We start from the raw sequence: 94,658 nt of genomic DNA on the forward strand, positions 1-94,658 counted from the left end.
TTATGCGGTATTAGCAGTCGTTTCCAACTGTTGTCCCCCACTCAAGGGCAGGTTCCTCACGTGTTACTCACCCGTTCGCCACTAAGTTATCCCGGCGTCCATCCGAAAACTTCAGCCAAGATAACTCCGTTCGACTTGCATGTGTTAGGCGCGCCGCCAGCGTTCGTCCTGAGCCAGGATCAAACTCTTTAGTAAACGGTATCTAAACCAGATCACTATCTGAATTTAAATCTCTGTGATTCTCAGACACAATCGCTTGCGTCCTGCGAATTACTTGTTTGGATTTTTTCAAGTGTTTCCTCACTTTAAAAGGGTTCCGTTCAAGCTTCGATATTGTTCAATTTTCAAGGTCCTGTGCGCCGCGCCCTCTCGGGTGGGCAGCTCATTTATTATATCTCGCGAAGTGCTGTTTGTCAAGCACTTTTTTGAGATTTTTTCGAGCCGCTTTCCAGCGCCGTACCCCCTCAAAGGGTGCCCGATTATATTACCACTCTGCCACCCGATTGTCAACACCTTTTTTCAGGTTTTTTCTTTTTTTGCAGAGGGTAATTCCGCTGCATTTTTCGCCCTGCTGGCAGGGTCTTCCAGCCCGGACAGATAGCTGCGGGATCCCACCACCTGGGCCAGCTGCTCGTCGGTGAGTTTGCCCTGCCAGTAGCCACGGGCCGCCAGGATATAGCCGGAGCCCACCCGGGCCCCCTGCTCCAGCAGCTGGAACACCGACGCCTGCACCGTCTCCTGGGTAAAGGGATGGGTCCAGCTGTCCGGCAGCGGCCGCTTATCCCGGGGGCCGGTGCCCTTGAGCCGGGCGGGGCTCACATGGCCGGTGATTGCACCCCGGCCGCCGAACAGCGGTTCCACCAGCCAGAACAGCCCCCGCTTGATCTTGAAACGGGAATTGAACAGCCGGCGCACCCAATAGGTGTGATGGAAGGTATCCGCCAGAGCCTCCCGGCTGACCTCCATACCGAACACGGTCTGTATCGCCCCCTGCAGCTGGGCGCCCACCTGGGCCAGCGGCGCCCCCACCAGATGAGGGCAGGCATGGGCGGAGGGCACCTCGCCCCCCTTGCCGTCCTCCTTATGCAGATAGCTGTCCAGGGCAATTTCAAAATACCCGTGCCCGCCCTTGCGGCCGTACAGCTGCCCCTTTTCGGTGATCATGACCACATAAGGATGCACCGCGCAGTCGGCGGCGTAATGGCAGAGGAACCCCAGCGCGTAATCCCGCTGGGCAGGGGTCTTGGCCCGGCGCACCAGTTCCATCAAAAATGCGCCGGTGCACTCGTCGTGCATGCGGCCGCCCAAACCGGGCAGATCCACCGCCCGGCGGCGGGCGGGCTTCCAGGCCTGGTAACAGAACAGAATGTCCGGCCCGTTGGCCCCAGCCTCAAAGGCCTTGGAAACCACCGGCACGTAATCCGCCAGCACGGCTGCCTGGCGGGCGGTTCGGATATGGGTGTAGCCTTCCGGCATAAAAGTCCCTCGTTTCTTTATATAAGGTATAAAAGGGCACAGGGGCCCTGAAGCATCCTTTTCATTGTACACGAATCCGCCAGATTTCTCAACGGAAACGCAAAAATCGCCCCGGCAAAACCGGAGCGATCAACAAGCAGTATACTTTACAATCCGTATAGTCACGGCAGGTTCGGCAACAGCACAAAGCAGCCAAGCCACCCCGCGCCGAATCCAAACACCAGCCCGGCCAGCACGTCCCGGGGAAAATGCACCCCGGCCAGCACCCGCACCGGGGCCAGCAACAACGCCGACACAGTGAGCAGCAGCCCCAGCGGCGGGCAGACATACCAGAACGCCGCGGCGATCACCGAGGCGCTGAACACGTGCCGGCTGGGGAAGGAGTCATCGGTCTTGCCCCGGTGCACCAGCGGCTCATAGTCGGCCAGCTGATAGGGTCGGGGCGCGTGAAAAGCCCGGCGCACCGCGGTGCCCAGCACGAACACCACCCCCGGCACCAGAATAAACCGCACCAGACGCGGGTCCCGCTGCACCAGCAGCCAGACCGCCCCCAGCGGGTAGAGCAGATACGCGGCAAAGGGCAGCAGCCGGTTGAGCAGCCGCACCGCGGCGGCCAGCGCCGGCCGGCGGCGCAGCGCGGCCATTAAAGCCGGATAATGGTCAGCCTTCATCGCCATCCTCCATGAGATTTTTATAGTGAGGAATGATATCCAGCCAGCGGCCGTCTTTGGCGTGGAAACCGCCCGGAATAATTCCCAATTGTATAAACCCCAGCTTTTTATACAAAGCAAGGACCGGAGCATTGGTGGCCACTACCGCGTTGAACTGCATAATCCGGAAGCCCAGCTGCCGGGCGGTGGTCAGGCAATGGGACACCAGGGCCTCCCCTGCTCCCAGGCCCCGGGCGTCGGCGTCCACGGCGTAACTGGCGTTGGCGATGTGGCCGCAGCGTCCCACGTTGTTGGGATGCAGGATGTACAGCCCCCGCACCCGGCCTTGATCGTCCCGGGCCACCCCAGTAAAGGACTGCGCCGCAAAGAATTCCCGGCCGGTTTCCTCGGTCAGAGGGCCGGTCTGCGGAAAGGCCACGCCGTCCTCCACGACCCGGTTCCAGATCCGGCACAGGTCCGCCAGATCTTCCTGCCGCCACTCCTCAATACGCCACTGCATTGCATATCCTCACCTTTTTCTTTATTGTATTACATTATAGCACCCGCCGCGGGTGCTGCCAAGGTTTGCTGCCCTCGAAACTGAAAACGTTTTCATTAACAAAAATCGGTAAGAGCCATTGACAACCCCCAGAATACAAGGGTAAACTGGAACTATACGGCATCTGGTAACTGTGAGAACGGTTTCACTTTTTGCGGAGGTGCTGCGGATGACACAGGAAAATCGAAAAGCCACCATCCGGGAGGTAGCCCAGCTGGCGGAGGTATCGGTCAGTTCGGTAAGCCGCTATCTGGCCGATCCCGGCAGCGTGCGGGCCTATGCGGCCTACCGGATCCGGGAGGCGATCCAGCAGCTGGGATACGAGCCCAACACCTTTGCCCGGGGGCTTCGGCAGGGCCGGGGCCGCACGGTGGGCATGGTGGTGCCGGATCTGGAGTTCTTCTACGCCAAGGCCTGCCGGGCGGTGGGCGACTATTTTTATGAGCGGGGCTACGCGGTGTTTGTCTGTTCCAGCGACGGCGACCCGGCCAAGGAACAGTTCTGTGTGCGCCAGCTGCAGAGCCAGCGGGTGGCGGGGCTGATCGTGAGCAGCAGCGGGCTGAACCCGGTGTTTCTGGAACAGCAAGCCCGGCAGGGCGTGCCGCTGGTGCTGCTGGACGGGGAAAGCCTGCCCCCCTGCGATTTGGTGTGCGCCGATTACGAGCAGGCCGCCCGGCGGCTGACCGCCCGTCTGCTGGCCACCGGCGCGCCGGCGGGGCTGCATCTGCTGCTGGGCGAGGAGGCCGCTGCCCGCACCCAGCTGTGCGAAGCGGGGGTGCGCGCGGCCCTGGTCGGGGCGGACAGCCCGACGGTGTATCCCCATTACGGCTGCCGGCGGGAGGGCCGTCTGCCCGCGGCCGTGGAGCAGATCGCCCGGGACGCCGCCGCCGGACGTACCGGCGTGATGGCCTTTGAGCCGGAATTTCTGGAACAGACGGTGATTCAGCTGAACCGGCGGGACACGGCGCTGCTGAGCCGGGTGGCGCTGACCGGCATGGCCATGCCCAACACCTGCGACAAGCTGGGCACCGATCTGGACTGCCTGGTGCAGGACGCGGCCTGGGCCGGTGTAACGGCGGCGCAGGCGCTGTACCATCGTATAACCGAACAGCAAACGCAGGAACCGCCCCGCACCTATCCGGTGCCGGTGCGGGCCAGCTGGGAATAACGAACCGTATCTTTGAAAGGAGCGCACTATGTCCTATAAGAAGCTTTGGACCGACCTGCACGCCAACATCCATCACAACCAGATGGGCGATCTGGACGCCTGGATCGGGCAGGCCCGTCAGGTACTGGATTTCTGGCCGGTGGCCTATTATCCCATGTACATGCGCCACAACGAGGCGGGCGCGCCGCTGGAGGATCTGTATCCGGAAGAGGCCATCCAGGCCGACTGGGAACAGCTGCGTGCCGCGGTAAAGCGGGTAAACGAGGAAGGCTGGCCCATGTTCATGGGCTACGAGTGGCAGGGCAACGGCAGCGACGGGGATCACAACGTGTTTTTCCTGCATAACGACGCGTCGATGCTGCACCCGATGCTCTACACCCAGCTGCGGGACGCCTACAAGGACACCGAGGCCATTGCGATCCCCCATCATGTGGCCTACCAGCTGGGCAGCCGGGGCAAGAACTGGGCCACCCACGACGAGCGGTTCAGCCCCTTTGCGGAGATCTATTCCAGCCATGGCTGCAGCGAGCGGGACACCGGCCCCTTTGATATGGAGCGGCATCCCCACATGGGCCCGCGCACCGGCGAAACCTGCTACGAGCGGGGGCTGGAGCAGGGCTGGCGGGTAGGCTGCATCGCCAGCGGCGACAACCACAACCTGCCGGGCGTCTGCGTGCACGGCACCATGTGCGTGCTGGCCGAGGATGCTACCAAGGAAGCCATCTGGGAAGGCCTGCGGGCCGGGCGGGTGTACGGGGTGAGCCGCACCCGCATGGAGATTGATTTCGCGGTAAACGGCGCCCCCATGGGCAGTACCGTGGCCCCGGGCGAGGGGCAGATGGAGATTGCCATCACCGCCGCCGACGCCATCGACCGGGTGGAGGTGCTGCGCAACAATGTGCTGCACGAGATGCTGGTGCATTCCGGCAGCTGGGAGCGTCAGCCGCTGCCGGAGCGGTTCCGGTTCAAGTTTGCGCTGGAATTCGGCTGGGGGACGAACCCCCGGTTCTATCCGGATCAGCTGTCCAAGCACTGGGTGGGCAGCCTGCAGGTGCCGGGCCGGCTGATAAGTGTAGAAAAATGCTGGAATAATTATGGGCAGAAGTTGTATAATCAGACCAAGACCGGCTGCGAGTTTGAGCTGACCACCTCCATGCGGGGGGACGGCGACCACTGGATGGGTGCCAGCGGCGCCCGCACCGAGGGCTTTGTCTTTGAGGTGGAGGGCGGTATCCATGACGTGCTGACCCTGACGGTGGACGGCAAGGAATACGCCCTGCCGGTGAGCGAGCTGCTGTATACCGGCAAGATCCACGCCGAGTATGAGGAGAGCGTGCAGCTGGCCGAGCGCACCTTTGGGGACGTGGCCCATTACCGGGACGACCTGTTCTGGCACAACGCCTACAAGGTACGGCAGCGGCAGGCGGTGCCCGAGGCCGCCTATACCCTGCGCCGCAGCCTGACGGTGCCGATGGAAGCCGGGGACAACTACCGGCTGCGGGTCTGGCTGCGCAACGGGGACTGTGCCTGGGTCAGCCCGATCTTCTGCCGCTAACACACACGACACAACAAGGAGAACACAATGGCAAACGCAACCATGACCCGGCGGGCGATCGCGGCGGGGCTCAAGGAACTGATGGAGACCCGGTCTTTTGAAAGCCTGTCGGTGGGCGACATCGCCCGTCAGTGCGGGGTGAGCCGCAACACCTTTTACTACCATTTCCGGGACAAGTACGACCTGATCAGCTGGGTATTCCACACCGAGATCACCCCCATTGTGGGCGATCCCACCGAGCGGGGCGACTGGGCCCAGGGTCTGCTGGCCTTGTGCAGCTACATGCAGGCCAACAAGAAATTTTATCTGAATGTGCTGCAGTTCCACGGGCAGAACAGTTTCAGCGATTGCCTGATGGAGTTTTACCAGGAGCGCATTGCCCGGGTGATCTGCGGCCAGACCACCGACGAGGCCAGCGCCAGCGCCCGGTTGATCGCCCGGTTCTATGCCCATGCGCTGGTGGGGGTATTGCTGGACTGGGCCTCCGCCGGGATGCAGCAGGACCCGCGGCCCTTTGTCAAGATGCTGGATGAGCTGCTCAGCGGCCGGGCCACCGCCCGGGAGCTGTCCGCCCGGCCTTTCCCCGAGGGGGAAAGCACCGGCACCCTTTGCTGAATTCAAAAACCGGATGGAACGTTTGTTTCGTCCGGTTTTTGTGCACATGGTCAATTTTGCCCCTTGTTTTTCTTCCGGGTTGCAGGTGTATAGTAAAAAGCGTATATACCGAAAATGACCCGGAAAGGAAGACTGCCTCATGCGCATCGCCATCATGACCGATACCAACAGCGGGATGACCGCCGACGAAGCCGGGCGGCTGGGGGTAGCCCTGCTGCCGATGCCGTTCACCATTGACGGGGAGGCATTTCTGGAAGGGCGGAACCTGACGGCGGCGCAGTTTTACGGGGCGCTGAAAAACGGGGCGAAGGTGGCCACATCCCAGCCGTCGCCGGCGGACACGCTGGCCATGTGGGACGAGCTGCTGCAGACAAATGACGCGGTGGTGTATCTGCCGATGAGTTCGGGGCTTTCGGGCACCTGCGCCACGGCACGGATGCTGGCGATGGAGGAACCCTACGCTGGCCGGGTGGAGGTTGTGGACAACGGCCGGATTTCGGCCACGCTGCGGCAGGCGGTGCTGGATGCGCTGGCGCTGCGGCAGCTGGGGCTGGATGCCCGGACGATCCGGGACGCGCTGGAACGCACCGGCCCCCAGAGTCAGATCTATCTGGCGGTGGATACGCTGAAGTATCTGCGGCAGGGCGGCCGGATCACCCCGGCGGCGGCGCTGCTGGGCAGCGCGCTGAATCTGAAGCCGATCCTGCAGCTGGCAAACGGAAAGCTGGACGCTTACAAAAAGGTGCGGGGCAACGCGGCGGCGCAGGCCGCTTTGCTGGAAGCGCTGCGGCAGGCCATCGATGCCCTGCCCGGGGACGGCCCGCTGCGGCTGATGACCGCCTATTCCGGCGACGAGGAGCTGGGCAAGGCCTGGAACCGTAAGGTGCAGCAGGCCTTCCCCGGCGCAAAGATCTATGGCGCTCCCCTGCCGCTGAGCATCGCCTGCCATACCGGCCCCGGCGCCCTGGGCGTAGCCTGCGCCCGCGCCGCCGTGGAGGAGGCGTAAGGAGGGCCAATCTGGGGGGACAACGTCCCCCCAGACCCCGGAAATCGAGGGCCGAATACTCGGCCCTCAGGAAAAAACAAAAAAGCAAGGCCCGCGCTGACATTTTTGGTCAACGCGGGCCTTATTCTGTATTAAATTTTCCTATGGCCGGAGTATTCCGGCCATGTGTTCCGGGGGGTATGGGGGGATAGGTTCTATCCCCCCATATCAGCTTCACCGGATAAAGTTCGTGCGCACCTTTTCCTCGGTTTCGGGCAAGGGCACGCCGGCGGCCTTGCCGGCCTCGATGCAGCGCAGCATCCAGGCCATGTTGCGGGCCAGCTGGCGCATGATCTGCAGGCCTTCCGCGTCCTGGCGCACCTCGTCGGGGCAGGTGCCGTGCACCATGTTCCAGTACTGGCTGGACACCAGCGGCATCTGATTAAAGGTAAAATACTTGTTCAGCTGATCCAGCGCGGCGGTGGTACCGGCGCGGCGCGCGCTGGCCACGGCTGCCGCGGGCTTGTACCGCAGCGACGCGCTGCCCGCATAGAACAGCCGGTCCAAAAAGCCGGTCACGCTGCCGGACGCCGCCGCGTAATGCACCGGCGTGCCCACGATCAGGCCGTCCACCTCCCCCAGCAGTTCCAGCGCCTCGTTCACCTTGTCCTTCTGCACACAGCGGCCGGTCCTGGCGCAGCCGCCGCAGCCCAGGCACCCGCCCTGGGGCGCGGGCCCGATCCAGAACTCGGTGCTCTCCACCCCCTGTTTTTGCAGCTCGGCCGCGATCTCGGCCAGCGCCGTATGGGTGCAGCCCTCCCGATGGGGGCTGCCGTTGATCAGCAATACCTTCATGGTCATCCACTCCTTTTCTTTCATTGTACCACACCGCGCAACCCTCTTGCTTTTTTATGCCGAAACCGCTACACTCAATATTATGGGGGTTTGCGCGGCAAACGCCCGTTTCCATTCTATGAGAAAGCGGAGGTCGTTCATCCGTGAGCGCAGCAACCATTGACAGCAGCACCAACCCGATCCTGCACGGCAGCATCGGCAAGCAGCTGCTTTTGTTCTTCTTCCCCATCTGGCTGGGTACCTTCTTCCAGCAGCTGTACAACACCGCCGACGCGCTGATCGTGGGCCGGTTCGTGGGCACCCAGGCCCTGGCGGCGGTGGGCGCCACCAATACCCTGGTCAACCTGCTGGTGGGCTTCTTTGTGGGCCTGGCCAGCGGCGCCTCGGTGGTGCTGGCCCAGCGGTACGGCGCCCGGGATCTGCCCGGCGTGCAGAAAGCCGTACATACCAGCATCTGGCTGGCCCTGACCGGCGGCGCGGTGCTGATGGCGGTGGGCATCCTGTTCGCCCGGGTGGTGCTGCAGGCCATGAACACCCCCGCCGATATTCTGGACGCCTCCACCCTGTACCTGCGGGTCTACTTTGCGGGCATGATCCCCAGTATGATCTACAACATGGGCACCGGCATCCTGCGCGCGGTGGGCGACAGCCGCCGCCCCATGTACTTTCTGATCACCGCCGCCTTTGTGAACATCGTGCTGGACCTTTTGTTCGTGGCGGTGTTCCACTGGGGTGTGCTGGGCGCGGCGCTGGCCACCATCATCAGCCAGCTGGTCAGCGCGCTGCTGACCCTGGCCAGCCTGATCGGCGCGGAACTGCGCCCCTATCACCTGAAACTGCACCGGGTTGCCATGGACGCGGCCACCCTGGCGGACATTGTGCGCATCGGCCTGCCCGCGGGGCTGCAGTCGGTGATGTACAACATCAGCAACATCATCATCCAGACCAGCATCAACGCTTTCGGCACCACCACCGTGGCCGCCTGGACCGCCTACGGCAAGCTGGACAGCCTGTTCTGGATGAGCATGAACAGTATGGGTCTTTCGGTGACCACCTTTGCCGGGCAGAACTTCGGCGCCAAACAGTATGACCGGGTGCGCAAGGGCGCCTGGGTCTGCCTGTTCTTCTGCGCGGTGCTGGCGCTGGGCCTGGGCGCGGTGATCTATGTATTCGGCTCGCCGCTGGTGGGTCTGTTCAGCGACGATGCCCAGGTGGTGGAACGCGCGCTGGAGATCATCCGGCTGCTGACCCCCTGCTTCATCACCTACGCCTCCATCGAAGCCCTCAGCGGCACCATCCGCGGTTCCGGCGACGCCTGGGTCCCCATGGTCCTCACCGCCGGCGGCGTGTGCGGCCTGCGGATTCTGTGGGTGGTGCTGGCCGCCCCGCTCTTCGGCACACTGACCGGCGTGCTGGTCAGCTATCCCATCAGCTGGGGCGTGACCTCGGTGCTGTATATCCTCTACTTCCTGGCGGGCGGCTGGCTGCGCCGCTGCATCGCCGTGCAGGAAGCCCGCCAGGCGGGAGGTGTGTAAGATGGGCAGTTTCTGGGGTCATCTGCGCACCATCTGCCACCACAAACGGCTGGTGGCCCGGCACTGCTTCAAGGTGGGCCTGTACCGCCAGGGCCTGACCCACGATCTGAGCAAGTTTGCCCCGGTGGAGTTCATCCCCGGCGTGAAATACTTCCGGGGCTACCGCAGCCCCAACGAGATCGAGCGGATCGAAAAGGGATACTCCGCCGCCTGGCTGCACCACAAGGGCCGCAACCGGCATCACCTGGAATACTGGATCGACTACAACCCGGAGGGTGACCACCGGATGTGCGGCATGCGGATGCCGGAAAAATACGTGGCGGAGATGATCTGCGACCGGATCGCCGCCAGCAAGACCTATCAGAAAGAAAACTATACCGACGCCCATCCCTGGGAATATTACCAGCACGGCAAGGACCACTACCTGCTGCACCCGGAGACCCGGGCCCAGCTGGAACAGGCCCTGCTGGTGCTGCGGGATCAGGGCGAGGACGCCTGTTTCGCCCATATCCGCACCCAGCTGCTGGGCAAAAGGAAATAACTGCAAAAGGCGCGCTGCCAACCGGCAGCGCGCCTTTTGTTGTTCTTTCTGTTACCGCCGCCGGATCCGCCCGGCCAGCCGTTCGTTCAGATCCTGGCGTAGCGCCCGCAGCGAGTTCTCGTACCGGGTGCTCTTCAGGGTGGGGAACGCCCGCAGCAGGCGGGACGCGCCCAGCCGCCGGTCCAGGATCTCCGCCCGCAGCAGGTCCCGGCGCATCTCCAGCTCCGCCCGGGCCGCGTCGGTGCGGTCCTCCAGCATCTCCCGCCCGGCGCTCAGCCGCTCGTCGGCCACCAGGGCCGCGCCGCCCACCTGTTTGGTCAGCAGGTCGCTGCTCTTGTGCAGCAGGGCGGTGATCCGCTCCAGTTCACCCAGCTGGCGCATCAGGCCGGTCACGGTGATGACGGTGGCGATCAGGTCGGCCACAAACAGCCCGGTACACAGCCCCAGCAGGATCGCCCCCGCCGGGTTGGTCAGCGCGCGGCCCACCAGCGTTTCCACCGCCGGATGCAGCACCCGCATCACCGCGGTGACCGCCACGCCCCACAGCAGGCTGAATCCCAGGCAGATGTACCCGCCCAGGTTCAGCGGCTGGTCGGAGTAATCCCACCAGCGGGCATGGAACAGGGTCTTGAGGGCCCAGCCGCCCACCAGTTCCAGGGCGGTGGCCAGCAGCGCGCCGCCGATGAACAGCGCGGGCAGGCTGCCGGATACCGGCCCCAGCACCGTGACCGCCGCCAGCATGCCGAAGCCGTAGATGGGGCAGACCGGCCCGTTCAGGAATCCCCGGTTGACCAGATGCCGTGTTTTGATGGCGGCAAAGGCAACCTCGGAGCACCAGCCCAGAAACGAGTAGATGTAAAAGTACCAGCACAGCGTGTAGAGGCTATGAGCCTGAGGCACGGCGTGTCCCTCCTTTGTTTGTGAAATATGAGTGGATTATACCATACTTTGCCTCCGGGCGCAAAACGTGCTACAATCAAAGCAAAGCCAAGGAAGGGAGGCGCCGCCCATGACCCCGGACCGCTGGGTGCTGCACTGTGACTGCAACAGCTTTTATGCCAGCGTGGAGCTGCTGGAACACCCGGAACTGAAACAGAAACCGGTGGCCGTCTGCGGCGACCCGAAAGCCCGCCACGGCATTATCCTGGCCAAGAACGAGCCGGCCAAGGCCTTTGGGGTGCGCACCGCCGAGCCCATCTGGCAGGCAAAACGCAAATGCCCGGATCTGGTGCTGCTGCCGCCCCACCGGGAACGGTACCGGCATTTTTCCGCCGTCATCAACGGCATCTACGCCGAGTACACCGATCTGGTGGAGCCCTTCGGCATCGACGAAAGCTGGCTGGACATCACCCATACCTGGCATCTGTTCGCCTCCTCCCCCACCGCGCTGGCCGATCTGATCCGCCGCCGGGTGCGCGAAACCACCGGCCTGACCATCAGCGTGGGGGCCAGCTTCAACAAGGTATTTGCCAAGCTGGGCAGCGACTACAAAAAACCGGACGCCATGACGGTGATCCGGCCGGAGGACGTGGCCCGGATCGTCTGGCCGCTGCCGGCGGGGGATCTTTTGTATGTGGGCCGTGCGGCGGGCGAGCGGCTGGCCCGGCTGGGCATCCGCACCATCGGGCAGCTGGCGGCGGCGGACCCGGGCATCCTGACCGACAACCTGGGCAAGCTGGGGGCGGAGTTAAGCCGCTACGCCTGGGGCGAGGACGAGGCCCCGGTGCATCCGGTGGGCTGGCGGGAACCGCTGAAAAGCGTGGGCAACGGCATGACCTTCCGGCAGGATCTGACCAGCCCGGAGCAGGTGCGCAGCGCGCTGGGCGCCCTGGCGGAGGAGGTGGCGGCCCGGCTGCGGCGGCACGGGTTGTGGGCGGGGGCGGTGCAGGTGACCATCCGGGACACCGACCTGCACACCATCACCCGGCAAAAGCAGCTGCCCATGAGCACCCACCTGGCCCGGGACCTGGCGGCGGAGTGCCTGGCGCTGGTGCAGGCCAACTGGGACCCGGCCCGCCGCCCGGTGCGGATGCTGACGGTGACCGCCCTGGCGCTGACCGACGAGCCCTTTGCAGTGCAGCAGAGCCTGTTCGGGGACGCGCCCGCCCCCGACCCGAAACGGGAAAAGCTGGAAAACGCCCTGGACGGCATCCGCCGCCGGTACGGCGCGGCGGCCATCGGGGCGGGCAGCCGGGTGGGCAACCAGCTGGGGCTGGACGGGCTGCACATGGAGGAAAACGCCCCCGCCCCCGGCGAGGAGGACTGGAACGAAAAGGTCAAAGGGCCGCTGTGACCCGGCGAACGGACGCTCTCCGTTCGCCGGTTTTGTTTTCCGCCAATTCTTGCGGTTTTGTGAAAACAAGGCGAAACCGGTCGGGCTTTACTGGAATTTTACACAACCCGGCGGTATAATAGGATGTCACGGGCCTTTTGCGGCCCGATTTTCAAGCGAAACGGAGGGGAACGAGGGTTGGCGTCGGTCACAACGGAAAACGCGGTGCGCCAAACCGCCAAACAACATACGGACACTTCGCCCATCTGGCTGCGGGCGGCGGCCACGGTGCTGGTGCCGCTGGTAGCGCTGCTGTGCTGCGAGTGGATCCACCGGGGCAAGCTGAACGGCCAGTTCTGGACGGAATATCTGGGCGGGCACATCGGCAGTTATCTGCTCACCTGGGTGTTCCTGATCGGTATCTATCTGTTTTTCAGCCATCTGGCGGGGCGGCACACCGCGGCGGTGCTGGCGGTGGGATTGATCGCCTGCATCCCGGCGGCGGTCACCCGGCTGAAGCTGGATTTCCGCGGCGAGCCGTTTCTGCCCTGGGACCTGTCCCAGTGGCAGGAGGCCGCGGCGGTGGCGAACAAATCCAACCTGAAGCTGACCGGCCCCATGTGGGCCAGCCTGGCGATCTTTGCGGTGCTGGCGGTGCTGGGCTGGTGGCTGCGGGTGCCGGTGCACGGGCAGCGCCCGGCGGCCCGGCGGCTGCGGCTGGCGGGCTGCGGCGCGGGCGCGGCGGTAACCATCCTGTGCCTGCTGTTCTACTTAAGCCCCACCCTGACCCAGGCCATCGGCATCTGGCCGGACATGTGGCTGCAGGACCGGTATTACCGGAACTACGGGGTACTGAGCGGGTTTCTGACCAACCTGCAGCAGCTGCAGATTTCGGAGCCGGAGGATTACAGCGAAGAATCGCTGACCGCCCTGAAAGCGGAGCTGGAGCAGCGGGCCCAGGACCACGAGAACCTGTTCCCGGAAAGCCCGGCCTCCTCGGGTGAAGAGCAGACGCCCCACATCATCTACATTATGGCGGAGGCGTTCTGGGACCCCACCGACCTGCCGGGGATAGAGTTCAGCGAAGACCCGCTGGTCAATTATCACCGGCTGCAGCAGGAGGCGGCCAGCGGCCGGATCTATTCGCCCAGTTTCGGCGGCGGCACCTGCGACGTGGAGTTTGAGGCGCTGACCGGGTTTTCGGTGGAGCCGCTGCCCATGGGCTGCAAGCCGTTCCAGCAGCATGTGACCCATCCCATGTTCTCGCTGCCCTGGTATCTGTCGGACACCAAGGGGTACGAGACGGTGGCGGTGCACTGCTACTGGGCCAAGTACTGGAGCCGGGACCGGGCCTATCCGAACCTGGGGTTTGACGACTACATATCGCTGGAGGATTTTGACAATCCGGAGAAAAAGCGGTCGGCCTACTGGACCAGCGGTCTGGTGAGCGACGACGCCATGGCGGACGAGATCATCGCCCAGTTTGAAGAGCGCAGCGGCGACGGGCCGCTGTTCCTGCACGCGGTGACGATGGAAGCCCATTCCACCTATACGGCCAGGAATTTCCCGGAGGAGGAGCTGCTGGAACTGACGGCGGCGCCCTCGGGGCTGAGCAGCGAAACGGTGGGGGCGCTGCGGGATTTTGCCACCGCCATGAAGGATACCGACGCGATGCTGGGACGCCTGACCGATTATTTCAGCCAGGTGGACGAGCCGGTGATCCTGGTGTTCTGGGGCGATCATTACAACCTGATCGGCAGCGGGTATGAGCTGTATGAAAAGACCGGGTTTATTGAAAAGGGCGATTACCAGAGCCCGGCCCTGCGCACCACGCCCCTGCTGATCTGGAGCAATTACCAGAGCGAGGCCATCGACCTGGGTGTGATCGGGTCGTATATGGTGTCGCCGGTGATGATGGAATTGTACGGGCTGGAACAGCCGCTGTTCTATCAGCTGCATCTGAGCGAGCTGCCCATCATGCGCAGCCGCAGCCGCGGCGTGACCGTGAATCCCGACGGCAGCTATGCGGAAGAGATGACCGAAGCCCAGCAGGCCGCTTTCAATGACCGCTGGCTCGCCCAGTACGACCTGATGTTCGGCCAGGATTACCTGGGCCTGGGCCCCGCGCAAGAAGAATAGCGAATCTGGGGGAGATAACATCTCCCCCAGCGCTGCGGGCGCAACAACGATGCGCCCGCTCGGCTGCGCCGACCGCGCTGCCGGTCCGGGTCTCCACCGGAGACCCGGCCGCTTCGCGGACCCAGCCCCCCTGGAAATCATGGCCGAATATATTCGGCCATAGGGAATTTTATACAGAACAAGGCCCACGCAAGCCAGAAATGGTCTGCGCGAGCCTTGCTTTTGTTTTATCCCAAGGGCCGGAGTATTCCGGCCCTGTGTTCCGGGGGGTATGGGGGGATAGGTTCTATCCCCCCATATCCGCCCCCGTCACATGATCTGCTGGTCGTGGTACAGGCCGGTGCCCCGGCAGATGACCCACTCGCAGATATTCACGGCATGGTCGCCGATACGCTCGGCGTACTTGCCGATCATCAGCCCGTCCAGGATGGCGTCGGCGTCGGCCTTGCCCTCGGCCACCTGATGAATGAAACTCTCTTTCAGGCGGCAGAACGCGCTGTCGATCTCGTCGTCCCGCTGGATGGTGGCGTGGGCCCCCTCCAGATTCTGGTCATCGGCGGCGCGCAGGGCGCTCTCCACCATGGCCCGGGCGATGCTCAGCATCTCGCCCAGCGGCGCGGTCAGAGGCACGTCCAGCGTGCGGGCGATCTCCGCGATGTCGGCGGCATGGTCGCCAATGCGCTCCAGATCGGTCACCAGCTTCAGGCTGGTGCTCACCCGGCGCAGATCGCTGGCCACCGGCTGCTGCCGCAGCAGCAGGGTCACGCACAGCTGCTCGATCTCCCGCTCCATCCGGTCCACTTCCGCGTCCCCGGCGATCACCCGGTCCGCCGCGGCCTTGTCCAGGCTGGAGGCGGCGGCCACCGCTTCGTCCAGCGCCGCCAGTACCCGGGCGCCCATCGCCTGCACCAGCTGGTCCAGATGGGTCAGTTCCCCGTCATAAAACACACGATTCATCCAAAAATCCCTCCCATCAGCCAAACCGGCCGGTAATGTAATCTTCGGTACGCTTGTCGGCCGGATGGCTGAACAGATCGTCGGTCTTGCCGTACTCCACCAGCTCGCCCAGCAGGAAAAACGCACAGTTGTCGCTGATACGGGCGGCCTGCTGCATGTTGTGGGTCACGATCACCACCGTGTACTCCTTTTTCAGTTCCAGCATCAGTTCCTCGATGCGCATGGTGCTGCCCGGGTCCAGCGCGCTGGTGGACTCGTCCATCAGCAGCACATCCGGCTGCACCGCCAGCGCCCGGGCGATGCACAGCCGCTGCTGCTGCCCGCCGGACAGGCCCAGCGCGCTCTTTTTCAGCCGGTCCTTGACCTCGTCCCACAGGGCCGCGCCCCGCAGGCTCTGCTCCACCAGGGCGTCCAGCTCAGCTTTCTTGCGCACGCCGTGGATACGGGGGCCGTAGGCGATGTTGTCGTAGATGCTCATGGGGAACGGGTTCGCTTTCTGGAACACCATGCCGATCTTGCGGCGCAGCCAGGTCACGTCCACACCGGGGGCATACAGGTTCTCGCCCCGGTAAAGCATCTCGCCCTCCACCCGCACGCCGGGCACCAGGTCGTTCATCCGGTCGATGGTGCGCAGGAAGGTGGACTTGCCGCAGCCGGACGGCCCGATCAGGGCGGTAATTTCCCGTTCCGGGATCTGGATATTCACCTTTTTCAGCGCCTGGGTCTGGCCATAGTACAGATCCAGGTTTTTCGCTTCCAGGATCGTGGGATTCATAGTTATCGCTCCTCCTTGCGTTTCGCCCGTTTGCCGGCGGCCTTGGCCGCCAGATTGATCAGCAGGGTCAGCACCAGCAGCACCACCGCCACCGAAAAGGCGTTGTCGTATTTATACCGTTCCTTGGCGTAGACGTAGAGGGCCACGGTCAGGGTGGCGCCGCTGCTCTTGACAAAGCCGCCGTTGCCGAAGAAATTCTGCATCGAGGTGCTCATGCCCGCGGTGAAGATCAGCACCGCCGACTCGCCCACGATGCGGCCCACCGCCAGGATGCAGCCGGTCACGATACCGTCCAGCGCGCAGGGCAGCACGATGGTGCGGATCATATGCCAGCGCCCTGCGCCCAGGCCCGCGGCGCCTTCCCGGTATCCGGCGGGCACCGCTTTCAGGCTTTCCTGGGTGGTGCGGATGATGGTGGGCAGGGTCATGATCACCAGGGTCAAAGAGCCCGCCAGCAGGGTGGTGCCCAGGTTGCAGAACTGGCAGAACACCAGCATGCCCACCAGGGCGTACAGGATGGACGGGATGCCCGCCAGGGTCTCGGTGGCAAACTCGATGGCCTCGGTCAGGCGGCGGTTGGTGGCGTATTCGGTCAGGTAGACCGCCGAGCCCACACCCAGCGGCAGCACGATCACCAGGGTGACCAGAATTACGTAGATGGTGTTCTGAATGGCGGGCAGGATGCCGTCGGTGCCTTTCAGGATGCTCTCCTGGGTGGTAAGGAACTCCCAGGACAGCCCGGGCACGCCGCGCCACAAAATATACCCGATCAGGCCCAGCGCCAGCGCGCAGGTGATGGCGGCGCTCAGGTACATGACCGCGCGCATGGCCAGATGCCAGGCGCGGCGGCGGCCGCTCAGGCCCCGGGTTTCCAGCGGGGTCGTTGCAGAGGTCTGCATGGTCGTATCACTCCTTGTCCTTTTTGAGGATCCTGTTCAGCAGCACGTTGATGAGCATGATAAAGACGAACAGCACCAGGCCGATGGAATACAGGGCGTTGCGCTGCAAACTGCCCACGCTGGCGTAGCTCATCTCGCTGGCGATGGCGGTGGTCAGGAACTTGACGCTCTTGAACAAACCGGGCATGTTGGGGGAGTTGCCGGCCACCATCAGGATGGCCATGGCCTCGCCGATGGCGCGGCCCACGCCCAGCACCACCGAGGCCGCCACACCGCTGCGGGCGGCGGGCAGGATCACCTTGAAGCTGGTTTCCAGCTCGGTGGCGCCCAGCGCCAGGGAACCCTCGGTATATTCTTTGGGCACCGCCTTGAGGGCGGTTTCGGACACGCTGATAATGGAGGGCAGGATCATCACCGCCAGCACCAGGATGGCCGCCAGCAGGCTGTCGCCGGCTTTCAGATCAAAGAGATCCTTGATGGCCGGTACCAGCACCATCATGCCCACCAGGCCGTACACCACCGAGGGGATGCCCGCCAGCAGGTCCACCGCGGGGCGCACCGCCGCCGCCAGTTTGGGCGGGGCCACCCGGGCCAGGAACACCGCCGTCAGGATGCCCACCGGCACGCCCAGCACGATCGCGCCGCAGGTGCCCCACACCGAGGTGAGGATAAAGGGCAGGATGCCGTAGGCGGGGTCGGTCTTGTTGGTGGAATCCCACCGGGTTCCGAACAGGAAATCAAACAGGCCTACTTCCTTGATGGCGGGCAGGCCGCTCAGGATCAGGTACACCGAGATCAGCAGCACAAAGGCGATGGCGATGAACCCGCAGACCGTGAAGATCAGCCGCATCGCTCCCTCGATACTGTCTCGGAACGCGCGCTTGCCGCGTGCTTGTGGCTGCATAGCTACCAACCTTTCTGTCGTAAAAAGAGGCCCCCGACGGCGCAGCATCGAGGGCCCGGATTCAAGGGTTTGCCGGGATCAGGCGTTGGCGGAAACAGCGCCCGCAGCGGCGATGATGGGGGCGGCCTCAGCGCTCATGGCGTAGTCCAGGAAAGCCTGGGCGGCGGCGCTCAGCTCGGTGCCCTCCTTGGTGACCATCACAAAGGGACGCTGGATGGCGTAGCTGCCGTCCTTCACGGTGTCCTCGGTGCACTCCACACCGGCCACCTTCACAGCCTTGACGGTCTCGTCCACAGCGGACAGGGAGGCGTAGCCGATGGCGTTCTCGTTGCCGGCCACGTTGCCCACCAGGTCACCGGTGCTGCTGTACTCGTTGGTCAGCTGGCAGGCGTCCACCACGCCCACGATCTCCTCGAAGGCGCCGCGGGTGCCGCTGCCGGCCTCACGGCCGTAGACAGCGATCTCCATGTCTTCGCCGCCCAGCTCGCTCCAGTTGGTGATCTTGCCGGAGAAGATATCGGCGATCTGCTCAACAGTCAGGTCTTCCACACCGTTGGCGGGGTTCACGATCACGGCCACGCCGTCCTTGGCCACCACATTGGCCACAGCACCGGCGGCGGTCTCTTCTTCCTTCAGCTCACGGCTGCTCAGGCCGATGTCGCTGGTGCCGGTCTGGGCGGCTTCGACGCCCGCGCCGGAACCGGTGCCGCTGTAGTTGACGGTCACATCGGGGTACATTTCCTTGAAGGCCTCGCCCAGGGCCAGCACCACGCTCTCCATGGAGGTAGAACCGGACACATTGACCACGCCGCTCACGCTCTCCTCAGCGGGCTCGGAAGCGGGGGTGGAGGCGGAAGAGCTCTCCTCGGCGGGAGCCTGAGAAGAAGAGCTGCTGGCACCGCAGGCGGTCAGCAGACCCAGCGCCAGAACCAGCGCCAGAACGATAGCAAGAATCTTTTTCATGTTGAATGACACTCCTTTTTCGCGTCAGTCGGCCGGGACCACCCGGCCTCATTTTCCCTTTTTTCAAGGCTGGCGTTATTGTAGCACGGCCCCGCGGGGCGGTGCTATCAACCATTCGCATGATTTGCGTAAAGTCCCGGTGCAAAATGTAAAGTCCATGCCAAAAGGTAAAGTTTAGGTAAACGCAGCAGGACCGGACGGGGCAACCCCGTCCGGTCCTGCGTCTTCTTATATATAGGGATCAGTTGTCCTCCTCGGGCAGGCCCTCCCCGTCCGGCCTGACCGGCAGGCCCAGCCGCAGGGCGGCGGCCCGCCGACAGCGCACCAGCCGCTGGCGGGGCAGCAGCCAGTTGATCAGCAGCGCCATGGCCACCCCCACGCCGGTGTCCAGCATGCGGTTCAGGGAATACTCCACATAGGTCTCGGGCGGGGTATTGTACAGAATGATGCACAGCACCACCCCGCCGGGCTGCACCGCGCCCACCCAGAAACACTGGCTCAGAAAAATCAGCAGCAATACCCCCGCAAAGAGCAGTGCCGCCAGCAGCAGCTGGCTGTCCCGCGCAGGGCAGATGCGCAGATACAGCCAGAACAGCCCCATGCCGATAAACCCGCCGATCACGGTGCCGAACAGGCGGTTGCCGCCGTGCAGGCGGCTGCCGGGCATATCGGGGCCCAGCCCGAAGATGGCGCCAATGCAGGCAAAGGTGGGGTTGCGGTCGATCAGGGCGTAGCCCAGCGCGCAGAGCACCGCGGCCAGGGCGGTTTTCAGGCTGCGCAGCCCCACATGGGGGCGAAAACCGGATGACATGAAATAAACTCCTCCTCACAAACACTCGTTTGTTCCACAGGCGATTATACCCGCCGGCGGGCCGCCTGGCAAGGGTTTTTCTTGTATGGGCCGGTGTACTGTGTTACAATAAAGCGGGCCCCACAGCCCGGAAAGCGAGGAATCCCGCCATGAAAGTATCCCGGCGCACCCGCACCCGCAGGGTGCTGTACAATATGCGGTTCAGCCTGATCCTGCTGGCCGCCTTTGTGTTTTTGTCCCTGTTCAGCATCTTTCTGCTGCGCACTTCCCTGCTGGAAAGCGCCCAGGAGACCGGCACCGCCCTGGCCCGCAGCTACGCCATGGAGGAGCAGAACAACCTGACGGTGTACGAGACGCTGCTGTCGCTGGGCAGCCAGTATCTGGAAGCCAAAGTGGAGGCCGGCGCCACCGACGAGGAACTGCGCGACTGGCTGGCCACCTATTTCCAGAACATCACCCAGGTGCTGGGCAAAGAGGTGGTGGATCCCTACGCGGTGGTGGCGGGCCATATTGTGGCGGCCAATCCCTGGGACGGGGATGAGGATTACGACTACTCGGTCACCGACTGGTACCAGGCGGCCCTGGAGGCGGACGGGGATATCGTGGTGACCGACTCCTATGTGGACGCGATCTCGGGCAACTCGGTGGTGACGCTGGCGCAGAAATGCGGCCGCAGCAACACGGTGGTGGCCTTTGACGTATTCCCGGACAATTTCAAACTGCACGACAAACTGCTGGATCTGCCGGAGGGCGGTTCCTATTATCTGTGTGACCGGCAGGGCACCCTGCTGTATTACCAGACCCCGTCGGATCTGTCCCGGGATACCCTGCAAAGCTTTTTATACAGCATCTTTGACGATCTGTCCGCGGGCGTGCTGGACCCGGCGGACGCCTTTATCGACGCGCCGGACGGTACCCGGCAGGTGGTATATTACGCCACCTTCAGCAGCGGCTGGATCTCGGTGGTGACCCTGCCGGCCCAGACCATTCTGGCGGACCTGAACGTGGTGATCCGCAGTTTCGCCATTGCGATTTTGCTGTTCCTGGCAGGTTCTTTCTTCATGCTGTGGCGGGATTTCTCGCTGAATCAGCGGATCGAGCGCACCAACGAGACGGTGCGGGTGCTGGGCAACAGCTATTTCTCCCTGTACCGGATCAACTGCCTGACCGGCAGCTACGAGGTGATCAAGGGGTCCGGCCATGTGCGCAGCCGGCTGGAACCGGACGGCGCCTACCCGGCCCTTCTCTCCACCCTGGCGGAGGTGATCGAACCGGACGCCCGGGCGGAGTTTACCGAATGCTTCTCGCTGGAGAATATCCGCAAAAAGGCCAAGCGGGAACGGGATTTCGGCGGGGATTTCCTGCGCCTGTTCAACGGGGAGTTCCGCTGGGTAAGTGTGCGGGCCCTGGCGGACGACAGCCTGGCCCCCGGCGAGGTGGTGCTCTGCTTCAAGGAAGTGGACCGGGAAAAGCGGCAGGAGATCCAGCGCCGGGCGCTGCTGGAGGACGCGCTGGCCCAGGCCCGCAAGAGCACCCAGGCCAAGACGGCGTTCTTCAGCCATATGTCCCATGACATGCGCACCCCGCTGAACGCGGTGATCGGTCTGACCGAGCTGGCCGAGACCCAGCCGGGCAATCCCCCGGCGACCCGGGATTACCTGGCAAAGATCGCGGTATCGGGGCGGCAGCTGCTGGGGCTGATCAACGATATTCTGGAACTGAGCCGGATCGAGAGCGGCGCGCTGACCCTGAATCCCGCGGATTTTGATCTGAGCACCCATCTGCAGGAATGGGCCGGGCCGTTCCAGGCGCAGGCCCAGCGAGAGGGCAAGCAGTTCGAGGTGGTATGCGAGCTGCGGGATTCCCGGGTACGGGGGGACGCGTTCCGGATCGGGCAGATTCTGAACAACCTGCTGTCCAATGCGTTCAAGTTCACCCCGGCGGGGGGCACGGTGCGGCTGCAGCTGCGGCAGGTGGACCCGCAGCCCCATCCCAAGTACCAGATTCTGGTACAGGATACCGGCTGCGGCATGACCGAGGACTTCCTGGCCCGGATCTTTGAGCCCTACGCCCAGGAGACCCGCAGCGGCGCGGCGCAGGCAGGTACCGGGCTGGGCATGCCAATCGTGAAGAGCCTGGTGGAGCAGATGGCGGGCACCATCACGGTGACCAGCCGGGTGGGCGAAGGCAGCACCTTTACGGTGACCCTGCCGCTGGAATGCGCCGAAAGCCAGCCGGAAACCGCCCCCACGGAAGCCCAAACCGCCGATCCGGCCACCGGACTGGCGGGGCTGCGGCTGATGCTGGTGGACGACAACGAGCTGAACCGGGAGATCGGCCAGGCGTTGCTGGAGCAATACGGCGCCCAGGTGACCACAGCCTTTGACGGCCAGGACGCGGTGGAGCAGTTCGCGGCCAGCGCGCCGGGCAGTTTTGACGCGATTCTGATGGATATGCAGATGCCCCGGCTGGACGGCTGCGGCGCGGCTCGGGCCATCCGGGCGCTGGAACGGCCGGACGCGGCCACGGTGCCCATCGTGGCGGTGACCGCCAACGCCTTTGCGGAGGATATCGCCCAGACCACCGAGGCGGGCATGAACGCCCACGTGCCCAAACCCATCGACTACGCCGTCCTCACCGCCACCCTCCATCGCCTGCTGGGACGATGAGAAGCAATTATGGGGGGATAGAACCTATCCCCCCATGCCCCCCGGAAACAAGGGCCGGAATACTCCGGCCCCGGGGAAAAGAATAGAACAAGGCCCGCGCCGACCGTTTCTGGTTTGCGCGGGCCTTGTTCTATATTGAATTTCCCTATGGCCGAATGTATTCGGCCATGATTTCCGGGGGTCTGGGGGATATGTTATATCCCCCAGATTCGCTCCCTTTACTGCCTGTCCAGCAGCAGCACGGTCAGGTCATTGACGTTGGTGCCGGTCGGGCCGGTGATGATCAGGCCGTTCACGGCGGCCAGGGCATGGTAAGCGTCGTTGTCGGCCAGGGTGGCGGGCACATCCCAGCCGGCGGCGGCCAGCGCCGCCAGGGACTCCTGGTCGCAATACCCGCCGGCGGCGTCGGTGGGTCCGTCGGTTCCGTCCGAACCCACACTGAACACCGCCGCCCGGTCCAGCCCCGCCAGCAGCGGCGCCGCCGCCAGGGCAATCTCCTGATTCCGGCCGCCCAGGCCCTTGCCGGTCAGCTGCACCACCGTTTCGCCGCCCGCGATAAACGCCAGCGACTTCTGTGTATCGTTGTGGGTGCGGGCGATCGCCCCCAGGAAACTGCCCGCGTCCCGGGCGGTGCAGCACAGCTGATCGGTCAGCACCACCGGCTCATAGCCCAGTTCCCGGCAGGCTTTCTCGGCCGCGGCGCACAGCTGCCGCACGCTGCCGGTGATCTGCGTCTCCACATTGTCCAGTTCCTTCGGGGTCTCCTGCTCCAGCAGCGCCCGGGCCTCGTCGCTCAGCCGCAGGCCGTACCGCTCCACGATCGCCGCCGCCTGGGCGCAGGTGGAGGAATCCGGATAGGCCGGGCCGGAGGCAATCATGTCCAGCGGATCCCCGATAATATCGCTCAGCACCACCGAGAACACCTTCGCCGGACGGCACAGCCGGGCAAACCGCCCGCCCTTTACCGCGCTCAGCCGCTTGCGCAGGGTGTTGATCTCCACGATCGAGGCCCCGCAGCCCAGCAGCTGCCGGGTGATGTCTTCCAGCTGCTCGGCGGGGATCAGCGGCTTTTCAAACAGCGCCGACCCGCCGCCGGACAAAAGAAACAGCACCGTGTCCTGTTCGGTTAGCCCGCTCACCAGGTCGATGGCTTTCTGGGTGGCCGCGAAAGAGTTCTCATCCGGCACCGGATGGCCCGCCTCGCAGCATTCCACCCCCGGGATGGGGCCTTTCACGTGGCCATATTTGGTCACCACAATGCCCGCGTCCAGCCGCTCGCCCAGGATACCGCAGGCGGCCGCGGCCATCTGCCAGGCGGCCTTGCCCGCCGCCACCAGCACCAGCCGTCCGGGCCCAAAGTCCCGGCCCTCCAGCGCCCGTTTCACCGCCGCATCCGGCAGCGCGGCGGCCAGCGCCGCCTGTACGATTTTGTCCGCGTCCTCGCGAATCTTGCTCATGGCTTGTTACCTCCGGGATCAGAATGAAAAACCGGCGGCGCGGCAACCCAAAAGCCGCGCCGCCGGGCGTTTACGGAACGATCAGAACAGGAACAGGCTCAGCACATACAGGATCGCCACAACGGTCACGCCCATCACGGCGGTCATGCCGGTCTGGCAGCGGTAGGCTTCGCCGGTCTTCATGTCAGAGAACTGGCTCACGACCCAGAAGTACGAGTCGTTGGCGTGGGACGCCACCATGGAGCCCGCGCCGATGGCCATAACCACGAACACGCGGCCCAGAGGGCTGGTCAGGCCCATGTTCTCCAGCATGGGGGCCACCATGCTGGCGGTGGTGATCATCGCCACAGTGGAAGCGCCCATGGCCAGCTTCAGGATCATCGCGATGGTAAAGGGCACCAGCACGCCCAGCCCGGTGGCCAGCAGGCCCTGGGTGGCGTCGGCGATGGGCAGAAGCTTCAGGATCGCGCCAAAGGAGCCGCCCGCACCGGTGATGGCCAGGATGGCGGCGGAATCGGTAACGCCCTGGGTGACCCACTTGAGGGTGTTGCCCCGCTCGCTGGCAGGGATCAGGGTCAGGGACAGGAACACGCCCAGCATCAGCGCGATGACCGGGTTACCGATGAAGTTCAGGAACGCATACACCGCGCCGTCACCGAAGGGCAGGGCGGGCAGAGAAGCCACGGAGGAGATACCGATCAGCACGATGGGCAGCAGGATGGGCGAGAAGCTGTGCAGCGCGCCGGGCAGCTTGCCGTACTTGGCGGTGAGTTCCTCGATGGTGTATTCGGGGTTGGCAGGGATGTCGATCTTGCTGGAGATCTTGGTGGCGTACAGGATGACCACGGCCACTGCCGGGATGGAGAGCAGCAGGCCCACCAGGATGGTCAGGCCCATGTCGGCTTCCAGGGTACCGGCCATGGCGATGGGGCCGGGGGTGGGCGGTACCAGGCAGTGGGTGGCGTACAGACCGCCGCTCAGCGCGGTGGCCATCACCGCCAGGGAGGTGTTGCTCTGGGCAGCCAGCGCGCGGCTGATGGGCGACAGCACCACAAAGCCGGAATCGCAGAACACCGGGATACCGGTCACGTAACCCATGGCGCCCATGGTGATAACGCTGCGCTTTTTGCCCACCACCTTCAGGATGGTGTTGGCCATGGTCAGCGCCGCACCGGTCTTTTCCAGGATGGTGCCGATGATGGTGCCGCACAGGATCACGATACCGATACTGGCCAGAATATCACCGAAACCGGATTTGACCGTGTCCACCACCGTAACGGTGTCCAGGCCGCACACAAGGCCCACCGCCACGGCCACCACTACCAGAACGATAAAGGGGTGGACGTTGAACTTGGAGATTGCGATCACCATGGCCACAACAGCCAGTATGATCACAGCGAACAGGAAAAACGGCGACATACTTCTTCCTCCTTCTCAATAAAGATGCCAAGTTGCCGTATCACGAAGGCTCCGAGGCCTTTCGCACATGGTATTGGATGCACAGCCGCAGCAGGTACTCCCGCTCAAAGCGGCCGGTGGTGCCGGGGCACACAATGTCCCACAGCCGGTGCATCCGGTACTGGAGGGTATTTTTGTGGATGTGCAGCCGGTCGGCCGCCTGGCCCACGCTGCCGCCGCAGTCGTAGTAGGCGTCGGCGGTGGCCAGCAGCATCTCCAGCTCCCCCGCGTCCAGCTGCTGCTCCAGCAGGCTGTGCATCTCCCGGATACAGTCCTCCTCCCGGAAGGCGGTGCGCTGCATCAGGTACAAGAACCGGCAGTCCGGGTCCTGAATATCCTGCACCCCGCTCACCGGCGCGGCGCAGAGGGTCAGCGCCTGTGCGCCGGACTGGGGCGCCTGCCGCAGTGTCTGGCACGGCCGCCCCGCGCCCAGCCGGGCGGGCGCGCCCACCGCCGTCTCCGCACAGGTAAGCATCCGGTGCAGACAGCGGGTTCCGGTATCGCTTTTCAGCATCAGCAGCCGGTCGCCGGTCACGGCCCATACATCCCGTTTGGGGTCCAGCAGGTTCTGAAACTGCAATTCTTCTACCGCCCGGTACAGCCGCTGGCGGCAGACCAGCGCGTCCTGCCGGCCGCAGAATTCCAGCGCCAGCACCCGCACCGGGAACTGCAGCCGCAATCCCAGCGCCTCCCCCACCTCGGTCAGTTCCTCGGTGCCGTACCGGTCCAGGTTCAGCAGCAGCCGCAGGTAGGTAGTGCGCAGCTCACCGGTGATCCGGTTCTGCTGGTCCAGGGCGTTCTGATGAAAAAACTGCTCGGTGTAGGCCGCCAGGATATAGGCGCTGTCCCGCACCTGCTCCGGCTCGCCGAAGATGCCCACCACCGCGATCAGCCGCCCGTCGCTGAATACCGGCAGGTTGTAGCCCTCCCGGGCGCCGGGCCAGCGGGCCAGGTCCGCGGGTTCGATGGCCACCGGCCGCCCGGTGCGCACCACCTGGCAGGCCCCCGCGTGGAGGGTTCCGATCCGGCTTTCCTCGGTGGAAGCCACGATCCGCCCCTCGGTATCCATAATGTTAATGATCCGCCCGCGCACCAGCCGGGACGTGGTCTCCACCAGCTGCCGGGCGATCTCCTCAAACCGCATAGTTCCTCATTTCGTTTACAAAGCCAGGCAGTCCCCCACCGCCATGTGGCAGGCGGTCACCCGGCCGTCGCTGTGCAGGCACTGTTCGGCCAGCGCGCCGGAGCAATGGCTCAGCCCCAGCACCTGCAGGCCCATGCCCCGCAGCTCTTCCAGGGTGGCGCGGATGCGCGCCTCGTCGGCCTCCACCAGATGGGTGCCGCCGAACACCCCGTACACCGGCCGGTGCAGCGCGTCGTGCACCCGGGCGATCATGTTCAAAATGCCCGGATGGGAACAGCCCACCAGCACCACCAGGCCCTGGGGTGTATCCACCGCCAGGCAGATCTCGTCGGAAAAATCGTCCGGTTCCGCGGCGCCCGGCTCCCCCCGCACAAAGCGGGGCTGGATCACCTCAAAGGGATGCACCCGTGGGAAATCTCCCACCAGCCAGCAGCCCTCCGCCAGGGGCAGCACCCCTTCGCAGACCCGGTGCTCGATGCCGTGCACGGCCAGAAACTCCGGCCCGAACCCGGCGGACAGATCGGTGTATTTCAGCCCGTCAAAGGCGTATTTGCGTTTCCAGAAGCCCGGCCCGGTGATCAGCGTTTTGCCGCCCAGCCCCCGCTCGGCCAGATCGCGGAACCCCGCCGCGTGGTCATAGTGGCTGTGGGAGCAGACGGTGAAATCCGCCTCGGCCAGCGGCACGCCCAGCCGGTGGGCGTTGCGGATGACCCCGTCGGACGCACCGCAGTCAAACAGAAATCGCATTCCCCCGGTTTCGACCCAGTAGGCCAGGCCGTGCTCGGCGGTCAGAGCCTTGTTTTCCGAGGGCTGGTTGTCCATCAGGGTGGTCACGCGCAGCATTGCTCTCTCCTCCTTGCCGGGGCCGTAAAGGGGCGGCCCACGCCCCATCGATGGTTTCATTATAACACCGTGCACCGGGTCCTGCATCGTTACCGGTACCAATAATGTTTGATATATTGTACAAAAACATTGTTTTTTGTCAAATTTTAACGAGATTTATCGGTTTTTTTCTGCTTTTCTTTTCCCAGGCCGGGGTGTATAGTTAAGGCAAAACGCGCGGGGAGGCGGACGGTATATGTTCCGGTATTTCGGCAAAAGCCGCGGGGTATTCGCGGCGGGGCTGGTGCTCACGGCGGCGCTGGCGGTAACCATGGGGGTGCGCCGGGCCCAGGGCCCGGTGTGGATCGCGGTGATCACGGTGCTGCTGGCGCTGGCGCTGGGCACAGCGCTGAGCGTGCTGGTGGCCAACCTGATCGCCACCGGCTGTGAGCAGTCGATCCAGGAAACGCTGCATATGGATCTGGATCCGGAGGGCTTTATCCAAGCCTATGCGCCGGCGGCGGCCCGTATGAAGCCGGGCAGCGCGGCCCGGTGCGCGGCGGCCGCCAACCTGGCCGAGGCCCACTGCGCCGCCGGCCGCTGGCAGCAGGCGCTGTCCACTTTGGAGGAGCCCGGCCCCGGCCTGCCGCCGGCCCGCACCGCGGCGCTGCGGGCGCTGGTGCTGCGCTGCCGCTGCCGGTACCTGCTGTGGGGACAGCAGCCCGCCGAGGCCCGCCGGGTACTGGACGAGCTGAAAGCCCTGCTGCAGGAGCAGACCGCCGAAAACCCCGGCCTGGCGGTGAACCTGCGGCCCCAGGTGCGGCTGTACGGGGTGTGGGCCGCGATCCTGGAGGGCCACCCCGCCGACGCGGCCGGGCTGGAGGAACAGATGCGCCGCCTGCCCACCAAGCTGGACAAACTGGATACCTGCTGGATGCTGCGGCTGAACAGCCGCCTGACGGGCGACACGGAGGCCGAGCAGCGCTTCACCGCCCTGCTTGCCTCGGAGGGCGGCCAGCTGGCCTGCGCCCGGGTAGCCCGGGGCGAAACCGTTTAATACTATCTGTATATATTTGCATTATCATTACACCGCGCCGGTTTGCACCCCGGCGCGGTTTTTGTTACAATAAAACAGGGTACATGGTTAAGGAGGACGGGGGATATTTGCGGATTATTTTTCCACCTATTACCTTCATCTGCAGTACGGCACCATCTTTGTGACGGCGAACTATTTTATTGCGGTCATGCTGCCGGTGCTGTTTGCCGGGCCGCTGCGCCGCCCGCGTGCCTGGGCAAAGCTGGCAGGGCTGATTCTGCTCAGCTGCGCCGGGAGGGCACCCTGCTTCTGTAACACATATATTTTACACTTTCTGTATAATATCGCCGGTTTTGCTTAAAACCGGCGATATTTTTTGGCAAAATGGCGATACCGTTTGTTCCGTTTTGCCCGCCGTTTGTTCCGGCGTGTGAAATTTGTGTGGAACTACCGCGGCCGTTGGTGGCCTTTTTCTTGTCCGCGGGGGCGATTCTTTGTATCATGGCAAAGCAAGGAGCTCCGACGACACACACCCGACATGTAAGGAGGAACATTATGCAGATCGTGAAAAAGGGCACGGCTCTGCTGCTGGCGGTGCTGCTGCTGTGCGCGCTGACGCTCAGCGGCTGCGGCGCGGCAAAGATCGAAGCCGGCGATTACACCGGCAGCGTGCGGTTTAACCATCCCATGGAACTTGAATCCGCCGGCATGGACGGCACAGCCACCGTGGAAACGGTGGAGGACTGGGGTATGGACGTGGTGATCACCGTGGATGAGGACGGCATCATCTGGAACATCTCCTACACCACCTTCAGCCAGGAATGGGACGGCGGGCCCACCTACGACGAGGCCGCCGGCACCCTGACCTTCCCGGTGAAGGTGACCAACACCGGCAGCGTGGCTTCCAAGACGGTTGTGGAGCTGTACTGTGAGCAGCCCTACACCGCAGGCGGCGTGGAAAAGGCGAAGGTTGTTCTGGTAGGCTACGACAAGACCTCCACCCTGGAGCCGGGCGCCAGCGAGACCGTGACCATCACCGTGAACAAGGACGAGCTGGCCTCCTACGACTACAAGAACGAGGGCTGCTATGTGCTGGACGCGGGCAGCTACACCTTCTACAGCGAACTGGGCGCCAACGGTTCCCAGTGCTGGGCCGCTCAGGACGGCAGCGTGCTGAGCCAGAGCTTTGAACTGGCCGGCGAAGTGTACGACGAATCCAACCCCCGCTCCACCGATCAGGTGGCCGCGGTGAACCAGTTTGACGATGTGACCGCCGGTGACGGCAGCTACAGCGCCGACGACTACATGACCCGCGCCGACTTTGCCGGCACCTTCCCGGTTGCCAACCTGGAGCGCAGCGCCACCGCCAGCGATGAGGTGATGGCCACCATCCTGGACGCCAACCGGGGCGCCCAGATCCCCGAGGACGACGCCACCCTGACCATGCCGGTCACCGGCGACACCTCCATCGCCACCTACTGTGAGGATCTGGTGGGCCTGCCCTGCGACGATCCCAAGTGGGACGAACTGCTCAACCGCCTGACCGTGGACGAGATGGTCACCCTGACCGGCGCCTGCGGCTGGCAGAACCCCTCCATTGCGTCCATCAAGAAGAAAGCCTGTATCGACATGGACGGCGCCGAGGGCCTGCATGACCTGGTAAACGGCACCAGCCTGAACATGTACAACAGCTCGGTGGTAACCGCCTCCACCTGGAACACCGACCTGGCCTACGCGATGGGCTCTGTGTACGGCGACGAGTGCACCACCCAGAACGTGACCGGTATGTACGGCTTCTCCATGAACACCCATCGTTCCCCTTTCGGCGGCCGTAACTTCGAGTACTACTCCGAGGACGGCCTGCTGGCCGGCTACACCGCCGCCGCCCAGACCTCCGGCCTGCAGAGCAAGGGCATCGCGGTGTACACCAAGCACTTTGCGGTGAACGATCAGGAGACCAACCGCGCCGGCGTGCACACCTGGCTGAACGAGCAGGCCATGCGGGAGATCTACCTGCGCCCCTACGAGATCTGCGTCAAGAACTCCACCTTTGAATACAGCGATGTGCTCACCGGCGCCAGCGGCATCATGACCGCCTACAGCGCCATCGGCACCTCCTGGACCAGCGCCAGCTACGCCCTGTGCACCACCGTGCTGCGGGATGAATGGGGCTTCATGGGCCGCGTGATCACCGACGCCGCCGGCACCGACGGCTACAACGTGGGCAACGCCGCCGTGCGCGCGGGCACCGACATGTTCCTGTGCCCCACCGGCGCAGCCGGCCGCTACACCGAGCTGACCACCGGCACCGCTGCCGGCGTGGCCGCCCTGCGGGAGGCCTGCAAGCACCAGCTGTTCGTCTACGTGAACAGCGCCGGTATCGGCAGCACCACCCAGTACAATACCGCCTGGGTTGCAATCCCCGTGGCCGTGTCGGTGGTTCTGCTGCTGGTCTGCGTGGTACTCTTCTTCAAGCTGGTCAAACCCGCCTTCTTTCCCAAGAAGAACAGCCTGACCGTGGAGTAACCACAATACGTTTGGTATCCTCCTTCGTTTCCTGTGCACGCCCTGTACCGGGGCCGGGCTTCCCTGCGCCCGGCTCCACCGCATAATCCCTGTCCCGGGCGTCCGCACAGCATAAACGCACAGGCGCGCTGCCTTTCGGCAGCGCGCCTGTGTCTTTTTTTACAGCAATTCCCCGTGGCGGCGGATATAGGCCTTTTTCAACAGGGTGGCCAATACCATATACAGCAGGATGCAGGGAATGAGATAGGCAAAGAACATCGGCGGCAGGGCGGCAAAGCCCAGGGCCGGGGCCAGCGGGGTAAAGGGGATCAGGGTCAGCGCCCCGATGCCCAGGCCGGTCAGCAGGGTCAGCGGCGCGGCGGCGCGGCTCTGGATAAAGGGCAGCTTGGGGGTGCGGATCATGTGGATCACCAAGGTCTGGCTCCACATGGATTCCACGAACCACCCGGCCTGGAACAGGGCGATATAGGCCGCGCGCATCTGGGCCAGCTGCACCCCGGCAAAGTGAGCGCCCAGCTGGCTGAACAGCACCCCGCCGGACACCACCGCCGGGCAGAGCACAAAATACAGGAACAGGTAGGTCAGGATGTCGAACACCGAGCTGGCGGGCCCCAGCCAGATCATGAAGCTGCCCACCGAGGAGGCGTCCCACCGGCGGGGCCGGTCCAGGAATTCCTCGTCCACGTTGTCCCAGGGGATAGCGGTGCAGGACAGGTCATAGATCAGGTTGAGCAGCAGCAGCTGCAGGCTCTCCATGGGCAAAAAGGGCAGCAGCGCCGAGGCCGCCAGCACCGAGAACATGTTGCCGAAGTTGGAGGAGGCGGTCATCTTGATGTACTTGAGCATATTGGCGTAGGTCTTGCGGCCCTCGGTGATGCCCTGCTCCAGCACGGTCAGATCCTTTTCCAGCAAAATCACGTCGGCGGATTCCTTGGCGATGTCCACCGCCGAATCCACCGAGATGCCGATGTCGGCGGCCTTCATGGCGGCGGCGTCGTTGATGCCGTCCCCCATAAAGCCCACGGTGTGGCCGTCGGCCCGCAGCGCGCTCACCACCCGGGCCTTCTGCTCCGGGCTGAGCTTGGCGAACACCCGCACGGTGCGGGCGGCCTGGGCCAGTTCCTCGTCGTTCATCCGGTCCAGATCGGTGCCCAGCAGCATCCCCTGCACCGGCAGCCCCACCTGGCGGCAGACGGTGCGGGTGACCTTTTCGTTGTCGCCGGTCAGGATGCGCACATCCACCCCCCGTTTGGCCAGCGCGGCGATGGCCCCGGCGGCGGACTCCTTGGGCGGGTCCAGGAAGGCCAGATAGCCCAGCAGCACCATGTCCCGCTCTTCCTCCGGGCCGAAGGTCCCGGCCGGGGACGGGTCGTTCTTCTGGGCCACCGCCAGCACCCGGAAGCCCTTGTCGTTCAGCTCGTCGGCGGTGCGCAGGATGCGCTGGCGCACCTCGCCGGTGAGGGGCCGGATCTGCCCCTCGTACTCGGCCCAGGCGCAGACCGCCAGCATCTCCTCCACCGCGCCCTTGGTAACCATCTGGGTCTTGCCGCGGCCGTCCCGCACCACCACGGTCAGGCGGCGGCGGGCAAAGTCAAAGGGAATTTCGTCCACCTTTTCATAGGCGGCGGACAGATCGGTCAGGGTGGCGTCCTCCGCCTCCAGCTCCTCGGTGCGGCGGATGACCGCCCGGTCCATCAGGTTGCGGTAGCCGGTCTGGAACCAGCTGTTCAGATAGGCGTGACGCAGCACCCGCACGTCCTCGCTGCCCATCACGTCCAGGCTGTACTGCAGCGCCACCCGGTCCTGGGTGAGGGTGCCGGTCTTGTCGGTGCAGAGCACATCCATCGCGCCGAAATTCTGGATGGAGTTCAGGTTCTTGACCACGGTGCGCTTGCGGCTCATGGACACGGCGCCCTTGGCCAGGCAGGTGGTCACGATCATGGGCAGCATCTCGGGGGTCAGGCCCACGGCCACCGACACCCCGAACAGGAAGGCGTCCACCCAGTCGCCCTTGGTGATGCCGTTGATGAAGAAGACCACCGGCACCATCACCAGCATGAACCGGATCAGCACCCAGGACACCGCGTTGACCCCTTTGGTAAAGCTGGTCTCCACCGCTTCCCCGGCCACGGCGCTGGCCATGGAACCAAACAGGGTGTCGTCCCCCACCGCCAGCACCACCCCCACGGCGGTGCCGGAGATCACATTGGCGCCCATAAAGGCCAGGTCGGCGCAGTCGGTGACGGTGTCCGGATTCGGCACCGGGGCGGCCAGCTTTTCCACCGGCTCGCTCTCGCCGGTCAGGCCCGCCTGGCTCACAAACAGGTCCCGGGCCTCCATAATCCGCAGATCGGCGGGCACCATGTCCCCGGCGTGCAGCCGCACGATGTCCCCCACCACCACGTCCTCCAGCGGCACCTCCTGTTCGGGAGCGCCGTCCCGGCAGACGGTGCAGGTGGTGGTGATCAGGGCCAGCAGGGCTTCGGCGGCGCTGCCGCTGCGGCTCTCCTGCACAAAGCGCAGCGTGCCGCTGATGCCCACCATAGTCAGGATGATCACCACGGTGACGCAGTCAAATTCTTCAGGGGTGCTGCCCAGCAGGCTCAGCGCGGGCAGCAGCATGTCGGTCACCGCCGACACCGCCGCCAGGCAGAACAGGATGGCGGTGAAGGGGTTCACGAAGGCCCCGGCCAGGCGGCGGGGCAGGGATTTTTTCTTTTCGCGGGTCACCCGGTTGACGCCCCAGCGGGCGCGGCGGGCGGGCACGTCGGCGGTGTCCAGCCCCCGGCGGGTAGCTTCCAGCTCGTCCAATACCTCCCCGGCGCCGGACGCGGCGGCGCGGCGCAGCCGGTCAAGCCGGTCCTGCCGCTGCACCTCCCGGGCGGCCTCCCGCCGGATGCGGGCGATATTCTGCTTTTTGTTCTTGATGGTCATGGCGCATTCCTCCCTTGGGCGCGGCGCACCCGGGAGTGAGCGCGGGCCGGACAGGCCCCCGCCCGCCCCCTGGCAGCGCGGCGCGGATTTTCTGGTTGTGACTTCGATCCGGGTCCATCCGGTTTCACCTCGCTTTGCGCAAAATGTCGGGGCGTGGTTTGCCCCGCCTGTTTATCCTACTCCCTTTGCCGCCTGGGGGCCATGACCAAACCCTTGCGATTTTCTTGCGGCAAAAAACGCCGGTGCGCTTCTTTGGCGCACCGGCGTTTCTGGTTTATTCTGCGGCAAGGGTCATGCTGGCGTCCGCCAGATGGCAGAATTCAAAATTTCCCTGCCTGTACATTGCAAAGGTGCCCTCCACCGTGACCGTCTGGCCCGGCTCCGGAAATTCCTCCGGCCACGCCGGCTCCCCGGCGGGCACAAATTCCAGCCCCTGGGCGCAGCAAGCCAGGGCGTCCTGCACCACCACCGCGTACAGCCGCCCGTCCGGGTCATCGTAAACGGCAAACTCCCCGGCGGCCCGGATGGTCTTGCCCAGGTAGTCCTCCGGGCAGTCCAGCATGTTGTACACCTCGGCAAAGACCATGGTGCTGCTCAAAGCGGTCAGATCCACGTCGATGCCGCTGTCCGGGGTGGCGGTGGGTTCCGGCGGGATGTAGGTGGAGGGGATCTCCCGGGCGCAGCCCGCCAGCAGCATCAGCACCGCCAGCAGCCCGGCAAGCCGGGCCCTCATGCCCGCCTCCTTTTGCCGGCCAGCCAGAACAGCCCCCAGACGGCGATCTCCACCGCCACGATGGTGGAGCCCACCGGGGTGCCCGCCACCACCGCGATCAGGATACCGGCCGCGGCGCAGCCCACCGCGAACAGCGCCGCGCAGAGGGTGACCCCGCCGAAGCTGCCGCAGACCCGCATGGCCGCCAGCGCCGGAAACACCACCAGCCCGGTAACCAGCAGCGAACCCACCAGGTTCATGGCCAGCACGATCACCACCGCGGCGCTGACCGCCAGCAGCAGGTTGCAGGCCTTGGCCCCCACCCCGGCGGCGCGGGCAAAGTCCTCGTCAAAGGTCACGGCAAAGATGCGGTGGTAAAACAGGGCAAACACCGCGGTGATGCCCAGCGCCAGCGCGGCGCTGAGCCATACCTCCCCGGCGGTAAGGGTCAGGATGGAGGTGGCGCCGAACGGGGTGGCGCACACATCGCCGCTCAAATTGGCGGAGGTGCCGAACAGGTTCATGAGCAGATAGCCCACCGCCATCGCCCCCACCGAGAGCATGGCGGTGGCGGCGTCCCCCCGCAGGGAGGCGTTCTGCCCGGCCCGCAGCAGCAGCACCGCGCAGACCACCGTGACCCCCAGCACAAAGGGCATCTCCCCCGCCAGGTTCAGCACCGAGGCCACCGCCATCGCCCCGAACGCCGCGTGGGACAGCCCGTCCCCGATAAAGGAAAACCGCCGCAGCACCAGCGGCACCCCCAGCAGGGAGGCGCACAGCGCGATCAGCACCCCCACCGCCAGGGCGCTGCGCACAAAGGGATACTGCCAGTACAGCGCCAGTGTTTGCATCAGGCCCATGCGTTTTCTCCTTTCCAGTTCTCATACTCCGCCCGGGTGCCGAAAAAGCTGGTCTGTGCCCCCAGGTACAGCACATGGCTGGCGTACTGCCGGGCCCCGGCCAGATCGTGGGAGATCATAAAGATGGCCGTGCCCTGCCGGTTCAGCTCTGCCAGCAGCCGGTACATCCCCGCCGCGGCCTGGCTGTCCAGCCCGGTCACCGGCTCGTCCAGCAGCAGCAGCTGATCCCCGGCGCAGAGGGCCCGGGCCAGCAGCACCCGCTGGCGCTGCCCGCCGCTCAGTTCCCGGAACCGCCGCCGGGCAAACCCGGCCATGCCCACCTGTTCCAGCGCCCGGGCCGCGGCGGCCCGGTCCTCCCTGCCGTAAAAGGGCCGCCAGCCCCGGCGCCCCTGCCGGCCGGACAGCGCCACCTCCCACACCGAGGCGGGCATATCCCGCTGCACCGCCGTCTGCTGGGGCAGCCAGCCCAGCTGGCCCGGAACCAGGCCCGGGGTCTCCAGGCAGCCCGCCACCGGCGGCAGCAGCCCCAGCACCGTGCGCAGCAGGGTGGTTTTGCCCGCGCCGTTCTCCCCCAGCACCGCCAGCCAGTCGCCCCGGCGCAGCACAAAGTCCACCGGGCCGCTCACCGCCCGGCCCTCATACCCGGGGGTCAGCCCCCGGGCCCGGATCCGTTCTTCCATATCTTGTCTCCTTTCAGGCCAGCGCCGCCGCCAGCACCTCCCGGTTGGCCTCCATCACCGCCAGCCAGGTCAGCCCGTTTTCGATCTGTTCTTCACTCACCGCCTGCATCGAGTTCAGCACCGCTTTCTCCAGCCCGTTCTGGGTGGTGGCCGCGATGGTATCGGCCAGGCTGCCGTCCGAAGTCTCGGTGATCAGAATGGTGTGCAGCCCGTTTTCCTCCGCCGCGGCGGCCAGCCGGGCCACGGTGGCAAAGCTGGCCTCGGTCTCGGCGCTGCAGCCCTCAAAGGCCGCGTAGCAGGTCAGGCCGTAGTCCCGGGCCAAATGGGCAAAGGGGAACCGGTCCCCGAACAGCAGCACGGCGCGGCTGCCCGCCTCCACCGCCTGCCGGTAGCTTTCGTCCAGCGCGTCCAGCTGCTCGCCGTAGGCGGCGGCCCGGGCGGCGTAGTCCCCCTCCGGGTCCAGTTCGGCCAGCGTTTCGGCCAGCACCCCGGTCAGGGTGCGGGCGTTCGCCACCGACAGCCACACATGCTCGTCCGCTTCTTCCTCATGATCGTGGTCGTGGTCCTCCTCCGCCTGGGTGCCCAGGGCGGGCAGGGCGGTGTAGGCCTGCTCACCCAGCGCCTCCACCAGCCGCACCACCCGGGGGCCGTCCTCCGTGCCGGCCAGCGCCCGCTCCAGCCAGGCGTCCGACTGGCCGCCCACGCAGACCAGCAGGTCACATTCCTGCACCGTCAGCAGGTCGCGGGCGGTGGGCTGGTAGCTGTGCATGTCCACCCCGCCGCTCTGCAGCAGTATCAGTTCCACCCGGCCCTCCTGGCCGGCGGTCAGTTCCCGCAGCCAGTCCCAGGCGGGGAACACGGTAGCCACCACCCGCAGCGGTTCCTCCCCGCTTTCGGCGGCGGAGGTTGCCGGGGCGGCCGCCCCGCACCCGGTCAGAACGGCCAGCGCCAGCGCGGCGATGACCCCGAAAAATTTGTTGTATTGCATGGCAAAAAAGCCCTCCCGTTGTTGGTTCTGCCCAAAAAAGGGCGCAAAAATGCGAGGGCGGGCGCAGCGCGCCCCCTCTCGGTCACGGAAAGGCTTTTTTAATTGTTCAATCGCACACGGCGCCCCACCGGCGTGACGCGCACCGGCATCCGCCGCACCCGTACCGGGCGGCAAAGCCGGGCCAGCCCGGCCAGGGCCAGCCCCGCCGCCGGGAGCAGCCCCGCGGCCAGCAGCCGCACCAGATTCGCGGCCAGGCGCAGCCCCATGCACACCGGGCAGGCGTCGTCCCCGTCGCAGTGGTGGGCGGCCTGCCCGGCCAGCAGCGCCGCGGCCCCCAGCGCCCCGGCCAGCACCAGCAGCGCCAGCAGCCCCGCCGCCAGACGCAGTACCCGGCCCCTCACAGCCCGGCCTCCCGGCAGGCGGCGCACACGCCGTATACCACCGTGCGCCGGGGATCCACCGCAAAGCCGTGGCCCGCCAGCAGATGGCGGCCGGTCTCGCGGGCCTGTTCGCACCGGATGCGCAGCAGCTGGCCGCACCGCTCGCACTTGCAGTGCAGCCCCGCCGGGGCGGCGTCCAGGTATTCAAACCGGGCGCCCTCCCCCTCCAGGGTGTACTTGGCGGCCCGGCCCTCGGCCACCAGCCGCTCCAGATACCGGTAGACGGTGGCGGTGGAGACACTTTCCCCCAGCGCGGCCCGCAGCTGCCCCGCGGTAAAGGGCTGCCCGGCGGTCTGTTCCAGCCAGGTCTGCATGGCCCGCTGCTGGCGGGTCTGGTAGGCGGTGCGCTGCATGGTGTGTCCTCCTGCGAATTTGAGAATCGTTCTCATAGTATACCCGAAGCGCCCCGCCCCCGTCAAGGGCCGCGGGCAGGTTTCACCGATTCTCCACAATCGGCAAAATCCGCCCTCAGCATACCAATTCCGCGCTTTTCTTGGTTAATTATGCAAAGCAGCCCCCCCGGCGATTGAAAAGCCCGGGGGCGAAACGTACAATGAATCTGTTAATAAAGTATTCACAAATTCCACATATGCGGGAGGGTTCCACCATGGCGATCAAACTACTTTTCTGCTGGCAGGACCGGTATTTCGGCGAGCAGCTGAACCTGCTGCTCAGTGAGGATCCCCGCTCTTTCCGGGTGCTGTACTTCACCGACCCGGCCCGCGCGGCGGACTGGCTGCGCACCAGCGGCGAAACGGTGGACTGCATCCTGGGCGCGCCGGGCTTTCTGCGGGGGCTGGACCCCTCGTATGGCCTGCCGGTAGCCCTGGGGGAGGACACCAGCACCGAGGAACCCCTTTCCGTTAATATGTACCAGCGCCGCCAGGACCTGGTGGACGAGCTGAAAAACCTGCTGCGGGCCAAGGGCCTGCTGGCGGCGGCCGCGGCCTCCCGCAGCCAGGGCCGGGTGATCGCCTTCTTCTCCACCCAGGGCGGCGCGGGCAAGACCACCCTGGCCTACCTGACCGCCCTCAAGGCGGCGGAGCAGGGCAAGACGGTCTACCTGAACCTGGAAACCGCCCCCTGCATCGATTCCCTCTATGCCCCCTGCGGCACGGTGAGCGCCGAGGAATACCTCTGCGCCGTGCAGGACCGGGAGGATCCGGCCCGCACCCTGCTGCCGGCGCTGAGCCGCAACGAGCACGACGTGCTGGTGCTGCCCACCCCCGCCAGCGTGCGGGACCAGAGCGCTTTGACCGGCGCGGACGTGCAGTTTCTGGTGGAATCCATCCTGCGGGGCGCCTCGCCGGACTGGCTGATCCTGGATCTGTCCTCGGTGCTGAACGAGGTATCCAGCCGGGCGATGGATCTGGCCGACCGGGTGGTGCTGGTCTACGGGGACGACCGCCTGGGCGAGCACAAGCGCCGGCGTTTCCTGGCCGACCCGGCTTTCTCCAGCCTGCCCTGCGCGGGCAAGGAGCTGGTGGCGGGCAACCGCTGCCGGGAAAAGTACGCCGACGGCCGCTATCAGGTGGCCTTCCCCTACTCCGCCAGCCTGGCCAGCGTGCCGGACGTGCGGGCGGTGCTGCGGGGCAACCCGGACCTGGAAAAAGGCTGCGCCGCCATCCTGAGTTTCTGAGCGTAAAGGAGCAACCGGCATGGACGTTTCCCAACTGAAAGACCAGCTTTCCGCCCAGGTGGCCCGCCAGCTGGAGGGCACCCGGGAGATCACCGACGAGCAGGTGCGTCAGGCAGCCCAGGAGGCCCTGACCCGGCTGCTGGGTGGCGAATACCTGAGCGTCAGCGACCGGCGGGAGCTGGTGAACGAGGTGCTCAACCGGATGAAGAAGCTGGGGCCGCTGCAACCCCTGCTGGACGACCGGTCGGTCACCGAGATCATGATCAACGGCCCGGAGAACGTGTTCATCGAACGGGCGGGCCGCCTGACCAAAGCGGATATGCGGTTTGAGAGCCGCAAGCAGCTGGAGGACATTATCCAGCGGATCGTATCCAAGGTGAACCGCACGGTGGACACCTCCAACCCCATCTGTGACGCCCGCCTGGAGGACGGCTCCCGCGTGAACGTGGTGCTGAACCCCATCGCGCTGGACGGCCCGGTGGTCACCATCCGTAAATTCCCGGAAAAGGTGCTCCAGTTTGAGGACCTGATCCGCTGGGGGGCCATCACCCCCGAGGCCGCCCGGTTCCTGCAGGCGGCGGTCAAGGCCAAATACAACATCTTCGTCAGCGGCGGCACCGGCTCGGGCAAGACGACCTTTCTGAACGCCTTGTCCAGCTTCATCCCCGCCGACGAGCGCATCATCACCATCGAGGACTCCGCCGAGCTGCAGATCCGCACCGTGCCCAACCTGGTGCGGCTGGAGACCCGCAACGCCAACACCGAGGGCAAGGGCGCGGTGACCATCCGGGACCTGATCCGGTCCTCGCTGCGTATGCGGCCGGAGCGGATCGTGGTGGGCGAGGTGCGCGGCGCCGAGGCGCTGGACATGCTGCAGGCCATGAACACCGGCCACGACGGCAGCCTGTCCACCGGCCACGCCAACTCCCCCGCCGATATGCTCTCCCGTCTGGAGACGATGGTGCTGACCGGGGCGGACTTCCCCATGGACGCCATCCGCCAGCAGATCGCCTCCGCCATTGACCTGATCGTGCACCTGGGCCGCATGAGCGACAAGAGCCGCAAGACCCTGGAGATCGTGGAGATGGTGGGCTACCACAAGGGCGAGTACGAACTGAACCCCCTGTTCCACTTTGTCAAGGAGGGCAACGGCCCCCACGGCGAGGTGCTGGGCCAGCTGCGCCGCAGCGAAAACCCCATGCGCCATATGCAGAAATTCGAGATGTCCGGCGTGGACACCACCATCAACGAAGGGATGCGGTGATATGAGCAAAAAGCAGAAAGCCCCCAAAAAGGTCAAGGAGCCGCCCCGTCCGGAGCGCACCGAGTCCGGCGGGCTGGACTATTCGGTCTACTACATGAAGCCCGCCGAAAGGCTGGGCTATATCCTGCTGGCCGCGGCGGGGCTGTTCGCGCTGGGGTATATCTTTTACCGGTCGGCGATCCTGGCGGGGCTGCTGGCGCTGCTGTCCCTGAAATACCCGGCCATCCGCACCAAGCAGATCATCGCGGCCCGCCGCCGCAAGCTGACGCTGCAGTTCAAGGATATGCTGTACAGCCTGTCCTCGGCGCTGGGGGCGGGCTGCTCGGTGGAAAAGGCCATGGCGGTGGCCCTGGAGGATATGGAGCGCCAGTACGTGGACCCGCGCACCCACATCATCCAGGAGCTGGAGCTGATCGTCTCCAAGCTGAGCATGAACCAGAACATCGAGGACCTGCTGATCGATCTGTCCGAGCGGTCGGGCATCGACGACATCCGCACCTTTGCCAATATCTTTGAGATTTCCAAGCGCACCGGCGGCAACCTGATCCAGATCATCCGGCAGACCTCCGACGTGATCAGCCAGAAGATCGAGACCAAGCAGGAGATCGACACCCTGCTGGCGGAAAAGAAGATGGAGCAGAAGGTGCTGACCGTCATGCCCATCCTGCTGATGCTGCTGCTGACCCAGACCACCGGCGACTTTATGGCGCCGCTGTTCCACAACCCCGCGGGCGTGCTGGTGTCCACCATCGCGCTGGCTTTGATCGGGGTGGGCTATCTGTGGGGCCTGAAACTCACCGACATCACCATTTAAGGAGGAAAGCGGTATGGAAAGCCTGATCTACATTCCCTTTCTGGTGGTGATGGTGGTGTTCGCCCTGCTCTACCTGAAAGGCAAAGCCAAATACGCCGCCTTCGTGTCGGCGCTGGATAAGGAGACCTTCGGCCTGCGGGACTTTTTCCCGGTGGGCTTCATGGCCATGGATCTCAGCGGCTACAAGTACGCCTCCAACCTGGACCGCACCCTGCGCCGCCAGCTGGCCGAGCTGTATACCGCCGAGTACCAGGAGTTCTACCTGCGGGTGATCTGGGCCCAGGCGGTGACCAACGCGCTGATCGGCCTGCTCATGGGCACTTTGTTCTTTGCCGCCATGGGGGGCGACCCCCTGATGCTGGTGGTGGGCGCGGCGCTGGGCGGCGTGCTGGCCTGGGCGGCCTTTTCCGATGTGAAGAACCGGGTGGAAAAGCGCCATCTGCTGGTGGCGGTGGACCTGCCCGATCTGACCAACCAGATCATCATCCTCTCCGGCGCGGGGCTTACCATCCGGGCGGCCCTGCTCAAGATCAGCGCCGAGATGCCCGCCTCCGGCCCGCTGTACCAGGCCCTGGCCAAAACCACCGAAAAGATGGAGCACGGCGCCACCGATGAAGAGGCGCTGGACCAGCTGACGGTGGCCTGCAACATGCCCCAGGTGCGGCGGTTCGTGTCGGTGATTTTGCAGAATATGCACCGGGGCGGCGCGGACGTGCTGGTCGCCTTGCAGGACATCGGCAAGGAGCTGTGGGAGGCCCGCAAGGCGGCCGCCCGGCAGATCGCCGAAGAAACATCCACCAAGCTGCTGTTCCCCATGATGTTGATGCTGATCGCCGTCATCCTGCTGGTGGCGGCCCCGGCGGTCATGGGGATGGCGATATAACCGTCCCGCATATTGCGGGGCCACGACCAGAGGAAAGGAGGAAACCACCCATGAAAGAGATGCTTCGCCGTTTCTGGCAGGAGGAGGAAGGCATGGGCACCGTGGAGATCGTGATCATCATCGGCATCCTGGTGGCCGTGGCCCTGATCTTCCGCAAAGCGCTGCTGGGCTTTGTTCAGGATCTGATGGACAAGTTCTTCAACACCGGCAATGTGCCGGGCGTGACCGATCCCGCCTGATCCGCACACAGCACCCCGGGGCGGGCCGCCGGCCCGCCCCTTACCAAGATTTTCAGCAAGGAGGCAACCCCATGAAAAAACACGGCCGCTGCAAAGGCTCCATGACGGTGGAGATGGCCATTCTGTTCCCGGTGATCTTCTTCACCATTCTGGGGATGCTGTACCTTTGTATCATAAAATACCAGAACATCGCCGCGGGCACCGCCGCCATGCGGGCCGCGGCCCGGGGCGCTGCCTGCTGGGACAAGCTGGGCGGCGACGGGGCCTGGGATTTCCAGACCCTGGAGGGCGAGGAGAGCGGCGGCGGCCTGCTGGTGGCCGCCAACTACTCGGAGCACGACCCCTACCGTTATATTCTGGACACCAAGTCGGAAAAGCGGCTGGCCAATATCCAGGCCTATGCCCGCTGGCTGGTGGAGGGCAATCCCTCGGTCATGGGGGAGGACGCCGGCTCCAAGGAGCCGGTGGTGACCAAAACCGGCAACATCCTGCAGAAATACGTCACCGTTTCCATCACCAAGCGGTACACCAATCCGTTTGAAGATGTGATGGCCCAGGTGGGCCTGTCGGCGCCGGACGAGGCGGTCATCACCGCCAGCGCCCCGCTGAACACCCCCGCCGAATTCATCCGCAACGCGTCCTTTATCTACGATCTGGTCAAGGGCGACGGCTACAAGGGGGGCTGACCGATGCACCGCCGATGGAAAAAGCGTCTGACCGGCGCCATCAGCATCTTTCTCACCATCATTTTTGTCTCCAACTATGCCCTGATCGGCCTGCTGGTGGACAGCGGCCGCCTGCGCATGGCCCGGGCCGTGGCCGAGGGCGCGCTGGACAACGCCGGTGCCTCGGTGCTGTCCTACTACAACCGGATGCTCTACGACCTGTACGGGCTGTTCGCCACCGACTCGCTGACCGAGGAGGACATCACCCGGCTGCTGGGCGACTACGCGGAAAAGACCCTGGGCACCGTGCCGGTGGAGGAAAGCGCCCTCACCAGCCTGGTGGACGCGGTCACCAGCGCGGTGGGCGGCCTGACCGGCGAGGACGGGGAGGAACTGCCCACCTTTGACCTGTACAGCTTTGACGCCGAGGTCACCCTGGTGGACGGGGCCAGCCATACCCTGGCCAACACCGAGGCGGTGGAGGCCCAGATCATCGACCACATGAAATACCGGGCGCCGGAAAACCTGTTCAACGCCGCCACCAGCGGCGACAGCTTCCTGGGCAAACTGCAGGGGCTGTTTGATCTGACCGAGCGCATGAGCGTCACCAAGGACAAGCTGGAGCTGACCGGGGGCAAGGAAGCCCTGTTCCGCAGCGCGTCCGACATGATCACCAAGATCGGCAACTTCAACGCCAACGTGGCCGCCTTTGCGGCCAATCCCGCCGACCCCTACCAGTACCTGCGGGAGCTGGATGAACGGTTCACCGAGATCGGCAACGAGTACGAGATCGAACCGGAGGAGACCCCCGCCCAGACGACGGAGGGCGATGCCTCTTCCACCCAGACATCGGAGAGCGAGCCCTCCGTCACCCAGGAAAACGGCGGCAGCAAGCGGGATGAGCAGATCGAAGCCGCCCGCGCCCAGTACGAGGAGGCCGCCGGCCATACCGGCGACGCCTACGCCTCGCTGTACAGCCAGGCGCTGAGCCTGTACCAGCAGGCCAACACCCTGCGGGACGAGACCACCACGCTGGTGGCCAACTACGAAAGCTACATCAGCCAGCTGCAGGCCAAGCTGGACGAGGACCCGGACAACGAGAACTACAAAACCGTCTACCTGCCGGAGATCGAGCAGGCCCAGGCCACCTGCGGCGAGATGCTCAAGAACATCGACCTGGTGCTGATGACCCGGCCCTACCTGAGCGACCTGGCCGAAAGCGCCGGGGAGATGGACAGCGCCTTTACCGGCCTGAGTTCCCAGGTGATCGACTACCGGCTGTACGGCGAGGCAAGCGGCGAAAGCCAGGTCTCCGCCAGCCTGGTCACCACCGTGGAGGGCTCCATGGGCCCCTACGGGGAAGCGATGAACACGCTGCTCAGCGAGCTGGGCACCACCAAGGCCACCCTGGCGGACATGGCGTCCAGCTTCCGCCAGCCGGAGCAGCCCAAAATCCAAACCGAGGTATCCGCCGACGGGAACAAAGCCAGCCAGAACGCCGAAAAGGACGCCAAGAAAGAGGATCTGCGCAGCCTGAACGCCGACGATCTGGCCGTTCCCTTCGAGACTACCGGCGAGCCCAACTGGAACGGTGTGATCTCCGGCTCGATGGACACCGAGAACACCAGCGCCATCCTCTCCGCCGGGCTGGATCTGATCGAAAAGATCGGCCAGGTGCTGGAGGGCGCGCGGGACAGCCTGTACATCAACGAGTACGCCATCGCCTACTTCCCCAACTATGTGCAGCACTACAACGCGGCGGACTCCGACCTGGCCAAGGACGCGGACAACGCCTACCTGATCGACGACAGCAAGTATTTTGCCCCCTATAACGCCAGCCAGGCGGAGCTGGAATACATCCTCACCGGCAATGCCAACGCCACCGCCAGCGTGGCCACCATCTCGGCCCAGCTGCTGGGTATCCGGATGGCGCTGAACACCGCCGCCATCTTTACCGATTCCGCCAAGGTGGCCCAGGCCAACGCCCTGGCCGCCGCCATCTCCGGGCCCCTGGCCCCGCTGGTATCGGCGGGCCTGCTGATCGCCTGGGCCCTGGCCGAGTCCGCCCTGGACGTGGCCGACCTGCTCAAGGGTGAGGACGTGCAGCTCTTCAAACAGGGGGCCGACTGGAAGATCTCGGCGGAGGGCCTGGTCAAGGAAGCGGTCAGCGAAGCCGCCGAGTACGTCTCCGGCGAGGTGGCCGACGCGGTCAACAGCGCCATCTCCGACGCCGCCGCTTCGGTGGAACAGGCCGCTAACCAGGCGGTCTACAAGGCCTACCAGGCCATCCAGTCCGGCGCGCAGGACGCGGTCAGCACCGCCGGCTCCACCCTGACCGACTGGGCCGGCCAGCTGGGCGGCCAGGTACCGGGGGTGGACGCGGGCACCGTGAGCAGCGCGCTGAACAGCGAGCTGGGCGCGGCGGAATCCGCGGCCATCGGCCTGCTGGACAACGCCAAGGACCAGGCGCTGGTCAAGGTGAACCAGGCGGTGCGCAACGTGAGCACCACCCTGCAGGACAAGGTCAGCACCCTCACCGGCGAGGCCGCGGAAAAGGCCGCTGAGGCGCTGTCCAACGGGCTGAACAAGATCCTTCCCAGCGGCCAGGTGGTCAACACCGGTTCCAACACCGGCAGCTTTGACGTGACCCTGAACTACATGGACTATATGCGCATCTTCCTGCTGTTCGCGGGCAACACCACCAAGGTACAGCGGATCCAGCAGCTGATCCAGGCCAACCTGCGCTACGGCGGCCAGAGCGAGTTCTCCATGGCCGGGTCCTATGTGTCGGTGGCCAGCAAGCTGGACGGCTCCACCCGTTTCCTGTTCATGAGCGCGGCGTTCCTGCCCATGTCCATGAAGCGGGACGGCCGGATGAACTTTACCGTATACAGCCGGATGGGCTATTAAAGGAGGGGTACGATGGGCAAGAAAAAGGGCGCGATGACGGTGGAAGCCGCCATCGTGCTGCCGCTGTACATCCTGCTTCTGACCTTTCTGGTCAACTTTCTCAACATCTACTATCTGCACACGGTGGTGCAGCACGGGCTGAACAGCGCCGCCTCTACCCTGGCCCAGTACTGCTACGCGGTGGACCTGACCCTGGGGGTGGAGAACCTCTCCCTGCAGGAGGAGACCAGCGCCAAAGCCCAGCAGCTGGGGGACGCGATCAACAACTTCTACGACGCCTCCACCGACGCGCTGACCCTGTTCAACGACGGCATCTCCCTGGACAATCTGGGCAAGCTGCTGGACAGCGGCAAGACCTTCATCAATGCCTCCTCCAACCTGGTCAGCAAGGTGCAGGGGGTAACCGGGGAGGACGTGGCCAACCTGGTGCTCACCGGCATGGTGGAGACCGGCGGCGGCATGCTGGTGGAAGCCATGGTGGACGACTACCTGGACCAGATGAAGATCAACCGGGATCTGCTGGGCGGGGATATCCAGTACGGGCTGTACATCACGTCGGACGGCCGGTATGACCTGATCCTGACCGCCGCCTACCAGTACAACGACCCGCTGTTTGCCCTGTTCACGCCGGGCTTTGCCATCCGCCAGCAGGCGGTGGTGCATCCCTGGATCGGCGGCGCCACCCCCGGCCTGCGGGGCGGCGGCTGATCCTTTCCACAAGAGGTGTTTTGTTTGTTAGACTATGGTTTGGGCGCTTTGTGCGGCGCGGTGCTGGGCTTCGGCGCGGCGTTTTTCGCCCAGGGCGGCCTTTTGGACCGGCGGCTGTTTCTGCGCCTTTGCCGGATGCCGGGCCGCTGGCACCGCCAGCGGTGGCTGCTGGCCGGGCTGGGGGCGCTGCTGGGGGTGTACATCGTCTGGGTGCAGGAGGGCTTCGGCCGCGGCGCGGCGGGGCTGCTTCTGCTCACCGGGCTGCTGCTGGCCGCCTCGGTCACCGACCTGCGCCGCCGCCAGATCCATACCGACTGCCTGGCCGTCTACGCGGTGCTGCTGCTTATCTGGCAGTGCACCGGCGGGCTGTGGAGCCTGCTCAACGGCGCGCTGGGCGCGGCGCTGGGGCTGGCGGCGCTGGGGATTCCCCGGCTTGTGCGCCCGGCGGCGGTGGGCGGCGGCGACGTGCTGCTGCTGGCCGTCTGCGGCCTGGCCGCCGGATTCCCCGGCGTGGTGTATCTGATGTTCCGGGGAATGGTGGTGCTGGCCCTGGTGGGCGTGGTGCAGCTGGCGCTGCGCCGGGCCGACCGGAAAAGCACCCTGCCCCTGGCCCCCTTTCTTCTGCTGGGCGCGCTGGTGTAAGCCGCCCCTTATCCCATGAACGGAGGAGATCCCCATGAAAGCCAACATCCGCAAGATCGAGTACATGGTGGTGCAGCCCCACACCTATCTGGTGGCCGAGCTGGAACCCGGGGCCCGCACGGTGGGCTTCTGCCTGGAAATGGCCGAGCGGTGCCGTATCCCGGGCCTGCTGCCGCTGCACCGGCAGATGGTGGACGGCGGGGTGCGCCTGTGCTACGACATCACCGGCAAGAAGCGGCTGGCCGACCTGGCCGCCGAGATGAGCCTGTCCGAGGACGGGGTTCTGCGGCTGGTGCGCAACCTGCTGGAGGGCCTGGCGGGCCTGCCGGAATACTTCCTGCGCACCACCCAGTGCCTGCTGGAGGAGGACTACACCTACGCCGACAGCACCCTGGCGGTGTACCTGCCCCTGGCCCCCATGGAGGATGACCCCGCCGACGGGGACGCGCTGCTGCGGGATTACCTGATCCGGCTGCTGGGCAGCTGCACCAGCGCCGGGCGCACCGGCCCCCGCCTGAACGAGCTGGCCGCCTGCCTGATTCGGCCGGACTTCTCGGTGCCCGGCCTGCTGGACAAGGTACGGGCGCTGTCCGCCGGGCAGACCCCGGCCCAGCCGGCCGCCCCCGCCTGGCAGGCCGCCCCGGTCACCGCCCAGCCCCGGCCCGACCCGGCCCCCGTGCCTCCGGTGACCCCTGCGCCCCAGCCGGCGGCCCCGGCCCCCGTGCCGGAAACCCCGGACAAGAAAAAGAACGCCCTGGGCGGGCTGTTCGGCCATAAGGAAAAGGCGGAGAAACCGGCCCCCGCGCCGGTGATCCCGGGCTTTGCCGTGCCCGGCATGGCCGCCCCGGCCCCAAAGCCCAAGGAGGAAAAAGCGGCCCCGGCCTTTGCGGTACCGGGCGGCGCGGGCAAGCCCTTCGCGGTGCCCGGCGCGCCCGCCCCGGCCCAGCCGGCGGCCCCGGAAAAGAAAAAAGGCGGCCTTGGCGGCCTGTTCGGCCACAAGGAAAAGCCCGCCAAAACCCCGGTGGTGGAGATGAACAAGGAGCGGCACATGGGCGGCCAGGACCGTATCCCGCCGGCCGCGCCGGTGCCCCCTGCCCCGGCCCCGGCGGCACAGCCGGTGCAGCCCCAGCCCGCCGCCTGGCAGGGCACCACCCTGCTGCAGCAGACCAAACCCGGCGGCGGCGCCACCGTGCTGATGGGGGCCCAGGCCGCGGGCGCGCCCGCGCTGACCCTGACCGGCGCGGGCCAGGCCGTGCGGGTGGACCGGTTCCCCTTTACGGTGGGCCGGTACGAGTGCGATATGCTGCTGGACGCCCCCACCGTATCCAAAAAGCATCTGAGCCTGCTGCATCAGAACGGCATGTTCTATGTGCAGGATGAAAATTCCAGCAACTACACCTATCTGGACGGGCAGATCATCCCGCCCTATACCCCGGTTCCGCTGCCCGCGTCCTGTGAGCTGCGGCTGGGCAGCGTGGTGCTGCTGGTGAAGGCGGAATGAACAGGATCGTCCGGTACGATACCGGCTATGTGACCCATCCCGGCAACTGCCGCACCGTAAACCAGGACAACCTGCTGCTGCGCCGCGGCGCGGTGGACGGGCAGGATTTTCTGCTGCTGGCGGTGGCCGACGGCATGGGCGGCATGGCCCGTGGCGAAGAGGCCAGCGGCTGCGCCGTGGCCCTGCTGGACAGTTGGTGGAACACCGAGCTGCCTGCCCTGCTGAGCGCCGGCGGCCCGGACTGGCCCGGGCTGGAAAACAGCCTGGCGGTGGCCATCGAGCGGATCAACACCGCCGTGCGCCAGGCCGTCACCGACAAGGGGGAGCCCGGCGGCACCACCCTGGTGCTGGCCTTTGTGTACGGGGCGGACTACCGGCTGCTGCACGTGGGGGACAGCCGGGCCTATCTGCTGGGCGCGGGCGCGCCCCGGCCCCTGACCCGGGACCACACCTGGTGCGCCCATGAGATCGCCCAGGGCCGCCTGACCCCCGCCCAGGCGGCGGTGCATCCCATGCGGCATATGCTCACCAGCACGCTGGGGGTGCGCCCGTCCTACGAGCTGGATCTGGCCCGGGGGCAGCTTGGCCCCGGCAGCGCCCTGCTGCTGTGTTCCGACGGCTTTTACCAGGAGGCCGAGGCCGCCCTGGCGTCCTGCGACCTGACCCGCCCCGCCCAGACGGTGCTGGACGGCCTGCTGGCCGGTGCGCTGCGGGGCGAAGCGGCGGACAACCTGACCGCCCTGCTGGTGCGCCCATTCCCTGCCCGGAGGTAACCCATGATCCCCTGTCTGCGATACGCGGTGCTGATCCTGGCGCTGGCCGCGGCCGTCTGGCTGGACCAGACCCGGGGCCGCATCCCCAACAAACTGAACCTGACCCTGGCGGCGGCGGCGCTGGTGCTGGCGCTGGCCCAGGGCCGCCCCCTGTGGGCGCTGGCAGGCTTTGCCGCCGGCACCCTGCTGGGCATGGGCGGCTGGCTGCTGCACCTGTTCCGCGCCGGGGACGCCAAGCTGTTCATGGCGCTGGGCCTGGCGCTGGGCTGGCGTGGCCTTGTGGGCTGCGCGGCCTGGTCGCTGGTGGTGGGCGCGGCGCTGGGGCTGGTGCTGCTGCTGGTGAAAGGGCAGCTGACCGCCCGGCTGGCCCGGGTGGGCCGGTATCTGAAGCTGCTGCTGTTCACCCGCAGCTTCTCCCCCTACGAGCCCGCCCCCGGTACCGAGCGGGAGTTCCCGTTCGCCTTGTCCATCGCCCTGGGCACCGCCCTGAGCCTGCTGGTGCCGCTGTTCTGAAAACGCAAAAACGCCTGTCCGGCCGGACAGGCGTTTTTTGTATGGAGTTTTTCAGGCCAGAACCTTGCCTTCCGGGAAGGCGCTGCGGAACACCCGGCGCACCACCGGCCCGGCCAGGATCAGCTGCAGCGGCAGCGCCATGAGGAAGTTTCGGGGAATGTTGATCAGCCAGTTCATGGGTACAGCGGCCCAGTTGCCGGTGTGGAACGCCCCCTCGCAGGCCCCGTACAGGGACATCACCAGCACCATCTGCACCACCATCCCCACCGAGATGCACAGCACCTTTTTCAGGGCGCTGTCCCGGGGTTTGACCAGCCAGCGGAACGCCACATACTTGGCCACCTTGGAGGCCACAAACCAGTCGCAGCACATGGCAAACACATACGCAAGGGGGAAACCCAGCCAGCCCGCGGCCACCGCATCCAGGCCAAAGCCCCCCTGCTGCAGCGACACATTGTAAATGCTCATCCAGAGCACCATCACAAAGCACATCATCACGGTACAGATCAGGCTCTCTCTTATTCTGCGGTATAGACAATTCTCTCCTTTTCTGTGCAGGGCCCGTCCCGGCCCGGTGCGTATGCCAGTATAGCACAGAAACGACACGCTTCGTAATTGTGCGTTATTCTGAACTTTTTCTCCTATAAAGCCGCGCATTTTCCCCAAAACGACAGCCCGGGCGCACACCGAATGCGCCCGGGCTGTTACATGGAAGATTGTTTCTTTTTTATCATCCGGCAGGCCGGGTTATTCCCCCCGCCGGGCACGCAGCACCAGCACCGCGGCCAGCACCAGCAGCGCCGCCGCGCCGCCTGCCAGCAGCCATACCGGGCCCATGCCGGAACCGCTCTCCGGGCCGCTCTGGGCCGGGGCTTCGGCGGTGGGGGCGGGGGCCGGCTCGTTCACCGTCAGGGCCGCCTGGCCCTCCACGCTGGTGTAGCGGCGGCTGTCCGCCGGCACAAACACCACCGGATAGCTGCCGCCCGCCTGGGGCCGTGTATCCGGCTCTTTCCAGACGAACCGGCCGGGCACGTCGGCCTTGCCGCCGTTCAGGGAAGCCTGGCTCAGCGCCTGTCCCCGCACCAGCGAAGCGGCGGGCCAGCTGGTCACGGTAACGGTCTTGGGGATGGGGTCCACCTGCTCCAGCGCGGCCTTGCCGGCGGTAAACAGGGCGGCGGGCAGGCCGGTGCTGTCGGCCGCTTCGATCTCATCCAGCGCGCTCTGCTTTTTCTGGGCCAGCAGCGCCGCGTTTTCCGGGGTGTACTGCCAGCCAGTCAGTTCGTTGTACACCGCGTTCAGCTGCTGCACTGCCTCCGCCTTTTCCCGGGCCAGCGCCGCGCGGGTGGTCAGCGCCTGGGCGGCGTCCGGGTCGCAGTAGAACCGGACACCGGCATCCAGGCCGGTCAGCTGCTGTTCCAGGCTGTTCAGCGCGGCCGCATCGGCGGATTTGATCTCCGCCATCGGCTTGCCGCACCAGTCCGCCGCGCCGTTCATCCAGGCCAGGGCCTGCTGCATTTCGTCCAGCCGGTCCAGCCGGTCGGCCACCAGAGCGCGGGCAGCCGCCGCGGCGGCGCTCTTGTCCTGCGGATTGGTCAGGCCGGTCTTGTCCTCCAGGGCGCTTGCTTCCGCCCCGTTCACCGCAGCGGTGGCCTGGGCGGCAGATTCGGTGCGCTGGGCCAGCGGCACAAAGCTGTCCAGCCGGGCCAGAATCGCGCTGTGTTCCTTTTCCCAGGCGTCGGCTGTCTGCCGGGCCCGGTCGGTGCGGGTGGGCACGTCCGCCATAGCCAGCGCGGCGGTGTTCAGCGCCTGCTGCATGGTCTCCTGCACACTGCCCGCCCCTTCGATCGCGCTGCGGGCGGTGTCCGCCGCCCCGGTCAGGGCCGCCCAGTCCTCGGTATAGTAGTCCGCCTCGGTATACCGGGCCTGCAGCGCGGCCACCTGCTCCTTGTAGCCCTGCTGGATCTCCGCGTTGGACATCCACACCGCGTACAGGGTCACGGTGCCGTTCGGGTCGGCGGTCAGGTTCTTCACCGGCTGCCCGGCAAAGAACTCCGGCTGCTTGGCCTGCGGGTCCCGGGCCCAGCCCAGGAACACCCCTTCGCTGTTGGAAAAGCCGTTTTCCGCCAGATTTGCCGGCGTATCGTACACCGCGGCGGTGGCCTGGGTATCGCCGCTGCCGCCGTTGCCGTTGTACTGAATGGTATAGGCGTTGGCCTTCCACTGGGCGTACAGGTACACCGCATCCCGGCTGCCGTTCCCGCCCGCCAGGTTGCGCACCGTCTGGCCGTTGGTGTAGCTGGCGCCGCCGATGCCGTCGGCGTAGGTGTGCCAGGTGTCAAAGGTGTAGCCGGTACGGCTGAAGGCGTTGGGGGTCAGGGCAAACTCCTGGTCATAGACCACCGCCTGATCGGCCATGCTGCCCGTGCCGCCGTTGGCCCGGTAGTACACGGTATAGGGGTTGGGCACCCACCGGGCATAGACGGTCTGGCCGGTGGCCATGATCACGTCTTTCTCGCCAATGGGTCGGGTGTAGCCCTGGTCGTAGTACCATTCGGTACGGTCGTAGCCGGTGCGGGGGTTCTGCTCAAGAAACACCTCCGCCTCCACCGGAAAGTCCGGGATATTGGGCAGGGTCAGGCGGTTCAGCGAGTTGTTGGCCGCCACAAAGCCGTTGCCCTCCAGCACAGGGTTGTGGCTCATATCCAGCTCGGTCAGCCGGTTGTAGTCGATGTGCAAAAACCGCAGCTTTTTCAGCATCGAGGCGTCAAATTGGGTCAGCTGGTTGTCAAAGGTCTCAATAAACACCAGCTCCAGGTTGTGGCTCACGTCCAGCGCCGACAGGAAGTTGTGCCGGCAGTACAGCTGCTGCAGCTTCGGGTTGCCGGACAGGTCCAGCGTGGTCAGCTGGTTGCGCTCGCAGTTCAGGTCGATGAGTTCAGCGCAGCGGGTCACATCCAGCGACGTGAGGAAGTTGGTGGCGCAGTACAGATACCGCAGCCGGGTATTGGCCCGCATATCCAGCGTCATCAGCCGGTTGTTGCTCACATTCAGCGATTCCAGCGCGGTAAAATGCTCAATGCCGGTCAGATCGGCAATGTTCTGGCCGGACAGGTCCAGTTTGGTCACCGCCGCCAGTTCTTCGGCGGACAGGCTACCGTCCGCCCCCGCGCCGTTCAGGTTGGCAGGATTTGTCAGCCAGGCGCGGAAATTCGCGTCGGGGAAGTTCTGCGCGCTGATCTCCAGGTCTGCGCCTGCCGCCAGCACGCCCGCCGGCAGCAGGGTCAGCGCCAGCAGCGCCGCCGCCAGCACCGCACAGAGGGTTTTGTACAGGTTTCTCATGGGTAGTTTCTCCTTTCCTTGCAGGGTCAATGATGCAAAACAGCCCGGACGGATAGGCGCCCGGGCTGCACAGGCGCACCGCAGTTTTTACGCGCCGCGACCGCCATTTATTGCAAAAGGTAAAATTTTTCACATTTCTTTAATCTTGTACAATATTTTTAAACCTTGTCCATGGACTGTTCGCCCCTGATCCGCAAGTATGGTATACTGAAGAAAACCGACCGCCACACACCGGGGCCTTGGCCCCCCAACAAGGAGAAAACGGTTATGAAACATCTGCTGGAAATCTGCGTGGACTCGCTGGAATCCGCCCTGGCTGCCCAGGAGGGCGGGGCCGACCGGCTGGAACTGTGCGGGCATCTGCTGATCGGCGGCACCACCCCGTCCCTGGGGCTGGTGCGGCAGGTACTGCGGCAGGTGCAGATCCCGGTAAACGTGCTGATCCGGCCCCGGTTCGGGGATTTCTGTTTCACCCCCTCGGAAAAGGAGACCACCCTCTGGGAGATCGAACAGTGCCGGGCGCTGGGCGCCGGCGGGGTGGTGCTGGGGGCGCTGCTGCCGGACGGCAGCCTGGACGCCGATTTTCTGGCCCGGTGCATCGCCGCCTCCGGCGGGGGCCGCCATACCCTGCACCGGGCGTTCGACGTCTGCCGGGACCCCTTTGAGGCGCTGGAACAGGCGGTGGAACTGGGCTTTGACACCATCCTGACCTCCGGCCAGCAGGCCCGGGCGGAGCAGGGCATCGACCTGCTGGCCCGCCTGACCGAGCAGGCCGCGGGGCGGATCGCCATTCTGGCGGGCAGCGGCGTGGGGCCGGATAACCTGGCGCGGCTGGCGGATGCCGGGGTGCGGCAGTTCCATTTTTCGGCCAAGCGCAGCGTGCCCGGCCCGATGGAGTTTCGGCGGGAGGGTGTGCCCATGGGGCTGCCGGTGGCGGACGAATACCGCCGCGAATACGCCGACCCGGATCTGGTACGCCGGGCCAAACAGGTCCTGAATTCCCTGCCGGACTGACCTGCCGCTCAAATTCAACCGGCAAAGCAACCAAATCTATCACAGTGTTTTTGTGCATATACCCAGTATTGTCAAATCTTCTTCATAATTTGTTGACAATTCGTGCACATATTGGTACCCTTAAACTGTAAAAACTGGGTTGTTACTGTTCGGCAGGCAAGACCATGTTCAAAACTGGTTCCACGGGCCCACGCCTTTGGAATGGTTTTGAGTGTGGTCTTTTTCTTTTTCTGCCAGCGAGGTCGGGAGAGCATGCAGGTCATAAAATGTATCAATAATAATGTGGTATCCTGCCGCGACGGCAAGGGCCATGAGATGATCGCCATGGGGCGGGGGCTGGGCTTTGCGCTGCGGCCCGGGGATGAAGTGGACGAGGAAAAGGTGGAAAAGCTGTTCCGGATGCAGACGCCGGACGATGCCCGCCGCCTGACCGATCTGTTCTCTACCCTGCCGCCCCGGCAGATCGAGCTGTGCAGCCTGATCGTGGACCGGGCCACCCGGGACCTGGGGCGCAAGCTCAGCCCCAGCGTATACCTGACCCTGACCGATCACATCTGCTTTGCCATCGACCGGATGCGCAGCGGCACCACCTTCCAGAACACCCTGCTGGCGGAGGTGCGCACTTTTTACCCCCGGGAGTACACGGTGGGCAAATACGCGCTGGAGCTGCTGGCCCAGGAACTGGACGTGCATTTCCCCGATGACGAGGCCGCCAACATCGCGCTGCATCTGGTGAATGCCGAGTACGAAAACTCCATCAGCGACACCCTGCGGATCACCCAGACGCTGCACGACATCCTCTCCACCCTGACAGGATGGCCCCGCCTGCATCTGGACACCGCCAGCGGTTTTTACGACGAGTTCACCGTGCACCTGAAATTTCTGGTGCTGCGGGCGTTTTCCGGCAACGGGCAGCCCCGGGGTGACGAGGGGTTTGTGGCGTCGGTGCGCCGGTGTTATCCGGACGAATTCCACTGCGCCCAGCAGATCATCGAGGGGCTGGAACGCCGCACCGGCAATTCCCTGCCCGCGGAGGAACAGGCCTATCTGGCCGCCAGCCTGCACCGAACCTGCCGGCTGGTATAAGCACATGTGAGAGAAGCGGAGGAGACCATGGGTATTTTCGACAAGCTGTTTGCCAAGAAATCGAACGACATTACGCTGGGCGCGCCGGTAGCCGGCGAGGCCGTGGCGCTGAGCCAGGTGAGCGACCCCACCTTTGGGGAGGAGATCCTGGGCAAGGGGGTGGCGATCCGCCCCGCCTCGAACCGGGTGGTGGCCCCTTGCGACGCCACCGTGGACCTGATGTTTGACACCGGCCACGCGGTAAGCCTGAAAGCCGACTGCGGCGCCGAGGTGCTGATCCATGTGGGGCTGGAGACGGTCTCCCTGGCGGGGCAGCACTTCACCATCCACGCCAAGACCGGCGACCATGTGACCGCCGGCCAGCTGCTGATCGAGTTTGACCGGGAGGCGATCGCCGCGGCCGGGTTCGACCCCATCACCCCCATTGTGATCTGCAACACCGCGGATTTTGCGTCGGTGACCGCCGCGGCCCAGGGCCCGGTGCAGGAGGGCGCCCCGGTGCTGACCCTGGTAAAACCGTAAGGAGGGATCGCCATGTACGAGGGTACCGGCAAACCGGTATTTGCGGGGGTGGCCATCGGGCCGGTGCAGCTGTACCGCCCCGCCCAGCGCCAGCTGCCCGCGAGCAGCGGCGATCCGGCGGCGGAGCAGGCGCTGTTTGACGCCGCCCGGGAAACCGCCCGCACGCAGCTGAGCGAACTGTACGAAAAGACCCTGCAGGAGATCGGCGAAGAACAGGCCATGATCCTGGACGTGCAGATCATGATGCTGGACGACGAAGATTTTCTCACCGGCGTGCGGGAGCGCATCGCCGCCGGGGACAGCGCGGCCCGGGCTGCCCGGGACGCCGGGGAGGAGTTCAGCGCCGCCTTTGCCGCGCTGGACGACCCCTATATGCAGGCCCGGGCGGTGGACATCCGGGATATGGCCGAGCGGGTGGTGACCATCCTGTGCGGCGGCGACGGCGGGATCCGGATAACCCGGCCCTGCATCCTGGTGGCCGAAGACCTGACCCCCAGCGAGACGGTGCAGCTGCCCCGGGAGAAGATCCTGGCCTTTGTGACCCGCCAGGGTTCCGCCAACAGCCATATCGCGGTGCTGGCGCGGATCCTGAACATCCCGTCGCTGGTGCAGGCGTCCCTGGAACTGGACGGGGCGCTGGACGGCAAAACCATGATCGTGGACGGTTTCACCGGCCGCTATTATATCGACCCGGACGAGGCCACCCTGGCCGCCATGACCGGCAAACGGGACGAAGCCGCCCAGGCCCGGCAGCAGCTGGAAGCCTACCGGGGGGTGCCCACCGTGTCCCGCAGCGGGCGGCGCATCCAGCTGCTGGCCAACATCGGCAGCCCGGAGGACGTGCCCGCCGTGCTGGAGGGGGACGCCGAGGGCGTGGGCCTGCTGCGCAGTGAATTCATGTATCTGGGCCGGGACGCCCTGCCCACCGAGGAGGAGCTGTTTGAGGGCTACCGCCGGGTGGTGGAGCAGCTGGGCGGCCGCCCGCTGGTGATCCGCACGCTGGACATCGGCGCGGACAAACAGGCGGACTACCTGGGCCTGGACAAGGAAGAAAACCCCGCCCTGGGCTACCGGGGCATCCGCATCTGCCTGACGCGGGAGGACATCTTCCGCCCCCAGATGCGGGCGATCTACCGGGCCAGCGCCTTTGGGCCGGTAAGCGTGATGTTCCCCATGATCATCTCGGTGCAGGAGGTGCGCCGCATCAAGGCGTTCTGTGCCCGCATCCGGGAGGAACTGGCCGCCGAGGGCGTGCCGGTGGGGCAGGTGGAGCTGGGCATCATGATCGAGACCCCGGCCGCCGCCGTGATCAGCGCCGACCTGGCCAAAGAGGTGCAGTTCTTCAGCGTGGGCACCAACGACCTGACCCAGTACACCCTGGCCATTGACCGGCAGAACGCCAGGCTGGACGAATTCTACGACCCCCATCATCCCGCGGTGCTGGCGCTGCTGCGCACCATCGTGGAGAACGCCCACGCGGCGGGCATCTGGGCGGGCATCTGCGGCGAACTGGGCGCGGACCCCACCCTGACCGAGACCTTCCTGCAGATGGGCTACGACGAACTGTCCGTTTCCCCCGGCCGCGTGCTGGAACTGAGAAAAATCATCTGTGAAAGCGAGGTATAACCCGTGAAAGAGATCCGATACACCATCACCGATCCGCTGGGGCTGCATGCCCGTCCCGCCGGGCTGCTGGTCAAGGAGGCCGCCTCCCATGCCTGCGCCGTGACCATCGCGGCAAACGGCGGCGCGGCCGTGGACGCCAAGCGCATCCTGGGCGTGATGAAGCTGGCCGCCAAGCAGGGCATGGAACTGACCCTGACCTTTGACGGCGCCGACGAGGGGGCCGCCGCCGCGTCCATGGAGGCGTTCCTCAAGGCAAACCTGTAATCGTGGCAAAAAAGGACGGCCGTGGGCCGGCCGTCCCAGACTGTCGAAAAAATCTTTTCGACAGTCTGAAACCCCGTTTTTTCTGCTTTGTTCGCAGAAAAAGCGGGAATATCACAAGTGGGAGAGGGCCCTGATGGTCCTCTCCCACCCCCTCTCCCCTTTCGGTAAGAAAAGAGAGAGCCTTTTTCTACGAGCTGAGACGGCCGTGGGCCGGCCGTCCTTTGCTGATAGGCTGCGACCGGCGGCACACCGCCCCGGTCCAACAACCGTGTTAGGAGGACAATACTTATGATGCGATTTTTCCAACGTTTGGGCAAATCCCTGATGCTGCCCGTAGCCTGCCTGCCGATCGGCGGCCTGCTGATGGGCATCGGCTACTGGATCGACCCCGCCGGCTGGGGCGCCAACAACATGCTGGCGATGCTGCTCATCAAGGCGGGCGGCATCCTGATCGACAACATGGCCATCCTGTTCGCTCTGGGCGTGGCCATCGGCATGTCCAAGGACCAGGAGGGCACCTCCGCCCTGGCGGCGATCATCTCCTGGCTGACCGTGCAGACCATGCTCAGCAGCGCCGTGGTGGCGTCCATCATGGGCGTGGAGGCCGGCGAGGTTCCGGCTGCGTTCGGCAAGATCAACAACCAGTTTATCGGCATCCTGTGCGGCCTGATCGCCGCCGCCTGCTACAACCGGTTCTATAAGACCAACATGCCGGACTTTTTGGGCTTCTTTGCGGGCCGCCGCTTTGTGCCCATCATGACCGTGATCTGCACCCTGATCGTCTGCGTTCCCCTGTACTTTGTATGGCCCGTGGTCTACAGCTTCCTGGTGGGCGTCGGCGAAACCATCATGAACATGGGCGCGGTGGGCGCCGGTATCTACGGCTTCCTGAACCGTCTGCTCATCCCCATCGGCATGCACCACGCGCTGAACAGCGTGTTCTGGTTTGACGTGGCCAACATCTACGACATCGGCAAGTTCTGGGGCACCGTGGACGGCGGCGTCCTGGGCGTGACCGGTATGTACCAGGCCGGTTTCTTCCCCGTGATGATGTTCGGTCTGCCCGGCGCGGCCCTGGCCATGTACCACACCGCCAAGGACAACAAGAAGAAGATCACCGCCGGTATCCTGCTGTCCGTTTCCCTGTGTTCTTTCCTGACCGGTGTTACCGAGCCCATGGAGTTCTCCTTCATGTTCCTGGCCCCGGTTCTGTACGTGATCCACGCCCTGCTCACCGGCCTGTCCGTGGGCATCGTGGCCGCCCTGCCCATCCGTGCGGGCTTCCAGTTCAGCGCCGGTTTCATCGACTGGTTCCTGAGCTTCAAGGCGCCCTTTGCCCAGAACCCCTGGCTGCTGATCCCCATCGGCCTGGTGTTCTTCGCGATCTACTACGTGATCTTCCGCGTGGTCATCACCGCCCTGAACCTGAAGACCCCCGGCCGTGAGGACGACAACGCCGACGCCGAGATGAAGATCGAGCTGGGCAGCGACAACTACGCCGCCATGGCCGCCGCCATCCTGGAAGGCGTGGGCGGCGCCGCCAACGTGACCAACGTGGACAACTGCATCACCCGTCTGCGTCTGGAAGTGAAGGACCGCCTGCTGGTGGACGAGAAGAAGATCAAGGCCTCCGGCGCCGCGGGCGTCATCCGCCCGGGCAAGACCAGCGTACAGGTCATCATCGGACCCAAGGTCCAGTTCGTGGCTGACGAGTTCAAGAAGCTGGTCCGCTGATCCTATTTCCCCTCTCCGCGCGTCTGGGCCCACAAGATGCCGCGGAACCCCTTATCACAGAAAAACGGCCGCACCCGAATGGGTGCGGCCGTTCTGCGTTGTTCGGATTACCAGGGCGTCAGCTCCAGGTACAGGTCCTTGTACTGACGGGCGGAATTTTCCCAGGAAACATCCTTGGCCATATCCCGCTGCACCACCTCGTCCCAGTGGTACCGGCTGGTGAAATACTCGGTCTTGGCCCGGTTGATCGCGTCCAGCAGCAGGCCCGCGTCGTACCGGTCAAAGGTGAAGCCGTTGCCCGCGCCGTTGAACACGTTGTAGGGCTCCACGGTGTCTTTCAGGCCGCCGGTCTCCCGCACGATGGGCAGGGTGCCGTAGTGCATGGCGTTCAGCTGGGTCAGGCCGCAGGGCTCAAACCGGCTGGGCACCAGCAGTGCGTCCGCGCCCGCGTAGATGCGGTGGGCCCGGGCCTCGTCGTACTGGATGCAGGCGCTGAACATCCCCTTGCAGGCGTTCTCGTAGTAGCGGAAGGTATCCTCATACTCCTTGTCGCCGGTGCCCAGCACCACCACCTGGGTGTTGCCGTCCATCACCTGGGGGATCACGGCGCTGACCAGATCCAGGCCTTTCTGGTCGGTCAGGCGGGAGATCAGGCCGATTACAAACTTGCCCTCGTCCTGCACAAGGCCCAGTTCCTGCTGCAGGGCCCGCTTGTTCTCGGGCTTGTGCTGCAGCACGTTGGTAATGTCGTAGTTCACCGCCAGCGACGGGTCGGTGGCCGGATTCCACATGCCGTAGTCGATGCCGTTCACGATGCCCCGCAGCTTGTAGCTGTGGTAGCGCAGGTGATCCTGCAGCTTTTCGCCGTACTCGGCGGTTTGGATCTCCCAGGCGTAGGTGTTGCTCACGGTGGTGATCCGGTCCGCATAGGCCAGGCCGCCCTTGAGCATGTTGGCGTTCACATAGTCCTGCTTGAGGGCGCCCATCTCGAACACCTCATCCGGCAGGCCGGTCCAGTAGCGGATGGTGGGGATGTTGTAGATACCCTGGAACCGCAGGTTGTGGATGGTCAGCACCGACTTGGCCCGCCCCACCGGCGAATCCTTGAACAGGGTGCGCAGATACACCGGCACCAGCGCCGCCTGCCAGTCGTGGCAGTGCACGATGTCCGGGATCCAGTTCATATAGTTCAGCGCCGCCAGCGCCGCCTTGCTGAAGTAGCAGTACTTGGGGATGTCGTCCACCAGGCCGATGTAGGGATTGCCCGCGGAGAAGAACTCCTGGTTGTCGATGAAGTCATAGACCACACCGTCCCAGACATACTCCATGATGCCCACATAGTAGCTGCGGCCGGTCTGGCCCAGATCCATGTAGAACTCGCCCCGGTAGACCATCTTGTCCTGGTACTTCTGGGGGATGCAGGCGTACCGGGGCAGGATCACCCGCACGTCGCAGTTCTGCTGCGCCAGCACCCGGGGCAGCGCGTACATCACGTCGCCCAGACCGCCGGTCTTGACAAAGGGATGGCACTCGGAACCGATAAAGGCCACGCTGCGCCGGGGCGAGGTGTACACCGGCTGCGCGGGCGCGCTCTCCACCGGCTGGACGGGCTGCTCGGTCTTGGGTTCTTCCACCTGGGGCGCGGGCTGCTCCGCCACCGTTTTTTCCGCCTTGGGGGCCGCCTTCTTCGCCGCGGGTTTCTTGGCCGCAGGCTTCTTCGCCGCCGGCTTGGCCGCCGGTTTCGCCTTCTTGGCGGCGGGTTCTTCCTTCTTCACAGCAGGCTCCGCCGCCTTGGCAGCGGGCGCCTCTTTCTTCACGGCGGGCTCCGCCGCCTTGGCTGTGGGCGCCTCTTTCTTCACGGCAGGCTCCGCCTTCTTGGCGGCGGGCTCTTCCTTCTTCGCGGCGGGCTCCGCCTTCTTGGCCACGGGCTCCTCTTTTTTCACGGCGGGCTCCGCTTTCTTAGCAGCGGGCTCCTCTTTTTTCACGGCGGGTGCGGGCTTGGTCTGCTCCGCCGTCACCGCCGCGGCAGGCTTTTTCGTAGACGCTTTTTTCTTTGCCACAACAACGCTTCCTTTCACATCGTAATCTGCCGATATCTCCAGGCTGCGAGCCGCCCGCAGGATCCTCCTCCACTTCCCTTTCCCCTGCCTTGCCGCAGGGGGCGGACGGCCCCACGGCCCCGTTTTCGGGGCTCTATAAAACACGTTATCATATTCCCACCCAAAATGCAATTCTCCGGGTCGCATTTCTCCATCTGGTGTCATAAATCGCCCGTATACGACGGGCAGCCCGCCGTTCGGTTGAACGGCGGGCTGTCTGCGTCTTACATGCTCTGTATCCGCTCCTGTTCAAACTGGCGGCGGTACAGGTCCCGGTAATAGCCTTTCTGGCGGATCAGTTCGTCGTGGGTGCCCTGCTCCACGATGGCGCCGTCCCGCACCACCAGGATCAGGTCGGCGCGGCGGATGGTGGACAGCCGGTGGGCGATCAGGAACGAGGTACGCCCCTTGAGCAGCAGCTCGGTGGCGTCCTGGATCAGCCGCTCGGTCTTGGTGTCGATGGAGCTGGTGGCCTCGTCCAGCACAAAGATGCGGGGATCGGCCAGCACGGCCCGGGCAAAGCTGATCAACTGCTTTTCCCCGGTGGACAGCCGGTCGCCGCCCTCGCCCACGTCGCTCTGGTAGCCCTTTTCCAGCTTCATGGCCACCTGGTCGGCGGACACTGCCCGGGCCGCCGCCATGACCTCCTCGTCGGTGGCGTCCAGCCGGCCGTAGCGGATGTTCTCCATCACGGTGCCGCTGAACAGATGGGGGCTTTGCAGCACATAGCCGATATGGCTGTGCAGCCACAGCTGGCTGCGTTCCCGGTAGTCCCGCCCGTCGATCAGCACCTGCCCGGCGGTGGGTTCAAAGAAGCGGCAGGCCAGGTTGACCAGGGTGCTCTTGCCCGCGCCGGTCTCACCCACAATGGCGATGGTGGACCCGGCGGGGATCTTCAGATTGAAGTGGCTCAGCACGTCCTCGTTGCCGTCCGGGTATCGGAAGGACACATCCCGGAACTCGATGTCGCCCCGGATAGGCTCCCAGTTTTCCCGCTTGGGGGCAAAGACGGTGCCGTATTTTTCCACCACTTCGGGGGTGTCGGTGATGAGCGGCTGCTGTTCCAGCAGACCCATCACCCGCTCGATGTTCGCTTGCAAAGACAGGATGTCCGCAATGTTGCGGGCGATCTGCTGAATCGGCTCAAAGATGCCCACCGCGTAGGAGGTAAAGGCCGACAGGGTGCCAATGAGCAGCAGGCCGTCCAGCGCCAGGGCGCCGCCCCGGGCCAGCACGATGGCGGTGGTCAGGGAGCTGAAGAACATCACCAGCGGGATGTACACGGCGGACAGCCTCGCCGCCCGCACCGAGGACAGCCGCATATCCTGGGTGACCGTCTCAAACTCCCGGCTGTTCTGCTCCTCGATGACCAGGGTCTTGGAGGTGCGCGCCCCCATGATGCCCTCGTTGTAGGCGCTGGTAATGCGGGAGTTCATCTTGCGCACCCGGCGGTTCCAGCGCAGGATCTTGTCCTGGAACCAGGCGGTGAGCAGCGAGATGACCGGCACGATCAGGATGACCGCCGCCGCCAGCCCGGGGTTGAGCAGGAACATCATCACGAACACCCCCAGCACATAGAACAGCGCCCACAGGATGTCGATGGAGTTCCAGGCGATCATGCCGGCGATGCGGTTGGTGTCGCTCATGATGCGGCTGAGCAGATACCCCACCGGCGTGACATTATAATAGGACAGGGACAGGGTTTGCAGATGCACAAAGCAGGCCCGCTTCATGTCCCGGCCCACCTGCATCTCGATGCGCATGCTGCGCCGGGTAAACAGGATGACCGCCAGCGCCTGCGCCCCGATCACCACGCCGTAGAACAGCGCGAACCAGGGCAGCCCGGCGGTATCCCCCGTTTCGATGAATTCGTTGATGGCATACCGCTGGAACAGCGGCAGCGCGATATCCACGATTGCCACCAGCAGGTTCAGGGCGATCACCGCCCCGATCAGCCCCCGGTAGGGTTTCAGAAAAGGCAGCAGCTTTTTCCAGGAGCGGATATCAAAGGATTTTGTGTATTCCTGTTCATCAAACCCCATGGGTCTCGCCTCCTTCCTCCCCGAACAGCAGATCCCGGTCCTCGCCGGTCATCTGCAGGTCGTAGATTTCCCGGTACAGGCCCCGGCGCGCCATCAGTTCCTCGTGGCTGCCGATCTCGGCCACCCGGCCGTCCTGCAGCACCAGGATGCAGTCCGCCTGCATCAGGGTGGTGATGCGGTGGGAGATCAGCACCACCGTGGCCGAGCCCTTCGCCTTGTGCAGCGAAGCGCGTATCTCCGCGTCGGTCTCCGCGTCCACGGCGGAGAGGGAGTCGTCAAAAATCAGGATAGGCGCGTCCTGCATCAGGGTGCGGGCGATGGCCACCCGCTGTTTCTGCCCGCCGGACAGGGTCACACCCCGCTCGCCCACGATGGTGTCGTAGCCGTCGGCAAATTCCCGGATGGCCTCGTCCACATGGGCCGTGCCCGCGTGGCGGCGCACCTCCTCCAGCGCCGCGCCCGGGCGCACGGCGGCGATGTTTTCCCGGATACTGCGGGAGAACAAAAACGGCTCCTGCAATACGATGCCGATGTTCCGCCGCAGCCAGGGGCGGCTGATGCGTTCAATGTCCACCCCGCCAATGGTGATATGGCCGCTGTCCGGCGGCAGGTCGTAGAGCCGGTCCAGCAGATGCATCAGGGTGGACTTGCCGCTGCCGGTGGCCCCCAGCACCGCGAAGGTCTTGCCGGCGGGGATGGTGAAGCTCACGTCCCGCAGCACCGGCTGTTCGCCATAGGCAAAGGAGACGTGGTCGAACACGATGTCCTTGTCCATGGGCGGGGTCTCGGCGTCGGCGGGGTCGGATTCCGGCTCGGAGTCCAGGATGTAGGCCAGCCGCTCGATGGAGACGCCCGCCTTGCTCATCTCGGACAAAATGCGGCCCAGGCCGCGCACCGGCCAGATCAGCGACTGGTTGTAGGACACAAAGGCCAGGAATTCGCCCAGGGTGATGGCCCCGTCCACCGTCTGCAGTACGCCCACCGAGATGACGGTCAGGATCTGCAGACCGGTGATCAGGTCGCCCGCACCCCAGTAGGCGCTGAGCAGCCGCCCCAGCCGGATCCACAGGGCGGAAAACCGCTCGTTCTTTTCATCGAACCGCTGCACCTCAAAGGCCTCCCGGCCAAAGGCCCGCACCACCCGCACACCGGTCAGGTTCTCCTGCACCGTGGCGGACAGTTCACCCTCGGCCTCGTCCGCGGTCAGGAACCGCTGGGCAATGCGGGAGTAGAAGAAGCCGGAGTACAGCAGGATGATGGGCAGAAAGGCCACCGCGATCAGGGTCATGCGCAGGTTCATGGAAAGCATCACCACCAGCGAGAAGCCCACCAGAAAGACGATGCGGCATACCTCCAGCAGCTGGTTGGTGACAAAGTTGCGCACCACCTCCACGTCGGAGGTGCAGCGCTGGATGATCTCGCCGGTGCTGTTGCGCACATGCCAGGCGTAGGGCAGCCGCTGGATATGGCGGTACAGCGCGTCCCGCAGCGATTTGACAAAGTTTTCCGAGGCTTTTGCGGTGCCCATGCGGCTGCCGTAGGTGCACAGACCGGACAGCACCGCCACCACCAGCAGAAAGCCCGCCGCCGCCAGCAGCTGGGTCATGGGCGCGGCCGCCAGCAGCGCCCCCGGCGCCAGCGCGGTGACCACCTTCGGAAAGGGTTCCCCGCCCAGGATGGAGTCCACCGCCACCCGCACCACCTGCGGCGTGAGCGACGAGAACACCGTGTTCCCCATGGAGAACACCAGCGTAAGCGCAAAGATCCAGAGATACGGCCGCACAAACCGCCAGATCAGCGCTCGTTTTGACTGTTTCAAGCAATTCCCTCCTTTTACCAAACAAAAAACGCCCCCGGCACAAAGCCGGGGGCGTGAAATGACCGCGCAAAAGCCTGCCGGTTACACCGGGCAGGGCGGGAGTGCGGACAAAGTTTCCCAACGGCTCGCCATTCTTTTCCGATCGTTGTACCGCATATTGGTCATACTGTCCGCCTCCTTTCTGATTGGCATATTGCCAGTATACTGCAAGGTTCACTATACCTTGTCCGGTTCCGGTTGTCAAGAGAATCGCATCTGCCCCGCCCGTTCGGCGGCGGTTTTCGTCGCTTTGCCGAATTCCCGCCGGGATTTTCTTGCAAAGTGACGGAAACAAACGGGCGGCGGACCCGTAAAGAGCCCGCCGCCCGACGTTTCAGGCGTGTAATTTTGTCCGTACCCAGCTGACGGCGCAGGCCGCCGCCAGCAGCAGGAGCGCCGCCCCCAGGGCCGCCTCCACCGTGTATACCATGCCGCTGATCCAGGCAGCCTGCCTTTCCGCGGGGACAAGGGCCGGCACCAGCAGCACCGCGTAGACGGGTATCCAGGTGGCCAGCACCGCCAGCAGCCAGACGCCGGTGCGGACAACGCCGCCCAGCCGGCTTGCGTAAAAGCAGGCAACCAGCGGATTGCGGGGTCTGCGCGCCAGCAGTCAGAGGATCGCAAAGGGCAGCGCAAAGTACAAAAGATAGAAATACCGGTTCATCCAGCCGTTTGCCAGCCCGTCGGCGCCCCAGTGGCAGGCCGCGCGCAGCGGGAAAAAGAACAGCAGCACCACCTGCACGGCAAAATTTTCCGCCGTCACCAGGGTCAGCCGCCTGACCGGCCAGCCTTGTTCTGCAAACGCTTTCATGGCACACCTCCCGGGCAGACGCTCTGCCCTGCTTTGTGCCCCATCATAGCCGCAAATTATGAATAAATCATGAACTGGTTTCCTCGTCCCCGCACCGCAGTCCGGCTTTTTGAAGCAGCCGTATTTTGGCCGCCCGGATCGCCGCCGCCCGGCGGCTGGTCAGCAGCACCCCCACCATAAGCATCCCGAAGGCCAGCCCCATCCCGAAATCCGCGACCTGCCCGTAAGGGGCCGTGCGTTCCAGCCCCAGCGCCCCGATCACCAGCGCCGCGCCGAACCCCGCCAGCCCCGCCAGAAACAACCGGTGCATCCGGGCCAGCAGCCGGTTCCGTTCCCCGCCGCTGTATTCCGCCGCCGCCAGCAGATTCTCTTTTTCTTCCGGCTTCACCGTTCCACCCTTCCTTTCCCCGTTCAGCAACTCCCGGATCTCCACATCGTAATAGTCCGCCAGTTCCACCAGCACCGCCAGATCCGGCAGGTTGTTTCCGTTCTCCCAGCGGGACACCGTCCTGCCGGACACACCGAACCGCTCCGCCAGCTGTTCCTGGGTCAGCGCCCGTTCTTTCCGCAGCGTTTTCAGAAACGCCCCGATCCTCTGCTGGTCCATCTCACCGCCTCCTTCTGTGCCCAGTGTAGCAAATTCCCCTCCCCCAAACAAGGACACAACGCGCCAATCGCCGCGTTCTGCGGCCGGACATGCAGTGTCCGGCCGGCCTTTTCCGCCGCAGGCGAAAGAAAGTTTTTCCTATTGTCCCTTTCCGGGAGTATACTGAAATTACAAACGAGGGACCTGTCCCAAATAGTATCTGACCATTTCATCGGAAGCCGATAAGCTGCCGCCCACCACAAAGGTCCACATCTCTTTCGGCCCCAGCGAAAAAATACCGGCGATCTCTCCGGTTCCATGATCCTATCTTTAATCTGAGGAAGCGAACATGACAAAAAGAACTCTGCGCCTGATGATCTGCCTTATTTTAGTACTTGTTTCGGTGCTTTTCGCAATATATTGTGTAATCAACTCGGATCAGCGATTGTATTTGTCCGTCATCAGCGTAGCTGGAACAACCGCGATCCTTGTTCAGGAAATGCGCAGCAGATAAGCATACACATCACGTACCATTTCCGGGGGCCAAACCCGTCCCCTTTACAGACAAACAGAAAACCCGGTCAGCCAATGGCTGACCGGGTTTTCTGCATACGGGAATCCCGCTGGTGATGCGTCAGGATAGCGGCGAACAAAATGATCCATAACGCCCACCTCATACCCGTTTATACTATATGACACCATATAGCGGCAGTCGTTCGTTCAAATTCTAAACAACCCCAAAACTGGATAAACACCCTTGCGATTGGGATAATGCCCTTTTCTGGCATTGCCTGCTCAACGGCTTGCCTTATCCATCTGTGCGCAATAGAGGCAGTAGTCCTGATGCACTGTCCGCAGCTTTCCGCATCGGCTGCATCTGTACCGCTCATTCTGCTGCCGGATAAATTCATCAAGGCCGTTTTCCTGAATGAACGCAAGATTTTCCAGCATGCTCATGTGGTATTTTGTGCGATACCGTTTATCCAGCGCTTTCAGCCTGTTACAGGGATATTTTGCGCATTCAAAGCAAAAGGTTTTCTTGTTTTCGTATTTTCGGATGGAACAGTTCTGACAGGCTTTTCGTTCGCCTCCATGGCCGCAGCCACGGCAGGCAAGCCCCTTGCCCTGGTAGGCCTGGCTCAGGGCACAATTCATCCCGCAGGGCGCCACAAGTTGCTGCAAAGTCATTTTCTTTTCTCCATAAGCATACTGTTTTCGGATGCAAAAAACCGGTCAACCAACGGTTGACCGGTTTTGTGGCGTGTCGTTCCAAAAAAGATATTTTGAATTTAACCTATCTGATTCAAAAAAATTGTGAATCAATACATTTTCGGCGCACACCGAAAATGAGGACATTTATTTGTTCTCTATTTTAGACATATACCAACTAATTTTTTGAATACCGGCCTTTGTAAAAGCGTTACTCCTTATCATAGTCGCTACTATTTCGGTACCTATTTTATCAGTAATAGATATAAGAGTCTCAAGAGAGGCCTTTCCTTTTATTAACCCTTCTCCCTCTACGCTCATTTCAAAAGTGCGGTTTCGAATGTTCACACCATTCAACATTCCACAAAGAGTAACGTCCTCATTTTCAATTTTGTCAATGGTATCCAATGTTGTAATAATGCTCGGAGCTCGCTCTTTTAGTATGTGTAGCTTTCGAGTCCGTGCAGAGTCATCCACCCAGTCAACTTCCAAGTTAACATCATTATCCCGCATATCATCGATCCACTGTCGATAATGCATAACTGTACGTTTTCCACATGGTGTTATAACCGAAAGCAACTGCTCACTGTTATCTAAAGTTTCTAGGACATTAAACAATTCATCCAATGCCCTATTGATATCTGTGTCTCCAGAGGACATACCGCTTTGTAGAACCTCACGTTCAAGGCGAACGCCAAACGAGCCCGCAAAAGTTCCAACAACTTCAAATTCTGTAATATCCTTAATATGGCCCGGAATTTTACCACGCGAGGTAGGTGAATTTAACATTGCGTTTGCGACAGAATCAAGCATTGATTGGAACCCACCTAGCGCAGCCAGCAAAACTCTACTAGATATCTTGCCTGTTTCAACTTTATCCCCATAAATTCTTATAGAAATAGTTTCTTTGGAGAAAGCCGCCAACATTGCTTCTTTTTGCTTTTTCAATTCTGACAGCCTATAATCTAGTTCAGAGGTCATAATTGTGCGCATGGTATCATCAGAAAACGCGACTAAGTTCTGCAATTCTTTCTCGGTATCTTGAATTTTTCTTTCAATCGCTGTAAGTTCAATATGTGGCACAATCTTCACCTCCCATCAATTTTTCTTCAATAGACTTACAATCTATGCGGATAATTCCTTTTGGTCTGTCCTCGCGGTCAAATCCGAATTGTCCTCTCCAATAATTTCGTTGGTTAATTATCTGGTTATAATCGGCAGGCTTTAGTAACCGTTCGTTTTCAGGAGACTTTGCATACCAAAAATATATGTCTAGCACACCAGCATATTTCTGGCGAAAAGATTGCCATAACGGTTGAAGTTGCACCATGTGTTGGTACTGAAAAAACAGAATTATATCTGCATCATTCGGATTGACTTTTGCTGTTGCATAACTACCGTCAATCCAAAATTCACAGGGAACACCTATGGCAAATACTTCCCTAGAAAACTCTAGCAGTGCCTCTGCAATCATCCTACGCCTCTGCGAAGTAGGAAAGTCTTCTACAAAAGTTTTGCAGAATTCATCATATGTATAATCATGAAATCCTGCTGGCAATACACCATTTGTTTCAAACGTCACTTTCCCACCGCCTTATTACAAGTATCTACAACTTTATAATAAAGCCTTGCTACTCTTTTTTCAACATCACCGTATGTGTGAGGGACATATTTTTAACAAGGGTCAATCAGCACGCATATTGTTATGTTTACGGCTTGATTATACAACATCAATGGTACCATAAAGCACCTTTCTAAATGACCAGAGCGACTTCTATAAATTTTTGTATTACCCTGAAAGAAAGGCAAGTCTTGACTAATGGAATCGGGCACAACTTAACTTCCTTTCAAGATTATACACCGTATTTCTCTTTCAGTGCATCAAGAGCTTCCTTTGCCGGAAGTATTTTGCCGTTGTCAGCTTGCTCTTCTGCTGCAGCCAATTTGGCCTGAACTTCTGCCAGTATGATTTTCTGTTTACCAAATACTTTTTCCACCACAAAAGTCATGGCTGCTTTCCTTCTTTCTTTTCGCCGGGGGCGTCGGCTTCTTCCGGATTACGGTTTATTATTGCATAGATAGCAGGATTTACCTTTTCAAACAACTCCGGGCTGATGATCGCGGGGTGAGCAAACTGGTACAGATACCGCAGCTTCTCGCCCATATTCTTGCATTGTTTTCGACTAAATAAATCCTGCACATAGGTTTTCTGGAGCAACACACTCCCGATATATTTTTCATTCTGGAGCAGTTTCTTGATGGTCTCTCGGCTCCAATGCTCTTTTCCCCTTGGAGAGGGAACGCCTTGTTGATACAACCAATCAGATATAGCACCGAGACTGGCACCGGCGGCCCGCATCTCAAACATCCGGCGAACGATGGAGGCGTTCGGTTCATCGGGACAAAGCGCACCGTCCCGATCCCTTTTATATCCAAAGCAGACAAACTCCGCATAGCCAGAGGTTCCGTCCATAAAGCTGTGCTCGATGCCCCAGCGGATATTCCGGCTTGCGTTCTCGCTCTGCGTTTGCGCGAAGGCGCAGTAAATCGTGAGATAATACTGCACCTGACGATCCTTGCTGTGAATTCCTTCTTCCTCGAAAAAGACATCCACATCCAAGGCCTGCAATTCCCGAAGGATCTTGAACATTTCCAGGGAATCCCGCCCGAACCGGCTCACGGATTTTACCAGGACCATATCGATCTCACCGTTCCGGCAGCTATCCAGAAGTCTTTGAAATTCCTTGCGGCGCTTTATGCTCAGCCCGGAGGCTTTTTCTGCAAAAACGCCGGCGTTTACCCATCCCGGAGTGCTTTCGATCCGCTGTGTATAATATCGGACCTGAAGGTCCAGGCTGGTTTCCTGTTCCGGGCGTTCCGTACTGACGCGGCAATAAGCGGCTACCCGAAGGGGAGGCTTCTCTTTCTGCTTTTTCTTTGCGCCGGGAGGGGTGATTCTTGTGATGATACGCAACCGAAATCACTCCCCCATGTGTTTTCTTCATTGTAGCAAAAAGTTGTTCAGCTGACAATTTTTGCCCGACTGGCTTTCACTTCCTGTACACTCCAAAACAGCTCGTCCGAAATAATGGCCGCATGGGCGTTTTCGTACAGATATTGCCATTCTTCGCCTTCATTCTTTACCTGCACTCTGCCGGTGCGGATTGTTTTCTGCAACAGAACACGGCCCGTATATTTTTCATTGGACAACAGCTTGTGGATGGCTTCCCGGCTCCATTGAGCTTTTCCGGTTGGAGAGGGAATCTGCTGTTTGAACAGTTCAGCGGCAATCGCTCCTAAGCTCATGCCACTTTGGTACTGCGTAAAGATACGGTTGACGATTTTGGCCTCTTCCGAATCAATGACCAGTTCGCCGTTGGCGTCAGCCTTATATCCGTAGCACTTTCTCTTTGCCAGCTTTGACTCGCCCGACTGGAAACGCTTGCGAAGACCGGCTTTGATGGATTCGCTTTTATTCATTCGGTATGACCTCCTTAAAAAAGAGTGATATAGAAAAATAGGATTTCTGAAATTTTTACCGATAAAGCAAAAAGCCGCAGGAAATCCTGCGGCTTTTCGTTGGTTTTGGGTATAAAAAAGTTGACAGATTCCATTCGAAATCTGTCAACTTATCATGGTTGCGGAGGCTGGATTTGAACCAACGACCTTCGGGTTATGAGCCCGACGAGCTACCGGACTGCTCCACTCCGCGATATTTGCCCATTTCTTTGGGTGCTTGATTAGTATAGCACAGCCCGCAGGGTATGTCAAGAGTTTTTTTGCGGGGGGGCACGAAACGGACAAAACCGGCATATCCGGGCGGGGTGCGGAATAGGCATATACAAATGCCGCAGCTTCAAAGGGAGGAGTAATCGTCATGTTTGTGCTTACACTCAATAAAAACGCGGTGAAACGGCTGGGGGCGCTGGCGGTATGCGGGGCGCTGCTGGCGGGCACCGTGTACGGCGTGAGCCGGTATTCCCAGGTACAGAGCGCGGCGGCGCTGCCCGAGGGCGCGCCGGCCGCCATCGAGACCACCCAGGACATCGCGGCCTTTTTCAGCGGGTACGGGCTGCAGGTGGATCTGGCCAACACCACGGTGGATAAGGTAAAGGTGCCCAGGAAATGGGACGACAGCTTTGCCGCGTTCAACGAGGTGGTAAAGGCCAGCGGCCTGGACCTGTCCGGCTGCAAGGGCAAGACGGTGGAGAAATGGGTAGCGCTGTGCCCGGGGCGCAGTACCGGCGAGGAGACGGTGAGCGGGGTTCTGCTGGTATACAAGCAGGAGCCGGTGGGCGCCTATCTGCTGAGCCAGCCCTCCGGCGAGGTGACCGCCCTGACCGCCCCGGCGGACGGCACGTCCGGTGCGGACGGCGGCGCGTCCAGTGAGACGGCGGTGCCGCCGCTGACCGAGGAAGAGGTAGCCGCGGGGGCTGACTTCGGCACGGAGGCGCAGACCGAGACCGCCGCCCCGGCCGATACCGGCGCAGAGGCGGACGCCGAAGCCGCCGCCCCCGCCGACACGGGCACGGAGGAGGGCGCCGAGGCCGCGGCCCCCGAGGTATCCATGGAGACCGCCGACATCTGGCCCACCGATTGACCGCCGTTCCCCTACACAGCAGCAGGCCGGTGCGTATGCCCTACGCACCGGCCTGCTTTTTGTATTCTCTCCCCTGCCCGCTTACCGCAGCGTGCGGTTCCACAAACGGGCGTAGGCACCGCCCAGGGCCAGCAGTTCCTCGTGGGTGCCCTGCTCCTGGATGCCGCCGTCGTCCAGCACCAGGATGCGGTCGGCGTCCTGGATGGTGGTCAGGCGGTGGGCGATGGTCAGGGTCGTGCGGCCCTTGGCCAGCTGGTCCAGGCTGCGGTTCACCAGCACCTCGCTCTCGTTGTCCAAAGCGCTGGTGGCCTCGTCCAGGATCAGGATGGGCGGGTTCTTCAAAAACACCCGGGCGATGCTGATGCGCTGTTTCTGGCCGCCGCTGAGCTTTACGCCCCGCTCGCCCACATAGGTGTCGTAACCGTCCTTCAGGTTGCGGATGAACTCGTCCGCGCCGGCCAGCTTCGCCGCCGCGATCACCTCGTCCCGGCTGGCGCCCTCCGGCTTGCCGTAGGCGATGTTCTCATACACCGTGCCGCTGAACAGGTACACGTCCTGCTGCACGATGCCGATGGCCCGGCGCAGGCTTTCCAGCGTTACGCTGCGCACCTCCTGGCCGTCGATGGTGATGCGGCCGCTGGTCACGTCGTAGAACCGGGGGATCAGGTTGCACAGGGTGGTCTTGCCGCCGCCCGACGGCCCCACCAGCGCCAGCTTCTCGCCGGGACGGATGCGCAGATCCAGATGGCGCAGCACCTTGTTGTGGTCGTCCGGATACTCGAAGCTCACGTCCTCCAGGCAGATCCCGCCCTTTTCCACCCGCAGCGGCTGGGCGCCCGGCTCGTCAAAGATCTCCACGTCCGCGTCCATGATCTCGCAGAACCGCTCGATGCCGGTCATGCCCCGCTGGAACTGCTCGGCAAACTCCACGATGCGGCGGATGGTGGCGATCAGGGTGCTCACATACAGCATGTAGGCCACCAGGTCGCCGGGGGTGATGGCCCGGTAGACGATGAACAGCCCGCCCGCCAGCAGCACCACCAGATACATCAGGCCGTCAAACAGGCGGGTGCTGGTCTGGAACGCGGCCATAAAATAATAGGTCTGTTTCTTGATGGCCTGGAACCGCTCGTTGTCCTCGGCAAACTTGCGGTCCTCCACCTTTTCGGCGGCAAAGGCCTTGACCACCCGCTCGCCCAGCAGGCTGTCCTCAATGCGGGCGTTCAGCTCGCCGATCTGCACCCGCTGGCGGCGGAAAGCCGCCCGCAGCCGCTGGTTCAGGATGGTGGACACCACCGCCATCAGCGGCACGCAGAGGAACAGCAGCACCGTGAGCATCACGTTGACCCGGCACAGGATCACAAAGGAGGCCGCGATCTTGATGCCCGCGATAAAGAATTCCTCCGGGCAGTGGTGGGCGAACTCGGTCACATCAAACAGGTCGTTGGTGATGCGGCCCATGATCTGGCCCACCTTGGTGTTGGCGTAGTAGCTGTGGCTGAGCCGCTGCAGATGGGTAAAGGCGTCCCGGCGCATATCGGTCTCCACATAGACGCCCATGATATGCCCGATGCTGGCCATATAGTAGGCGGCGATGCCGTCGATGATCCGCAGCACCAGATACAGGCCCGCCAGCTTGAGCACCAGCCCTACCGTGAGGGCGGCCAGGTTGTTGGTGGCGGTATCGGTGATGGTGCGCATCAGAAGCGGCAGCACCAGTTCGCAGACGGTGGTCAGGGCGGCGCAGAACAGGTCCACGCACAGGGTTTTGCGGTAGGGGCGCATATAGGGCCAGAACCGCCGGATCAAGGTACGGCTGCTCTGGGTGCGCCGGTCCTGCTGCTGGGGCATGGCAGATTCCTCCTTTGGTATATCGTGCAAAAACGGCCGAAGCAGGGTTGCTTCGGCCGTGCGGAAAGGCAAAACGCGGGATCAGCCCGCCGGCTGGTCCGTCCCGCCGCCCTGGCCCTCGGATGAATTTCCATTCGTCGGGGGGGCAACCGTGGGCACCTCGGTGGGCGCGGTGGTGGGCGCCGTGGTAGGTGCCGTGGTGGGCGCCGGCGTGGGTTCCGCGGTAGGCGGCGCCGTGGGCTGCTGGGTTACATCCGGGGTGGGGGTGATCTCCGGGCTGGGAGAGGTCTCCGGGGTGGCGGTAACTTCCGGGGTGGCGGTGGGCGCCGGCGTGGCCGGGGCCGCGGTGGCGGTGGCCACAAAGTGTGCCTTGACCACCACGCCGTTGGCGTCGGCATCAGCGGGCACAGTGAAGGTCAGGGTATCCCCCGCGCCGCCGGCGCTGCCCACCGGCTCAATGGTCCAGTGGGAGAAGGCATAGCCCGCGTTGGCCACCGCGCGCACGGTGGAGCAGGTTCCGCCCTTGGCAACCGCCTGGCTGGTAACGCCCTCGATGTAGCCGCCCTCCGAGGCCAGGAACTCCACCGGCACGGTAACGGTGTTCCCCTCGCCCCGCACGGCGATGGGATCCTGGCTGATCAGGCCCGGCGGGGTGCCCTTGGCCTTGGGGATGGTCTTGAGGGGCTTGGGCCGGGTGTCTTCGGTGATGTAAGCGTGGGTGCGCACATATTCCATGTAGGCGGTGACGCCCTCTTTGGACAGGTGCACCCCGTCGGACAGGGTGTAATCTTCCTTGGCCCAGCCGGTCTTTTCGTCCTTGAGGGCCTCGCTGGAATCCAGGAACTTATATCCCTCTTCTTCGCACACGGCCACGATGGCCTGGTTAAACTCGTCCACCTGGGTCATGGTCAGAGCGGTGTTGCTGCGCTGCTTATCCAGCGGCGGCACGGCGCTGACAATGATGTCCGCGTAGGGATAGGCCTTGTGGATAGCGGCCAGGCCCTTGGCGTACTGTTCGATGAAATTGTCGGTGCCCTTGCCGGCAGCGGACAGGTTGTTGGTGCCGAAGCAGATAATGATCCGCTTGGGCTGCATGATTTTGACCGCTTCGGGGATGGTCACCGGTTCGGAATACCCCACAAACTCCTCACACTTCAGGCTGGTGATGGAGCCCACGCCCATGGACACCACGCCGATGGTGTTCTGCAGGGAGGTAAAGGGGGTCTCGTCGTCCTCACCATACATCATGTACCGGTAGGTATTGGAGTCACCGATGAACAGGGTCTCGTCCAGATAGTCCTGCCCGGCGTCCTCGGTTTCGGGCAGCACGGTGCCCTCGTATATGTCCTGATCGATCACGCCGCCCTCGGCGTCGTAGCTGGCGTCCTGATCCACCTCTTCCCAGTCCACATTGCTGCCGGACGCGGGGGCAGGATCGGGATCGTGGCTGCCGCTTACATACAGCACCACGCCGGTCAGCACCGACACCACCAGCAGGCCGCTCACCACATAGACGGCAACCTGGCTGGTCAGGCAGCGCACCAGCTTTTTGGTCCACTCTGCGCGCATAGATTCGCTCTCCTTTATCACGCCCGCACCGCGGGCAGAATCGGGCCGGGAAAGGCATACCGCCCATCCCGGCGCAAGGCAAACACATGAATAGTGTACCATATCTGTATGCAAAAAGCAAACAGAACGGCGGTGAAATCTGTGTGGTAACGCCGGTTTTTCCGCCTCAGGCAGCCAAAAACAGGGGCGGCACCCGCCGGTACCGCCCCCGTTCCGTTTTTGCTCAGCGCACACGCACCCCCAGCAGCCGGGCCAGTTCCACCGCCTGCAAAGGGCTCACCACGGCCCCCCGCAGCTCGGCGGCGGATTCGCTCAGCACCAGCCCCTCAATGCTGCCCTCGCTCAGGTCCTGGTCCCGCAGCAGGGTGCCCACCACACTGGCCCGGGTCAGGTCGCACCGTTCCAGCTTCCAGTCCCGGGCGCGCAGGCCGGTCAGCCAGGCCCCGGCCATCCGGCAGTCCGCAAAGACACAGCCCGCCAGGCTGGCCCCGTCCAGGTTGACCCCCTCCAGCCGGCTGTCCTTGAGCAGAACATGCTCCAGCCGGGCGCCGCTGACATCCGCGCCCTCGGCCCGCACCCCGGTGAGGGTGCAGCGCAGAAACCAGATATCCCGCAGGTTGCTGCCGGAAAAATCGCAGTTCACAAAGACGCAGTCCCGGAACACCGCCCCCCGCAGATCGCAGCCCAGCAGACGGCAGCTCTCCACCCGGCAGCCCTCCAGGCGGCATTCCCGCAAATCCTCGCCCGCCAGGCTGGCCCCATGCAGCCGGGCCCCGGCCAGTTCCCCGCCGGGCCAGGCGGCCGCGTCGGTCAAAGCCGCGGGCAGTACCGGGGCCAGGATGCGCACACCGCTCATACCACTTCCACCTGACACACCTGCATGGCCTCCAGCGCCCGGGTATGGCTGGCCGGGCTGACCCCGGCGCACAGGCTGCCGTACACCCGCACCGGCACCTCCGGCAGGGCGGCTTTCAGCAGCAGGGCGTTGCTCAGCACGCAGATGTCGGTGCAGACGCCAACCAGGCTGATGCGGGCAAAGGGTTCCCGGGCGTGCTCCATCGCGGCCCAGTGGGCCAGCTGGGTGCTGCCGAAAGCCGGCTTGTCAAACACCTTACAGCCCCGCTCTTTGGCCAGGGCGTCCAGTTCCGGGGCCAGCTGCCAGCCCTCGGTGCCCTGCACGCAGTGCACCACCGGCAGGTTTTTGCCCTCCTGGGTGTTCAGGTAGTCGGAGGTGTGGGTGTCCCGGGTAAAGACCAGCTCCCCGGCCCAGTCCCGGGCCAGCGCCGTTACCCCGGGCAGCACCGCCTGCCCCTCGGGGGTGCCCAGCGCCCCGGTGAGAAAATCGTTCTGCATATCCACCACGATGAGAAGTTCCCGCATGGCTGTTTCCTCCTGTTTTGTAAAAGGAGCCGCGTCAGCCCGACGCGGCTCCCTGCCGGATATTCGGTTACTTGCGCGCGATCACACGCAGGGCGGCCGCGGCGATGTCCTTCGCCCGCAGACCAAACTCGCCCAGCAGCTCGTCGCCCTTGCCGGAATGGCCGTACACGTCCTGCACGGCCACCTTTTCCACCGGCACCCGCACGTCGGCGTCGGCCAGCGCGGCCAGCACCGCGTCGCCCAGGCCGCCGATGGCGTTGTGCTCCTCGGCGGTGACCACGGCGCCGGTCTTGCGGGCCAGTTCGGCCACCAGCTCGGCGTCCAGCGGCTTGATGGTGTGCATGTCGGCCACGGCGGCGTTCACGCCCTGGGCGGCCAGCAGCTCGGCGGCGGCCAGAGCCTCCTGTACCTCCAGGCCGGCGGCCAGCAGGGTCACGTCGGCGCCCTCACGCAGCACCTCGCCCTTGCCGATCTTCAGCCAGCCGGCGGGACGGTCGTGGTAGATGCTGTTCACCGCCAGACGGCCCAGGCGGATGTACACCGGGCCCTCATGGTCCAGCATGGCCCGCACCGCTTCCCGCATGGAGAAGGCGTCCGCCGGGCAGAGAACGGTCATGCCCGGGATGGTGCGCATCAGGGCCACGTCCTCCAGGCACTGGTGGGTAGCGCCGTCCTCGCCCACGCTCACGCCCGCGTGGCTGCCGGCGATCTTCACGTTCAGATGGGGATACCCCACCGAGTTGCGGATCTGCTCAAAGGCGCGCCCGGCGCTGAACATGGCAAAGCTCGCCGCCACGGGGATCTTGCCCGCCGCCGCCAGACCGGCCGCCACGCCCAGCATGTTGCACTCGGCGATGCCGCAGTCCACAAACCGGTCGGGCCAGGCCTTGGCAAAGATGTCGGTGCGGGTGGCAGCCGCCAGGTCCGCGTCCAGCACCACCAGGCCGGGATATTCCGGCGCCAGCTCGGCCAGCGCCTTACCGAAACTTACTCGGGTTGCTTCCTTGATCGGTTCCATTTACTCCACCTCCCAGCGGGCCAGTTCGGCCTCCAGTTCCTGTTTTGCCTGGGCATACTGCTCGGCGTTCGGGGCCTTGCCGTGCCAGCCGGCCTGATCCTCCATGAAGCTGACCCCCTTGCCCTTGACGGTGGACGCCAGGATCACGGTGGGGCGGCCCTTCTCGGCGCGGGCGGCGGCAAAGGCGGCCTCCAGCGCGTCAAAGTCGTGGCCGTCCACCTTCAGCACATGGAAACCGAAGCCCTCGAACTTCTTGTCCAGCGGGCCGGGGCCGGCCACGTCCTCCACCCGGCCGTCGATCTGCAGGCCGTTGGAGTCCACGATCCAGCACATGTTGTCCAGCTTCTTGTGGGCGGCAAACATAGCGGCCTCCCACACCTGGCCCTCTTCCATCTCGCCGTCGCCCAGCAGGGTGTACACCCGCCAGGACGCGCCGTCCAGCTTGGCGGCCAGCGCCATGCCGCAGGCGGCGCTCACGCCCTGGCCCAGGCTGCCGCTGGTCATGTCCACGCCGGGGATCTTCTTCATATCGGGATGCCCCTGCAGGATCGAACCGCTCTTGCGGAAGGTGGGCAGCAGCGCCGGGTCAAAGAACCCGCGCCGGGCCAGCGCCGCGTACAGGCCGGGGCTGCTGTGGCCCTTGCTCAGCACGAAGCGGTCCCGGTCGGGCCAGCGGGGCTGGGCCGGGTCAACGTTCAGTTCCTTGTTGTACAGCCAGGTGAAGATTTCAGCGCTGCTCAGCGCGCCGCCCGGATGGCCGGACTGCGCCGAGAACACCTCTTCCAGCACGTCCAGCCGCAGCCGGGCAGCGGCGCGGCGCAGGGCGATGCGTTCGGATTGTTCCATGGTGGGGACCCCCTTTGTTCATCATCCTTGAGTGGCCGGCCCGTCGGCGGGCGCGGCCTATACATTTCTATAGTACAACCAATCCCCCATCCGCCGCAAGCCTTTTCGGGCAAAAAGCCGATTGCATTTGCCCGGCCGACCCGATACAATAGGAAAAGCGGCCGAAAAAAGCCGCGCAACGATGCAATAATCCGGGAGGTCCGTGCGTATGCAGGACAGAAGCCTACAAGAAGGAAGGGCGGGTACGATGACGGCGGCCCAGGTGCTGACGCCCGAACAGGCGCTGGAATACTACGGCGACATGGTGGTGCGCACCGCTTTCGGGCTGGTGAAGAACATGGCCGATGCCGAAGATATGGCCCAGGACGTCTTTCTGACCCTGGTGCAGCGTCAGCCTGCCTTTGAGAGCCCCGAACACCAGAAAGCCTGGCTGCTGCGGGCCACCATCAACCGGTGCAAGAGCCATTTCCGCAGCGCCTGGCAGCGCCGCACCGAGGGGCTGGACGAAACCCTGCCCGCCTTTACCCCCGAGGAAAGCGGGGTGCTGGAGGCGGTGGCCGCACTGCCGATGAAGTACCGGCAGGTGGTGTACCTGCATTATATCGAGGGGTATTCCACCGCCGAGATCGCCCGCCTGCTGGACCGCAGCCAGAACACGGTGCTCAGCCAGCTGAGCCGTGCGCGGGCGAAGCTGAAAGACCAACTGGAAGGAGAGGAATTGCCATGAGCCGACCGGAAGACGCCTACCGCAGCGCCCTGAACAAGGTGACCGCCTCAGACGACTGGAAAGCCCGCACCCGGGCGGCGATGGAGGCAGCCTCCTCCCCGGCGGCGCCCCGGCTGCATGTGGTCAAAAACCCGCGGCGCGCCTGGAAAGGCGTGCTGGCCGCGGCGGCCTGCCTGATCCTGATCGCCATCCCGGTGGTGAAATACGGCCCGATGCTCGGGCTGGACGGCTTTGGCGCGTCGGGCGGTGCCGCGGCCCCGAACATGGCGGCCGCCTACGACGCGGCCGGTGAAGGGGCCGAGCCCCGCGCCGCCGCCCCCCAGGCAATGGCCATGGCCCCGGATGAGGAAAGCGCCGCCGAAAAGTCCCAGGTCACGGCGGACACCGTCACCGCCCCGGCCGTAACCGCCATCGAAGGCCTGCCCGAAGAGGGCGAGCCGGTGGATACGGTGCTGACCCGGGTGGGCGAAGACGAGGGATCCGTCTACTACCTGACCGGCAGCCTGGAGGGCGTCACCGCCCTGTACGAGGACGGCAGCAGCGAACCGCTGGCCGACGCGCTGGAATCCGGCCGGGTGACCCTGGCCGACCTGCAGCGGCTGGGGGTGCCCCTGACCGCCGAGCCGAAAGAGGGCTGAAACCGCGCCATATCACAAGGATTTTACCCGCCCGCCGCTTGACGGGCGGGTTTGTTTTTACTACAATACAAGTTGTATAACATAGCTCACAAAAGCGCCGGAACACCCGGCGGGAGGGAGTTTACAGATGGACCCGGATGGTCTTACGATTTTGCTGGTGGCCCTGGCGGCAGGGCTGGTATGTTTTGTGGTGGGCTGGGTGCTGGCCAAGAAGCTGACCCTGCCCGCCTGGCTGGACCGGCTGCTGGCCCCGGCGGGCCTGGGCGGCAAGGAGCGCGTGACCGAGGAGGAGTTCCTCGAAATCATGGACGACGCGGACGAGGAAGAGATCGACGAAAGCCAGAAACGGATGATCAACAACATCTTTGATCTGGACGATGTGTGCGCGGGGGACATCATGACCCACCGCACCGAGGTCACCGCCGTGGAGCTGACCGCCAGCTGCCGGCAGGCGGTGGCGGCGGCGCTGAAAAGCGGCAACAGCCGCCTGCCGGTATACAAAGGCAGCCTGGACGACGTGGCCGGCATGCTGTATGTAAAGGACCTGCTGCGGCTGGTGGATCACCCGGAGGAGCTGGACAGCCCGGTGCAGTCCTTTGTGCGCCAGGCGATGTTCGTGCCGGAAAGCCGCCCCGCCCGGGAGCTGCTGCTGGACTTCAAGCGCAAGAAATGCCTGATCGCCATTGTGGTGGACGAGTACGGCGGCACCGCCGGCATCGTGACCATGGAGGATATCCTGGAAGAGATCGTGGGCAACATCCAGGACGAGTACGACAACGAGGAAGAGCCCCTGACCCGCAATGAGGACGGCAGCGTGAGCGTGGACGCGGCGCTGGATCTGGAAGATCTGTTTGACGCGCTGGATCTGCCCCTGCCGGAGCGCAGCGAGGACGAGGAGTTCGACACGGTGGGCGGCCTTGTGGCGGACCGCCTGGGCCACATTCCCGCCGAGGGCGAAGCCGCCCGGGTGGAATGGGGCGGCGTGGAGTTCACGGTGCAGCGGGTGGCCAGCCGCCGGGTGGTGCGGGTGCTGGCCCGGTGCGCCGAGGCAGCCGCCGCCGCGAAAGGAGAGGACTGACCATGGCGCATTTTGAGACCCGGACCGGCAGCGAGGAGATCTACCGCGGCCGCGTATTCACCGTAACCAAGGACACCGTGACCCTGGAAAACGGGGCCGAGGGCATCCGGGAGATCGTGCATCATCACGGGGGCGCCTGCGTGGCGGCCCTGACCGAGGATAACCGGGTGTACCTGGTGCGGCAGTTCCGGTATGCGTTCGGGCAGGAGATCTGGGAGCTGCCCGCCGGCAAGCTGGAGGCGGGCGAAGACCCGCTGGAGGCCGCCAAGCGGGAGCTGGGCGAGGAAGCGGGCCTGGCCGCCGACCATTGGCGGGACCTGCACCCCATCTGGCCCACGGTGGGCTACTGCAGCGAGATCATCTATACCTATCTGGCCACCGGCCTGCATCCGGTGCCCATGCATCTGGACGAGGACGAGTTCCTGACCCCGGAATCCCTGCCCCTGGACGAGGCCGTGGCCATGTGCCTGGACGGCCGCATCGTGGACGGCAAAACCATCGCCGCCCTGCTCAAGATCCAGGCGCTGCGGGCCAAGGGAGAGCTGTAAGGGCTGATATGGGGGGATAGAACCTATCCCCCCATCCCCCCCGGAACACATGGCCGAATTTCTTCGGCCATAGGGAATGATATAACAAGGCCCGCGCAAACCGGAAACGGTCTGCGCGGGCCTTGCTTTGTATTTATCCCCAGGGCCGAAGATATTCGGCCCTGATTTCCGGGGGCCGGGTCTGCAAAGCAGCCAAGGCCGCAGTGCGGCCTTGGACCGGCAGCGCGGTCGGCGCAGCCGGGCGGGCGCATCGTTGTTGCGCCCGCAGCGCCGGGGGGACGTTGTCCCCCCAGATCGGCTTACACGAACTCGAACAGGTTCAGGCCGATCTCGTCGCTGAAGCGGCGCTCGACGGTGCCGTCCACAACCCGCACCACCATCTCGCAGGTGGCGCTGACCACGGCCCGGTTCAGGTGGCCGCCCACCACGGCGCCGGTCTCGTCGCCGGCGGCCAGATGCAGATGGGCGTAGAACGCGCCCTCCTTGGTGGTGACGGTGCCGGTCAGGCTGACGATCTCATGATCGCCGGTGAAGTTGTTGGCCTTGTACTGCTTCTCGGCGGTGCGCAGCACCCCCACCGTAAACTCGTTGATGGCGCCGATGGCGCTCACCTGGGCCAGCTTGACCTGCTCGGCGGTGCAGACCTTTTCCATCTGCTCCAGAATTTCCTCGCCCTTGTCCAGCCGGATGAACAGGGTATCCTTAAAACGACGATATTCCATTCTCGGTCACTCCTTTTTATGCTTCGTCCGGGCCGGGCCCGGCGTTTGCCTGTTTGCGCCGCGCGGCGTGCAGCGCCACGCTGAGCACCGCGATGTCCGAGGGGGACACCCCCGGCACCCGGGCCGCCTGCCCCAGGCTTACCGGCCGGATACGGGCCAGCTTTTCCCGGGCTTCCAGCCGCAGGCCGGTGAGGGGCGCGTAGTCAAAATCCGGCGGGATGGGGGTGTTCTCCTGCTGCTGCACCTGCCGCACCTGCCGCTGCTGCCGCTCGATGTAGCCGGCGTATTTCAGCTCGGTCTCGATGCGTCCCGCCATGCGGGCGTCCACCCCCTCGCCCCGGCCGATGATGCCGGCCAGCAGCTCGTAGGTCACGCCCGGGCGCAGCAGCAGCTTGTCCGCTTCGCCCCCCTGAGGCGCAGGGGCCAGCCCCGCCGCCGCAAAGGGTTCGGCCAGCGCCGCGCCGGGAATCCGGGTGGCGTGCAGCCGGGCCAGCTCCGCCTGCTTGATGGCCATGTCCTGCTCAAACCGCGCCCAGCGGGCATCGTCCACCAGGCCGTATTCCCGGCCGATGGGGGTCAGACGCTCGTCCGCGTTGTCCTGGCGCAGGGTCAGCCGGTACTCGCTGCGGCTGGTCATCATCCGGTAGGGATCCAGCACCCCCTTGGTGACCAGATCGTCCACCAGGGTGCCCAGATAGCTGGACGACCGGGGCAGGATCAGCTGGCTTTTGCCCAGCGCGGCCCGGGCGGCGTTCAGCCCGGCCAGCAGGCCCTGGGCCGCAGCCTCCTCGTAGCCGCTGGTGCCGTTGAACTGCCCCGCCCCGTACAACCCGGCCACCGCCTTGCATTCCAGCGTGGCGGCCAGGGCGGTGGGGTCGATGCAGTCGTACTCGATGGCGTAGGCCGGGCGCATGATCTCCAGATGCTCAAACCCCACGATGCTGCGGTACATGGCCACCTGCACATCCTCCGGCAGGCTGCTGCTCATGCCCTGCAGGTACATCTCGTCGGTGTCCTCGCCGCAGGGTTCCACAAAGATCTGGTGCCGGTCCTTTTCCGCAAACCGCACCACCTTGTCCTCGATGGAGGGGCAGTACCGGGGCCCGATGCCCTCGATCTTGCCGCCGTACAGCGGGCTGCGGTGCAGGTTCTCCCGGATGATCCGGTGGGTCTCCGGGTTGGTCCAGGCAATGTGGCAGGCCACCTTGTTCCGCATGGGGGTGCGGGTCAGAAAACTGAAGGGCTGCAGCAGCTCGTCCGGGTCGCCGGGCTGGCACTCCAGCTTGTCAAAATCAATGCTGCGCCGGTGTACCCGGGCCGGGGTGCCGGTCTTGAACCGGCGCAGCGGCAGGCCCAGGGCTTTCAGGCTTTCGGTCAGGGCGGTGGCGGCGTGCTGGCCGTCCGGCCCGCTGGGGTAGTCCGCCCCGCCCACAAAAATCTTGCCGCCCAGGTTGGTGCCGGTGGCAATCACCACACACTTTGCCCCATAGTACCCGTCCAGACGGGTGCGCACCCCGGTAACATGGCCGTTTTCGGCCAGGATGTCGGTCACCTCCGCCTGTTTCAGTTCCAGGCCCGGCGTGCGCTCCAGAAACAGCTTCATATAATCGTGGTAGCGCCGCCGGTCGGTCTGCACCCGCAGGCTGTGCACCGCCGGGCCCTTGCCCCGGTTGAGCATCCGGCTCTGCAGATAGGTGGCGTCCGCCGCCAGGCCCATCACACCGCCCAGCGCGTCCACCTCCCGCACCAGATGGCCCTTGGCGGTGCCGCCGATGCTGGGGTTGCAGGGCATATTGCCGATGCCGTCCAGGCTCAGGGTAAACAGCCCGGTGTGCGCGCCCAGCACCGCCGCCGCGTGGGCGGCCTCGATGCCGGCGTGGCCCGCGCCGATCACGATCACGTCAAAATCTCCCAGATGGATCACTGTTTTTCTCTCCTCTTACTTTCCCACACAGAAGCGGCTGAACACTTCCTCAATCACCGCTTCGTCGGCGGCTTCGCCGGTCAGTTCATACAGCGCGTGCAGCGCCTCATCCACGCAGACGCTCACCGCGTCCAGGCCGAAGCCCTGCTGCCCGGCGGCCAGCGCGTCGTCCAGCGCATTGCGGGCGGCGGTGGCGGCGGCCAGCTGACGCTGCCCGCTCAGGCAGCCTGCCGAGGGGTCCAGGTTGGCCACCCCCAGCAGGGTCTCCACCCGGCCTGCCAGCAGCTGCAGGCTGGCCGGGTCTTTGGCGGACAGGTGCACCACGTCGGAGAAGCACCCGGCCAGCACCGCTTCGTCAAACACCTGCGCCCCGGCGTCCTGCTTGTTCACCAGCGCCAGCGCCGGGCGGCCCCGGCACAGCTGCGCCAGCCGGGCGTCCTCCTCGGTGGCGGGTTCGCTGGCATCAAACACCGCCAGCACCAGCCCGGCGGCGTCCAGCGCCCTGTAGCTGCGGCGGATGCCCTCGGCCTCCACCGCGTCGGCGGTTTCCCGCAGACCGGCGGTGTCGCTCAGGTTCAGCCGCACGCTGCCCAGCTGCACCGTCTGCTGCACCACGTCCCGGGTGGTGCCGGCCACCGGGGTCACGATGGCCCGCTCAAACCCCGCCAGCAGGTTCAGCAGGGTGCTTTTGCCCACGTTGGGCCGGCCCACGATGGCGGTATCCACCCCGCCCAGGGCCACCGCCCCCGCGCCCCACTGGTCGATCATGGCCTGGATCTTATCCCGGCAGCCGGTCAGGGTGGCGGTCAGGGCCGCCGGTTCCAGGGCGGGCACGTCCTCTTCGGGGAAATCCACCCAGGCGGCCAGATGGGCGGCCAGGGCGGTCAGATCCTCCCGGATGGCCCCGATCCGCCGGGCCACCGCCCCGTCGAGGCTGGCCGCGGCCAGCGCCGCGCCCTGCCGCCCGGCGGCCTGGATGGCGTCCATCACCGCTTCGGCCTGGGTCAGGCTGATGCGTCCGTTTTCAAAGGCGCGGCGGGTGAACTCCCCCGCCCCGGCGGGCCGGGCGCCCGCCGCCAGGCAGGCCTGCACCAGCCCCTCGGCCATGGCGCTGCCCCCGTGGCAGCTCAGCTCCACCACATCCTCGCCGGTGTAGCTGCGGGGCGCGCGGAAACACAGGGCCACCGTCTCGTCCAGCACCGAACCGTCCGGCCGCAGGCTGTGGCCGAACAGGGCGGTATACCCCTTGGCCTGGCTCAGTTTGCGGGCGGGGTTGGCCGGGCGAAAGACCTTTTCCGCAATGGAATAGGCCTCGGGGCCGCTGATGCGCACCACCGCGATGCCCCCCACCCCCGGCGGGGTGGCCAGGGCGCAGACGGTGGCCGAAAGATCCATGGACATGGTAATTTCCTCCTTGCCGGAAAACACGGAAAACCACGCGCGGGGGCGTGGTTTTCCCGAAAGATTTACTGGAACAGAACGCCCGGGTTCACGTTGCGCCAGACGCTCCAGGGGTCCAGCGCCGCGCCGCCCAGCCGCATATCGCAGACCACATGGCCCTGGGTGGTGGCCACGGTCTGGCCCTGGGTGACATAGTCGCCCTCGCTGACCTTGATGCTGCCCAGCAGGTAGAACAGGCTCTTGAGCCCGCCGCCGTGCTCGATGACCAGGGTGCGGCCGGTGGCCCCCAGGGTACCGGCAAAAACCACCCGGCCCGCCGCGGGGCTGCGCACCGCGCTGCCCGCGGGGGTGGAGAAGGTAACGTTGACGCTGTGGCGGGGGGTGATCAGGGCGTTGGCCGCGTCGATCTGGGCCTGCAGCACCGCCTGCAGCTCCACCGGGTAGGTGGCCATCAGGGCCGGGTCGGCCTGGACACGGTCGGTGTATTCATACACGTCGTAGTCCCGCACCAGGGTGCCCTGCACCGGCTGCACAAAGCCGTCCTGGGCCCAGTACACATCCGGGTCCACAATGTCCATGACCTCGTCCAGCGCGGCGGGCACCGCCCCGATGTAAGGGGCGGCGGCGGTGCCGTCGGCGGTGTAGGTATCCAGTTCCCGCACCTCGCGGCCGTAGACCCGCACGGTGGGGGTCAGTTCATATTCGCCGGAACGGATATGCAGCACATACTCGCCGCCGGGGCAGTCGCCCGGAACACCCAGATAGGCCAGCCAGGCGCCGTTGTACTTGATAAAGACCGCTTCGCCCAGATCGGTGGTCAGGCTGGGGGGCACATCGCCCAGCACACCGGTCACCCGGATGCCCAGCACACCGCCCTGCACCACCGATTCGCCGCTCAATTCCACCTGGGGCTCGGCGTTCATGGTAAAGGATACCCGGTACACATCCTCCCCGGTGACCCCCTGCCCCACCTGGGCGGCGGGCTGGGTCACGGTGATGGCCAGGGTATAGTCCCCGTCGGCGGCAAAGCGGTAGCTGGCAAACTGTTCTCCGCCGCCCTCAAACAGCACCGAACCGTCGGCGCCGGTCAGGGTGATTTTGGCGTCCATGCCCTTGGGCAGGGTCAGCTGGGGATCGCTTACCTGCACATCCGCCAGCACCGCGCCGTCCGCCTCCGGGTTTGTGCCCGAAAAGCTGCGCTTGATAAACCCGGCCACCGGCACCTGCCAGTCCCACTGGGCAGCCGACAGGGTCTGGCCCGCAAAGGTCACGGTGCGGTCGGGCAGGGCCTCCTCGGTGACGGCCCGGTACATTACCAGCACCACGCCGCCCACGATCAGCGCCACGATCAGCACCACCATCCCCAGCCATACCAGCAGGGTACCCCACCAGGGCCGGGCAGCGGTTTCCTCTTCCTGTTCCTCCTGCTGTTCCAGCAGGCTCTGCTCCTGTTCGCTCACGAAACGATCCCTCCTTGCCGCCCGCGCCGGGCGGCGGTCTGCGCTCAGGCCGGGTTGTAGAACAGCCCGCCCTGCCCCCGGATGGCCATCCAGGGATCAATGCTCTTGTTGCCGATTTTCAGTTCGTATTTCAGCGCCTCGCTGCCGGCGGTGCCTACCGCCGCGCCGCGCTCCACCGCCGCGCCGGTTTCCACCGTCAGGGAACCCAGCCGGTACAGATAACTCTTGACCCCGCAGCCGTGGTCGATGACCACCGTGTTGCCGGTCAGCAGCAGCTTGCCCGCAAAGGCCACCGTGCCGGCGGCCGGGCTGACGACCTGGGCGCCCTCGGCGGCGGCCCATTCCACGCCGGTGCTGCGCACCGCCTGCTGGCTGCCGTTCTTGTACTCAAACACGCCGAAATCCAGGCTCACGTCCCCCTCCACCGGCTGGGCAAAGGCCCCGTTCCAGCGGATTTCCCCCGCGCCGGTGGTGTAGAGCGGCCAGATCTTTTCCCGGAACTCGGTGCTGGCCCCGGCGGGCTCGTCCGTCTCGGCGCCGGTGGTGTAGACCTTGGCAAAGTCCCGGTGCTGCACCGTGACGGTGTCCTCCAGCACAAAGCTGCCCACCGTGACGGTGAGGGCGTGGTCCCCGGCCTCGGCGTTGTAGGCGGCGGGGATAAAGCCCAGCCAGCCGCCCTCCACCGGGGCCAGCCAGACGCTGCCCAGTTCGCAGTCGATGGACGGGGCCGCGCCCGCGTCCAGGATGTTGCTTATGTAGATCGCGCACACCTCGCCCCGGGTGATGGTGTCATCCGAGAGGGTCAGGGTGGGCTGGGCGGCCAGGGTGAACCGGAACCGGTACCGGTAGAAGCCCGCGGGTTTGGCGGGCTTGCCGCCCATCACCCGCCCGGCGGTAAGCAGGCCCTGGTAGTCCCCGTTGGCGGGCAGCCGCACACTGGAAAGGCCGGACACTGGCCCGTTGTAGACCTGGGTGCCGTCCGCGGCGGTGAGCACCAGAAAGCTGCCCTCCGGGTCCAGGCCCTCGGCCAGCACCACAGCGGGGGTGACCTGGTCGATGGTGCCCAGATCCTGCACGTCGGCGGTGACGCTCTGCTGGAAGGTGCGCCAGACCACCCCGCCCAGCACCGGCACGCCCCAGCTGTAACCGTTTACGGTGAGGGTCTGCCCGGCGAAACTCGCGCCCTGGGCGGGCAGCGAAGCGGCGGTGGTGCGGCTGTAGAGAAAGCCCACCGTGCCCCCCACCACCAGTACCACAAACAGGGCCACCATGGTAAGCCAGGTGAGGAATTTTTTCATGCCGCGCACCTCCTTGCCGGGTGGGGGCAGCGGCCGCGTAAAACAGCGCGGGCCTTCTCCCCCATTGTATTTTATGATTATACCATAGATGCGCCGGGGCGAACAAGTGGCAGTGTGGGGCGCAAAGGCCCGCAAAAAACCGCCGGCCCGACGGGCCGGCGGTTTTGTTTGTGCAGATGCTTACTCAGCAGCGGGCTCCTCGGCGGGCTCGTCGGCCTCGGGGGCCTCGTCCTCGTCGAAGTCCTCGCTGAACAGCAGGCTCTCGTACTCATCCAGCTCCTTCTCGCGGCGGCGGATGTAGAGGTAACCGGCGGTCAGCGCGCCCACGGCGGCGGCCAGGAACAGCAGCACCGCGGCAAAATGGGATTTCTTCATCACGATCTCGTTCTCCTTTCTCCACGCCGGCAGCTCCCGGACGCGGGTGTGCAGGGCTTTCGTGTTTTTCCGGACGGCCGCGGCCAGCGCGGCGGCGTCGGCAGCTTTCACCGGCAGGATCGCCAGATCTCGGACGGTCATGCGGCAGGCCCCCTCTGGTTCGTTTTTTCACAGCCGGGCGGCAAAGCCCGGCTCTGATTTAGCTTTATTATACCCGCCGGCGGGCAAAATTACAACGTCCCGGCGGGCAATTTTTCGGTTTCCATCACCCGCCGCCAGGCCTTGAACGCACCGGGCAGCGGGCGGGTGTCGGCCAGGTCGGCGGCGGTGGCCCAGACGCAGCCCTCCGGCGCGGGCAGGCGGCGGGTCAGGGTGAAGCGCCAGCCGGTCATCCGCCACTCCACATGACTGAATATATGCTTTGCCTGCCCCGCCGGTGCGCCCGGGCCGGGGTCGGCACCCAGCAGCCGGGCAACGGCCTCCCGCAAAGCGGCCTCGTCCAGGGCCGTGTCCCACAGCGGGGGCTGCCACAGCCCCGCCAGCAGACCGCCCTCGCCCCGGCGCTGCAGCAGCCAGCCGTCCGGGCCGGCGATCAGCGCCACCGTTACCGGCTGGGCCGGGCGGGGCTTTTTCGGGGGCTTGCAGGGCAGACGGCCCGGGTTGCCCGCGGCCCGGCCCCGGCAGATGTGCGCCAGCGGACAGGCGGCGCAGTCCGGATTGCCGGGGACGCAGACCAGCGCGCCCAGCTCCATCAGCGCCTCGTTGTAGGGGCCGGAGGCGTCGGGGGGCTGATGGGCCATCACCCGCCGGGTAAAGGCCCGTTTGACCGCCGGGCGGGTGATGTCGGAATCGTCGTTGTACAGCCGGGCGAACACCCGCAGCACGTTGCCGTCCACGGCGGGCACGGCCTTGCCGAAGCAGATGGAGGCCACCGCCCCGGCGGTGTAGTCCCCCACGCCGGGCAGGGCGCGCAGGGCCTCCCAGTCGTCGGGCAGCTCGCCGCCGTACCGTTCGCAGACAAGCCGGGCGGCCTTTTGCAGGTTGCGGGCCCGGCTGTAGTAGCCCAGGCCCTCCCACAGTTTGAACAGCTGCTCCTCCTCACAGGCGGCCAGATCGGCCACGGTGGGCAGGGCGGCCATGAACCGTTCGTAGTAGGGCAGCGCGGCGGTCATGCGGGTCTGCTGCAGCATGATCTCGCTGACCCAGACCCGGTAGGGGGTGGGATGCTGCCGGAAGGGCAGCTTGCGGCCGTTTTCATGAAACCAGGCCAGCAGCGGCGGGGCGATGGGGGCAAGTTCGGGCATAGGGGCACCTCATAGACGGCGGGGCATTGACAAACGGGCCCCGGGGTGGTATATCGGATACATATTCTCTGTGGAGGGATGCGGCTGCGAGGTGAATCGGCCCGCTCAGAGGGCCGATGAGCCCGCAGACGCCCCTCTTACCCAGCGGACGGGCGAGAAGGTGGGCGGGGGCCCGGACCCGGTGGGTCCGGGGTTCCGGGTCTGCGAAGCAGCCAAAGCCCCGGTGGGGCTTTGGACCGGCGAAACGGCCCGCGAAGCGGGACGGGCGCATTGTTTTTGCGCCCGTAGTTTTCGCAGGCCATTTATCCCGCCCCCGTATCGATCGGGAGCGGGCGGTACGCACAGCCTTGTTGACGATATGGAGGGATGCGGAATGTCGGTGGAAGTGGTACGGGCGTATTTGACGGAAAAGGGATTCGGGGACCGGGTGCTGGAATTTACAGAGAGCAGCGCCACGGTGGCGCTGGCGGCCCAGCGGCTGGGCTGCGAGGAGGCCCACATCGCCAAGACCCTGAGTTTTGAAACGCCGGAGGGCTGCGTGCTGATCGTGGCCGCCGGGGACGCGAAGGTGGACAACGCGAAGTACAAGGCGATGTTCCACACCAAGGCGAAGATGGTGCCGGCCGACCAGCTGGAGGAAAAGGTGGGCCATCCGGCGGGCGGGGTGTGCCCCTTTGCGCTGAAGGACGGGGTGCGGGTGTTCCTGGACGAGTCGCTGCGGCGGTTTGATACCATCTATCCGGCGGCGGGCAGCGCCGCCAGCGCGGTGCGCCTGTCCTGCGAAGAACTGACCGCCTGCGCGGACGGCAATGCCCAGTGGGCGGATCTGTGTAAGGGCTGGGGGGATGCGGCTGCGAGGTGAATCGGCCCGCTCAGAGGGCCGATGAGCCCGCAGACGCATCCTTTACCTAGCGGACAGGCGAGAAGGCGGGCGGGGGCCCGGACCCGATGGGTCCGGGGTTCCGGGTCTGCGAAACAGCCAAAGCCCCGGTGGGGCTTTGGACCGGCGAAACGGTCCGCGAAGCGGAACGGGCGCATCGTTGTTGCGCCCGTAGTTTCCGCAGGCCATTTATCCCGCCCCCGTATCGCCCGGGAGCGGGCGGCACGCACAGCCTTTTATCCCGCTTCCTAAAAAAGGCGCACGTTGTGAAAACGTGCGCCTTTTTATTGGTATACGGGGGATCAGAACCCGCCGGCGGTGCGGGGGAAGGGCAGCACGTCCCGGATGTTGGCGATGCCGGTGACGTACATGATCAGGCGCTCGAAGCCCAGACCGTAGCCCGCGTGGGGCGCGCTGCCGAAGCGGCGCAGGTCCAGGTACCAGTCGTAGTCTTCCCGGCCCAGGCCCAGCTCATCCATGCGGGCCAGCAGCACGTCCAGACGCTCCTCACGCTGGCTGCCGCCGATCAGCTCGCCCACGCCGGGCACCAGCATATCGGCCGCGGCCACGGTGCGGCCGTCGTCGTTGAGCCGCATGTAGAAGCTCTTGATCTCCTTGGGATAGTCGGTCACGAACACCGGGCGCTTGAACACCTGCTCGGTCAGGAAACGCTCGTGCTCGGTCTGCAGGTCGCAGCCCCAGCTGACCTTGTACTGGAACTGGTCGTTGTGGGGCTCCAGCAGGGCCACCGCGTCGGTGTAGCTGACCCGGGCGAAGTCGGCGCTGACCAGGGCGTTCAGACGCTCCAGCAGGCCCTTGTCCATGAACTGGTTGAAGAAAGCCAGCTCATCGGGGCACTGTTCCAGCAAAAAGTTCACCACGTACTTGACCATGGCCTCGGCGTTGTCCATGTAGTCGGACAGGTCGGCAAAGGCCATCTCCGGCTCGATCATCCAGAACTCGGCGGCGTGGCGCGGGGTGTTGGAGTGCTCGGCCCGGAAGGTGGGCCCGAAGGTGTAAACGCTGCCGAACGCCAGGGCGAAGGCCTCCGCCTCCAGCTGGCCGGAAACGGTCAGGTTGGTGGAACGGCCGAAGAAGTCCTGGCTGAAATCCACCGCGCCGTCCTCAGTGCGGGGCGGGTTGTTCACGTCCAGGGTAGTGACCCGGAACATCTCGCCGGCGCCCTCACAGTCGGAGCCGGTGATCAGCGGGGTGTGCACATACACAAAGCCCTGCTCCTGGAAGAACTTGTGGATGGCCCAGGCGGCCACGCTGCGTACCCGGAACGCCGCCGCAAAGGTGTTGGTGCGGGGGCGCAGATGGGGCATGGTGCGCAGGTATTCCAGGGTGTGGCGCTTTTTCTGCAGGGGGTATTCGGGCGGGCAGACGTCCAGCAGGGTCACGCTGTCGGCGTTGACCTCAAAGGGCTGCTTGGCGCCGGGGGTGACCACGATGCGGCCGGTCACCTGCATGCTGGTGCCCACGCCGGCCTTGGCAACCTCCTTGTAGTTTTCCAGCTTGTCCGCCTGGAAAACCACCTGCAGGTTCTTGAAGCAGCTGCCGTCGCTCAGTTCGATAAAGCCGATGCTCTTGGAGTCCCGCACGGTTTTGGCCCAGCCGCAGACGGTGACGATCTCGCCGTCGGCGGGGGTGGCGCGGAACAGTTCGCGGATGCGGATGCGTTCCATAGTGTGATTTCTCCTTCCGATTTTGGGCCGCAAAGGGGGCGGCCGGATACAAATAAAGGCAGCAAACCGTCCTGCTTTAGGACGGATCGCTGCCGGATCCGCGGTGCCACCTAAATTGCCGCCCGAAAGCGGCCCCCTTTGCCCGGTCCATACCGAACCGGCGGCCCGTAACGCTGGCCTGCGTCGCCCCTACTGCCGGGCCGCTTTTACCGCCCGGGTTGGGTTTGCGGCTCGCAGAGGTTCTTCTCCCGGGGGCAGGCGCGCCGCTTTCAGCCGTGGCGGCGCTCTCTGGGGGCTGCGGGGTCCGGGGTACTGGGTCTGGTCATCGCCTTTGATACTGCCGATTGTACACCCCGCGGGGCCGCTTGTCAAGCCGTTTGCGCCAGCAGCGAGGCCAGTGCCCGGGCGGCCAGGCCCCCGGCCCGCACCGCCTCGTCCAGGGTATTGGCGTGGCCGCCCACCTCGATCAGCAGGCTGCCGGTGGTCAGGTCCTGGTTGTAGTACCGGTAGGCAAACATTACCGGCCTGGTCAGGCCGGGGGTCTGGGCCTCCATAGCCGCCTCCCAGGCAGCGGCGAACCGCAGGTTCTGGGTATAGTTGGGCAGGTTGCCGCCCTTGTCGGCCCCGCAGATGATCATGACCTGGGCGGCGGGGCCTTCTTCCGTTTGCAGGGTGGGTTTCAGCCGGGTGCCGTCCTCCTGCTCGATGGCGTCCCGGTGCACATCCAGCACCACCTTGATGCTGGGATATTTCTCCAGCCAGCCGCGCACCGTCTCGTTGCTGCGCTCGTAGCTGCCGTTGTAGCTGGGATAATCGTGCAGGGTGGTGTCCTGCACGGTGTTGATGCCGGCGGCGTTCAGCACCCGGGCCATCTCGGCGCCCACGGCGGTCATGTTGACGGCGTTGTCGGTGCTGCGGCAGGTGAAGTCCGGGTCATACCAGCCGTTGTCGGCCAGTTCGTAGGTCTCGGTGGCGTGGGTATGCATGATGAGCACCTGCGGCTCGTCGCTGTGCAGTTCGATGCCGAACGGCATACCCCGGGAAATAATGTCCGCCACCTGGCTGTCGGCCAGGGAGGTGCTGTTCTTGATGCTGCCGGTACCGGCGGGGATATAACCGTCGCCGCTGCCCTGTTCATAAAAGGTGGTGCGGATGCTGCCCGCGTCCTCGGGCGCGGCGGCGGTACTGGCGGTGGACAGCCTGGCCTGTGCCGGGCCGGAGCGGC

The 94,658-nt window shown here is 64.5% G+C and carries 86 protein-coding genes, 1 tRNA gene and 1 rRNA gene; 36 read left to right on the forward strand and 52 right to left on the reverse strand.

What is annotated here, in order from left to right; all coding sequences use genetic code 11:
- The 4 genes from B5E65_RS10535 to B5E65_RS10550 all read right to left on the reverse strand — a co-directional run.
- Positions 1-195 (reverse strand): 16S ribosomal RNA (locus tag B5E65_RS10535); the annotation flags it as partial.
- A 324-nt stretch (positions 196-519) separates the two neighbouring features.
- On the reverse strand, positions 520-1,476 hold the full coding sequence (locus tag B5E65_RS10540) for a zinc dependent phospholipase C family protein (RefSeq protein WP_087171729.1): 957 nt from the start codon (positions 1,474-1,476) through the stop codon (positions 520-522).
- Positions 1,477-1,637: 161 nt separating this feature from the next.
- Positions 1,638-2,147: a phosphatase PAP2 family protein gene (locus B5E65_RS10545; RefSeq protein WP_158098570.1), complete on the reverse strand. Its 510-nt coding sequence runs from the start codon at positions 2,145-2,147 to the stop codon at positions 1,638-1,640.
- Positions 2,137-2,646, reverse strand: coding sequence for a GNAT family N-acetyltransferase (locus B5E65_RS10550; RefSeq protein ID WP_087171731.1), 510 nt, complete (start codon positions 2,644-2,646; stop codon positions 2,137-2,139). The genes B5E65_RS10545 and B5E65_RS10550 overlap by 11 nt, the downstream gene beginning before the upstream one ends.
- A gap of 208 nt (positions 2,647-2,854) precedes the next feature.
- Here B5E65_RS10550 and B5E65_RS10555 point away from each other — a divergent pair, with 208 nt between their 5' ends.
- From B5E65_RS10555 to B5E65_RS10570, 4 genes are all read left to right on the forward strand, one after another.
- Positions 2,855-3,853, forward strand: coding sequence for a LacI family DNA-binding transcriptional regulator (locus B5E65_RS10555; protein ID WP_087171732.1), 999 nt, complete (start codon positions 2,855-2,857; stop codon positions 3,851-3,853).
- Between the two features lie 28 nt (positions 3,854-3,881).
- The gene (locus B5E65_RS10560) at positions 3,882-5,408 is read left to right on the forward strand and encodes a hypothetical protein (protein ID WP_087171733.1); all 1,527 of its coding nucleotides are present in this window, start codon (positions 3,882-3,884) and stop codon (positions 5,406-5,408) included.
- Between the two features lie 27 nt (positions 5,409-5,435).
- Positions 5,436-6,023: a TetR/AcrR family transcriptional regulator C-terminal domain-containing protein gene (locus B5E65_RS10565; protein WP_087171734.1), complete on the forward strand. Its 588-nt coding sequence runs from the start codon at positions 5,436-5,438 to the stop codon at positions 6,021-6,023.
- 139 nt (positions 6,024-6,162) lie between these two features.
- Positions 6,163-7,029, forward strand: coding sequence for a DegV family protein (locus B5E65_RS10570; protein ID WP_087171735.1), 867 nt, complete (start codon positions 6,163-6,165; stop codon positions 7,027-7,029).
- A gap of 213 nt (positions 7,030-7,242) precedes the next feature.
- Here B5E65_RS10570 and B5E65_RS10575 read toward each other — a convergent pair whose 3' ends face one another.
- A complete protein-coding gene (locus tag B5E65_RS10575; RefSeq protein ID WP_087171736.1) occupies positions 7,243-7,863 on the reverse strand; it encodes a flavodoxin family protein in 621 nt (206 codons plus the stop codon).
- 143 nt (positions 7,864-8,006) lie between these two features.
- Between B5E65_RS10575 and B5E65_RS10580 the strand changes: the two genes are divergently transcribed.
- Entirely contained in the window at positions 8,007-9,398 is a 1,392-nt protein-coding gene (locus B5E65_RS10580) for an MATE family efflux transporter (protein ID WP_087171737.1), read from the forward strand.
- A 1-nt stretch (position 9,399) separates the two neighbouring features.
- Positions 9,400-9,939 carry a DUF5662 family protein gene (locus B5E65_RS10585; protein WP_087171738.1) on the forward strand — a complete coding sequence of 180 codons (540 nt, stop codon included), beginning with the start codon at positions 9,400-9,402 and terminating at the stop codon, positions 9,937-9,939.
- Positions 9,940-9,990: 51 nt separating this feature from the next.
- Here B5E65_RS10585 and B5E65_RS10590 read toward each other — a convergent pair whose 3' ends face one another.
- Entirely contained in the window at positions 9,991-10,839 is an 849-nt protein-coding gene (locus B5E65_RS10590) for a putative ABC transporter permease (RefSeq protein ID WP_158098571.1), read from the reverse strand.
- 109 nt (positions 10,840-10,948) lie between these two features.
- Here B5E65_RS10590 and dinB point away from each other — a divergent pair, with 109 nt between their 5' ends.
- Together dinB and B5E65_RS10600 are read left to right on the forward strand one after the other, a co-directional pair.
- Positions 10,949-12,232, forward strand: a complete 1,284-nt coding sequence (gene dinB / locus B5E65_RS10595; protein WP_087171740.1) for a DNA polymerase IV — start codon at positions 10,949-10,951, stop codon at positions 12,230-12,232.
- 177 nt (positions 12,233-12,409) lie between these two features.
- On the forward strand, positions 12,410-14,350 hold the full coding sequence (locus B5E65_RS10600; RefSeq protein WP_242957529.1) for an LTA synthase family protein: 1,941 nt from the start codon (positions 12,410-12,412) through the stop codon (positions 14,348-14,350).
- 309 nt (positions 14,351-14,659) lie between these two features.
- Here B5E65_RS10600 and phoU read toward each other — a convergent pair whose 3' ends face one another.
- The 6 genes from phoU to B5E65_RS10630 form a co-directional block, all read right to left on the reverse strand.
- Complete coding sequence (phoU, locus tag B5E65_RS10605; RefSeq protein WP_087171742.1) at positions 14,660-15,307, reverse strand: phosphate signaling complex protein PhoU; 648 nt, start codon at positions 15,305-15,307, stop codon at positions 14,660-14,662.
- A gap of 16 nt (positions 15,308-15,323) precedes the next feature.
- On the reverse strand, positions 15,324-16,082 hold the full coding sequence (gene pstB / locus B5E65_RS10610; protein ID WP_087171743.1) for a phosphate ABC transporter ATP-binding protein PstB: 759 nt from the start codon (positions 16,080-16,082) through the stop codon (positions 15,324-15,326).
- Positions 16,083-16,084: 2 nt separating this feature from the next.
- On the reverse strand, positions 16,085-16,981 hold the full coding sequence (pstA, locus tag B5E65_RS10615) for a phosphate ABC transporter permease PstA (RefSeq protein WP_087171744.1): 897 nt from the start codon (positions 16,979-16,981) through the stop codon (positions 16,085-16,087).
- A gap of 7 nt (positions 16,982-16,988) precedes the next feature.
- Positions 16,989-17,885 (reverse strand): phosphate ABC transporter permease subunit PstC, encoded by an 897-nt coding sequence (gene pstC / locus B5E65_RS10620; RefSeq protein ID WP_087171745.1) that lies wholly within the window; start codon positions 17,883-17,885, stop codon positions 16,989-16,991.
- Between the two features lie 78 nt (positions 17,886-17,963).
- Entirely contained in the window at positions 17,964-18,848 is an 885-nt protein-coding gene (locus B5E65_RS10625; RefSeq protein ID WP_087171746.1) for a phosphate ABC transporter substrate-binding protein, read from the reverse strand.
- A 241-nt stretch (positions 18,849-19,089) separates the two neighbouring features.
- On the reverse strand, positions 19,090-19,659 hold the full coding sequence (locus B5E65_RS10630) for an FUSC family protein (RefSeq protein WP_087171747.1): 570 nt from the start codon (positions 19,657-19,659) through the stop codon (positions 19,090-19,092).
- A 149-nt stretch (positions 19,660-19,808) separates the two neighbouring features.
- Between B5E65_RS10630 and B5E65_RS10635 the strand changes: the two genes are divergently transcribed.
- Positions 19,809-22,328: a hybrid sensor histidine kinase/response regulator gene (locus B5E65_RS10635; protein ID WP_087171748.1), complete on the forward strand. Its 2,520-nt coding sequence runs from the start codon at positions 19,809-19,811 to the stop codon at positions 22,326-22,328.
- Between the two features lie 218 nt (positions 22,329-22,546).
- Here the strand turns inward: B5E65_RS10635 and B5E65_RS10640 are convergent, their stop codons facing one another.
- From B5E65_RS10640 to B5E65_RS10655, 4 genes are all read right to left on the reverse strand, one after another.
- Positions 22,547-23,785, reverse strand: coding sequence for a glycerate kinase type-2 family protein (locus tag B5E65_RS10640; protein ID WP_087171749.1), 1,239 nt, complete (start codon positions 23,783-23,785; stop codon positions 22,547-22,549).
- 81 nt (positions 23,786-23,866) lie between these two features.
- A complete protein-coding gene (locus tag B5E65_RS10645; protein ID WP_087171750.1) occupies positions 23,867-25,204 on the reverse strand; it encodes a GntP family permease in 1,338 nt (445 codons plus the stop codon).
- 40 nt (positions 25,205-25,244) lie between these two features.
- Entirely contained in the window at positions 25,245-26,387 is a 1,143-nt protein-coding gene (locus B5E65_RS10650; protein ID WP_087171751.1) for a CdaR family transcriptional regulator, read from the reverse strand.
- 15 nt (positions 26,388-26,402) lie between these two features.
- The gene (locus B5E65_RS10655; RefSeq protein WP_158098572.1) at positions 26,403-27,230 is read right to left on the reverse strand and encodes an MBL fold metallo-hydrolase; all 828 of its coding nucleotides are present in this window, start codon (positions 27,228-27,230) and stop codon (positions 26,403-26,405) included.
- Between the two features lie 235 nt (positions 27,231-27,465).
- Here B5E65_RS10655 and B5E65_RS10660 point away from each other — a divergent pair, with 235 nt between their 5' ends.
- Both B5E65_RS10660 and B5E65_RS10670 read left to right on the forward strand, forming a co-directional pair.
- A complete protein-coding gene (locus tag B5E65_RS10660; RefSeq protein WP_143403006.1) occupies positions 27,466-28,266 on the forward strand; it encodes a hypothetical protein in 801 nt (266 codons plus the stop codon).
- A gap of 534 nt (positions 28,267-28,800) precedes the next feature.
- A complete protein-coding gene (locus B5E65_RS10670; RefSeq protein ID WP_158098573.1) occupies positions 28,801-30,771 on the forward strand; it encodes a glycoside hydrolase family 3 N-terminal domain-containing protein in 1,971 nt (656 codons plus the stop codon).
- A 159-nt stretch (positions 30,772-30,930) separates the two neighbouring features.
- On the opposite strand, the gene mgtA is transcribed toward B5E65_RS10670, so the two are convergent.
- The 7 genes from mgtA to B5E65_RS16720 form a co-directional block, all read right to left on the reverse strand.
- Positions 30,931-33,705, reverse strand: coding sequence for a magnesium-translocating P-type ATPase (mgtA, locus tag B5E65_RS10675; protein ID WP_087171756.1), 2,775 nt, complete (start codon positions 33,703-33,705; stop codon positions 30,931-30,933).
- A 274-nt stretch (positions 33,706-33,979) separates the two neighbouring features.
- Positions 33,980-34,438 (reverse strand): hypothetical protein, encoded by a 459-nt coding sequence (locus tag B5E65_RS10680; RefSeq protein WP_087171757.1) that lies wholly within the window; start codon positions 34,436-34,438, stop codon positions 33,980-33,982.
- Complete coding sequence (locus tag B5E65_RS10685) at positions 34,435-35,277, reverse strand: metal ABC transporter permease (protein ID WP_206406303.1); 843 nt, start codon at positions 35,275-35,277, stop codon at positions 34,435-34,437. Before B5E65_RS10685 ends, B5E65_RS10680 begins: the two co-directional genes overlap by 4 nt.
- On the reverse strand, positions 35,268-35,957 hold the full coding sequence (locus B5E65_RS10690; protein ID WP_087171758.1) for a metal ABC transporter ATP-binding protein: 690 nt from the start codon (positions 35,955-35,957) through the stop codon (positions 35,268-35,270). Before B5E65_RS10690 ends, B5E65_RS10685 begins: the two co-directional genes overlap by 10 nt.
- A 13-nt stretch (positions 35,958-35,970) precedes the next feature.
- Entirely contained in the window at positions 35,971-36,945 is a 975-nt protein-coding gene (locus B5E65_RS10695; RefSeq protein WP_087171759.1) for a metal ABC transporter substrate-binding protein, read from the reverse strand.
- 98 nt (positions 36,946-37,043) lie between these two features.
- A complete protein-coding gene (locus B5E65_RS10700; RefSeq protein ID WP_087171760.1) occupies positions 37,044-37,346 on the reverse strand; it encodes a hypothetical protein in 303 nt (100 codons plus the stop codon).
- Entirely contained in the window at positions 37,343-37,738 is a 396-nt protein-coding gene (locus B5E65_RS16720) for a Fur family transcriptional regulator (RefSeq protein WP_158098574.1), read from the reverse strand. Before B5E65_RS16720 ends, B5E65_RS10700 begins: the two co-directional genes overlap by 4 nt.
- A 254-nt stretch (positions 37,739-37,992) precedes the next feature.
- On the opposite strand from B5E65_RS16720, the gene B5E65_RS10710 reads away from it, so the two are divergent.
- The 12 genes from B5E65_RS10710 (at position 37,993) to B5E65_RS10765 (ending at position 49,936) form a co-directional block, all read left to right on the forward strand.
- Positions 37,993-39,024, forward strand: a complete 1,032-nt coding sequence (locus tag B5E65_RS10710; protein WP_087171762.1) for a P-loop NTPase family protein — start codon at positions 37,993-37,995, stop codon at positions 39,022-39,024.
- Between the two features lie 19 nt (positions 39,025-39,043).
- A complete protein-coding gene (locus tag B5E65_RS10715) occupies positions 39,044-40,288 on the forward strand; it encodes a TadA family conjugal transfer-associated ATPase (protein WP_087171763.1) in 1,245 nt (414 codons plus the stop codon).
- A gap of 1 nt (position 40,289) precedes the next feature.
- Positions 40,290-41,102: a type II secretion system F family protein gene (locus tag B5E65_RS10720; protein ID WP_087171764.1), complete on the forward strand. Its 813-nt coding sequence runs from the start codon at positions 40,290-40,292 to the stop codon at positions 41,100-41,102.
- A gap of 13 nt (positions 41,103-41,115) precedes the next feature.
- Complete coding sequence (locus B5E65_RS10725; protein ID WP_087171765.1) at positions 41,116-41,985, forward strand: type II secretion system F family protein; 870 nt, start codon at positions 41,116-41,118, stop codon at positions 41,983-41,985.
- A gap of 50 nt (positions 41,986-42,035) precedes the next feature.
- Positions 42,036-42,224, forward strand: coding sequence for a Flp1 family type IVb pilin (locus tag B5E65_RS10730; RefSeq protein WP_087171766.1), 189 nt, complete (start codon positions 42,036-42,038; stop codon positions 42,222-42,224).
- Positions 42,225-42,295: 71 nt separating this feature from the next.
- Positions 42,296-42,910 carry a TadE family protein gene (locus B5E65_RS10735; protein ID WP_087171767.1) on the forward strand — a complete coding sequence of 205 codons (615 nt, stop codon included), beginning with the start codon at positions 42,296-42,298 and terminating at the stop codon, positions 42,908-42,910.
- 3 nt (positions 42,911-42,913) lie between these two features.
- Positions 42,914-45,799: a DUF5702 domain-containing protein gene (locus B5E65_RS10740; protein ID WP_087171768.1), complete on the forward strand. Its 2,886-nt coding sequence runs from the start codon at positions 42,914-42,916 to the stop codon at positions 45,797-45,799.
- A 12-nt stretch (positions 45,800-45,811) separates the two neighbouring features.
- Complete coding sequence (locus B5E65_RS10745) at positions 45,812-46,507, forward strand: TadE/TadG family type IV pilus assembly protein (protein WP_087171769.1); 696 nt, start codon at positions 45,812-45,814, stop codon at positions 46,505-46,507.
- 24 nt (positions 46,508-46,531) lie between these two features.
- Positions 46,532-47,149, forward strand: a complete 618-nt coding sequence (locus B5E65_RS10750) for a prepilin peptidase (RefSeq protein ID WP_143403007.1) — start codon at positions 46,532-46,534, stop codon at positions 47,147-47,149.
- Between the two features lie 34 nt (positions 47,150-47,183).
- Positions 47,184-48,650, forward strand: a complete 1,467-nt coding sequence (locus tag B5E65_RS10755) for a DUF6382 domain-containing protein (RefSeq protein WP_087171771.1) — start codon at positions 47,184-47,186, stop codon at positions 48,648-48,650.
- The gene (locus B5E65_RS10760; RefSeq protein WP_087171772.1) at positions 48,647-49,423 is read left to right on the forward strand and encodes a PP2C family protein-serine/threonine phosphatase; all 777 of its coding nucleotides are present in this window, start codon (positions 48,647-48,649) and stop codon (positions 49,421-49,423) included. Before B5E65_RS10755 ends, B5E65_RS10760 begins: the two co-directional genes overlap by 4 nt.
- Before the next feature lie 3 nt (positions 49,424-49,426).
- The gene (locus tag B5E65_RS10765; RefSeq protein WP_087171773.1) at positions 49,427-49,936 is read left to right on the forward strand and encodes a prepilin peptidase; all 510 of its coding nucleotides are present in this window, start codon (positions 49,427-49,429) and stop codon (positions 49,934-49,936) included.
- 51 nt (positions 49,937-49,987) lie between these two features.
- Here the strand turns inward: B5E65_RS10765 and B5E65_RS10770 are convergent, their stop codons facing one another.
- Together B5E65_RS10770 and B5E65_RS10775 are read right to left on the reverse strand one after the other, a co-directional pair.
- Positions 49,988-50,431: a DUF2798 domain-containing protein gene (locus tag B5E65_RS10770; protein ID WP_087171774.1), complete on the reverse strand. Its 444-nt coding sequence runs from the start codon at positions 50,429-50,431 to the stop codon at positions 49,988-49,990.
- Positions 50,432-50,683: 252 nt separating this feature from the next.
- Positions 50,684-53,275 carry an InlB B-repeat-containing protein gene (locus B5E65_RS10775; RefSeq protein ID WP_087171775.1) on the reverse strand — a complete coding sequence of 864 codons (2,592 nt, stop codon included), beginning with the start codon at positions 53,273-53,275 and terminating at the stop codon, positions 50,684-50,686.
- 267 nt (positions 53,276-53,542) lie between these two features.
- On the opposite strand from B5E65_RS10775, the gene B5E65_RS10780 reads away from it, so the two are divergent.
- From B5E65_RS10780 to nagE, 6 genes are all read left to right on the forward strand, one after another.
- Positions 53,543-54,289, forward strand: coding sequence for a copper homeostasis protein CutC (locus tag B5E65_RS10780; protein ID WP_158098575.1), 747 nt, complete (start codon positions 53,543-53,545; stop codon positions 54,287-54,289).
- A 252-nt stretch (positions 54,290-54,541) separates the two neighbouring features.
- Complete coding sequence (locus B5E65_RS10785) at positions 54,542-55,375, forward strand: PRD domain-containing protein (RefSeq protein ID WP_158098576.1); 834 nt, start codon at positions 54,542-54,544, stop codon at positions 55,373-55,375.
- A gap of 27 nt (positions 55,376-55,402) precedes the next feature.
- Positions 55,403-55,897: a PTS sugar transporter subunit IIA gene (locus tag B5E65_RS10790; protein WP_087171778.1), complete on the forward strand. Its 495-nt coding sequence runs from the start codon at positions 55,403-55,405 to the stop codon at positions 55,895-55,897.
- A 12-nt stretch (positions 55,898-55,909) separates the two neighbouring features.
- Positions 55,910-57,523, forward strand: coding sequence for a phosphoenolpyruvate--protein phosphotransferase (gene ptsP, locus B5E65_RS10795; protein WP_087171779.1), 1,614 nt, complete (start codon positions 55,910-55,912; stop codon positions 57,521-57,523).
- A 3-nt stretch (positions 57,524-57,526) separates the two neighbouring features.
- Positions 57,527-57,787 carry an HPr family phosphocarrier protein gene (locus B5E65_RS10800; RefSeq protein WP_087171780.1) on the forward strand — a complete coding sequence of 87 codons (261 nt, stop codon included), beginning with the start codon at positions 57,527-57,529 and terminating at the stop codon, positions 57,785-57,787.
- 288 nt (positions 57,788-58,075) lie between these two features.
- Positions 58,076-59,521, forward strand: coding sequence for an N-acetylglucosamine-specific PTS transporter subunit IIBC (gene nagE / locus B5E65_RS10805; protein ID WP_206406304.1), 1,446 nt, complete (start codon positions 58,076-58,078; stop codon positions 59,519-59,521).
- 107 nt (positions 59,522-59,628) lie between these two features.
- Here nagE and B5E65_RS10810 read toward each other — a convergent pair whose 3' ends face one another.
- The 6 genes from B5E65_RS10810 to B5E65_RS10835 all read right to left on the reverse strand — a co-directional run bounded on the left by B5E65_RS10810 (position 59,629) and on the right by B5E65_RS10835 (position 66,938).
- Positions 59,629-61,095 carry a glycogen synthase gene (locus tag B5E65_RS10810; protein WP_481810357.1) on the reverse strand — a complete coding sequence of 489 codons (1,467 nt, stop codon included), beginning with the start codon at positions 61,093-61,095 and terminating at the stop codon, positions 59,629-59,631.
- A 749-nt stretch (positions 61,096-61,844) separates the two neighbouring features.
- On the reverse strand, positions 61,845-63,662 hold the full coding sequence (locus tag B5E65_RS10815) for an ABC transporter ATP-binding protein (RefSeq protein WP_087171782.1): 1,818 nt from the start codon (positions 63,660-63,662) through the stop codon (positions 61,845-61,847).
- Positions 63,652-65,481 carry an ABC transporter ATP-binding protein gene (locus B5E65_RS10820; RefSeq protein WP_242957530.1) on the reverse strand — a complete coding sequence of 610 codons (1,830 nt, stop codon included), beginning with the start codon at positions 65,479-65,481 and terminating at the stop codon, positions 63,652-63,654. Before B5E65_RS10820 ends, B5E65_RS10815 begins: the two co-directional genes overlap by 11 nt.
- 373 nt (positions 65,482-65,854) lie before the next feature.
- Positions 65,855-66,037 (reverse strand): hypothetical protein, encoded by a 183-nt coding sequence (locus B5E65_RS10825; protein WP_087171784.1) that lies wholly within the window; start codon positions 66,035-66,037, stop codon positions 65,855-65,857.
- Positions 66,038-66,130: 93 nt separating this feature from the next.
- Complete coding sequence (locus B5E65_RS10830; protein WP_087171785.1) at positions 66,131-66,331, reverse strand: hypothetical protein; 201 nt, start codon at positions 66,329-66,331, stop codon at positions 66,131-66,133.
- Between the two features lie 67 nt (positions 66,332-66,398).
- Positions 66,399-66,938, reverse strand: a complete 540-nt coding sequence (locus tag B5E65_RS10835) for a helix-turn-helix domain-containing protein (protein WP_087171786.1) — start codon at positions 66,936-66,938, stop codon at positions 66,399-66,401.
- An 822-nt stretch (positions 66,939-67,760) separates the two neighbouring features.
- Between B5E65_RS10835 and B5E65_RS16225 the strand changes: the two genes are divergently transcribed.
- Positions 67,761-68,165 carry a hypothetical protein gene (locus tag B5E65_RS16225; protein ID WP_158098577.1) on the forward strand — a complete coding sequence of 135 codons (405 nt, stop codon included), beginning with the start codon at positions 67,761-67,763 and terminating at the stop codon, positions 68,163-68,165.
- 108 nt (positions 68,166-68,273) lie between these two features.
- Here the strand turns inward: B5E65_RS16225 and B5E65_RS10845 are convergent, their stop codons facing one another.
- The 6 genes from B5E65_RS10845 to B5E65_RS10860 all read right to left on the reverse strand — a co-directional run bounded on the left by B5E65_RS10845 (position 68,274) and on the right by B5E65_RS10860 (position 71,838).
- Positions 68,274-69,209: a hypothetical protein gene (locus B5E65_RS10845; RefSeq protein ID WP_087171788.1), complete on the reverse strand. Its 936-nt coding sequence runs from the start codon at positions 69,207-69,209 to the stop codon at positions 68,274-68,276.
- Positions 69,196-69,708, reverse strand: coding sequence for a DUF6932 family protein (locus B5E65_RS16045; RefSeq protein ID WP_143403008.1), 513 nt, complete (start codon positions 69,706-69,708; stop codon positions 69,196-69,198). Before B5E65_RS16045 ends, B5E65_RS10845 begins: the two co-directional genes overlap by 14 nt.
- A gap of 271 nt (positions 69,709-69,979) precedes the next feature.
- Entirely contained in the window at positions 69,980-70,135 is a 156-nt protein-coding gene (locus B5E65_RS16230) for a hypothetical protein (RefSeq protein ID WP_158098578.1), read from the reverse strand.
- Entirely contained in the window at positions 70,132-71,100 is a 969-nt protein-coding gene (locus B5E65_RS10850; protein ID WP_242957531.1) for a recombinase family protein, read from the reverse strand. Before B5E65_RS10850 ends, B5E65_RS16230 begins: the two co-directional genes overlap by 4 nt.
- Positions 71,101-71,147: 47 nt before the next feature.
- Entirely contained in the window at positions 71,148-71,606 is a 459-nt protein-coding gene (locus B5E65_RS10855) for a recombinase family protein (protein ID WP_087171789.1), read from the reverse strand.
- A 155-nt stretch (positions 71,607-71,761) separates the two neighbouring features.
- Positions 71,762-71,838 (reverse strand) — tRNA-Met (locus B5E65_RS10860).
- Between the two features lie 165 nt (positions 71,839-72,003).
- On the opposite strand from B5E65_RS10860, the gene B5E65_RS10865 reads away from it, so the two are divergent.
- Positions 72,004-72,726: a DUF4830 domain-containing protein gene (locus B5E65_RS10865; RefSeq protein WP_087171790.1), complete on the forward strand. Its 723-nt coding sequence runs from the start codon at positions 72,004-72,006 to the stop codon at positions 72,724-72,726.
- 81 nt (positions 72,727-72,807) lie between these two features.
- Here the strand turns inward: B5E65_RS10865 and B5E65_RS10870 are convergent, their stop codons facing one another.
- The 6 genes from B5E65_RS10870 to B5E65_RS10895 all read right to left on the reverse strand — a co-directional run bounded on the left by B5E65_RS10870 (position 72,808) and on the right by B5E65_RS10895 (position 79,390).
- A complete protein-coding gene (locus B5E65_RS10870; protein WP_087171791.1) occupies positions 72,808-74,577 on the reverse strand; it encodes an ABC transporter ATP-binding protein in 1,770 nt (589 codons plus the stop codon).
- An 81-nt stretch (positions 74,578-74,658) separates the two neighbouring features.
- Positions 74,659-76,146 carry an SGNH/GDSL hydrolase family protein gene (locus tag B5E65_RS10875; protein ID WP_158098579.1) on the reverse strand — a complete coding sequence of 496 codons (1,488 nt, stop codon included), beginning with the start codon at positions 76,144-76,146 and terminating at the stop codon, positions 74,659-74,661.
- A gap of 223 nt (positions 76,147-76,369) precedes the next feature.
- Entirely contained in the window at positions 76,370-77,002 is a 633-nt protein-coding gene (locus tag B5E65_RS10880; protein ID WP_087171793.1) for a pentapeptide repeat-containing protein, read from the reverse strand.
- Positions 76,999-77,526, reverse strand: coding sequence for a cysteine hydrolase family protein (locus B5E65_RS10885; protein WP_087171794.1), 528 nt, complete (start codon positions 77,524-77,526; stop codon positions 76,999-77,001). Before B5E65_RS10885 ends, B5E65_RS10880 begins: the two co-directional genes overlap by 4 nt.
- Before the next feature lie 67 nt (positions 77,527-77,593).
- Positions 77,594-78,544 (reverse strand): transketolase family protein, encoded by a 951-nt coding sequence (locus tag B5E65_RS10890; RefSeq protein ID WP_087171795.1) that lies wholly within the window; start codon positions 78,542-78,544, stop codon positions 77,594-77,596.
- Positions 78,545-79,390 carry a transketolase gene (locus tag B5E65_RS10895; protein ID WP_087171796.1) on the reverse strand — a complete coding sequence of 282 codons (846 nt, stop codon included), beginning with the start codon at positions 79,388-79,390 and terminating at the stop codon, positions 78,545-78,547.
- 208 nt (positions 79,391-79,598) lie between these two features.
- Here B5E65_RS10895 and B5E65_RS10900 point away from each other — a divergent pair, with 208 nt between their 5' ends.
- The 4 genes from B5E65_RS10900 (at position 79,599) to B5E65_RS10915 (ending at position 82,381) form a co-directional block, all read left to right on the forward strand.
- Positions 79,599-80,117 (forward strand): RNA polymerase sigma factor, encoded by a 519-nt coding sequence (locus B5E65_RS10900; protein WP_242957532.1) that lies wholly within the window; start codon positions 79,599-79,601, stop codon positions 80,115-80,117.
- Complete coding sequence (locus B5E65_RS10905) at positions 80,114-80,755, forward strand: hypothetical protein (RefSeq protein ID WP_087171798.1); 642 nt, start codon at positions 80,114-80,116, stop codon at positions 80,753-80,755. The genes B5E65_RS10900 and B5E65_RS10905 overlap by 4 nt, the downstream gene beginning before the upstream one ends.
- A 127-nt stretch (positions 80,756-80,882) precedes the next feature.
- Positions 80,883-81,833: a hemolysin family protein gene (locus tag B5E65_RS10910; RefSeq protein WP_087171799.1), complete on the forward strand. Its 951-nt coding sequence runs from the start codon at positions 80,883-80,885 to the stop codon at positions 81,831-81,833.
- A 2-nt stretch (positions 81,834-81,835) separates the two neighbouring features.
- Entirely contained in the window at positions 81,836-82,381 is a 546-nt protein-coding gene (locus B5E65_RS10915; RefSeq protein WP_087171800.1) for an NUDIX hydrolase, read from the forward strand.
- A gap of 299 nt (positions 82,382-82,680) precedes the next feature.
- Here B5E65_RS10915 and B5E65_RS10920 read toward each other — a convergent pair whose 3' ends face one another.
- The 7 genes from B5E65_RS10920 to mutY form a co-directional block, all read right to left on the reverse strand.
- Complete coding sequence (locus B5E65_RS10920) at positions 82,681-83,103, reverse strand: PPC domain-containing DNA-binding protein (protein WP_087171801.1); 423 nt, start codon at positions 83,101-83,103, stop codon at positions 82,681-82,683.
- A 16-nt stretch (positions 83,104-83,119) separates the two neighbouring features.
- The gene (gene mnmG / locus B5E65_RS10925) at positions 83,120-85,027 is read right to left on the reverse strand and encodes a tRNA uridine-5-carboxymethylaminomethyl(34) synthesis enzyme MnmG (RefSeq protein ID WP_087171802.1); all 1,908 of its coding nucleotides are present in this window, start codon (positions 85,025-85,027) and stop codon (positions 83,120-83,122) included.
- Positions 85,028-85,042: 15 nt separating this feature from the next.
- Positions 85,043-86,428 carry a tRNA uridine-5-carboxymethylaminomethyl(34) synthesis GTPase MnmE gene (gene mnmE, locus B5E65_RS10930; protein WP_343286403.1) on the reverse strand — a complete coding sequence of 462 codons (1,386 nt, stop codon included), beginning with the start codon at positions 86,426-86,428 and terminating at the stop codon, positions 85,043-85,045.
- Between the two features lie 65 nt (positions 86,429-86,493).
- On the reverse strand, positions 86,494-87,888 hold the full coding sequence (locus tag B5E65_RS10935; protein WP_087171803.1) for a murein hydrolase activator EnvC family protein: 1,395 nt from the start codon (positions 87,886-87,888) through the stop codon (positions 86,494-86,496).
- Between the two features lie 44 nt (positions 87,889-87,932).
- Positions 87,933-89,186: a murein hydrolase activator EnvC family protein gene (locus tag B5E65_RS10940; protein ID WP_087171804.1), complete on the reverse strand. Its 1,254-nt coding sequence runs from the start codon at positions 89,184-89,186 to the stop codon at positions 87,933-87,935.
- A 180-nt stretch (positions 89,187-89,366) separates the two neighbouring features.
- The gene (locus B5E65_RS16580) at positions 89,367-89,702 is read right to left on the reverse strand and encodes a hypothetical protein (protein WP_242957533.1); all 336 of its coding nucleotides are present in this window, start codon (positions 89,700-89,702) and stop codon (positions 89,367-89,369) included.
- Between the two features lie 89 nt (positions 89,703-89,791).
- The gene (gene mutY / locus B5E65_RS10950) at positions 89,792-90,865 is read right to left on the reverse strand and encodes an A/G-specific adenine glycosylase (protein WP_087171805.1); all 1,074 of its coding nucleotides are present in this window, start codon (positions 90,863-90,865) and stop codon (positions 89,792-89,794) included.
- A 373-nt stretch (positions 90,866-91,238) separates the two neighbouring features.
- Here mutY and B5E65_RS10955 point away from each other — a divergent pair, with 373 nt between their 5' ends.
- Positions 91,239-91,727 carry a YbaK/EbsC family protein gene (locus B5E65_RS10955; protein WP_087171806.1) on the forward strand — a complete coding sequence of 163 codons (489 nt, stop codon included), beginning with the start codon at positions 91,239-91,241 and terminating at the stop codon, positions 91,725-91,727.
- A gap of 320 nt (positions 91,728-92,047) precedes the next feature.
- On the opposite strand, the gene asnS is transcribed toward B5E65_RS10955, so the two are convergent.
- Positions 92,048-93,433: an asparagine--tRNA ligase gene (gene asnS / locus B5E65_RS10960; RefSeq protein ID WP_087171807.1), complete on the reverse strand. Its 1,386-nt coding sequence runs from the start codon at positions 93,431-93,433 to the stop codon at positions 92,048-92,050.
- Between the two features lie 368 nt (positions 93,434-93,801).
- Positions 93,802-94,658, reverse strand: an 857-nt coding sequence (gene spoIIP, locus B5E65_RS10965; protein ID WP_143403009.1) for a stage II sporulation protein P, incomplete at its 5' end; no start/stop codon positions are given.

The sequence above is a fragment of the Gemmiger sp. An120 genome, assembly GCF_002160955.1.
GTDB lineage: Bacteria > Bacillota > Clostridia > Oscillospirales > Ruminococcaceae > Gemmiger_A > Gemmiger_A avium.

What these genes read in the sequence shown, in the direction of transcription:
- B5E65_RS10630 (WP_087171747.1), bottom strand. Translation starts at nt 19,659, where the DNA reads ATGTCATCCGGTTTTCGCCCCCATGTGGGGCTGCGCAGCCTGAAAACC.
- pstB (WP_087171743.1), bottom strand. Translation starts at nt 16,082, where the DNA reads ATGAATCCCACGATCCTGGAAGCGAAAAACCTGGATCTGTACTATGGC.
- asnS (WP_087171807.1), bottom strand. Translation starts at nt 93,433, where the DNA reads ATGGAACGCATCCGCATCCGCGAACTGTTCCGCGCCACCCCCGCCGAC.
- B5E65_RS10775 (WP_087171775.1), bottom strand. Translation starts at nt 53,275, where the DNA reads ATGAGAAACCTGTACAAAACCCTCTGTGCGGTGCTGGCGGCGGCGCTG.
- dinB (WP_087171740.1), top strand. Translation starts at nt 10,949, where the DNA reads ATGACCCCGGACCGCTGGGTGCTGCACTGTGACTGCAACAGCTTTTAT.
- B5E65_RS10720 (WP_087171764.1), top strand. Translation starts at nt 40,290, where the DNA reads ATGAGCAAAAAGCAGAAAGCCCCCAAAAAGGTCAAGGAGCCGCCCCGT.
- B5E65_RS10685 (WP_206406303.1), bottom strand. Translation starts at nt 35,277, where the DNA reads ATGGGCCTGATGCAAACACTGGCGCTGTACTGGCAGTATCCCTTTGTG.
- B5E65_RS10555 (WP_087171732.1), top strand. Translation starts at nt 2,855, where the DNA reads ATGACACAGGAAAATCGAAAAGCCACCATCCGGGAGGTAGCCCAGCTG.
- B5E65_RS10955 (WP_087171806.1), top strand. Translation starts at nt 91,239, where the DNA reads ATGTCGGTGGAAGTGGTACGGGCGTATTTGACGGAAAAGGGATTCGGG.
- B5E65_RS10855 (WP_087171789.1), bottom strand. Translation starts at nt 71,606, where the DNA reads ATGAATAAAAGCGAATCCATCAAAGCCGGTCTTCGCAAGCGTTTCCAG.
- B5E65_RS10650 (WP_087171751.1), bottom strand. Translation starts at nt 26,387, where the DNA reads ATGCGGTTTGAGGAGATCGCCCGGCAGCTGGTGGAGACCACGTCCCGG.
- B5E65_RS10565 (WP_087171734.1), top strand. Translation starts at nt 5,436, where the DNA reads ATGGCAAACGCAACCATGACCCGGCGGGCGATCGCGGCGGGGCTCAAG.
- mgtA (WP_087171756.1), bottom strand. Translation starts at nt 33,705, where the DNA reads ATGACCATCAAGAACAAAAAGCAGAATATCGCCCGCATCCGGCGGGAG.
- B5E65_RS10760 (WP_087171772.1), top strand. Translation starts at nt 48,647, where the DNA reads ATGAACAGGATCGTCCGGTACGATACCGGCTATGTGACCCATCCCGGC.
- B5E65_RS10670 (WP_158098573.1), top strand. Translation starts at nt 28,801, where the DNA reads ATGCAGATCGTGAAAAAGGGCACGGCTCTGCTGCTGGCGGTGCTGCTG.
- B5E65_RS10570 (WP_087171735.1), top strand. Translation starts at nt 6,163, where the DNA reads ATGCGCATCGCCATCATGACCGATACCAACAGCGGGATGACCGCCGAC.
- B5E65_RS10920 (WP_087171801.1), bottom strand. Translation starts at nt 83,103, where the DNA reads ATGGAATATCGTCGTTTTAAGGATACCCTGTTCATCCGGCTGGACAAG.
- B5E65_RS10890 (WP_087171795.1), bottom strand. Translation starts at nt 78,544, where the DNA reads ATGGAACCGATCAAGGAAGCAACCCGAGTAAGTTTCGGTAAGGCGCTG.
- B5E65_RS10885 (WP_087171794.1), bottom strand. Translation starts at nt 77,526, where the DNA reads ATGCGGGAACTTCTCATCGTGGTGGATATGCAGAACGATTTTCTCACC.
- nagE (WP_206406304.1), top strand. Translation starts at nt 58,076, where the DNA reads ATGATGCGATTTTTCCAACGTTTGGGCAAATCCCTGATGCTGCCCGTA.
- B5E65_RS10740 (WP_087171768.1), top strand. Translation starts at nt 42,914, where the DNA reads ATGCACCGCCGATGGAAAAAGCGTCTGACCGGCGCCATCAGCATCTTT.
- mutY (WP_087171805.1), bottom strand. Translation starts at nt 90,865, where the DNA reads ATGCCCGAACTTGCCCCCATCGCCCCGCCGCTGCTGGCCTGGTTTCAT.
- B5E65_RS10830 (WP_087171785.1), bottom strand. Translation starts at nt 66,331, where the DNA reads ATGAAAGCGTTTGCAGAACAAGGCTGGCCGGTCAGGCGGCTGACCCTG.
- B5E65_RS10540 (WP_087171729.1), bottom strand. Translation starts at nt 1,476, where the DNA reads ATGCCGGAAGGCTACACCCATATCCGAACCGCCCGCCAGGCAGCCGTG.
- B5E65_RS10575 (WP_087171736.1), bottom strand. Translation starts at nt 7,863, where the DNA reads ATGAAGGTATTGCTGATCAACGGCAGCCCCCATCGGGAGGGCTGCACC.
- B5E65_RS10695 (WP_087171759.1), bottom strand. Translation starts at nt 36,945, where the DNA reads ATGCAATACAACAAATTTTTCGGGGTCATCGCCGCGCTGGCGCTGGCC.
- pstA (WP_087171744.1), bottom strand. Translation starts at nt 16,981, where the DNA reads ATGCAGACCTCTGCAACGACCCCGCTGGAAACCCGGGGCCTGAGCGGC.
- ptsP (WP_087171779.1), top strand. Translation starts at nt 55,910, where the DNA reads ATGTACGAGGGTACCGGCAAACCGGTATTTGCGGGGGTGGCCATCGGG.
- B5E65_RS10545 (WP_158098570.1), bottom strand. Translation starts at nt 2,147, where the DNA reads ATGAAGGCTGACCATTATCCGGCTTTAATGGCCGCGCTGCGCCGCCGG.
- B5E65_RS10625 (WP_087171746.1), bottom strand. Translation starts at nt 18,848, where the DNA reads ATGAAAAAGATTCTTGCTATCGTTCTGGCGCTGGTTCTGGCGCTGGGT.
- B5E65_RS10730 (WP_087171766.1), top strand. Translation starts at nt 42,036, where the DNA reads ATGAAAGAGATGCTTCGCCGTTTCTGGCAGGAGGAGGAAGGCATGGGC.
- B5E65_RS10870 (WP_087171791.1), bottom strand. Translation starts at nt 74,577, where the DNA reads ATGCCCCAGCAGCAGGACCGGCGCACCCAGAGCAGCCGTACCTTGATC.
- B5E65_RS10560 (WP_087171733.1), top strand. Translation starts at nt 3,882, where the DNA reads ATGTCCTATAAGAAGCTTTGGACCGACCTGCACGCCAACATCCATCAC.
- B5E65_RS10880 (WP_087171793.1), bottom strand. Translation starts at nt 77,002, where the DNA reads ATGAGCGGTGTGCGCATCCTGGCCCCGGTACTGCCCGCGGCTTTGACC.
- B5E65_RS10835 (WP_087171786.1), bottom strand. Translation starts at nt 66,938, where the DNA reads ATGGACCAGCAGAGGATCGGGGCGTTTCTGAAAACGCTGCGGAAAGAA.
- B5E65_RS10815 (WP_087171782.1), bottom strand. Translation starts at nt 63,662, where the DNA reads ATGGGGTTTGATGAACAGGAATACACAAAATCCTTTGATATCCGCTCC.
- B5E65_RS10900 (WP_242957532.1), top strand. Translation starts at nt 79,599, where the DNA reads ATGCAGGACAGAAGCCTACAAGAAGGAAGGGCGGGTACGATGACGGCG.
- B5E65_RS10690 (WP_087171758.1), bottom strand. Translation starts at nt 35,957, where the DNA reads ATGGAAGAACGGATCCGGGCCCGGGGGCTGACCCCCGGGTATGAGGGC.
- B5E65_RS10865 (WP_087171790.1), top strand. Translation starts at nt 72,004, where the DNA reads ATGTTTGTGCTTACACTCAATAAAAACGCGGTGAAACGGCTGGGGGCG.
- pstC (WP_087171745.1), bottom strand. Translation starts at nt 17,885, where the DNA reads ATGCAGCCACAAGCACGCGGCAAGCGCGCGTTCCGAGACAGTATCGAG.
- mnmE (WP_343286403.1), bottom strand. Translation starts at nt 86,428, where the DNA reads ATGTCCATGGATCTTTCGGCCACCGTCTGCGCCCTGGCCACCCCGCCG.
- B5E65_RS10755 (WP_087171771.1), top strand. Translation starts at nt 47,184, where the DNA reads ATGAAAGCCAACATCCGCAAGATCGAGTACATGGTGGTGCAGCCCCAC.
- B5E65_RS10715 (WP_087171763.1), top strand. Translation starts at nt 39,044, where the DNA reads ATGGACGTTTCCCAACTGAAAGACCAGCTTTCCGCCCAGGTGGCCCGC.
- B5E65_RS10655 (WP_158098572.1), bottom strand. Translation starts at nt 27,230, where the DNA reads ATGCTGCGCGTGACCACCCTGATGGACAACCAGCCCTCGGAAAACAAG.
- B5E65_RS10735 (WP_087171767.1), top strand. Translation starts at nt 42,296, where the DNA reads ATGAAAAAACACGGCCGCTGCAAAGGCTCCATGACGGTGGAGATGGCC.
- B5E65_RS10550 (WP_087171731.1), bottom strand. Translation starts at nt 2,646, where the DNA reads ATGCAGTGGCGTATTGAGGAGTGGCGGCAGGAAGATCTGGCGGACCTG.
- B5E65_RS10725 (WP_087171765.1), top strand. Translation starts at nt 41,116, where the DNA reads ATGGAAAGCCTGATCTACATTCCCTTTCTGGTGGTGATGGTGGTGTTC.
- B5E65_RS10895 (WP_087171796.1), bottom strand. Translation starts at nt 79,390, where the DNA reads ATGGAACAATCCGAACGCATCGCCCTGCGCCGCGCCGCTGCCCGGCTG.
- B5E65_RS10940 (WP_087171804.1), bottom strand. Translation starts at nt 89,186, where the DNA reads ATGAAAAAATTCCTCACCTGGCTTACCATGGTGGCCCTGTTTGTGGTA.
- B5E65_RS16720 (WP_158098574.1), bottom strand. Translation starts at nt 37,738, where the DNA reads ATGCAGCGCACCGCCTACCAGACCCGCCAGCAGCGGGCCATGCAGACC.
- B5E65_RS10660 (WP_143403006.1), top strand. Translation starts at nt 27,466, where the DNA reads ATGTTCCGGTATTTCGGCAAAAGCCGCGGGGTATTCGCGGCGGGGCTG.
- B5E65_RS10910 (WP_087171799.1), top strand. Translation starts at nt 80,883, where the DNA reads ATGGACCCGGATGGTCTTACGATTTTGCTGGTGGCCCTGGCGGCAGGG.
- B5E65_RS10790 (WP_087171778.1), top strand. Translation starts at nt 55,403, where the DNA reads ATGGGTATTTTCGACAAGCTGTTTGCCAAGAAATCGAACGACATTACG.
- B5E65_RS10875 (WP_158098579.1), bottom strand. Translation starts at nt 76,146, where the DNA reads ATGCGCGCAGAGTGGACCAAAAAGCTGGTGCGCTGCCTGACCAGCCAG.
- phoU (WP_087171742.1), bottom strand. Translation starts at nt 15,307, where the DNA reads ATGAATCGTGTGTTTTATGACGGGGAACTGACCCATCTGGACCAGCTG.
- B5E65_RS16225 (WP_158098577.1), top strand. Translation starts at nt 67,761, where the DNA reads ATGCACTGTCCGCAGCTTTCCGCATCGGCTGCATCTGTACCGCTCATT.
- B5E65_RS10765 (WP_087171773.1), top strand. Translation starts at nt 49,427, where the DNA reads ATGATCCCCTGTCTGCGATACGCGGTGCTGATCCTGGCGCTGGCCGCG.
- B5E65_RS10745 (WP_087171769.1), top strand. Translation starts at nt 45,812, where the DNA reads ATGGGCAAGAAAAAGGGCGCGATGACGGTGGAAGCCGCCATCGTGCTG.
- B5E65_RS10780 (WP_158098575.1), top strand. Translation starts at nt 53,543, where the DNA reads ATGAAACATCTGCTGGAAATCTGCGTGGACTCGCTGGAATCCGCCCTG.
- B5E65_RS10640 (WP_087171749.1), bottom strand. Translation starts at nt 23,785, where the DNA reads ATGAGCAAGATTCGCGAGGACGCGGACAAAATCGTACAGGCGGCGCTG.
- B5E65_RS10680 (WP_087171757.1), bottom strand. Translation starts at nt 34,438, where the DNA reads ATGAGGGCCCGGCTTGCCGGGCTGCTGGCGGTGCTGATGCTGCTGGCG.
- B5E65_RS10905 (WP_087171798.1), top strand. Translation starts at nt 80,114, where the DNA reads ATGAGCCGACCGGAAGACGCCTACCGCAGCGCCCTGAACAAGGTGACC.
- B5E65_RS10770 (WP_087171774.1), bottom strand. Translation starts at nt 50,431, where the DNA reads ATGATGTGCTTTGTGATGGTGCTCTGGATGAGCATTTACAATGTGTCG.
- B5E65_RS10635 (WP_087171748.1), top strand. Translation starts at nt 19,809, where the DNA reads ATGAAAGTATCCCGGCGCACCCGCACCCGCAGGGTGCTGTACAATATG.
- B5E65_RS10645 (WP_087171750.1), bottom strand. Translation starts at nt 25,204, where the DNA reads ATGTCGCCGTTTTTCCTGTTCGCTGTGATCATACTGGCTGTTGTGGCC.
- B5E65_RS10915 (WP_087171800.1), top strand. Translation starts at nt 81,836, where the DNA reads ATGGCGCATTTTGAGACCCGGACCGGCAGCGAGGAGATCTACCGCGGC.
- B5E65_RS10585 (WP_087171738.1), top strand. Translation starts at nt 9,400, where the DNA reads ATGGGCAGTTTCTGGGGTCATCTGCGCACCATCTGCCACCACAAACGG.
- B5E65_RS10710 (WP_087171762.1), top strand. Translation starts at nt 37,993, where the DNA reads ATGGCGATCAAACTACTTTTCTGCTGGCAGGACCGGTATTTCGGCGAG.
- B5E65_RS16230 (WP_158098578.1), bottom strand. Translation starts at nt 70,135, where the DNA reads ATGACTTTTGTGGTGGAAAAAGTATTTGGTAAACAGAAAATCATACTG.
- B5E65_RS16580 (WP_242957533.1), bottom strand. Translation starts at nt 89,702, where the DNA reads ATGACCGTCCGAGATCTGGCGATCCTGCCGGTGAAAGCTGCCGACGCC.
- B5E65_RS10785 (WP_158098576.1), top strand. Translation starts at nt 54,542, where the DNA reads ATGCAGGTCATAAAATGTATCAATAATAATGTGGTATCCTGCCGCGAC.